Below are 101,518 nucleotides of genomic sequence, written 5' to 3'. Positions count from 1 at the left end.
GCCCTGTGGGAGAGGGCCGGGGTGAGGGCACCAGACCGCCCTCAATCCTAGCGAATCCCACCATACGCCAGCGTCACCTCTTTCGCGGCCTTAATCACCAGCGCACCCAGCTCGGTGACGCGGTCGTCGGTCATACGTGAAATCGGCCCGGAGATGGAGATGGCGGCAAACGGCTCGCGGTGTTCGTCGAAAATACAGGACGCGAGGCAGCGCAGCCCGAGGGCATGTTCTTCGTCATCAAACGAATAGCCGCGCTTGCGGGTCAGAGCCAGATCTTCTTTCAGATGCACCGGCGACACCAGGGTGGCGTGGGTGTAGGCGTGCAGACCTTTACGGTGCAGCAGACCCGTCACCTGCTCTTCGCTAAGCTGCGAGAGAAACGCTTTCCCTGCGCCAGAGGCGTGCATCGGCAGCTTGCCGCCAATCGGTGCGGACATGCGCATCAGCTGCGTACACTGCACCTGGTCGATGATAATCGCCTGATGATCGCTCTGATCCAGCACGGCCAGGTTTACCGTCTCGCCGGACTCCTCCATCAGCTTGCGCAGAATCGGGTGGACAATCGCCAGCAGGTTGCGGCTTTGCAGGAAGCTGCTGCCGACGATAAAGGCATGCGCGCCAACCGCCCAGTGACCCAGCTCGCCCACCTGACGTACGAAGCCCAGCTGCTGCATGGTGGTTAACAGGCGGTGAGTGGTGGAGTTCGGCAGTCCCGCCTGCTGCGCCAGCTCTGTCAGGGCCACGCTACCATGCGATTCGGCTATCCATTCCAGCAGCTTCAGGCCGCGCGTCAGGGATTGAACCTGTCCGCCAGGTTGTGCAGCGGTGGTTGCAGCAGGTTTTCTGCCGCGTTTAGCGGGAACGGTCGTAACCATGACGAACTCCTTTTTCTGTATCGTGGAAATCATTTTCGTTTTATTTGGTGGTTTTGCAACCGCTTTCCTGACTGATCGGAGGAGTGATAGTGAACATGTCTCATGTTACCGCTGTGTGACTTTTCGACCCTTAGAGATTATGCCAGTATGGAACGCAGCCTTTTGGCCATGTTGAACGTTGTCGGGAGCAAGTGTGAGCAGCAAAGTAGAGCAACTGCGTGCGCAGTTAAATGAACGAATTCTGGTGCTGGACGGCGGCATGGGCACCATGATCCAGGGCTATCGTCTGATTGAAGACGATTTCCGTGGAGAGCGCTTTGCCGACTGGCCTTGTGACCTGAAAGGAAACAATGACCTGCTGGTGTTGAGCAAACCCTCTGTCATCAGGGATATCCACAACGCCTACTTCGAAGCGGGTGCGGATATTGTAGAAACCAACACCTTCAACTCGACAACCATCGCCATGGCGGATTACCAGATGGAATCCCTGTCGGCGGAGATCAACTTTGAAGCGGCGAAACTCGCCCGCGCCTGCGCCGACGAGTGGACGGCCCGCACGCCGGACAAGCCACGCTATGTTGCCGGGGTGCTGGGCCCGACCAACCGCACCGCGTCGATTTCTCCGGACGTGAACGATCCAGCCTTCCGCAATATCACCTTTGACCAACTGGTGGCCGCGTATCGTGAGTCCACTAAAGCGCTGGTGGAAGGCGGTTCCGACCTGATCCTGATTGAAACCGTATTCGACACCCTCAACGCCAAAGCCGCAATTTACGCGGTGAAAGAGGAGTTCGAGGCGCTGGGCGTTGACCTGCCGATCATGATTTCCGGCACCATCACCGATGCCTCGGGGCGCACGCTTTCCGGCCAGACAACCGAAGCGTTTTATAACTCTCTGCGCCATGCCGAAGCGCTCTCCTTCGGCCTGAACTGCGCGCTGGGGCCGGACGAGCTGCGCCAGTACGTGCAGGAGCTTTCGCGCATCGCAGAGTGCTACGTCACCGCCCACCCGAACGCCGGTCTGCCGAACGCGTTCGGTGAGTATGATCTGGATGCCGATACCATGGCGGCGCAAATCCGCGAGTGGGCCGAATCTGGCTTCCTCAACATCGTCGGCGGCTGCTGCGGCACCACGCCAGAGCACATCGCCGCCATGAGCCGCGCCGTCGCCGGGCTTGCACCGCGCAAGTTACCCGAGCTTCCGGTAGCCTGCCGTCTGTCCGGCCTTGAGCCGTTGACCATCGGCGACGACAGCCTGTTTGTGAACGTGGGTGAACGTACCAACGTCACCGGTTCTGCGAAGTTCAAGCGCCTGATCAAAGAAGAGAAGTACAGCGAAGCGCTGGACGTTGCCCGCCAGCAGGTGGAGAGCGGCGCGCAGATTATCGATATCAACATGGACGAGGGGATGCTCGACGCCGAAGCGGCGATGGTGCGCTTCCTCAACCTGATTGCCGGCGAGCCGGACATCGCCCGCGTGCCGATCATGATTGACTCTTCCAAATGGGACGTCATCGAAAAGGGGCTGAAGTGCATTCAGGGCAAAGGCATCGTTAACTCCATCTCAATGAAAGAGGGCGTCGATACCTTTATCCACCACGCGAAGCTGGTGCGTCGCTACGGGGCCGCCGTGGTGGTGATGGCCTTCGATGAAGTGGGCCAGGCCGATACTCGCGAGCGCAAAATTGAGATTTGCCGCCGGGCGTACAACATTTTGACCGAAGAGGTGGGCTTCCCGCCGGAAGACATTATTTTCGACCCGAACATCTTCGCCGTCGCGACCGGCATCGAAGAGCACAACAACTACGCCCAGGACTTTATCGGCGCGTGTGAAGACATTAAACGCGAGCTACCGCATGCGCTGATCTCCGGCGGCGTGTCAAACGTGTCGTTCTCGTTCCGCGGTAACGACCCGGTGCGTGAGGCGATCCACGCCGTGTTCCTCTACTATGCCATCCGCAACGGGATGGACATGGGGATCGTTAACGCCGGACAGCTGGCGATTTACGACGACCTGCCCGCAGAACTACGCGACGCAGTAGAAGATGTGATCCTCAACCGTCGCGACGACGCCACCGAACGCATGCTGGATCTGGCGGAAAAATACCGCGGCAGTAAAGCTGACGAATCAGCCAACGTTCAGCAGGCCGAATGGCGTTCCTGGGATGTGAGAAAGCGTCTGGAATACTCGCTGGTAAAAGGCATTACTGAGTTCATTGAGCAGGATACCGAGGAAGCGCGTCAGCAGGCAGCCCGTCCGATTGAAGTGATCGAAGGGCCGCTGATGGACGGCATGAACGTGGTCGGCGATCTGTTCGGCGAGGGCAAAATGTTCCTGCCGCAGGTGGTGAAATCCGCCCGCGTCATGAAGCAGGCCGTGGCTTATCTTGAGCCGTTTATCGAAGCCAGCAAAGAGAAGGGCTCCAGTAACGGTAAGATGGTCATTGCCACCGTGAAGGGCGACGTGCACGACATTGGCAAAAACATTGTCGGCGTGGTACTGCAATGCAATAACTACGAAATTATCGATCTTGGCGTGATGGTCCCGGCGGATAAAATCCTCAGGACCGCTCGCGAAGTGAATGCGGATCTGATTGGTCTTTCCGGGCTGATTACGCCGTCGCTGGACGAAATGGTCAACGTGGCAAAAGAGATGGAGCGCCAGGGCTTCACTATTCCACTGCTGATTGGCGGGGCAACCACCTCGAAAGCCCACACCGCAGTGAAAATCGAGCAGAACTACAGTGGGCCGACGGTGTATGTCCAAAACGCCTCGCGCACCGTGGGCGTGGTCTCCGCGCTGCTGTCTGACACCCAGCGCGATGACTTTGTCGCCCGCACCCGCAAAGAGTATGAAACCGTCCGCATTCAGCATGGACGTAAGAAACCGCGCACGCCGCCGGTTTCGCTTCAGGCGGCGCGCGATAACGATCTGGCGTTCGACTGGTCCAGCTATACGCCGCCGGTCGCGCACCGTCTGGGCGTGCAGGAGGTGACGGCCAGCATCGAAACGCTGCGTAACTACATCGACTGGACGCCGTTCTTCATGACCTGGTCGCTGGCGGGCAAATATCCGCGCATTCTTGAAGATGAGGTAGTAGGCGAAGAGGCGAAACGCCTGTTTAAAGATGCCAACGATATGCTCGACAGACTGAGCGCAGAGAAAGCCCTCAACCCGCGCGGCGTGGTGGGGCTGTTCCCGGCGAACCGCGTGGGCGACGATGTTGAAATTTACCGCGATGAAACCCGCACCCATGTGCTGGCCGTGAGCCACCATCTGCGCCAGCAAACCGAGAAAGTGGGCTTTGCCAACTACTGCCTGGCGGATTTCGTCGCACCGAAACTCTCCGGTAAAGCCGACTATATCGGCGCCTTTGCGGTGACCGGCGGTCTGGAAGAAGACGCGCTGGCGGACGCGTACGACGCACAGCACGATGATTACAACAAAATCATGGTGAAAGCGATCGCCGATCGCCTGGCGGAAGCCTTTGCTGAGTACCTCCACGAGCGCGTACGTAAGGTGCACTGGGGCTACGCGGCGAATGAGAATCTCAGCAACGAGGAGCTGATCCGCGAAAACTACCAGGGCATTCGTCCGGCACCCGGCTATCCGGCCTGCCCGGAACACACCGAGAAGGGCACTATCTGGAAACTGCTCGACGTGGAAGCGCATACCGGCATGAAACTTACCGAGTCGTTCGCCATGTGGCCGGGCGCGTCCGTTTCCGGCTGGTATTTCAGCCACCCGGACAGCAAGTACTTCGCCGTGGCACAGCTTCAGCGAGATCAGATTGAAGACTACGCCCTGCGAAAAGGCATGAGCGTGTCAGAGGTGGAACGCTGGCTGGCGCCGAATTTAGGCTACGACGCAGACTAACGTCACTTTTCCTTACAACAAACAGGGCACCGCTATGGTGCCTTGTCTCTTTCTTACGTTTAAACCCTTATACTGGAAGAAGGTTCTTACTACATTGCCCGGCGGCGCTGCGCTGACCGGGCCTGCGCGTAGGCCGGATAAGGCGTAGCCGCCATCCGGCAAGATAACGCGCAACAAGCCTCAGGAAAACAGATAACGATAAGGAGGAAAACCCACTGTGTTGACGTTGTTACACCTGCTCTCCGCAGTCGCACTGCTGGTATGGGGCACCCATATCGTTCGTACCGGCGTGATGCGCGTGTTTGGCGCACGTTTACGTACCGTTCTCAGCGGCAGCGTTGAGAAGAAGCCGCTCGCCTTCTGTGCGGGTATTGGCGTCACGGCGCTGGTGCAAAGCAGCAACGCCACCACTATGCTCGTCACCTCGTTCGTGGCGCAGGATCTGGTGGCGCTCGCCCCGGCGCTGGTGATTGTCCTTGGTGCCGACGTCGGTACCGCGCTGATGGCACGTATCCTGACCTTCGATCTCTCTTGGCTGTCGCCGCTACTGATTTTTATCGGCGTCATTTTCTTCCTCGGCCGTAAGCAAAGCCGTGCCGGGCAGCTTGGCCGCGTCGGTATTGGCCTCGGGCTGATCCTGCTGGCGCTGGAGCTGATTGTGCAGGCAGTTACGCCGATTACCCAGGCCAACGGTGTGCAGGTCATTTTCGCCTCGTTAACCGGCGATATTATGCTGGATGCGCTGATCGGCGCGGTGTTTGCCATTGTCAGCTACTCCAGCCTGGCGGCCGTGTTGCTGACGGCCACGCTAACCGCTGCGGGCGCGATCTCTTTCCCGGTGGCGCTATGCCTGGTCATCGGTGCGAATCTTGGCTCTGGCCTGCTGGCGATGCTTAACAACAGCGCAGCCAATGCTGCCGCCCGACGGGTGGCGCTGGGGAGTTTGCTCTTCAAGCTGGTGGGTAGCCTGATCATTCTGCCGTTTGTGCACCCGCTGGCGAACCTGATGGACAACCTCTCTCTGCCGAAAGCGGAGCTGGTGATCTACTTCCACGTCTTCTACAACCTGGTACGCTGTCTGGCGATGGTGCCGTTTGCCGCGCCGATGGCCCGCTTCTGCGAGCGGCTAATTCGTGATGAACCGGAGCTGGACGCGCGCCTTAAACCGAAGCATCTGGACACCTCGGTGCTGGACACGCCCGCGCTGGCTATCGCCAATGCCGCCCGCGAAACGCTGCGCATGGGTGACGCGATGGAAACCATGCTGGAAGGGTTGCAAAAGGTGATGCACGGCGAGCCGCGCGAAGAAAAAGAGCTGCGCAGGCTGGCGGACGATATCAACGTGCTGTATACCGCCATCAAGCTCTATCTGGCGCGGATCCCGCAGGACGAGCTGGCGGAAGAGGAGTCGCGCCGCTGGGCGGAAATCATTGAGATGTCGCTTAACCTGGAGCAGGCTTCGGATATTGTCGAGCGTATGGGCAGTGAAATCGCAGACAAATCCCTGGCCGCACGTCGGGCGTTTTCTGTCGAAGGGCTGAAGGAGCTGGAAGCGCTCCACGAACAGCTGGTCAGCAACCTGAAGCTGGCGATGTCGGTCTTCTTCTCCAGCGACGTGCCGAGCGCGCGCCGCCTGCGCCGCAACAAGCACCGTTTCCGCATCCTCAACCGGCGCTACTCGCACGCCCACGTTGAGCGTCTGCACCAGCAGAACGTGCAGAGTATCGAGACCAGCTCGCTCCACCTGGGGCTGCTGGGCGATATGAAACGTCTTAACTCGTTGTTCTGCGCGGTGGCGTACAGCGTGATGGAGCAGCCGGATGAAGATGACGAGCGGGATGAGTATTAATCTCTGAAAGCGCCTCGCAAAACGGTTTTGTGAGGCGTGACTCCCCATAAAGAGCAATTTATTCTTCAACCCTTACATTTTTAAGGGAATAGGAAGTGCTCAATTATTACGCTACACTTCGCCAGTTCATGCGCATTCCAATGGGGGGTCTCATGCGGTGCTAATAGCATTAAAAAATCAGTGAATGTTTCCCTGTCGCCGGACATCCTTGAAGAGGCGCGAAGGCTTAAACTTAACCTTTCTGCCGTGCTAACGGCGGCTTTGCAGGAGCAATTTCGTGAACATCGGCGCGCAGAGTGGCTTGAAGAAAATAAAGCTTCTATTGACGCCATTAACCAGTGGGTTGATGAAAACGGCTCCTTTAGTGACTTTCAGAGGTCGTTCTGATGAAGCATGTACTGGTCGCTCCCGCCGTTGAGGTCGCGGGAAAACCCTGCGTGGTGATGATGCACATGATGGCAGGCATATCGCTAAAAGAGTTAGGTGAACGCGTTGCCGATCTTACTAACAGCAGTGCTTCATTGCGGGATGCACTCGATTTTCTGATCAGCGGTTACTAGGACTTTTTTGTCAGGCGCAAGGTAAGGTATATTTCGCCCTTCACAGGAGAAACTATGCTGCCAACTCAATCAACCCGATTAAACAAATACATTAGCGAGAGCGGGATCTGCTCACGTCGCGAGGCTGACCGTTACATTGAACAGGGTAACGTGTTTCTTAACGGCAAACGCGCCACCATTGGCGATCAGGTGGTACCTGGCGATGTGGTGAAAGTGAATGGTCAGGTCATCGAACCGCGTGATGCCGAAGACCTGGTGTTTATCGCGTTGAACAAACCGGTTGGGATTGTCAGCACCACGGAAGATGGCGAGCGGGACAACATTGTTGATTTCGTGAACCACAGCAGCCGCATTTTCCCGATTGGCCGTCTGGATAAAGACTCTCAGGGGCTGATTTTCCTCACCAACCACGGCGATCTGGTCAACAAAATTCTGCGTGCCGGTAACGACCACGAGAAAGAGTACATCGTGACGGTGAACAAGCCGGTGACGGACGAGTTTATCCGCGGAATGGGCGCTGGCGTGCCGATTCTGGGCACCGTGACGAAGAAGTGTAAAGTCAAAAAAGAAGCACCGTTCGCGTTCCGCATCACGCTGGTTCAGGGCCTGAACCGCCAGATCCGCCGCATGTGCGAGTACTTCGGTTATGAAGTGACGAAGCTGGAACGCACGCGCATCATGAACGTCAGCCTGTCTGGCATCCCGCTGGGCGAGTGGCGTGACTTAACGGATGACGAGCTGATCGAGCTGTTCAAACTTATCGAGAACTCCTCGTCCGAAGCGAAGCCGAAAGCTAAAGCCAAACCGAAAACGCAGGCGATTAAGCGTCCGGTGGTGAAGGCACCGCAGGCGGAAGAGAAAGGGCGAGGCAAGCCGGGCAACGGAAAACGCTTTACCCAGCCGGGGCGCAAAAAGAAAGGGCGCTGATTAGCGCCTTCCACGGGTTGATGTGCTGGCGGACCAGGAAAAAGTCGCCTCTGCGTCGGGTTTATACGCCTGCTCTTTTTTCAGCTTGCGGGCTTTTTTCGCCGCGGCATCACGTTGCGCCATCAGCTTATCGATGTACTCTTTTTTAACCTGATTGGTTTCGGCGTTCGTCAGCGTGCGGCCATGCGCGATGCGGGCGCGGTCGAGAAGCGTTTTAAGTTCGCGCTGCTCGGCTTCGGTCATGTCTTTCTGGGTCAAACGTGGTGTAGCCATTGCTGAAGCCTCCTGATGGGGAGGCTTCAGTGTAAAGCAAGCCGGCTCAATTAACCCTGTTTCACCGCATCTTTTTTCGGTTGGTCATCAATCGGCTTACCGGACCAGTACCCTGCTAACAGCGAACCGGACAGGTTGTGCCAGACGGAGAACAGCGCTCCCGGTAGCGCCGCCAGCGGTGAGAAGTAAATTTTACCCAGCGCCGCCGCCAGGCCAGAGTTCTGCATCCCCACTTCGATCGCCAGCGTGCGGCAGGTGGATTCGTCGAAACCAAACAGCTTTCCACCCCAGTATCCGCCCAGCAGACCAATGGTGTTATGCAGCACAACCGCGACGATCACTACAAAGCCCACCGAAGCAATGTGCGATGCGGAACCGGCTACCACGGCGCTGATAATGGCAAGTATGCAGACCATCGAAAACGCGGGCAGATACGGCTCAACCGCTTTCACCACCCGCGGGAAGAGATGGTGGATCACCAGTCCCAGCGCAATCGGGATCACCACGATTTGCAGAATGCTGAGCAGCATGCCCATCACATCCACCTGGATATGCGCGTCCACGTACAGGCGGGTTAACAGCGGCGTGGCAATCACGCCCACCAGCGTGGAAACGGAAGAGATAGTGACGGAGAGCGCCACGTCGCCTTTCGCCAGATAGATCATGACGTTAGATGCCGTGCCGCTGGCGACGCTCCCCACCAGCACCATCCCGGCGGAAAGGTCGGGCGGCATCTTAAAGGCCATCGCCAGCAGCCAGGCCGCGAGCGGCATCACCAGGTAGTGCAGGAAAATCCCTGCGGCAACCGGTGCCGGGCGAGACAGCACGCGTTTGAAATCGTCAATTTTTAGATGCACGCCCATGCCGAACATAATCAGCATCAGTAGCGTGGTGACCCACGGACCAATGCCCGTGAACGTGGTGGGAGTGTAATACGCGAGTACGGAGAGCAGCAGCGCCCATAACGGGAACAGCCGGGTGATAGCGGAGAGCATAGTGAATTCCTTGCAGTATTGTCGTGTTGTTTTGTTATAAAAAAGCCGGGTCTGTGCCCGGCTTATGGATAATGTTTATCGTGCTAACGAATTTTATTCAAACAAATTCTGATGAAGTTTCTGCACAACCTGCTCGGCCTGATCGGCAGGGACCAGGAAGCAGAGGTTGTAGCTGGACGCGCCGTAGCAAATCATGCGGATGCTGAACGGGTCGAGCACGCCGAACACCTCTTTGCCCACGCCGCACGCGCGCGACAGCTTATTACCGATGATGGCAACCAGCGCCAGATCTTCTTCCACCTCCACGCGGCACAGCTCGGAAAGCTCAATCAGCAGCGACTGCGTCAGCAGGGTATCACCCGTTGAGGTTGAACCGGTGGTGTCGAGCGTCAGCGCAATGCTGACTTCTGACGTGGTGATCAGGTCCACGGAGATATTGTGGCGCGCCAGGATGCCAAACACTTCCGCCAGGAATCCGCGGGAGTGCAGCATATTATGGCTGTGCAGGGTAACCAGCGTCTGCTTACGACGCAGGGCCAGCGCGCGGAACAGCGGCGGGTTCTCGGTTTTCTTGCAGACCAGCGTCCCGCCCGCCTTTGGATCTTTACTGGAGCCAACGAAGACCGGAATGTCGCTGCGCACGGCAGGCAGCAGCGTGGCCGGATGCAGCACTTTTGCGCCGAAGGTGGCCATTTCAGCCGCTTCTTCAAAGGCGATCACGTCAATGCGTTTTGCCGCAGAGACCACGCGCGGGTCGGTGGTGTAAATGCCCGGCACGTCCGTCCAGATATCCACGCGGGTGGCATGCAGGGCTTCACCCAGCAGGGCGGCGGTATAGTCGCTGCCGCCACGGCCCAGCGTGGTTGTGCGCCCTTTGGCTTCGCTGCCGATAAAGCCCTGGGTGATCACTATGCCTTCATCCAGACGCGGGGCAAGCTGCTGGTTAGTGAGCTCTGCCAAAGCTTCAACGTCCGGCTCGGCGCGGCCAAAGCGGTCGCTGGTGCGCATTACTTTACGCACGTCGAACCACTGCGCCTGAATATTGCGCTCGCGCATGATCTCAACGAACAGCAGGGTGGACATCAGTTCGCCGTGGCTGACCAGTTCGTCGGTTAGGGCGGTAGAGGTTGCCAGTGAAGCGGCTTCTGCCAGGGTAGTGATATTTTCCAGCAGGCGTTCCACTTCCTCACGAATGACGTTCGGGTTTTGCAGACGCTCAAGGATGTCGAACTGAATTTTGCGCAGTGCATCCAGCTTCACGAAACGCTCGGTCGCTTCCAGTCCTTCAGACAAAGAAACCAGCAGGTTCGTCACGCCGGCTGAGGCGGAGAGCACCACCAGGCGGGTATTCGGATCGGCCAGCACCACATCGGCGCTGCGGTTCATGGCAGCGTAGTCTGCCACACTGGTGCCGCCAAACTTGGCGACCACAAAACTCGTCATAACAACCTCGTGTCAGGGAATGAATAGAGCGACCTTGGCACAAGAATGAAGCGAGAACAGGTGCAGGCGCAAAATACGGCCCTATAAATAAAATGCGGGGGAGGTCCTGTCAATGCTGGGATTATGCGGATTTTTCATGGGGGGGTACCCCTCAGAAACAGGACTTATAACAGGCCCATATTTTATGCTCCTTTTTACCCCTTTTTGACCAACATTTCGCCACGCCGGAAGGGCGCGACAGCAGCTATACTTTTCGGGTCTTTTCACCTGCGTTTGATGCAGACCAGGGCAATGGCATAAAAACCATCACAATTTTTATTTGCAGGCGCTACAATCGACCGCAGTCACAATTCTCAAATCAGAAGAGTATTGCTATGAAAAACATCAACCCAACGCAGACCGCTGCATGGCAGGCACTACAGAAACATTTTGATGAAATGAAAGACGTCACTATCGCGGATCTGTTCGCGAAAGATGCCGATCGTTTCAGCAAGTTTTCCGCCACCTTCGATGACCTGATGCTGGTGGATTTCTCTAAGAACCGTATCACCGAAGAGACGCTGGCGAAGCTGCAAGATCTGGCGAAAGAGACTGAGCTGGCAGATGCCATCAAATCCATGTTCTCCGGTGAGAAGATCAACCGCACCGAAGACCGTGCCGTGCTGCACGTGGCGCTGCGCAACCGTAGCAATACTCCAATTATCGTTGACGGCAAAGATGTGATGCCGGAAGTGAACGCGGTGCTGGAAAAGATGAAAACCTTCTCTGAAGCGATCATCTCAGGTCAGTGGAAAGGCTACACCGGGAAAGCGATCACCGACGTCGTAAACATCGGTATCGGCGGCTCTGACCTCGGCCCGTTCATGGTGACCGAGGCGCTGCGCCCGTATAAAAACCATCTCAACATGCACTTCGTGTCCAACGTCGATGGGACTCACATCGCTGAAGTGCTGAAAAAGGTGAACCCGGAAACCACGCTGTTCCTGGTGGCGTCTAAAACCTTCACCACTCAGGAAACCATGACCAACGCCCACAGCGCGCGCGACTGGTTCCTGAAAACCGCGGGCGACGAAAAGCACGTGGCGAAACACTTCGCGGCGCTGTCCACCAACGGTAAAGCGGTGGGTGAGTTCGGTATTGATACTGCGAACATGTTTGAATTCTGGGACTGGGTGGGTGGCCGCTACTCACTGTGGTCTGCGATCGGTCTGTCCATCATCCTGTCCGTCGGCTTCGACAACTTCGTTGAGCTGCTCTCCGGCGCGCACGCGATGGACAAACACTTCTCCACCACCGCGCCTGAGAAAAACCTGCCGGTGCTGCTGGCGCTGATTGGGATCTGGTACAACAACTTCTTCGGCGCTGAAACCGAAGCGATTCTGCCGTACGACCAGTATATGCACCGCTTTGCGGCCTACTTCCAGCAGGGCAACATGGAATCCAACGGTAAATACGTTGACCGTAACGGCAACGCGGTGGATTACCAGACTGGCCCAATCATCTGGGGCGAGCCGGGCACCAACGGTCAGCACGCGTTCTACCAGCTGATCCACCAGGGCACCAAAATGGTACCGTGCGATTTCATCGCCCCGGCGATTACGCACAACCCGCTGTCCGACCACCATCCGAAGCTGCTGTCTAACTTCTTCGCCCAGACCGAAGCGCTGGCGTTCGGTAAATCCCGCGAGGTGGTTGAGCAGGAGTACCGTGACCAGGGTAAAGATCCGGCTACGCTGGAACACGTTGTGCCGTTCAAAGTGTTCGAAGGCAACCGTCCAACTAACTCCATTCTGCTGCGTGAAATTACGCCGTTCAGCCTGGGCGCGCTGATTGCCCTCTACGAGCACAAGATCTTCACTCAGGGCGCTATTCTGAACATCTTCACCTTTGACCAGTGGGGCGTTGAGCTGGGCAAACAGCTGGCAAACCGCATTCTGCCAGAGCTGGGTGACGATAAAGCAATCGACAGCCACGACAGCTCCACCAATGGTCTGATTAACCGTTATAAAGCATGGCGTGCGTAATAAATATGTCATGAACAATGCCGGCGATATGCCGGCATTTTTTTATCGGATAATTCCTGATGTCTGTTAGTTATCTCAAATTCTGAATCTGAGTTTAATCCGAAAAACACGGTTACCCCGTAAATTGCTGAGGGTTATTTTAAGAAAATACGGAGTGATACTTTAATGGGTTTATATTATAACTGCTTGATAATGAATGGTTATCTATTTCAATAATTATTTTTTCTTTTCATTTTTAACCATTAGTCTGAAAACCTCATCCCTATTTACCCCCACGGTAAACCCACTGCTTTAGTTGTGTATACTCGAATCCGCCTGAATTTCTTTTCGGGCAAATCTCCATTCATTCATTGAAGGGAAATTGTTATGAAGAAAGTACTGTATGGCATTTTTGCCATATCTGCGCTTGCGGCGACGTCTGTCTATGCAGCTCCGGTCCAGGTCGGGGAAGCAGCAGGGTCGGCAGCGACGTCTGCGTCTGCGGGGAGTTCTACCGCAGCCAGCACCAGCGCCGTAAGTTCAGCCGTGGGTGTCGCGCTGGCGGCAACCGGTGGCGGTGATGGCTCCAATACCGGAACCACGACCACTACGACGACCAGCACCCAGTAATACCGGGTGTTTTAATCATAACCACACTTCGGTGTGGTTATTTCGCCCCTTCGGAGAAGAGTCGTGAAGCGACCTGCAATCATCCTGATTTGCCTGCTATTGCAGGCGTGCTCAGCTACCACCAAAGGGCTGGGCCACTCACTGTGGGACAGCATGTTCGGCACGCCGGGCGTGCATCTGACCGATGACGAACTTCAGAACATGCCGTATGCCAGCCAGTACATGCAGCTAAACGATGGTCCGCAACTGTTTGTGGTGCTCGCTTTCGATGAAAACGGGCAGCAGAAATGGGTGACGCAGGATCAGGCTACCATCGTGACTCAGCATTCCCGAATCGTGAAAACGTTGCTCGGCGGCGACAACCTGCTTGAGGTAAACAACCTGGCTGAAGATCCGCTCATCAAGCCGAATCAGATCGTCGATGGCGCAAGCTGGACGCGCACAATGGGCTGGACCGAGCACAAACAGGTGCGCTACGCCACGGCCCGCTCCACCTTCCGCTGGGATGGTACGGACAGCGTCAAAGTGGGCAGCGACGAAACGCAGGTGCGCGTGCTGGATGAAGAGGTGACAACCGATCAGGCCACCTGGCATAACCGCTTCTGGGTGGACGGAGAGGGGCAAATCCGCCAGTCCTTACAGTATCTCGGTGCCGGTTTCTTCCCGGTGAAGACCACCCTGATCAAGGCGGCGAAATCATGAAAATGTTCATTCACGTTGCGCTTCTCGCCAGCCTGGCCTCGCCGCTGGCGTGGTCTGCGGGAACGGTACAGGTCTACACCCCGGACAGCGAAAAACCTAAAACCTTAACCAATGCCGGGCATCTGCTCGATCTGGTGGGGCAGCCGAGGCTGGCGAAAAGCTGGTGGACAGGGGCGGTTATCAGCGAGCGTCAGGCGACGATTGTAGCGGAACAAAAACATCAGGCGCTGCTCGCCCGACTGAGCGGGCTGGCACAACAGGAAGATGCTGACGATGCCGCGGCCATTACTAGCCTGCGTCAGCAGCTTCAGGCGGTTAAGGTGACGGGTCGCCAGAAGGTGAATCTCGATCCGGATGAGGTGCGCGTCGCCGAAAACGGCAATCCGTCGCTGGAAGGGGACTATACCCTGTGGCTGCCGGCTCAGCCTTCCACCGTCACCGTGATGGGGCTTATCAGCAGCCCTGGCAAAAAGCCGTTTACGCCGGGCCGTGACGTCGTGAGCTATCTCGACGAGCAAAGCTTGCTCAGCGGTGCGGATAACAGCTATGCCTGGGTGGTCTATCCGGACGGGCATACGCAAAAAGCGCCGGTGGCTTACTGGAATAAACGCCATATCGAACCTATGCCAGGCAGCATCATTTTTGTCGGTTTTGCCGACCATTTCTGGACGAAAGCGTATGACGGGCTTAATGCCGATATCCTTCGCTCCCTGATACAGCGGATACCGGAATAATGAAAAAAACCTATCTCTACAGCATGCTTGCACTGTGCGTGAGTGCCGCCTGTCATGCAGAAACGTATCCGGCACCCATCGGCCCGTCGCAGTCCGATTTTGGCGGCGTGGGCTTACTGCAAACCCCGACCGCGCGTATGGCCCGCGAGGGGGAAATCAGCCTTAACTATCGCGATAACGATCAGTACCGTTACTACTCTGCGTCCGTGCAGCTATTCCCCTGGCTGGAGACCACGCTGCGCTACACCGACGTGCGTACAAAACAGTACAGCAGCGTGGACGCCTTCTCCGGCGATCAGACCTATAAAGACAAGGCCTTCGACGTGAAGCTGCGCCTGTGGGAAGAGAGCTACTGGATGCCGCAGGTCTCCGTCGGGGCGAAAGACATTGGCGGGACCGGCCTGTTTGATGCGGAATACATCGTTGCCAGTAAAGCCTGGGGACCGTTTGATTTCTCGCTGGGTCTTGGCTGGGGCTACCTCGGCACCAGCGGCAACGTAACCAACCCGTTCTGTACCTACAGCGACAAATACTGCTACCGCGATAACAGCTATAAAAAAGCGGGTTCCATCAACGGCGACCAGATGTTCCACGGCCCGGCCTCGTTGTTTGGAGGCGTAGAGTATCAAACGCCATGGCAGCCGCTGCGCCTGAAGCTGGAGTACGAAGGCAATAACTACAGCGAAGATTTTGCCGGCAAGATTGAGCAGAAGAGCAAGTTTAACGTCGGCGCCATTTACCGCGTCACCGACTGGGCCGACGTTAACCTCAGCTATGAGCGCGGTAATACCCTGATGTTTGGCTTTACGCTGCGCACCAACTTTAACGACATGCGGCCGCGCTACAATGACAACCCGCGGCCCAAATACCAGCCGGAGCCGCAGGATGCGATCATTCAGCACTCCGTGGTAGCGAACCAGCTGACGCTGCTGAAATATAACGCAGGCCTGGCGGATCCGAAGATCCAGACCAAAGGCGATACGCTGTACGTCACCGGCGAGCAGGTAAAATACCGCGACTCCCGCGAAGGGATCGAGCGCGCCAACCGGATCGTCATGAACGATCTGCCGGAGGGGATCCGCACGATCCGCGTGACGGAGAACCGTCTCAACCTGCCGCAGGTCACCACTGAAACCGATGTTGCCAGCCTTAAACGTCATCTTGAAGGCGAACCGCTGGGACATGAAACCGAGCTGGTGCAAAAACGCGTTGAGCCGGTGGTGCCAGAGAGCACCGAGCAGGGCTGGTATATCGATAAATCCCGCTTCGATTTCCATATCGATCCGGTGCTGAACCAGTCCGTGGGTGGGCCGGAAAACTTCTACATGTATCAGCTGGGCGCGATGGCGACGGCGGATCTGTGGGTGACCGACCACCTGTTGACCACCGGTAGTCTGTTCGGCAACCTTGCCAACAACTACGACAAATTTAACTACACCAATCCGCCGAACGATTCAAAACTGCCGCGCGTGCGTACCCGCGTTCGCGAATATGTGCAGAACGATATCTACGTGAATAACCTGCAGGCCAACTACTTCCAGTACTTCGGTAACGGCTTCTACGGCCAGGTTTATGGTGGCTATCTGGAAACCATGTTCGGCGGCGCGGGGGCGGAGGTGCTTTATCGTCCCGTCGACAGTAACTGGGCGTTTGGGATTGATGCCAACTACGTGAAACAGCGTGACTGGCGCAGCGCGCAGGACATGATGAAGTTCACCGACTACAGCGTCAAAACCGGCCACCTGACCGCCTACTGGACGCCGTCGTTCGCACAGGATGTGCTGGTGAAAGCCAGCGTCGGGCAATACCTGGCGGGCGATAAGGGCGGCACGCTGGATATCTCCAAACACTTCGACAGCGGCGTTGTGGTAGGCGGTTATGCCACCATCACCAACGTTTCGCCAGACGAGTACGGGGAAGGGGACTTCACCAAAGGGGTGTATGTGTCGATTCCGCTGGATCTGTTCTCGTCAGGCCCAACCCGCAGCCGTGCGGCAGTGGGCTGGACGCCGCTGACGCGCGACGGCGGTCAGCAGCTTGGACGTAAGTTCCAGCTGTATGATATGACCAGCGATAAGAACATTAACTTCCGCTGATGCTTGTTTGCCCGGTGGCGCTGTGCTTACCGGGCCTACGAAAGTATTTTTGTAGGCCGGGCAAACGCAGTGCCGCCCGGCAAGAATGTTCATATGGACAAAACATAAACAAAAAATATAGATCCCCGTCACATTTTTGCGTTATACAGGAACCTCGCCCTGGAGAATGAGGTGCTGTATGACATCCCTGACTCGTCCGCGTGTTGAGTTTATCTCAACAATACTCCAGACCGTGCTGAACCTCGGTCTGCTGAGCCTTGGCCTGATCCTGGTCGTGTTTCTGGGTAAAGAGACGGTGCATCTGGCGGATGTGCTGTTCGCACCTGAGCAAACCAGCAAATACGCGCTGGTGGAAGGCCTGGTGGTCTACTTTCTCTACTTTGAATTTATCGCCCTGATTGTGAAGTACTTTCAGTCCGGCTTTCACTTCCCGCTGCGCTATTTTGTCTACATTGGCATCACCGCCATTGTGCGGCTGATCATCGTCGATCATAAATCCCCGCTCGACGTGCTGATCTACTCGGCGGCGATCCTGCTGCTGGTGATCACCCTCTGGCTGTGCAACTCAAAGCGGCTGAAACGCGAATAAAAAAAGGGCGCTCCGAAGAGCGCCTAACAACAGTCACAAGTTGGTTCAATACAATACGTCTAAAGTTGAGGGTTGCAGTGGCATAACAGATGAAACTTAACCTTTCACACCGCCCGCCGTCAGGCCGTTGACCAGCCAGCGCTGGGCCAGCAGGAACACCACGGTAATCGGGATGGCAGAGAGGACGGCCGCCGCGGCAAAGTCGCCCCACAGGTAGTTTTGCGGGTTGAGGTATTGCTGCATACCGACGGCCAGGGTGTAGCTGTTCACATCGCGCAGTAACAGAGAGGCGACCGGTACTTCGGTGATCGCCGCGATAAACGACAGGATGAACACCACCGCCAGAATCGGCACCGACAGCGGCAGCAGCACCAGACGGAACGCCTGCCACGGGGTGGCGCCATCCAGCGCGGCGGCTTCTTCCAGTGAACCATCGATGGTTTCGAAATAGCCCTTGATGGTCCACACATGCAGGGCGATGCCGCCAAGATAGGCGAAGATCACGCCGCCGTGGGTGTTCAGGCCGATAAACGGCACGTACTGGCCCAGACGATCAAACAGGGCATACAACGCCACCAGTGACAGCACCGCCGGGAACATCTGGAAAATCAGCATCCCTTTCAGCAGCGTCGCTTTGCCCGGGAAACGCATACGGGCGAAGGCGTAAGCACAGGTGGTGGAGAGCGTCACGATGCCGATGGCAGTGATGGTCGCCACTTTTACCGAGTTCCACAGCCACAGCAGCACCGGGAACGGCGGTGGAGTGACGCGGCCATCCGCGTGTTCCACACTGAAGCCCAGCGCGAGTTTCCAGTGCTCCCAGGAGATTTCATCCGGGATCAGGCTCCCGGTGGCGAAGTTCCCCGAACGCAGGGAGATGGCGATAACCATCAGCAGCGGGAACATGATCGCCGCGATGAAAATCAGCAGGCCTAAGTGCGTCGCGAGGAGGCGCAGTTTCTGAGATTTGGGTTGTACCATAGCCATGTTCAGTGCCCTCCTTAGTCAAATTTCATACGTGTAGCTTTCAGGTTCACGATCGCCAGGGCGCCCACCAGCAGGAAGATCAGGGTGGCAATCGCTGCCGCCAGACCGAAGTCCTGACCGCCGCCGCCTTCGAAGGCGATACGGTAGGTGTAGCTCACGAGCAGGTCGGTATAGCCTGCCGGCGTGGTGGTGCCGAGACGGTCCGGACCGCCGTTGGTCAACAGCTGAATCAGCACAAAGTTGTTAAAGTTAAAGGCGAAGCTGGCAATCATCAGCGGCGTCAGCGGCTTAATGAGCAGCGGCAGGGTAATTTTGAAGAAGTTCTGGAACGGACCCGCGCCGTCCATCGCCGAGGCTTCGTACAGGTCGTCCGGGATGGCCTTCAGCAGCCCCATGCACAGGATCATCATGTACGGATAACCGAGCCAGGTGTTCACGATGATAATCATCGAGCGAGCGGTGGTCGGGTCGCTGAACCAGGCCGGTTTGATGCCGAACAGCGCGCTCAGCATCATGTTGATTTCACCGAAGCTCTGGTTAAACAACCCTTTGAAAATCAGAATCGAGATGAACGACGGCACGGCGTACGGCAGAATCAGCAGCACGCGGTAAATCGCTTTGCCCTTCAGGGATTCCCACTGGACCAGACAGGCCAGCACCATGCCCACGGCCACGGTCAGGATCACGGTCAGGATGGAGAAGACTACCGTCCAGACGAAGATGGCGAAGAACGGTTTCTGGATGCCTTCGTCGGTAAACACGCGGGTAAAGTTATCCCAGCCGATGGTAACGGTATAGCCCGGGCTGAGCTTGTCGTCGCCCCAGCTGCCGTCGGCATTCACCGACTGATAGAAACCGATATCGTTGTTCGGGCGGTATTTTACGCCGCTCTGGTTGTTGGTCAGCGTGCCGTCATCCGCCAGAGTATAAAGCGGCTGCGTGCCGGAAAACTGGCGCAGCGAGCTCATGGTTACTTTGCTGTCATCGGGCAGCACGGCGGTGAGCTGGGTCAGCGCCTGGCGATTTTGAGTGATGATACGCAGGTTGGCACGTTCACCTTCCGGCAGGGCCGCGGCCTCTTTTAAGACCAGCTTCTGCTCGCCGCCAAATTTGAACGCGTCGGAAAGATAGTTTTTGCCGCTCTCACCGTCAGTGAGCGCTAACTTCCACTCATCTCCCGCAGGATACAGGCCGAAGTTAAAGGTTTTACCCGCCTGATAAGAACGATCCAGAAGCACCTGGATGGCACGCTCCTGCGCGAGCTGGTTGGTGCTGCTGTAGTTAGTAAAGGCAATCGCGATGGTGCAGATCAGCGGAAAGAGGACAAACAGCCCCATCCCGGCAACACCGGGGTAGACATAGCGCCAGGCATACGCTTTACGGTTGGCGAAAATATACAGGCCAACCGAGCTTAAAATCAGCGTCATGATGGCAAAAAGGTATTCCCCTTGCACGTACATTAAAACAACAAGGTAACCCACCAGCAGACACAGCAGACCTATCACTGACCACTTCAGTGCGTCGCTTTGCCACCAGCGTTTCTTTTTAATGACATCCATGGGGTTCTTCCTCTACAACGGTGGAAACTTATCGTCAGGTGGCGCTGCGCTTACCTGACCTACGGATCGTGCCGTAGTCGTAGGGCGGGTAAGCGCACGCGCCACCCGCCGTTTTTCAGACTTACTTAGTAATACGACCCTGAGCATCTTTCAGCGCGGCATCAACAGTCTGGCGACCGCTTGCCGCGTTGATGACGGCGGTACGGGTGGCGTACCAGAACGCAGCCATCTGTGGGATGTTCGGCATGATTTCGCCTTTCTGGGCGTTATCCATGGTGGCCGCAATGCGTGGATCTTTCGCTAACTGATCCTGGAAGGATTTCAGCGCAACGGCGCCCAGCGGTTTGTCCTTGTTCACTTCATCCAGACCCTGATCGGTCAGCAGGTAGTTTTCGAGGAACTCTTTCGCCAGCTCTTTGTTCGGGCTGGCGGCGTTGATACCCGCGCTCATCACGCCAACAAACGGTTTAGACGGCTTGCCGTTGAAGGTTGGCAGCAGGGTCACGCCGTAGTTGACTTTGCTCTTGTCGATATTGGTCCAGGCCCACGGACCGTTGATGGTCATCGCGGTTTCGCCTTTGTTGAACGCCGCTTCCGCGATGGAGTAGTCGGTATCCGCATTCATGTGTTTGTTCTTAATCAGGTCAACCAGGAAGGTCAGGCCTTTTTTCGCGCCCGCGTTGTCCACGCCCACGTCTTTCACGTCATATTTGCCGTTTTCAAACTTGAACGCGTAGCCGCCGTCGGCAGCAATCAGCGGCCAGGTGAAGTACGGCTCTTGCAGGTTGAACATCAGAGCGGATTTACCTTTCGCCTTCAGCTCTTTATCCAGAGCAGGGATCTCTTCCCAGGTTTTCGGTGGATTTGGCACCAGGTCTTTGTTGTAAATCAGTGACAGGGCTTCAACCGCGATTGGGTAAGCGATCAGCTTGCCGTTGTAGCGAACGGCGTCCCAGGTGAACGGGAACAGTTTGTCCTGGAAGGCTTTGTCTGGCGTAACTTCTGCCAGCAGGCCAGACTGCGCGTAGCCCCCGAAACGGTCATGCGCCCAGAAGATAATGTCCGGACCGTCGCCCGTGGCCGCAACCTGCGGGAACTTCTCTTCCAGTTTGTCCGGGTGTTCTACGGTGACTTTGATACCGGTGTCTTTCTCGAATTTTTTGCCCACTTCGGCCAGACCGTTATAGCCCTTGTCGCCGTTAATCCAGATAACCAGCTTACCTTCTTCAATTTTGGCGAGAGCCGGTGCGGAAATCATCATTGCTGCGAGGGCGGACAATGCGAAAACGCGTGCGCCAGTCTTGATCTTCATATCTGCCATCCTTTATTGGTGATGTGCTCGTGGATACATAAGGTGGTTCAACGTGACTCAGTCTCCTTATTTGACATCCTCTTTCCATCCTCCCAGTCCCTACGCCCCACCCCCTGTTTGTGTGATCCCTGTAACATAAATTTAAGTTATGAGTGCTGGCGCACATAAAAACCCACTGAATTTTGCAGGCCGCTTCACGATTTTCGCCTCAGCCCCTCCGCTGCGGTCGCAGAGCCTGCTCTCTCATCCTCCCGCCTCCTCCCCCATAAAAAAGCCGGGGGGTGGAGGATTCACGAAAGTAATGGAACACGCATAGTGAACTTATCTTGAATGTTTCTGTCGGTGACAGGTTGTAACGAAGGGAGAAGGGCATGGCGAGCGTACAGCTGCGTAATGTAACGAAAGCCTGGGGCGACGTTGTGGTGTCAAAAGACATCAATCTGGACATCCACGAAGGTGAGTTTGTGGTGTTCGTTGGTCCATCAGGCTGTGGTAAATCTACTCTGCTGCGTATGATTGCCGGTCTTGAAACCATCACCAGTGGCGATTTATTTATTGGTGATACCCGAATGAACGACATCCCGCCAGCTGAACGCGGCGTGGGCATGGTGTTCCAGTCTTATGCGCTTTATCCGCATCTCTCCGTTGCCGAGAACATGTCCTTTGGCCTGAAGCTGGCCGGCGCGAAAAAAGAGACCATTAACCAGCGCGTCACCCAGGTGGCGGAAGTGCTCCAGCTGGCACATCTGCTGGAGCGTAAACCGAAGGCGCTCTCCGGTGGTCAGCGTCAGCGTGTGGCGATCGGCCGTACGCTGGTGGCCGAGCCGCGCGTGTTCCTGCTCGATGAACCTCTCTCTAACCTGGATGCCGCCCTGCGCGTCCAGATGCGTATCGAAATCTCCCGTCTGCACAAGCGTCTTGGACGCACGATGATTTACGTCACCCACGATCAGGTCGAAGCGATGACGCTGGCCGACAAAATCGTGGTACTGGACGCCGGTCGCGTGGCGCAGGTGGGCAAACCGCTGGAGCTGTATCACTACCCGGCAGACCGCTTTGTTGCGGGCTTTATTGGCTCGCCAAAGATGAACTTCCTGCCCGTAAAAGTGACCGCGACGGCAATCGAACAGGTACAGGTGGAGCTGCCAAACCGTCAGCAAGTCTGGCTGCCGGTCGACAGCGCCAACGTACAGGTGGGGGCCAATATGTCCCTCGGTATCCGCCCTGAGCATTTACTGCCGAGCCACATCGCTGATGTGACGCTGGAAGGTGAAGTTCAGGTCGTCGAACAGCTTGGTCACGAAACACAGATTCATATCCAGATCCCCGCCATCCGTCAGAACCTGGTCTACCGCCAGAATGACGTGGTGTTGGTAGAAGAGGGTGCCACATTCGCTATCGGTTTGCCGCCAGAGCGTTGCCATCTGTTCCGTGAGGATGGCACTGCATGTCGTCGGTTGCACAAAGAGCCAGGCGTTTAAGCATTCCAATTACAAAGAAAAGCAATGATCTCAGGAGATAGAATAATGATTACTCTGCGCAAACTTCCTTTGGCAGTTGCCGTCGCAGCGGGCGTAATGTCTGCTCAGGCACTGGCAGTGGATTTCCATGGTTATGCTCGTTCTGGTATCGGCTGGACGGGTAGTGGCGGTGAACAACAATGTTTCCAGGCAACAGGCGCACAAAGTAAATACCGTCTCGGTAACGAATGTGAAACCTACGCCGAACTGAAACTGGGCCAGGAAGTGTGGAAAGAAGGCGACAAAAGCTTCTATTTCGACACCAACGTAGCGTACTCCGTGGCACAGCAGAATGACTGGGAAGGTACCGATCCGGCGTTCCGTGAAGCTAACGTGCAGGGTAAAAACCTGATTGAATGGCTGCCTGGCTCTACCATCTGGGCCGGTAAGCGCTTCTATCAGCGTCATGACGTACACATGATCGACTTCTACTACTGGGATATCTCTGGTCCTGGTGCCGGTATTGAAAACATCGATCTGGGCTTCGGTAAACTGTCTCTGGCAGCGACGCGTTCCCAGGAAGCTGGCGGTTCTTATGCCTTCAGCAGCCAGAACATCTATGACCGTACCAAAGATACCGCGAACGACGTATTTGACGTGCGTTTAGCGGGCCTGGAAACTAACCCGGACGGCGTGCTGGAACTGGGTGTGGATTATGGCCGCGCGAACACGACCGACGGCTATGATCTTGCCGACGGCGCGTCGAAAGATGGCTGGATGTTCACCGCTGAACATACCCAGAGCATGCTGAAAGGCTACAACAAGTTTGTGCTGCAGTATGCGATGGACTCAATGACCACGCAGGGTAAAGGTCTGAGCCAGGGTTCCTATGGTTCTTCCAGCTTTACCATCACGAATCCTGATGGCACGACGACCAACTACGCCAACGATGTGATTAACAACAACGGCAGCCTCTGGCGCATCCTGGACCACGGTGCAATCACCCTGGCCGACAAGTGGGACCTGATGTATGTCGGTATGTACCAGAAACTCGACATGGATGATAACCAGGGGAGTGACTGGTGGACCGTGGGTGTACGTCCGATGTACAAATGGACGCCAATCATGAGCACCCTGCTGGAAGTGGGCTACGACAACGTCAAATCCCAGGAAACCGGCGATCGCAACAGCCAGTACAAAATCACCCTGGCGCAACAGTGGCAGGCTGGCGACAGCATCTGGTCTCGTCCGGCCATCCGTGTCTTCGCAACCTACGCGAAGTGGGATGAGAAATGGGGCTACGCGAAGAACGGTAACGGCGATGCCACCCGTTACGCGATCTCTGACTCCACCGGTAACGGTCGATTCTCTACCAGCCGCGGCGATGACGATGAGTTCTCCTTCGGCGCCCAGATGGAAATCTGGTGGTAACCGCATCCTGATCTGACGATGTAATCTGGGGGGCGAGAGCCCCTCAATTCCTGAGGTACTGCGCGCTATTGCCTGGCCACCGCAGTGCTTACGCTTTCTGAGGTGATAACAATGAAAATGAAGAAAAATCTCGTCGCGCTGTGCCTGTCAGCGGGTCTGCTGGCCTGTGTGCCTGGCGTTACGCTCGCTGACGTCAATTATGTCCCGCAGAATACCAGCGCAGCGCCTGCCATTCCGACAGCCGCTCTACAGCAATTAACCTGGACGCCGGTGGATCAGTCCAAAACGCAGAGCACACAGCTTGCGACGGGTGGCCAACAGCTCAATGTGGCTGGCATTACCGGGCCGGTAGCCGCCTATAGCGTACCGGCTAATATCGGTGAGCTAACGTTGACTTTATCCAGTGAAGTTAACAAACAGACCAGCGTTTTTGCGCCGAACGTTCTGATCCTCGATCAGAACATGACGCCTTCCGCCTATTTCCCCAGCAGCTATTTTACCTATCAAGAGCCGGGTGTAATGAGCGCGGACCGCCTGGAAGGGGTAATGCGTCTGACCCCGGCGCTCGGGCAGCAAAAGCTCTACGTACTGATCTTCACCACTGAAAAAGATTTGCAGCAAACCACCACTCTGCTCGATCCGGCAAAAGCCTATGCCAAAGGGGTTGGTAACGCCATTCCCGATATTCCCGATCCGATTGCGCGCCATACCACCGACGGCTTGCTTAAGCTGAAGGTGAAAACCAACAGCAGCTCCAGCGTACTCGTAGGCCCACTGTTTGGCTCATCTGGCCCGGGTCCGGTAACGGTGGGTAATACTGCCGCGCCTGTGTATGCCGCGCCAGCCGCAGCACCAGCCGCAGCCCCGGCCCCGGCGAAAAAAGCCGAGCCGGTGCTTAACGATACTGAAACTTACTTTAACAACGCCATCAAGCAGGCAGTTAAAAACGGCGATGTCGATAAAGCGCTGAAACTGCTTGATGAAGCCGAGCGTTTAGGTTCAACCACTGCCCGTTCCACCTTTATCAGCAGTGTAAAAGGCAAGGGGTAACCGTCTCCCCACAGTGCTGATTTTGTTAGTCGTTTAGTGCGCCTTCACGGGCGCACTTTTTTTGGCTAAGTTGCACCTTTGTTGCGATAGTGATCGTTAAATTCTGTTTGTCCGTCCTCATTTTGCCAATCTGCGATACAATGCTTTTACGTTATGTATCGGAGAGTCTGGCATGTCACACCCCGCGCTAACGCAGCTGCGTGCGCTACGCTATTTCGACCACATCCCTGCGCTTGACCCGGAACAGCTGGACTGGCTGCTGCTGGAAGATTCCATGACAAAACGTTTTGAGCAACAGGGTAAAACGGTCACGGTGACGATGATTCAGGAAGGGTTTGTCTCGGCTGAAGCGATTGCCAGCGAGCTGCCGCTGCTGCCGCAAGAAGAACGCTACTGGCTGCGTGAAATTTTACTCTGTGCGGATGGCGAGCCGTGGCTTGCCGGGCGAACGGTGGTTCCTGAGTCTACACTTTCCGGGCCGGAGCTTGCACTGCAACGCCTCGGCAAAACGCCGCTGGGGCGCTATCTGTTCACCTCGTCTGAACTGACCCGTGATTTTATTGAAATTGGTTGCGATGCCGATTTGTGGGGGCGCCGTTCCCGCCTTCGTTTGAGTGGCAAGCCGTTAATACTGACGGAACTCTTTTTGCCTGCATCGCCGTTGTACTAAGAGGGAGAAAAAATGGAGTGGAGTCTGACGCAGAATAAGCTGCTGGCCTATCACCGCCTGATGCGTACTGATAAACCCATTGGCGCGCTGCTGCTGCTGTGGCCGACCTTATGGGCGCTGTGGGTTGCCACGCCGGGCGTACCGCCGCTTTGGATCCTGGCGGTGTTTGTGGCGGGTGTCTGGCTGATGCGCGCTGCGGGCTGTGTGGTCAACGACTATGCTGACCGGAAATTTGATGGACATGTTAAGCGCACCGCGAATCGTCCTTTGCCGAGCGGTCAGGTGACCGGGAAAGAGGCGCGCATCCTGTTTGTGGTGCTGGTGCTTCTCTCTTTCATGCTGGTGTTAACCCTTAACACCATGACCATTCTGCTGTCCGTCGCTGCTCTGGCGCTGGCTTGGGTCTACCCATTTATGAAGCGATACACCCATCTGCCGCAGGTGGTATTGGGTGCGGCATTTGGCTGGTCGATTCCCATGGCGTTTGCCGCGGTCAGCGAGTCCGTTCCGCTCAGCTGCTGGCTGATGTTCCTGGCGAATATTCTCTGGGCCGTTGCGTACGATACCCAATACGCGATGGTCGATCGCGATGACGATCTCAAGATTGGCATCAAATCGACAGCGATCCTGTTTGGCCGTCACGACAAACTGATCATCGGCATATTGCAGGTGGCGGTGCTGGCGTTGATGGTGGCGATTGGTCGCCTGAACGGGCTGAACTGGGAGTTTTACTGGTCCGTGCTGGTGGCGGGTCTGCTGTTTGCGTATCAGCAGAAGCTGATCGCGAAGCGCGAGCGTGAAGCCTGCTTTAAAGCGTTTCTGAATAATAACTACGTCGGGCTGGTGCTGTTTATGGGGCTGGCGATGAGTTACTGGTCATAAAAAAACCGGGTGGCGGCTTCGCCTTACCCGGCCTACGATTTAGCAGAACATGAAGGCCGGGTAAGCGTTAGCGCCACCCGGCTTTAACATCACTCGCCCTGCGTCGAACTCTCAATCGTTAAACGCACATCCGCGGTAATCAGCTCTGCCAGCATCTGGTAAACCTTCATCGTCTCTTCCGGCTCAGCATCGCCCGTATCGCTAATGTAACCTTCGTCGCGCAGCGTCAGCACCAGGGAGCTGAATACCGCTTTGTCGAAGAATTCCGGGGCGTTAATGCCATGCAGAACGGACAGGCGCTGGGCCAGCGTCCGACTCTCTTTTTCCAGCGTACCGCGGTTGATTGACGGGTTAGCACTCAATAACCAGAAGGTAATGGCGTAGCGCTGCAACGTCTCACGCGCACCGGAAGCCAGGAGCTGCAAGGTTCGGGAACGTGACGGATTGATATGCAGTTCGTCATCACTGATGGTAATCAGCCCCTGACGACGCATCTCTGCGGACATTTTATCGAGCTCTGCCGCCAGCTCATCGTTACTCCAGCGCAGGAACAGCTCCGCTTTCAGCATCGGATAGATGGCCTGAATATGGCGCAGCAGCTCCTGACGCGAAATACGGCGGTGCTGGGTAATAATGGCAGCCATCAGTGACGGCAGCATCAGCATGTGAGTGATGTTATTACGGTAGTAGGTCATCAGCACGGCCTGCTCGCGCGGCAGAATGATGATGTCACCAATCGTATCTTTCTCGACTTCGAACTTGTTCATCTGCAACGCGTGATCGATCAATTCGCTGGCGGTGGCAGACGGCACGGTCGAATCCACGGAATACGGCACGTTGCGCATGATATCCAGATAGCAATCAATCTGCTCGGTCAGCTGTTCACGGGTCAGTGAACGCTGGCGAGAGGCCAGAAGCGCGGTACAACACAGGTTCATGGCGTTTGCCGCACCAGCATTGTTGATGCGTACCATCAGCTCGGATGCAATGCCGTTGACCGTTGGCGTCAGCCAGGCCGGACGTACCGCTTCGATAGGATCAATAGACTCGCGCCACTCCGGAACATGATGGTTCAGATATGTCATCAGGGGCAGAGGCTCGCCAAAGTTCACGTAGCCCTGACCGAGGTTGCGCAATTTACTCAGACCACGCAGCATCTGCGGCAGACTCTCTTTCTCTTTGGTCGCACCGCGCAGCTCTTTCGCGTAGGTGCCCACTTCCATCACGTGTTCATAACCGATGTAAATAGGCACCAGCGTAATAGGACGCGTACCGCCACGCAGCATGGCCTGAATGGTCATCGACAGCGTGCCGGTCTTCGGATCGAGCAGACGACCGGTACGGGAGCGACCGCCTTCAACAAAGTACTCCACGGAATAACCGCGGCTGAACAGCTCGCCCAGATACTCCCTGAAAACGGTGGAGTAGAGCTTGTTACCCTTGAAGGTACGACGAATGAAGAACGCACCCAGACGGCGGAAAATCGGACCTGCTGGCCAGAAGTTCAGGTTGATACCGGCAGCAATATGCGGCGGCACCAGGCCCTGGTGATAGAGCACGTAAGAGAGCAGCAGGTAGTCCATGTGGCTGCGGTGGCAGGGCACATAGACAATCTCGTGGCCGTCATGCGCTAACTGACGCACGCGCTCGGCGTTGTGGACGTTAATCCCCTGATAGAGGCGGTTCCACGTGAAACCGAGAATACGGTCAGAGAGACGAATCATCTCGTAGGAGAAGTTCGCGGCGATCTCTTCCATCAGCGCGATTGCGTTCTGCTGCGCTTTCTCGTGCGAAATCTTCTTGCTGCGCGCTTCGTCTTCTACGGCACGGGCAATCGCTTTGGAAGCCAGCAGCTTGTTAAACAGATCCTGACGCGCCGGGAGACGTGGCCCAACGGCCGCCAGACGCTGACGTGCAAAGTGCATACGCGCAACGCGCGCCAGCTTTTGCGCAATGATTTTGTCAGTACCGTGTTCATCCGCCATGCGGCGCAGTGAAACGGAAGGCGAAAAGCGAACAAAGCTGTCGCGTCCCAGCCATGAGACGGCGAAGAATTTCTGAATGCCGTTGAGCATACGCAGCGGCGGGTTCTCTTCCCCTTTTTCACGCCCCGGACGACGGCCAAACATCACCGACACCGGCACCATCTGCACGTCCAGATCGGGGTTGCTGCGGTGCAGATCGAGGTAATCATGGAACAGCTTAATGGACTCTTCTTTCGGCGTGTAATAGGTGAACACGCGCGGTCCGCCATGGATGAACACGTAGCGCGGCAGCAGCGTACCGTCGACTTCCAGCGGTTCAAGCGGGTCAGGTAAATCGTGCGCCAGACATTGAGCGCGAAGCGTTAGCAGGTCTGCCTTCGAGTTATAAGGCAAAACGTACATAATAGGGCGCGACGTATCGAGCCCTAATTCCAGCGCAGGTTCTGCTGGGATAGACTTACTTTTTACCAGTACGCTTAATGGTAAATTAAGTAATTTGTAGTAAATTCGTGGCCAGCCGGACATAAACGATGTAAAGCCTCTGGTTAATAATGCAATTGCGGCGCAAGGATAACAGAAAGCGCGCAAAATTTCTGTTGTTACCCGTCATACTTCAGGTCGCAGCAAAACGCGCTGCGGCTTTAGTTACTGACGCTATTTATCATAAAAGGTTCTTTTAATGGCCAATAATACCACTGGGTTAACTCGAATCATTAAAGCTGCCGGTTATTCATGGAAAGGTTTCCGCGCCGCATGGGTTAATGAAGCCGCTTTCCGCCAGGAAGCGGTTGCCGCAATCGTTGCCGTTGTCATCGCCTGCTTCCTTGATGTTGATGCTATCACCCGCGTACTGCTCATCGGATCTGTCCTTCTGGTGATGATAGTGGAAATTCTTAATAGCGCTATTGAGGCCGTTGTTGACCGAATCGGGTCGGAATTCCATGAACTGTCTGGCCGGGCGAAAGACATGGGTTCCGCTGCCGTACTGCTGTCGATTATCACGGCGGCGATCACCTGGGTCACGCTACTTTGGTCGCATTTCCGATGAGCCTCGAGGAATAATTAAGTCCCTGGTTTTTTGTGCAGTTTTTGGTTCCAAAATCGCCTTTGACTGTATATACTCACAGCATAACTGTATATACACCCAGGGGGCGGTATGAAAGCGTTAACGACCAGGCAGCAAGAGGTGTTTGATCTCATTCGGGATCATATCGGCCAGACGGGTATGCCACCCACGCGTGCAGAAATTGCGCAGCGTCTGGGCTTCCGTTCTCCTAATGCTGCCGAAGAGCACCTTAAGGCGCTTGCGCGTAAGGGCGTGATTGAGATTGTTTCCGGCGCCTCACGCGGCATCCGTCTGCTGGTGGAAGAAGAGAGCGGTATTCCGCTGGTGGGCCGCGTAGCCGCAGGTGAACCTCTGCTGGCGCAGCAGCACATCGAAGGGCACTATCAGGTTGACCCAGGCATGTTCAAGCCGAGCGCCGATTTCCTGCTGCGCGTTAGCGGAATGTCCATGAAAGATATCGGTATTCTGGATGGCGATCTGCTGGCGGTACACAAAACGCAGGACGTGCGTAACGGGCAAGTCGTGGTGGCGCGCATTGATGATGAAGTGACGGTTAAGCGCCTGAAAAAACAAGGCAATACCGTGCAGCTTCTGCCTGAAAACAATGAATTCTCCCCGATTGTGGTGGATCTCCGCGAGCAGAGCTTCTCTATTGAAGGGCTGGCGGTCGGCGTTATCCGCAACGGTGAATGGCTGTAATCTCTTCCTGACAGGCTGTAGTTCCTCTACAGCCTGGCCTGTTTTCTGATTCCGGTAATTTCCATGGCATTGCTAACTTCTGCCGATAAGGCGTTGTGGCGTCTTGCGCTACCGATGATTTTTTCCAATATTACCGTTCCTCTGCTGGGGCTGGTGGATACGGCGGTAATCGGGCATCTGGATTCGCCGATTTACCTGGGCGGCGTCGCGATCGGCGCAACGGCGACCAGCTTCCTCTTTATGCTGCTACTTTTTCTGCGCATGAGTACGACAGGCCTGACGGCCCAGGCGTATGGTGCAAAAGATCCCCTGCGTCTGGCGCGTGCGCTGGTTCAGCCGCTCATTCTGGCGTTCGGTGCTGGCGCGTTAATCGTTCTGTTGCGTACGCCGCTGATTGATCTTGCGCTCCATATTGTAGGCGGCAGCGATGCCGTACTGGAACAAGCCCGGCGGTTCCTCGAAATTCGCTGGCTCAGCGCGCCCGCTTCACTGGCAAACCTGGTCCTGCTGGGCTGGCTGCTGGGCGTGCAGTATGCCCGCGCGCCGGTGATCCTGCTGGTGGTGGGTAACCTTCTCAATATTGTCCTCGATCTCTGGCTGGTAATGGGGCTGCACATGAACGTCCGGGGCGCGGCGCTGGCTACGGCAATTGCCGAGTACGGGACGCTGCTGATCGGTTTGGGGATGGTCTGGCGCGTGCTGGCGATGCGCGGTATCACCCTGGATCTGCTGAAATCGGCCTGGCGCGGCAATATGCGTAAGCTGCTGGCGCTTAATCGCGACATCATGCTCCGTTCGCTCCTGCTGCAACTCTGCTTCGGCGCATTAACCGTTTTTGGTGCGCGTCTTGGGCCTGAGATCGTCGCCGTCAACGCAGTGCTCATGACGTTACTGACCTTTACCGCTTACGCGCTGGATGGTTTTGCTTACGCCGTCGAGGCGCATTCAGGGCAGGCTTATGGCGCGCGTGAAAGCGGCCAGTTACGCGAAGTCTGGCGTGCAGCCTGTCGTCAGGCGGGTCTGGTGGCGCTGGTCTTTGCTCTGGTTTACGCCTGTTTTGGTGGGCATATTGTCGCGCTTCTCACCTCGTTGCCCGCGCTACGTGAGCTGGCCGATCGCTACATCCTCTGGCAGGTAGTATTACCGGTGGTGGGCGTGTGGTGCTATTTGCTGGACGGCATGTTTATTGGTGCGACGCGAGGGGCGGAGATGCGCAACAGTATGGCCGTCGCTGCGGCGGGGTTCGGCCTGACGCTGCTGACCTTGCCGTATCTCGGCAATCATGGTCTGTGGCTCGCGCTGGCGGTGTTTCTCTCACTGCGTGGCCTTTCGCTGGCCGTTATCTGGCGTCGTCACTGGCGAAACAATACCTGGTTTCCAGCCCCGCACGATATATCGTAACGGTTAAAGATTCCGAATATAAAAATAAATGCCGAATCCTTAACTACAATAATAATCACGTCCAGCAGAATAGAACGAAGCGGACGACACTCATAGACGCTTAACACGAGGACACGATTATGAATAAAGACGAAATCGGCGGCAACTGGAAGCAATTCAAAGGTAAAGCGAAAGAACAGTGGGGTAAGCTGACAGATGACGATATGACCGTCATTGAAGGTAAGCGCGATCAGCTGGTAGGTAAAATCCAGGAGCGCTACGGTTATGAAAAAGATCAGGCGGAAAACGAAGTCAAAGACTGGGAAACCCGTAACGACTACCGCTGGTAACCGGCACTATCCCCAAGGGCGGCTCTGAGCCGCCTTTTTCTTTGGCCTTAACGCGGCTTTTTCTTCACCAGGATAGAGTGATCGTGCTGACAGGCATCCTGATGACGGCATGACTCCACCTCCACGCAGGCAGAACATAAGCCGTGGGCTTCGATCACATTATGACGCAGCGCAAAGCCCATTCTGGCTGCCAGCGTATGCATAATATCTTCCACACCTTCCGCACACTCTTCCTTCACCACGCCACAGCGATCGCAGATAAACATGGCGGACGTGTGAGTAGGCTGGTCAAAAAGATGGCACAGCACATAGCTGTTTGTTGATTCCACTTTATGCACAAACCCTTGCTCCAGCAGAAAATCCAGCGCCCGATAGACGGTCGGCGGTTTTGCCTGCGGCTCGCTTTCACGCAGCAGGTCGAGCAGATCGTAAGCGCTGATGGCACCCTGTTGCAGGCTCATCAGACGCAGTACCTCAAGGCGCTGCGGGGTCAGGCGCACATTGCGTTGCGCACAGAGCTTTTCAGCTTGCGCTAACAGCTCTTTTGTGGACTTGTCCATCGGGCACCTCGGATGTGGTAAGGGGTGAAAACCCTCACTTTATCATGTTCTGTTAAAAACACCGAGATCCGCCGGGCTGTGCTATACCTGACGCATCGCAAATGGGGAGAATGCATGATGAAAAGACCTGACTGTATTCGGCACTGGCGGGACGTGGAAGGCGCCGATGACGCAACGTATCCGGACAGCAATGAACGGTTTTCTATTGGCGCGCCGCTGGCCCGCAAGCTGGGTCTCGGCCGCATTGGTATTCACCATGAACGGCTGCCGCCCGGACGCCGTACTTCTTATCCGCATGCGGAAAGCGACGAAGAGGAGTTTGTTTACGTTCTGGAGGGTTACCCTGAGGCCTGGATCAATGGTTATCTGTGGAAGCTTGAACCCGGAGACAGCGTGGGATTTCCTGCCGGCACGGGCGTGTGCCATACCTTTATCAACAACACCGATGAAGAGGTGCGCTTGCTGGTAGTGGGGGAGGCCAATAAAAAACATAACCGCATCTACTATCCCCTCAATCCGGTGTATGCCGTGACGCGCGAAGACCACTGGGTAGACCATCCGCCTCAGTTTTTTGGCCCGCACGATGGAAAACCTGGGCGAAAATAATTTCCTCTTCTATAAATATTGATGGTCGTCACACATTAGAACAGGCCGGGATGGAATTTAACTTAGGGAAATAGCGGGTCTTTTTGTACTTATTCACAGCAATAGTTCGTTCCTGTTTGGGTGATAACAGACAGGGTTAACTAATAACAAACTATTTACGAGCACACTGTGAAAAAACATTTTAAATTTTCGATGGTTAGCATTGCTGTCTCCTTTTTTATGGCAAATCAGGCGGGAGCAGCCAATACCTGGACGGAAGCGCGTAGCGACGCAATGGGCGGAACGGGTGTCGCGGCAGGGAGCTATGGCAGCGGGGCGTTAATCAACCCCGCGTTACTGGCAAAATCTAAGCCCGAGGATGATGTGACGGTCATTTTGCCGTCCGTTGGCGTGCAGGTGACCGATGAAGACAATCTTCAGGACGAGATTGATACCATTAACGATAAAATCAATCATTACAAGGACGTGGTTGATAGTCTGACCCCCATTGATATCATCACGAATCCATTAGGTTCGATCAATCAGTTCCAGGGCGCAGCGAAAGATCTCGCTGATGAGCTGGACTACCTGAAAGGCAAAACCGCACACGCCACCGCAGGGGCGGGGATTGCCGTCAGTATCCCTAACGATGTCCTTTCCGTGGCCTTTATGGCAAAAGGCTATGCACATGGCCGCGTCAGCTCTTCAATCGATCAGCAGGACATTGATTATCTGCGCGGCATACAACGAAGCGATGCGGTGGCTGCCGGTGTGGCGCTGGATGCCGCGCTAAACGGTTCCGATCAGATCACCAAAAACCTTAACTCTACGGCGTCTGGTCGGGCGGCGATTGTGTCCGACTACGGTATTGCGGTAGCCCGTCAGTTCGATCTTGGCGGCGTTCCGGTTTCCGTTGGCGTCACGCCGAAGCTGCAAAAAACCTGGCTCTATAACTACACTACCTCAATCTACGATTACGACAGTAATAAGTGGAACGACAGCCGCTACCGTACCGACGACACTGGCTTCAACGTTGATGCCGGTATTGCTGCTGATTTCGGTGAAAACTGGACGGTCGGCGTGAGCGGGCAAAACCTGATGTCGCGCGATATCGATACCAAAGATATCCGCATTCGCAACGGGCGTACGGGAGAGGTGGTGAGTTATAAAGACACTTATCAGATCCGTCCGCTGGTCACTGCCGGGGCCGCCTGGCACAACGATCTGGTCACGCTGACCGCAGATGGCGATCTGACCGAAACCAAGGGCTTTAAAAGCGAAGACACCTCCCAGTACGTTGGCGTCGGTGCCGAAGTCACGCCACTGAGCTGGCTGGCAGTACGCGCCGGTTATCGTGCGGATATGAAAGGGAACGACAGCAACGTCTTTACCGGCGGTGTCGGTTTCGCGCCGTTCAACTCCGTCCACGTTGACCTGATGGGGCTTTATGGCGAAGACGAGACCTGGGGTGCAGGGGCACAGTTGAGCATGACGTTCTAAAGTGCACCGGAGGCGCTGCGCCTCCGGCTTTTCTTTGTGCTATAGTAGCGCCCCTTTTCCACCAGATGCTTAAAAGTTCGCCATGTCGTCAGAATTCCAGACCGCTTTCCCTGCACACCGTTTTTCCATTGCGCCAATGCTCGACTGGACGGACAGACACTGCCGCTATTTCCTGCGTCAGCTCTCCCGCCATACGCTTCTGTACACCGAAATGGTCACTACCGGCGCAATTATTCACGGCAAAGGCGACTATCTGGCGTACAGCGAAGAGGAGCATCCGGTTGCGCTGCAACTCGGTGGCAGCGATCCGGCTGCGCTGGCGCAGTGCGCGAAGCTGGCCGAAGAACGCGGCTATGACGAGATTAACCTCAACGTCGGTTGTCCGTCCGACCGTGTGCAAAACGGCATGTTCGGCGCGTGTCTGATGGGAAATGCGCACCTGGTGGCGGACTGCATCAAAGCGATGCGCGACGTCGTCTCTATCCCGGTCACGGTCAAAACCCGTATCGGCATAGACGACCAGGATAGCTATGAGTTTCTGTGTGATTTCATCAACACGGTATCAGGGAAGGGTGAATGCGAGATGTTTATCATCCACGCCCGTAAAGCCTGGCTCTCAGGCCTCAGCCCGAAAGAAAACCGCGAGATCCCGCCGCTGGACTACCCGCGCGTGTACCAGCTGAAACGCGACTTCCCACACCTGACCATGTCGATCAATGGCGGTATTAAGTCGCTGGACGAGGCCAAAGCGCACCTCGAACATATGGATGGCGTGATGGTCGGACGCGAGGCGTATCAGAATCCGGGCATTCTGGCGACGGTTGACCGGGAAATCTTTGGCGTTGAGGGTGCTGACACCGATCCCGTGGCCGTAGTGCGCGCCATGTATCCGTACATTGAGCGCGAGCTGAGTCATGGTACGTATCTGGGCCACATTACCCGCCATATGCTTGGCCTGTTCCAGGGCATTCCTGGTGCGCGTCAGTGGCGTCGTTATCTCAGCGAGAACGCGCATAAAGCCGGTGCGGATATTGAGGTACTGGAACACGCGCTGCGTCTGGTTGCGGATAAACGTTAAATTTCGCTAAAAGATGGTCAAATACGCCACGCCCTGCAACACATTGCGGGGCGTTTTGCTTTCAGAACAACAACTTATTTTTGGCATGATTCTTGTAATGATCGCAGCATCATTCGGGAACTCGTGGGAGAGCACCATGCTGGAACTACTTTTTGTGATTGGCTTCTTTATCATGCTGATGGTCACGGGCGTGTCGCTGCTCGGTATTCTGGCCGCGCTCGTTGTGGCCACGGTGGTGATGTTTGTCGGCGGTTTATTTGCCCTGACGATTAAACTCTTGCCGTGGTTACTTCTGGCGATTGCGGTGGTATGGGCTATACGGGCGATTAAATCGCCAAAACTGCCCACTTATCAGCGTAATAACCGCTTCCGTTACTAAGGTATTGAGGGGTACGTCACATACCTGCAACTTTTCCGGCAGCAATCTTTATAACAGAATAGGATTTACTTATCGAATCTGTCACTATGGCTGCCGCTAAAGAATTCATCGAGCTGTACCCTACATACAGCCGAACTAAAAAAAAGAAAGGGCTTCCCATGGGAAGCCCAATTTCTTTTTATGGCTCAGGGAATTAACAGACTTGAGCCCTGGGTTGCCCGGCTCTCCAGCACCTCATGCGCACGTTGCGCATCGGTCAGCGGATATTTCTGCGCTTCTGCCACATCCACTTTGATCACCCCGCTGGCGATCAGCGAGAACAGCTCGTTGCTGGCTTCCTCAAGTTCTTCCCGATTAGTGATGTAACCTTGCAGGGAAGGGCGGGTGACATACAGCGATCCTTTCTGATTCAAAATGCCCAGGTTCACGCCGGTGACAGCCCCGGAGGCGTTACCGAAGCTCACCATCAGCCCGCGACGTTGCAGGCAGTCCAGCGAAGATTCCCAGGTGTCTTTCCCCACCGAGTCATACACCACGCGTACCTTTTTGCCACCAGTGATCTCTTTCAGCCGCTCAACGATGCTCTCTTCCCGGTAGTTGATCACCTGCCATGCGCCCGCGTCCAGCGCGCGCTGCGCTTTTTGCGCGCTGCCTGTGGTGCCGATCAGCTTCGCCCCCAGGGCTTTCGCCCACTGGCAGGCAATCAGCCCTACGCCACCTGCGGCTGCGTGAAACAGGAATTGCTCGTCAGGCTTAATTTCGTAGGTTTTGCGCAGCAGATAATAGACCGTCAGCCCTTTCAGGAATGAGGCGGCAGCCTGCTCGAAGCCGATCGCATTTGGCAGAAGCGCCGCTTTCTCGGCCGGAACGTTATGGATGGAGCTGTAAGCGCCCAGCGCCGACTGCGCGTACACCACGCGATCGCCTTCCTTAATGTGCTTAACCGCGCTGCCCACTTTGCTGACGATACCGGCCGCCTCGGTGCCCAGTCCGCTCGGCATCGACGGAGGCGGATAGAGACCGCCGCGAATATAGGTATCGATGTAGTTAATGCCGATTGCTTTGTTTTCAACCTGGATTTCGTTCTCGCCAGGTGCCGTGGGGGTAAACTCCACGGCTTGCAGTACGTCTGGCCCGCCATGTTTCTGGAACTCAATGCGTGTTGCCATGCTCCCTCCGTTAGAAAATTATGGTAATCTTTCGACCCACTCTTTATCTCGGTAACTCCATTCACTATGGCAGGAAACAAACCCTTCAACAAACAGACTGAACCCCGTGAACGTGATTATCAGGTCGCCGGGTTAAAAGTCCCGCCGCACTCGATTGAAGCGGAACAGTCGGTGTTGGGCGGTTTAATGCTGGATAACGAACGCTGGGACGACGTCGCCGAGCGCGTTGTTGCGGAAGACTTCTATACCCGCCCGCACCGCCACATCTTTACTGAAATGGCGCGTTTGCAGGAGTCGGGCAGCCCGATCGACCTGATTACGCTCGCAGAATCGCTGGAGCGTCTGGGACAGCTCGACAGCGTCGGCGGGTTTGCCTATCTGGCAGAACTGTCAAAAAACACGCCAAGTGCCGCGAACATCAGCGCTTACGCTGATATCGTCCGTGAACGTGCCGTTGTCCGCGAGATGATCTCGGTAGCGAATGAGATCGCCGAGGCCGGTTTCGATCCCCAGGGGCGCACCAGCGAAGATCTACTTGATCTTGCCGAGTCCCGCGTCTTTAAAATCGCCGAAAGCCGTGCGAACAAAGACGAAGGCCCGAAAAACATCGCCGATGTGCTCGACGCCACCGTTGCGCGTATTGAGCAGCTTTTCCAGCAGCCGCACGATGGCGTGACGGGGGTGAACACCGGTTATGACGATCTCAACAAGAAAACGGCAGGTCTTCAGCCATCGGATTTGATTATCGTCGCGGCGCGTCCGTCGATGGGTAAAACGACATTTGCGATGAACCTCGTCGAAAACGCGGCGATGTTGCAGGATAAACCGGTTCTTATCTTCAGTCTTGAGATGCCCTCTGAACAGATCATGATGCGTTCTCTGGCATCCCTGTCGCGCGTGGATCAGACCCGCATCCGTACCGGTCAGCTCGACGATGAGGACTGGGCGCGGATCTCCGGCACCATGGGGATTTTGCTGGAAAAACGGAACATCTATATTGATGACTCCTCCGGCCTGACGCCGACGGAAGTGCGCTCCCGCGCGCGCCGTATCGCCCGTGAACACGGTGGCATCGGCCTTATCATGATTGACTACCTCCAGCTGATGCGTGTTCCGTCGCTTTCCGACAACCGTACGCTGGAGATTGCCGAAATTTCCCGCTCGCTCAAAGCGTTAGCCAAAGAGCTGCACGTGCCGGTGGTGGCGCTGTCGCAGCTAAACCGTTCTCTGGAACAACGTGCAGACAAGCGCCCGGTCAACTCCGACCTGCGTGAATCCGGCTCCATCGAGCAGGATGCCGACTTAATCATGTTCATCTACCGTGATGAGGTTTATCACGAGAACAGCGATCTGAAAGGGATCGCCGAAATTATTATTGGTAAGCAACGTAACGGCCCCATCGGTACGGTACGTCTGACCTTTAACGGCCAGTGGTCGCGTTTCGACAACTATGCCGGTCCTCAATATGATGATGAGTAATTTCTAAGGAATTCAAATGCAAGCGGCAACTGTTGTGATTAACCGCCGCGCTCTGCGACACAACCTGCAACGTCTGCGAGAACTGGCGCCCGCCAGTAAGCTCGTTGCAGTCGTGAAAGCGAACGCTTACGGACACGGTCTTCTTGAGACCGCGCGAACGCTCCCCGATGCCGACGCTTTTGGCGTCGCCCGTCTCGAAGAAGCTCTCCGCCTGCGCGAAGGTGGAATTACGCAACCGATTCTGCTCCTCGAAGGCTTTTTTGAAGCCTCGGACCTGCCGACCATTGCCGATCAGCACCTGCACACGGCGGTGCATAACGAAGAACAGCTGGCCGCGCTGGAAACGGCCGAACTGAGCGAGCCGGTCACCGTGTGGATGAAGCTCGACACGGGCATGCACCGCCTGGGCGTGCGCCCGGAGAATGCCGAAGCGTTTTATCAGCGGTTGTGCCAGTGCAAGAACGTGCGTCAGCCGGTGAATATCGTCAGCCACTTTGCCCGCGCCGATGAGCCTGAATGCGGCGCAACGGAACAGCAGCTTGATATCTTCACCACCTTCTGCGAAGGCAAACCGGGGATGCGCTCCATTGCGGCGTCCGGCGGCCTTCTGCTGTGGCCGCAGTCGCACTTCGACTGGGCGCGTCCGGGGATTATCCTGTATGGCGTTTCCCCGCTTGAGAACAAACCCTGGGGACCGGACTTCGGCTTTAAGCCGGTGATGTCGCTGGTTTCAAAGCTGATTGCCGTGCGTGAGCACAAAGCAGGCGAGCCGGTAGGTTACGGCGGCACCTGGACGAGTGAGCGCGACACGCGGCTTGGCGTGGTAGCGATGGGCTACGGCGACGGCTATCCGCGCGCCGCGCCAACGGGTACGCCGGTACTGGTCAATGGTCGCGAAGTGAAGATTGTCGGCCGTGTGGCGATGGACATGATTTGTGTCGATCTGGGACCCGACGCGCAGGATAAAGCGGGGGACGATGCGGTGATGTGGGGCGAAGGCCTGCCGGTAGAGCGTATTGCTGAAATAACAAAAGTGAGTGCTTACGAACTTATTACGCGCCTTACCTCAAGGGTAGCGATGAAATACGTCGACTAATCACAGTATCCGGGAAGGGATATGTCACCATCTGAAATGGCTGCTTGTCTGGCCTATGCGCTCTCTGTCTGGCTGGCGGCCAGAAACAATATCAACACGTGGTGGATCGGTATTCTCGGCAGCGGGCTATACGCCTGGGTCTTCTATTCAGTGCAGCTCTATGCCGATGTTACCCTACAGCTCTTTTTCATTATCACGAGCATAACGGGTTGGGTGCACTGGCTGAAAGGAAACCGCGGAGAGGTATTGCCGGTGCGGCGAACCCACCCCAGACATTTTCTCCTTCTGCTGGCCTGTGCCGTGGCAGTAGCGGCGCTGTACGGGCTTTTATTGCATCGGTATACCAACGCCTGGGCGCCCTGGCTGGACTCCATTATTTTAACCTTCAGCATCCTGGCGCAGTTCATGCTAATGGGCCGGCGCCTGGAGAACTGGTACGTCTGGCTTGCCGTCAATACCCTTGCCGTGCCGCTGTATGCGATGAGGGGCCTGCATTTGACCGCGGTTCTGTATCTGGTGTTCTGGTTTAACGCCTGGCACGGTTTATATCAATGGCGTAAGGAGATCCGCGCGCGATGAAACCTTACGCAGAGGGTCTGATTGTCGGCAAGTTCGCGCCCTTACACGCAGGACATGAATTGCTTATCAACGCTGCGCTTGCCCGGTGCGAGACGGTGTTTATCATCAGCTATTCGCTACCGGAAATGCCGGGGTGCGAACCCGAAAAGCGCCTTCAGTGGCTACAGACGCGTTTCCCGCGGTGTCGTCACCTGGTGTTTTCGCCAGAGATCGCGGCGGGCCATGATATTGAACCGCCGCCGCCCAACGACGCAGATGCCGATCGCCACCGACACTACGTGGCTACCCTGTGCGAACGCTTCTTTCACTGCCGACCGGACGCCGTATTCACTGCGGAGGATTACGGCGATGGCTTTGCCCGCGTATTAAGCCAGCGTTTTGGCAAACCGGTCACGCACGTGCGGCTTCAGCGCCCGGAGGGCCCTGATGCGCCCTCAGGCACGCTTATTCGCTCTGATGTTCATCGCTACCGCGAGATGCTCTCGGCGGAGGTTTACCGGAGTTTTGTCTTTCGAATTTGCTTATTGGGCGGCGAGTCGACGGGCAAAAGCACGCTTTCCCGGGCGTTGGCAGCAGCGCTTAACGCGCCCTATGTCGCTGAGTTCGGGCGCGAATACTGGGAAGAAAAGAACGGAGTACTGGAATGCGACGATCTCCTGCATATTGCGCGCGAGCAGGTGCGGCGTGAGGACGCAGCCAGCACGGCGCCTTATCTGATATGTGATACGTCGCCCTTCACCACGCTGTTTTATACCCTCGACCAGTATGGCTCGGCGCCTCAGGCGCTGTACGACTTAGCCGGGCGTGACTACTCGCTGGTTGTACTGTGCGGCGATGAATTTCCCTTTGTACAGGACGGTACCAGGCAAGGCGCGGCGTTTCGCCGCAGGCAGCAGTCGTGGTATATCGCTGAACTGGCGCGCCGAAACATCCCGTATTTACGCGTCACAGGGTCGACGTCTGAGCGTATCGAACAAATTCGTGGGCATATCCAGAAACGGTTTTCATAACCTTCTCGACCTTCTCCTGCTTCCGGTTTATTGTTGAAAATCCTGCCTCATAACAATCCGGAGAACATCGCGTGTTTCAGAAAGTAGACGCCTACGCCGGCGACCCTATCCTCTCCTTGATGGAGCGTTTCAAAGAAGATCCTCGCAGCGACAAAGTGAACCTCAGCATCGGTCTTTATTACAACGAGGACGGCATCATTCCTCAACTGAAAGCCGTTGCCGAAGCCGAAGCGCGTCTTAACGCAACCCCGCACGGGGCTTCGCTTTATCTGCCGATGGAAGGGTTAAATACCTACCGTAATACCATTGCGCCGCTGCTGTTTGGTGCGGATCACGCGGTGCTCGCGCAAAAGCGCGTGGCGACTATCCAGACGCTGGGTGGCTCGGGTGCGCTGAAGGTAGGCGCAGATTTCCTGAAAAAGTACTTCCCGGATTCCGGCGTGTGGGTCAGCGACCCGACGTGGGAAAACCACGTGGCCATCTTTGAAGGCGCGGGCTTTAAGGTTGCGACCTATCCATGGTTCGACAGCGAAACCAACGGCGTACGCGTTGATGCGCTGCTGGAAAAACTGAACACCCTGCCGGAGCGCAGTATCGTATTGCTGCATCCGTGCTGCCATAACCCGACCGGTGCGGACCTCACCAATGCCCAGTGGGATGCGGTGATCGAGGTACTGAAGGCGCGTAACCTGATCCCGTTCCTCGACATCGCCTATCAGGGCTTTGGGGCGGGCATGGAGGAGGACGCCTACGCCATTCGCGCGATTGCCAGCGCGGGTCTGCCTGCGCTGGTCAGCAACTCTTTCTCAAAAATCTTCTCCCTCTACGGCGAGCGCGTCGGCGGTCTGTCCGTGGTGTGTGAAGACGCCGAAGCCGCGGGACGCGTACTCGGTCAGTTGAAAGCGACGGTCCGCCGTATTTACTCCAGCCCGCCGAACTTTGGTGCGCAGGTGGTCGCGACCGTACTGGGCGATGATCAGCTGAAAGCCACCTGGCTTGCGGAAGTGGAAGGCATGCGTAAGCGCATCCTGTCGATGCGTCAGGAGCTGGTTAACGTTCTGAAAGAGGCCGTGCCTGGACATAACTTTGATTATCTTCTCAAGCAGCGCGGGATGTTCAGCTATACCGGACTGAGCGCAGCGCAGGTCGATCGCCTGCGCGAAGAGTTCGGTGTCTACCTGATCGCCAGCGGCCGTATGTGTGTGGCGGGGCTGAATGCCGGCAACGTCCAGCGCGTGGCGCAGGCGTTTGCATCCGTAATGTAAGTATTCACTTACTTGCATGCTATATGTAGGCCGGGTAAGGCGCAGCCGCCACCCGGCTTTTTTGTTCGCGCCGGTGCCAGTCATTGTCCGGCGGCGCTTCGCTTACCGGGTCTACACGTTTCTTCTGCGCTTTGTGATCGTCTTCTTTTTATTCAGCTTCATAAGCAAAAACTCCTTTTCTTCCCCTCCCGCTGGGGTTATGGTCGGATAGTTTTTGACCATCCGCTCAAAATAAAAAGATAACAAACTGAATATTCAGGGGAAAACATGCGCAAGATCACACTGGCGCTCAGCGCCGCCTGCTTATTGTTCTCGCTTAATAGTACCGTTGTTGCGCGGGCTTCTGCACCCACGCCGCTTTACACCGGCACCACCGCCGCCATTCTTGCCGAACAGGCCCCCATTCACTGGGTTTCAGTGGCACAAATCGAAAACAGCCTGACGGGTCGCCCGCCGATGGCCGTGGGCTTCGATATTGACGATACCGTTCTCTTCTCCAGCCCCGGTTTCTGGCGCGGCAAAATAACGTACTCCCCGGACAGCGAAGCCTATCTGAAAAACCCGGAATTCTGGGAAAAGATGAACAACGGCTGGGATGAGTTCAGTATCCCGAAAGAGGTTGCCCGCGCGCTGATCGCCATGCACGTAAAGCGCGGCGACAGCATTTACTTCGTGACAGGACGTAGCCAGACCAAAACCGAAACCGTCTCGAAAACGCTACAGGATGATTTTCTGATCCCGGCGGCCAGCATGAATCCGGTCATTTTTGCCGGGGACCAGGAAGGGCAAAACACCAAAACCCAGTGGCTTGAAAAGAAAAATATCAAGGTGTTCTACGGTGATTCAGATAACGACATCACCGCGGCGCACGATGTGGGAGCCAGAGGCATCCGGGTGTTACGCGCCTCGAACTCCACCTACCGGCCGCTGCCAATGGCCGGAAAATTTGGTGAAGAGGTGATCGTTAACTCCGAATACTGATGCATTAACGGCGGGGTGAATGCTTTTTTAAGCAAATCTCGCCGCGCGGGTTTTACCTTTCGCTTTCTTGCTGCACACTTAGAAAGATTCATCTTTCAACACGGAGCAGCACATGTGGTATCAACAGACCCTGACCTTAAGCGCAAAACCACGCGGATTTCACCTGGTGACGGACGAAGTCATCGGGCAAATCCGCGACCTGCCGCGCGTCAAAACGGGTTTGCTGCATCTGCTGCTTCAGCACACGTCTGCTTCTCTCACGCTCAATGAAAATTGCGATCCCACCGTCCGGTCTGACATGGAGCGGCATTTTCTGAAAACCGTCCCGGATAACGCCCCGTATGACCATGATTACGAGGGGGCGGATGATATGCCTTCGCACATCAAATCCTCTTTGCTGGGGGTCTCGTTGATGCTGCCGGTCCACAACGGACGGCTGCTGCTGGGAACGTGGCAGGGGATCTGGCTGGGAGAACATCGCATTCACGGTGGTTCGCGTAAAATTATCGCAACGCTACAAGGGGAATAAAGATGACAATTTCGGAGATACTTCAGTACTGCATGAGCAAGCCGGGCGCAGAACAGAGCGTTCACAGCGACTGGAAAGCCACGCAGATCAAAGTGGGTGATGTGTTGTTCGCGATGGTAAAAGAGGTTGAGGGACGTCCTGCGGCATCGCTGAAAACCAGTCCTGAACTGGCCGACTTACTGCGCCAGCAGCACGATGATGTCAGGCCAAGCAAGCATCTGAATAAAGCACACTGGAGTACGGTGTTTCTCGACGGCTCGCTGCCAGATTCGCAAATTTACTACCTGGTAGATGCGTCGTATCAACAGGCGGTAGAACTGCTGCCGGAAACGATCCGACAGCAGCTCTCCGTGTAACGATTACAGCAACGGTTTGAGGAAGCGCGCGGTGTGCGAGGCTTCGCACTCTGCAACGGTCTCTGGCGTACCGGAGACGAGGATTTCACCGCCGCCGCTGCCGCCTTCCGGGCCGAGATCGACAATCCAGTCCGCGGTTTTAATCACGTCCAGGTTGTGCTCAATCACCACGATGGTGTTGCCCTGATCGCGCAGCTGGTGCAGCACGTCCAGCAGCTGCTGGATATCCGCAAAATGCAGGCCGGTGGTCGGCTCGTCCAGAATGTACAGCGTCTGACCGGTACCGCGTTTGGACAGCTCACGCGCCAGCTTCACGCGCTGCGCTTCACCGCCGGACAGCGTTGTCGCTGACTGCCCCAGACGAATATAGGTCAGACCCACATCCATCAGGGTTTGCAGCTTACGCGCCAGCGCAGGGACGGCGTCAAAGAACTCGCGCGCCTCTTCGATGGTCATATCCAGCACTTCGTGGATGGTCTTGCCTTTGTACTTAATCTCCAGCGTTTCGCGGTTATAGCGCTTGCCTTTGCACTGGTCGCACGGCACGTAGATATCCGGCAGGAAGTGCATCTCAACCTTGATTACGCCGTCGCCCTGGCACGCTTCACAGCGGCCGCCGCGCACGTTAAAGCTGAAACGTCCTGGCGTATACCCACGCGAACGCGCTTCCGGTACACCCGCGAAGAGTTCACGGACGGGCGTAAAGACGCCAGTATAGGTCGCCGGGTTGGAGCGCGGGGTGCGGCCAATCGGGCTCTGATCGATATCGATAACCTTGTCGAAATGCTCCAGCCCCTGAATGTCGCGGTACGGTGCAGGCTCGGCCAGCGTCGCGCCGTTCAGCGCCGTCTGCGCAATCGGGAACAGCGTATCGTTGATCAGCGTCGATTTACCGGAACCGGACACGCCGGTGATGCAGGTAAACAGCCCGACAGGCAGCGTCAGGGTCACGTCTTTCAGGTTGTTGCCGCGCGCCCCGGTTAGCTTCAGCACTTTTTCCGGGTTCGCCGCCACGCGCTGTTTTGGCACTTCAATTTTGCGCTTGCCGCTCATGTACTGGCCGGTCAGCGACTCGGGCACCGCCATAATGTCTTTCAGCGTCCCTTCTGCCACCACCTGTCCGCCGTGCACGCCAGCGCCCGGGCCGATGTCGATCACGTGGTCTGCGGCGCGAATGGCGTCTTCGTCGTGCTCAACCACAATCACCGTGTTGCCAAGGTTACGCAGGTGAACCAGCGTGCCGAGCAGGCGTTCGTTGTCGCGCTGGTGCAGGCCGATAGACGGCTCATCCAGCACGTACATCACGCCGACTAAGCCCGCGCCAATCTGGCTCGCCAGGCGGATACGCTGGGCTTCACCGCCGGAGAGCGTTTCAGCCGATCGGGAAAGCGTCAGGTAGTTCAGGCCGACGTTCACGAGGAACTTGAGGCGATCGCCGATCTCTTTCAGCACTTTTTCGGCGATTTTCGCGCGCTGGCCGGAGAGCTTCAGGTTGTTGAAGAAGTCCATCGCGTGGCCGATGCTCATGTCTGAGATGGTCGGCAGCGCCGTGTTTTCGACAAACACGTGACGCGCTTCGCGACGCAGACGTGTACCCTCGCAGGTGGCGCAGGAGCGGTTGCTGATGAACTTCGCCAGCTCCTCGCGCACCGCGCTGGATTCGGTCTCTTTGTAGCGGCGCTCCATGTTGTGCAGCACCCCTTCGAACGGGTGGCGACGCACGGAAGTGTCACCGCGATCGTTCATGTACTTGAACTCGATGTTCTCTTTGCCGGAACCGAACAGGATCACTTTATGTACGTTCGCGCTCAGGCTGGCCCACGGGGCTTCAACGTCGAACTTATAGTGCTCTGCCAGCGATTTCAGCATCTGGAAGTAGTAAAAATTACGCTTATCCCAGCCTCGAATGGCGCCACCCGCCAGCGACAGCTCCGGGTTCTGGATCACGCGGTCCGGGTCGAAATATTGCTGAACGCCGAGGCCGTCACAGGTCGGGCACGCGCCCGCTGGGTTGTTGAACGAGAACAGGCGCGGTTCCAGCTCGCGCATGCTGTAGCCGCAAATCGGGCAGGCGAAGTTGGCGGAGAAGAGCAGCTCTTCCGCTTTCGCATCGTCCATGTCTGACACCACCGCCGTGCCGCCCGACAGTTCCAGCGCCGTTTCAAAGGATTCCGCCAGACGCGTCGCCAGATCTTCACGTACCTTAAAGCGGTCAATCACCACTTCGATGGTGTGTTTCTTTTGCAGCTCCAGCTTTGGCGGATCGGACAGGTCACACACTTCGCCATCGATACGGGCGCGGATATAGCCCTGGCTTGCCAGGTTTTCCAGCGTTTTGGTGTGTTCACCCTTACGCTCTTTAATGATTGGCGCCAGCAGCATCAGGCGTTTGCCTTCCGGCTGAGACAGCACGTTATCCACCATCTGGCTGACGGTCTGGGCCGCCAGCGGAACGTCATGATCCGGACAACGCGGCTCGCCCACGCGCGCATACAGCAGACGCAGGTAGTCATGGATTTCGGTAATGGTACCGACCGTAGAACGCGGGTTATGCGATGTGGATTTCTGCTCAATGGAGATAGCAGGAGACAACCCTTCAATGTGGTCGACATCCGGTTTTTCCATCAGCGACAGGAACTGACGCGCGTACGCCGAGAGCGATTCAACGTAACGACGCTGTCCTTCGGCATACAAAGTGTCGAAAGCCAGTGAGGATTTGCCAGACCCCGAAAGCCCGGTCACGACGATGAGTTTGTCGCGAGGGATTATGAGGTTGATATTCTTGAGATTGTGGGTGCGGGCGCCCCGAACTTCGATCTTATCCATTCACCTTTCCCGGTTGGAACACGGATTGCCTGATTTGTTTGAAGGACAAACGGCTGTCAGAAACGGCTAATTATGACACAAAATGACCTGTTTGAATATACAGTATTGGAATGCATTTTCTGATTCACTGTGTAACAATGTCGAGTCCGCGAGAGAACTCTGGAACATGCTACGCAACTATCAAAGTGTCGCATGGAAATGGTACACTCGCGCGTTTACACTATTAAGAAACGTATTCAGGAGACACGAACATGGCCAGCAGAGGCGTAAACAAGGTGATTCTCGTCGGTAATCTGGGCCAGGACCCGGAAGTACGCTACATGCCGAGTGGTGGCGCAGTTGCCAACATTACGCTGGCTACTTCCGAATCCTGGCGTGATAAAGCGACCGGTGAAATGAAAGAGCAGACCGAATGGCACCGCGTTGTGCTGTTTGGCAAACTGGCTGAAGTGGCCGGTGAGTATCTGCGTAAGGGTTCTCAGGTCTATATCGAAGGCCAGCTGCGTACCCGCAAATGGACCGATCAATCCGGTCAGGAAAAATACACCACGGAAGTGGTGGTCAACGTAGGCGGCACCATGCAGATGCTGGGTGGTCGTCAGGGCGGTGGCGCACCGGCAGGTGGCGGCCAGCAGCAGGGCGGTTGGGGTCAGCCTCAACAGCCTCAGGGCGGCAATCAGTTCAGCGGCGGCGCGCAGTCTCGTCCACAGCAGCAGTCTGCTCCGGCACCGTCTAACGAACCGCCAATGGACTTCGACGACGATATCCCGTTCTGATATCCAGACGCGTGAAACACAAAAAACCCAGACAATGTCTGGGTTTTTTATAAAAGGCTATCAGGTAATCACCATCGGCCAGTCTGGCGGAGTGTGGCTCATGGCTTCAACCATCACCACTTTAATGTTTTCCCAGACGGCGGCCATATCCACCAGCGTAATGCCGAGCAAACCTGTCGCGAACCAGCATGCGGCACCCAACCCTAACAGGGTGCTAATCACAGCAAGACCTGCGTAGTCGGACTTTCGGAACTGAATGTTTAACGTGCTGGCCAGGAACATCAAAACCGCGCTCAACAACGGCCAGCGCAGGAGCACCATGCTGGTGGTAATGGTTGCCATAAAACCCATCCTCGACAAAACAGACGAACTGGAATGAAACAATGTTTCTCGTTACATAAGATGTGTGAACTATATCACATTTGCTGTTTTATTCGCCAGTATCGTATGAGGTAAAAGTGGGTTTATAACCGGGTAAAATATATCGTCCTCGTTCAGATCGGCGCTAAGCCGGAATTTTTATTTTTAATTCATTCAGATAGCAAAACCTTTGCAAAACACCCTCGGCTGTATAGCGTTTACAGCAGTATGTCTATGGATTATGCTTGTGTGGAACAATAAATGTACCCGCAAAAATAATTCATCACATTGAATTATTTGGTTTTTTTTGGATTTTTATTCTTTTTTAACACTCAGCATACTCTTTGATTTCGTGGGCTTATTCTTTTATTCAGATATGAGTTATTGCGGTTGCTCTCTCGATTAATGACCTGCGAAAAGATAATGAAAGAAAAAAGACGCGAGATTATTAACGACAGCATGCAGGCTCTGCACGCCCTGGCGAAGCTGATGCCACAACTCAACGCGCAGTGTTCGCCGGTTGAAATGCTGGAAATCATCAACAGCGCACTGGGGGCAAATCTCTCGTGGGTCAGTGTCGAATCCGCAGACGGGCCGCGCGTGGTTTGTGCCGGCGACGTGACGTGTCACGCCTTCAACGTGGCGGATTTTCTTGCCAGCACCCTGTTGCAACGGCATCACCGCGCCTGGCGCGTTATCTACTGGAAAGAGCATATTGGCCGGGCGGTATTTTCCCCTCAGCACCCGGGCTATGCGCGGCTGCAAAGCGGCGTGCTATGTAAATTCTCAGCGCATGGCAGACAGTGCAGTGGTTATTTCTTTTTGGCTTTTAATGAAAAACTGACCTCGTTGCCGATATTGAAAAATATCGTGGTGGTATTGGTCGAGAAGCTAAAAGATTATTTTGATGACATCATCGTGCGGGAAAAAACAGCGCAAGAGATGCAGCGCGTCGTCACGCAATATAAAACTTTATTTGAACGTGCTCCGGTATTGATGAACGCCTTTGACAGGCATAACCGGTGTGTATTGTGGAACGCCGAATGCGAAAAAGTCTTTGGCTGGAGTATGACTGAAATCGGCGAGCACCCCGATCCGCTGGCCCTGTTTTACCCGGATCCCGAGGAGCGACAGCGCGTGCAGGAGTCGGTTCGTTTCGCACCACTTAAGGATATGTACGAATGGCACCCGGTGCGTAAAGACGGGACGCCGTTAACCATCCTCTGGTCAAACATCCTTTTACCGGATAACTCCATTCTCAATATTGGCCTCGATATCACCGAACGTAAAAAAGCAGAACAGCAGCTGACCGTCAAAGCCACCACGGACGATCTGACGGGCTGTCTGAATCGCTCGACAATTTTACAGCGGCTCAAAATGGCGCTGGCTGCCAGTTCGCCGCAGGATGTCAGTAGCCACTTCTGTCTCCTGATGTTCGATCTCGATTATTTCAAGCAGATCAACGATCGGTGGGGACATCAGGTTGGCGATGCGGCATTGATTCACTTTTGCGACCGTATTCGCGAGGTGAGCCCGGCCGGGTCGGCACTGGGACGGGTAGGGGGCGAAGAGTTTGTTCTTCTGCTGGCGCGTACGGATGGTATGGCCGCTACGTTGCTCTCTTCCCGGCTGCGTGCCGCGCTGATCTCAAAACCGCTGCGTGTGGGCGATAAAACGCTGGTACTCTCTTTCAGCGCCGGGGTGGTTGAAGTCTGTCAGGGGCAACGGGATACTTCTGCCATACTGATGCGTGCCGATCAGGCATTATATGACGCCAAGCGTACGGGAAGAGGAAAAACGGTTCTGGCGTCTGATTATTTATAAATCAGCATAAGAACAAAGAGCAGGCTATTTCAGCCAACGAATTTTCCACACCTGTCGCGGGTAATTATTATCCTTATCAGAAACGAAATGAATACTTTTAGTTTGGCTTACGGGAAAATATTATCGGCATCACGAATTTTAGGATTTTTAATACCAAAAGTCAGTTGCTAACTTCCCATGATTCATGCAACGTAATCACCTGTTTATCAAAGCAGCCGGTCTTCATTGCTACAGGCGTACAACATGCAGGGATACAGAGCGGGAAATGAATCGTAGCGCGCGGCGCAAAATGCTCAAAGCGGTCGGGATTATCATGGTAGTTATGCTGCCGGTGATGCTTGCGCTATGGTTTGCCCAGCTTAGAGCCGTGTCGGAAATCAGCGCTCAGCTGCGCACGTTTGCTGAACTTGCTTTAAACAAAACTGAACGGGTTATTCAACAGGTTGATATGGCCCGGGAAGACGCGGAAAAATATCAGGGTAAAGTGTGTACGCCGGAGCATCGTCAATATATGTTGAACGTTTCCCGCGGTCGCCTTTTTGTTGCCGATTTAATTTATGCTGAAGGCCAGGACTTTCTCTGCTCGACCCTTTTTACGCCGGATCATCCTTACATCATCCCCGCTGCCAATTACACACGTAAACCCGACGTTGCTATCTATTATTTTCGCGATACGCCATTTTTTAATGGTTATAAAATGATATATATGCAGCGCGGAAATTATGTCGCAGTGGTCAACCCGCTTTCGTACAGTGAGGTGATGTCAGACGATCGTTCCCTGTCGTGGGGAGTGTATGACACCGTCAGCAATGCATTCTTTTCTGTTAGCCAGAAAGCCGATATTTCTTTATTGCATTCGATGCTCCGACATCAGGAAACGACTTTTCAGAAAGATGACCGTTTTTATACGATCGTAAAATCAGAGCAGCGTCCCATTGCGGCTATTGTTTCAACGTCCAATGCCCGTTTTTATAAAACGCTTTATCATCAGGCTACTCTGACGCTACCGCTGGGGATGATTTGCAGCATTATTATTTTGCTGGTGTGGTCGCGAACACACCGTGAATTCAATTCGCCTGGCCGACTTCTGCACCGGGCGCTGAATAAACGCCAGCTGTGCGTCCATTATCAGCCCATTATTGATATAAAAAATAACCAGTGCGTGGGAGCAGAGGCGTTGTTGCGCTGGCCAGGATTCAACGGTCAGGTTATGAGCCCGGCGGAATTTATTCCCCTGGCCGAAAAAGAGGGGATGATTGAGCGCATTACGGATTACGTCGTGGAGGAGGTGTTCACCGATCTGGGCCATTTTCTTGCCGCTCACCCCGATCTGTATGTCTCGATTAACCTGTCGGCGTCAGATTTTCACTCTTCGCGTCTTATCGCCCTGATCTCCGACAAAGCCCGCTTTTACTCGGTTCGCGCGCAGCAAATAAAAATTGAGGTGACGGAGCGGGGGTTTATTGACGTGCCGAAAACCACGCCGGTCATTCAGGCGTTTCGCCAGGCGGGGTATGAAGTGGCGATTGATGATTTCGGAACCGGCTACTCTAACCTGCATAACCTCTATTCGCTGAACGTCGATATCCTGAAAATCGACAAATCTTTTATCGATACCTTAACCACCAACAGCACCAGCCACCTGATTGCCGAGCACATCATTGAGATGGCGCAAAGCCTGCGGCTGAAAACCATTGCGGAAGGGGTCGAGACGGGGGAGCAGGTGAGCTGGCTGCTGAAGCGTGGCGTGCAGTATTGTCAGGGATGGCACTTCGCGAAAGCGATGCCGCCCCAGGCATTTATGGCCTGGCAGCAGCAACCCTTGCGTTAACACGCATTAATTGAGCTGATGGCGGTAGTCGCTCGGCGTACGGTCAAACTCGCGGCGGAAGACGCGGGAAAAGGTCTGCTGCGACACATAGCCCAGATCCATTGCGATATCAAAAATGGGCCGCTGAGTTGAGCGTAACGCCTGCGCCGCCAGCAGGAGCCTGCGCTGGCGAATGTAGTCACCCAGCGTTTGATGCATTACGGTGCGGAACATTCTCTGTAAATACCATTTCGAATAGCCCGACTTCTTAGCGACCACATCAATGTTCAACGGCTGGTCGATATGTTCATCAATCCATTCAATAAGCGTCTGAATAATTTGCTGATGCGACATAAGGTTACCCCTCTGTGGAGACATCTGTCCTGGTTGATTCGTCGTTTTCTCTGCGGGGGAGTATAATTCCTCAAGTTAACTTGAGGTAAAGAGGTTTTATGGAAAAGAGATTACCGCGCATCAAAGCGCTGTTAACCCCCGGTGAAGTGGCGAAACGAAGCGGCGTGGCGGTGTCGGCGCTCCACTTCTATGAAAGCAAAGGGTTAATAAAAAGTATCCGTAACGCCGGAAACCAGCGGCGCTATACCCGCGATGTGCTCCGCTACGTGGCGATTATCAAAATTGCGCAACGTATCGGCATCCCCCTGGCTACCATCGGCGACGCGTTCGGCGTATTGCCGGAAGGACACTCGCTGAGCGCGAAAGAGTGGAAGCAGCTGTCGTCCCAGTGGCGAGAAGAACTGGATCGTCGTATTCACACGCTGGTGGCCCTGCGCGATGAACTGGATGGCTGTATTGGTTGCGGGTGTTTATCACGTAGTGATTGTCCGCTGCGTAACCCGGGTGACAGGCTGGGCGAGCAGGGAACAGGGGCGCGGTTGCTGGAGGAGGATTGAGAGGTGTGTGCCGGGTGCTTCGCTTACCCGGCCTACGCTCTTGGTTTTGTAGGCCGGGTAAGGCGCAGCCGCCACCCGGCAACAAGCATAAAGAACTAAAGCGCCACTAAGGGCGCTTTAGTTTTTTCCGGTCTTTGTCTTTCTCTCTATCCCGCTGGCTCACGGGAGGGTTTCCCCCGACATCAGTACTCCTCGTGTCTAGCTTGTGGAGGAGGTTCCGGTTTGTACTGACACTTTAATTCTATGCCCGGCCGCCGTTTTTGCCACCGGAGATGATGAGATTTTAGCCGAATTTTTTTCGTGAAGTTGTTCAGTTTTCTATAGTTAAAAAGTATGAATCACCGGAGAACATCATGCTAACGGTCCACCACCTTAACCAGTCTCGTTCCCATCGCGTCCTCTGGGCGCTGGAAGAGCTGGGTCTGACATATGAGATTGTGCGCTACCAGCGCGAAAAAACCATGCTCGCACCAGACGCGCTCAAAAAAGTGCATCCGCTGGGAAAATCCCCGGTACTGGAAGATAACGGACTGGTTCTGGCTGAATCAGGCGCGATTCTGGAATATCTTCAGGAAACGTACGACTCGGCGTCACGATTCAAACCGTTAGATCCCGCCCATAAAGTGCAGTATCGCTTCTGGCTGCATTACGCCGAAGGGTCCTTGATGCCGCTGCTGTTAATGAAGCTGGTATTTAACAGCCTCGGCAAACCCCCCGTCCCGTTTGGCCTGCGCACGCTGGGTAAGGCGCTGGGGCAGGGGGTGCAAAAAGCGTATCTCAACCGCCAGCTGGAAACGCATGCGCGCTTTATTAACGATCATCTTGCCGAAAACAGCTGGTTTGCCGGCGACACGCTGACCATGGCGGACATCCAGATGAGTTTTCCCCTCTTCGCCCTGCTGGCGAGAGGCGGCATCGACAATCTCGACCACATAGCGGCGTGGAAACAGAGAGTGGAGGCACGTCCGGGCTGGCAGACAACGCTTGCGAAAGGCGGCCCGCTGACGATACCCGGCGGGGGATGAAATGTAACGAAATTGCGCATGGACGATAACGTTTGCGCATCCTCTGCTTAATTCTTCATCGTCATGAGGCAATTTTAGCGAAAAACGAGAAAGTTCAGTTGAAAAGGGCGGGTATTAGGCTAGATAATCGTTTGCCTACATTTGACCACCCGTTTTGTAAGCGCGGAGCTAAACGTTTGCTTTTTTTGTGACGCCCCTTTCGTCGCAAACGCAGCACAAGGATTTGACGTTTCGCTGGCAGTGGAGTCTCCACCACGCTTACGGACTTTCAATAAAAATTTTCAGGGGATGTTTTCTATGTCTACGCCATCTGCGCGTACCGGCGGTTCACTTGACGCCATGTTTAAAATTTCTGCTCGCGGCAGCACCGTGCGCCAGGAAGTTGTTGCCGGTCTGACGACGTTTCTGGCGATGGTGTACTCCGTCATCGTGGTGCCGGGCATGCTCGGCAAAGCCGGTTTCCCGCCAGCGGCGGTCTTCGTTGCCACCTGCCTGGTTGCGGGTGTGGGTTCGATTGTGATGGGCCTGTGGGCGAACCTGCCGCTGGCGATCGGGTGCGCCATCTCCCTGACCGCGTTTACCGCCTTCAGCCTGGTGCTGGGCCAGCATATCAGCGTCCCGGTAGCGCTCGGCGCGGTGTTCCTGATGGGTGTACTGTTCACCGTGATCTCTGCTACCGGCATCCGTAGCTGGATTTTGCGCAACCTGCCGCAGGGCGTGGCGCACGGCACCGGTATCGGCATCGGCCTGTTCCTGCTGCTGATCGCCGCCAACGGCGTGGGTCTGGTCATCAAGAACCCGCTGGACGGCCTGCCGGTTGCGCTGGGTAACTTCGCGAGCTTCCCGGTAATTATGTCGCTGGTGGGGCTGGCGGTGATCATTGGCCTGGAAAAATTGAAAGTGCCGGGCGGCATTCTGCTGACCATTATCGGCGTGTCCATCGTCGGCCTGATTTTCGACCCGTCCGTTCATTTCTCCGGGATTTTCGCCATGCCGTCGCTGAGCGATGACAACGGTAACTCCCTGATTGGCAGCCTGGATATTGTGGGCGCGCTGAATCCGGTGATCCTGCCAAGCGTGCTGGCGCTGGTAATGACCGCGGTGTTTGACGCCACCGGGACCATCCGCGCGGTGGCCGGTCAGGCTAACCTGCTGGACAAAGACGGCCAGATCATTGACGGCGGCAAAGCGCTGACCACCGACTCTCTGAGCAGCGTTTTCTCTGGTCTGGTGGGTGCAGCGCCAGCGGCAGTGTACATTGAGTCCGCAGCGGGTACGGCGGCAGGCGGCAAAACCGGCCTGACGGCTATTACCGTTGGCGTACTGTTCCTGCTGATCCTGTTCCTCTCTCCGCTCTCTTATCTGGTGCCAGCTTACGCGACCGCACCTGCGCTGATGTACGTCGGCCTGCTGATGCTGAGCAACGTGGCGAAAATCGACTTTGCTGACTTTGTTGATGCCATGTCCGGTCTGATCACCGCGGTCTTTATCGTGCTGACCTGTAACATCGTGACCGGCATTATGATCGGTTTCGCCTCGCTGGTGATTGGGCGTCTGGTCTCCGGTGAGTGGCGCAAGCTGAACATCGGTACCGTTGTCATCGCCGTTGCGCTGGTGGCGTTCTACGCGGGCGGCTGGGCAATTTAAGTTATCCATTGATGCGAAAACGGGTGGCTCAGGCCGCCCGTTTTTATTTTCAGGACTCATCCCGTTGTCTTTTACGTTACTCTGGAGAGGATAGAATAAGAGGCACGACGCCTCAGGTTTGGCTTAAAAAGAAACACAGCAAACAGGGAACGCATGGAAATTTTCTTCACAATACTCATCATGACCCTTGTGGTCTCATTATCCGGGGTGGTTACACGCGTACTGCCCTTCCAGGTCCCCCTGCCTTTAATGCAAATAGCTATCGGCGCGCTGCTGGCGTGGCCGACGTTCGGTCTGCACGTGGAGTTCGATCCGGAACTGTTCCTCGTGCTGTTTATCCCGCCGCTGCTGTTTGCCGATGGCTGGAAAACGCCGACGCGCGAATTTCTTGAGCACGGGCGAGAGATCTTCGGTCTGGCGCTGGCGCTGGTGGTCGTTACCGTGGTCGGGATTGGTTTCCTGATCTACTGGGCCGTACCGGGGATCCCGCTTATACCCGCCTTTGCGCTGGCTGCCGTGCTGTCGCCGACCGACGCCGTGGCGCTGTCCGGCATTGTGGGCGAAGGGCGCATTCCTAAGAAAATCATGGGCATTTTGCAGGGCGAGGCGCTGATGAACGACGCTTCCGGCCTGGTCGCCCTGAAGTTTGCCGTGGCGGTAGCCATGGGCACCATGGTCTTTACCGTCGGCGGTGCAACCCTCGAATTCTTCAAGGTGGCGATTGGCGGTATCCTCGCAGGCTTTGTTGTAAGCTGGCTGTACGGTCGTTCGCTGCGCTTCCTCAGCCGCTGGGGCGGCGATGAACCGGCGACGCAGATCGTCCTGCTGTTCCTGCTGCCGTTCGCCTCTTACCTGATTGCCGAACATATCGGCGTGTCGGGCATTCTGGCGGCGGTAGCCGCGGGGATGACCATCACCCGTTCCGGCGTGATGCGCCGGGCGCCGCTGGCGATGCGTCTGCGCGCGAACAGTACCTGGGCGATGCTCGAGTTTGTCTTTAACGGCATGGTGTTCCTGCTGTTGGGCCTGCAACTGCCGGGCATTATGGAATCTTCGCTGATCGCGGCCGAAGCGGATCCAAACGTTGAAGTCTGGATGCTGTTTACCGATATCGTACTCATCTACCTTTCGCTGATGCTGGTGCGTTTCGGCTGGCTGTGGACGATGAAGAAGTTCAGCGTTCGCTTCCTGACCAAAAAGCCGATGGAGTTCGGCTCCTGGACCACGCGCGAGCTGCTGATTGCCTCTTTCGCGGGCGTTCGCGGGGCGATTACCCTTGCTGGTGTGCTCTCCATTCCTCTGCTTCTGCCGACGGGCGACGTCTTCCCGGCGCGCTACGAGCTGGTGTTCCTGGCGGCGGGCGTGATCCTCTTCTCCCTGTTTGTCGGCGTAATTATGCTGCCGATTCTGCTGCAGCATATTGATGCGGGTGACACCTCGCAGCAGCATAAGGAAGAGCGGATTGCCCGTGCGGCGACGGCGGAAGTGGCGATTGTCGCCATCGAGAAGATGGAGGAGCGTCTGGCCGCCGATGCCGAAGAGAACATTGATAACCAGCTGCTGAAGGAAGTCAGTTCACGCGTGATCGGTAATTTGCGTCGCCGTGCTGACGGACGTAACGACGTGGAAAGTTCGTTGCAGGAAGAGAACCTCGAGCGCCGTTTCCGCCTGGCGGCGCTGCGCTCGGAGCGTGCCGAGCTGTATCACCTGCGCGCGACGCGGCAGATCAGCAACGAGACGCTGCAAAAGCTGCTGCACGATCTGGATCTGCTGGAAGCGTTGTTGATAGAGAATCAGTAGCGCTGTAATTGCCCGGTGGCGCTGCGCTTACCGGGCCTACGTGCTCGATCGGTTCCCTCTCCCTATGGGCTGAGGGTTCCCCACAAATTAATGCGAGCACTGAGCAATCCCCTCGCCCCTCCGGGGAGAGGGTTAGGGTGAGGGGAACATACGGCGGTGGTGGTCATTCCGTTCACTTTATGTTCCTTGCTACTCTGTAACGACATGACCGGTGAACGTGCCAGGGTGGCTCAGTCGCCACCACCCTGGCGACCCGGGCTCCCGGCGGTAAATCGCCGCTTCGCGGTGCCCTCGGCTTATTCCTTCCGGCTTATCGGGTACGGGCGGAGGCAACGTCCCTGTAAAGCCGCCCTCTCGGCGCATCCCTGCGCCTCGCCCCGGCCTGCAGGAAACGCCTCAGCGATTTACAGCCGGACCAGGGCATCGCTGACAGCCCTCAGTCATTTAGAAAGCAACTTTATTGCTTCTGCATAAAAAAATTACTGGGGATCCCTCAGCCCACAGGGAGAGGGTTAGGGTGAGGGTACCCAAAACCCCTCACAGCATTGCAACCACGCCTGTGCGCTGTGCGACAGATACACCCCTTCACGCCAGATCATCCCTAACTGCCAGTGCAGATCGCTCTCCAGCGGGATCCAGCGCAGCGTGTTTTTATCCAGCCGCTCGCAGATCGGCTGCGGCAGAATGGCTATCCCCACGCCCGCCTGTACCATCGCCGCCAGAAAATCCCACTGGCCGCTGCGCACCGCAATGCGCGGCTTTACGTTGTGCTGGTTAAACAGCGCCATCAGCTGGCGGCTTAAGGCGAAATCTTCGTTGTAAATCAGCAGCGGGTGTTCGCCGAGCAGCTCGGGTTTTACTGATTCAATCTTCAGCCAGTCGCCGGAGCGCGGCACCAGCACGCACAGCGGGTGGCTGAACAGCGGCAGCGTCGCCAGGCCGCTCTCTTCTTCCACGGGAAGGGCCGTCATGGCCACGTCAAGTTCACCGTTCATCACCGCCTGCTGCACGGTCAGGCCGCCAAATTCAGAAATTTTTAGCTCAACGCCGGGATAGCGCTGGCGAAACAGGCTAATCGGCCCGGCCATCATCATGCCGACCATCGGCGGAATGCCGAGCCGCAGCAGCCCTTTTGTCAGGTGGTTGATGTCCCCAAGCTCGGCCTCCAGCTGGCGGAACTCCGCCAGAATTGCCAGCCCGCGCTCGAACACCACGCGACCGGTATCGGTCAGCAGCAGCTTGCGCCCGTCGCGGATCAGCAGGGTACAGTTCAGCTCATCTTCGAGGTTTTTCAGCATCTTACTGATGGTAGGCTGGGTTACGAATAACTTCTCCGCTGCGCGGGTAAAACTTTGCTGGCGAACCACCTCGACAAAATAGCGCAGCGTTCTTATGTCCATGATTATTCCTCGAAACTATACCTTCGATGATTTTAATTCATTTCAGTCGATACCGTACGCTCACTATACTGGCGCCTCGTCTCATTTCTGAGGAAAACCCCCATGGCCGTGGCGTTAAGCCGTGTTACGCCTGCCGTTGTTCAACGACTCCAGGTACCGGTTCAGGTACTGCTCTACGCGGGACTGTTTGTTTTTGCTGAATATCTTGTCGACTGGCTGAACCTGCCTTTACCCGCCAACCTGGTGGGAATGGTGCTGATGCTGACGCTGATCCTCTGTCGCGCGTTGCCCCTTAGCTGGGTGCGGGCCGGTGCGCGCTGGCTGCTGGCGGAGATGCTGCTGTTCTTCGTTCCGGCCGTGGTGGCGGTGGTGAATTATGCGCAACTGCTGATGGTCGACGGCTGGCGCATCTTTGCGGTTATCGCCCTGAGCACGCTGATGGTGCTGGGCGCCACCGCCTGGGTGGTGGATAAAGTGTATCGCTTTGAAATCAGCAGGCAGAAGCATGACTAACTTTCAGATAAGCGTGCTATGCCTGATTGCGACAGTCGTCATTTACTTTGCCAACAAGCGCCTGTATCGCCGCTTTCGCACGCTGCCGCTGATGCCGCTGGTCTTTACGCCGATCCTGCTGGTGCTGATGCTGGTCTTCGGCCATATCTCCTGGCAGAACTACATTGGTGAATCCCACTGGCTGCTGTGGCTGCTCGGCCCGGCGACTATCGCCTTTGCGGTGCCGGTGTATGACAACCTGGCAATTATTAAACGCCACTGGATGTCGCTCAGCGCGGGAGTCGTCACCGCGACGGTAGTGGCGGTGTGCAGCTCGGTCTGGCTGGCGCGGCTGTTTACCCTGTCTGATGAAATCCAGCGCAGCCTGGCGGTACGCTCGGTGACCACACCGTTCGCGCTGGCGGCGGCTAAACCGCTCGGCGGACAGCCGGATCTGGTGGCGCTGTTTGTGGTGGTGACCGGCGTGTTCGGCATGGCAGTGGGGGATGTGCTGTTTCTGCGCCTTTCCATTCGCGAAGGGATGGCGAAAGGGGCAGGGTTTGGCGCGGCGTCGCACGGGGCGGGGACGGCACGTTCGTATGAGCTGGGACAGCAGGAAGGCGTTGTTGCAAGCCTGGTGATGATGCTCTCGGGCGTGACAATGGTATTAATCGCGCCGCTGGTAGCGTGGGTGATGTTTTAAGTTCCCCGGCCAGAGTGACCGGGGAGAAAAGGTTTAGTGCGCGCGGCCTTGCTCAACACCCAGGCCGGTTTGCGAGCGGATAAACTGGGCGCGGAATTTCTCACGCTCCAGGTTACCCTCCGGCGAGTTGTCGGTCGCTGAGAAGAACCAGATCCCGATAAACGCCACGGCAATGGAGAACAGCGCCGGGTATTCATACGGGAAGATAGCGCTTTCGTGACCGAGGATCTGCACCCAGATGGTCGGGCCGAGGATCATCAGAATCACCGCCGTCAGCAGCCCCAGCCAGCCGCCAATCATAGCCCCACGGGTGGTCAGTTTTGACCAGTACATGGAGAGCAGAATGATCGGGAAGTTACAGCTTGCCGCAATCGAGAAGGCCAGCCCCACCATAAAGGCGATGTTCTGCTTCTCGAACAAAATCCCCAGCAGGATGGCGACGACGCCCAGCACCAGTACGGTGATTTTGGAGACTTTCAGCTCATCGCGCTCGCTTGCGCCTTTGCGGAAAACGTTGGCGTAGAGATCGTGCGATACCGCAGACGCACCAGCCAACGTCAGCCCGGCAACCACCGCGAGGATGGTGGCGAAGGCCACGGCAGAGATAAAGCCGAGGAACAGGTTACCGCCTACCGCGTCGGCCAGATGCACCGCCGCCATGTTGTTACCGCCGATAAGCGCGCCCGCCGCGTCTTTAAACGCCGGGTTTGCCCCCACCAGCATGATCGCGCCAAAGCCGATGATAAAGGTCAGTATGTAGAAGTAGCCCATAAACCCGGTGGCGTAGAACACGCTTTTACGCGCTTCACGTGCATCAGACACCGTGAAGAAACGCATCAGGATATGCGGCAGGCCAGCGGTACCGAACATCAGGCCGAGACCGAGCGAGAGCGCGGATATCGGATCTTTCACCAGCCCGCCCGGGCTCATGATCGCTTCCCCTTTCGGGTGCACTGACATGGCTTCGGTAAACAGATTATTGAAGCTGAACCCGACGTGCTTCATTACCATAAAGGCCATAAAGCTGGCGCCGAACAGCAGCAGTACCGCTTTGATGATCTGTACCCAGGTGGTGGCCAGCATGCCGCCGAACAGGACGTACATCACCATCAGCACGCCTACCAGCACCACCGCGACGTGGTAGTTCAGACCGAACAGCAGCTCGATCAGTTTGCCCGCGCCGACCATCTGCGCAATCAGGTACAGCGCCACCACCACCAGCGAACCGCAGGCGGAGAGCATGCGGATGGGGCCTTGTTTGAGGCGGTATGAAGCTACGTCTGCAAAGGTGTAGCGGCCAAGGTTACGCAGGCGCTCGGCAATCAGGAACAGAATGATCGGCCAGCCGACGAGGAAGCCGAGGGAGTAGATCAGGCCGTCATACCCCGAGGTATAAACCAGCGCGGAGACCCCGAGGAACGAGGCGGCAGACATAAAGTCTCCCGCAATCGCCAGCCCGTTCTGGAAGCCGGTAATGTTGCCGCCCGCGGTGTAGTAATCGTTACGGGAGCGCACGCGTTTCGATGCCCAGTAGGTGATGTAAAGCGTTAGCACCACGAAAATCAGGAACATGATAATCGCCTGCCAGTTGGTTGGCTGGCGCTGGACCTCGCCGGTAAGGGCATCTGCCGCATGGGCAGCAAAGGGAAGTGTGGCGGCAAGCGCCGTCAGGACTCGCTTCATGATGCTTTTACCTCGCGCAGAACTTCTCTGTTAAGACGATCGAATTCACCGTTCGCACGCCAGACATACACACCTGTCAGCACAAACGAAATAACGATAACGCCAATGCCAATTGGGATGCCGCGCGTAACGCTGGTTCCGGCGTGCAGCGGCGTACCGAGCCACTGCGGCGCAAAGGCGATCAGCAGAATAAAGCCGACGTAAATAACCAGCATGATGATGGAAAGGATAAAGGCAAACCGTTGCCGTTTTTCGACGAGCTCCCTGTAGTGCGCACTATTCTCTATCTGCTGACAAATATCGTTATTCATCACAGAGTCTCCAAAGGTAAGGTTGGTTTGTTTTTATCCCCTCTCCCCTATGGGGAGAGGGTTAGGGTGATGGAAGGAAGGTGCGGTCTGATGCCCTCACCCCGGCCCTCTCCCACGGGGAGAGGGAGAAAACACTAGGAAGGCATTGCGATGGCCTGCTTCTCTTCGAGCAGTTTGTCCACCACGCCAGGATCGGCAAGCGTTGAGGTATCACCGAGGTTGCTGGTGTCGCCTGCTGCGATTTTGCGCAGAATACGGCGCATAATCTTGCCGGAACGGGTTTTCGGCAGTGAGTCGGTCCAGTGCAGCACGTCCGGCGTGGCCAGCGGGCCGATCTCTTTACGCACCCAGTTGCGCACCTCGGTATACAGCTCTGGCGACGGCTCCTCGCCGTGGTTCAGGGTGACGTAGGCGTAGATCGCCTGGCCTTTGATGTTGTGAGGAATGCCGACAACTGCCGCTTCGGCAATCTTCGGATGCGACACCAGCGCAGACTCAATCTCCGCCGTGCCCAGACGGTGGCCGGAAACATTCAGCACATCGTCCACGCGTCCGGTGATCCAGTAATAACCGTCTTCGTCCCGGCGCGCGCCGTCGCCGCTGAAGTACATGTTTTTAAAGGTTGAGAAGTAGGTCTGTTCGAAGCGCTCATGGTCGCCGAACAGGGTACGCGCCTGGCCAGGCCAGGAATCGACGATTACCAGGTTGCCTTCGGTGGCCCCTTCCTGCGGATTGCCTTCGTTGTCCACCAGCGCGGGCTGCACGCCGAAGAACGGACGGGTGGCCGAACCGGCTTTCAACTGCGTGGCGCCCGGCATCGGGGTGATCATGAAGCCGCCGGTTTCAGTCTGCCACCAGGTGTCCATCACCGGGCACTTCTCGTTGCCGATCTTCTTCCAGTACCACTCCCAGGCTTCCGGGTTGATCGGCTCGCCCACGGAACCGAGGATGCGCAGGGAAGAGCGGTCGGTCCCTTCGATGGCTTTATCGCCTTCCGCCATCAGCGCACGGATCGCCGTTGGCGCGGTGTAGAGAATGTTGACCTGATGCTTATCAACCACCTGACACATACGCGCCGGCGTTGGCCAGTTAGGTACGCCTTCAAACATCAACGTCGTTGCGCCGCAGGCCAGCGGGCCGTACAGCAGGTAGCTGTGACCGGTGACCCAGCCCACGTCGGCGGTACACCAGTAGATGTCGCCCGGATGGTAGTCGAAAACGTATTTAAAGGTGGTGGCCGCGTAAACCAGATAGCCGCCGGTGGTATGCAGCACGCCTTTCGGCTTACCGGTGGATCCGGAGGTATAAAGGATAAACAGCGGATCTTCCGCGTTCATCTCTTCCGGCTGATGCTGGTCGCTTGCGTTTTCAATCAGATCGCTCCACCACAGGTCTCGGCCCTCGTGCCAGTCAATGTTGCCGCCCGTGCGTTTGAAGACAATGACGTTATGGATGGATTTCACGTTCGGGTTTTTCAGCGCTTCATCGACGTTTTTCTTCAGCGGAATGCCGCGCCCGGCACGCACGCCCTCGTCAGCGGTGATCACCAGCTTTGAGTTCGAGTCGACGATACGTCCGGCAACCGCCTCCGGCGAGAAGCCACCAAAAATAACGGAGTGGATCGCGCCGATGCGCGCGCAGGCCAGCATAGCCACCGCGGCTTCCGGCACCATCGGCATATAGATCGCCACCACATCGCCTTTTTTAATGCCCTGGGCCAGCAGCACGTTGGCGAAGCGGCAGACGTCGCGATGAAGCTCTTTATATGAGATGTGTTTGCTCTGAGAGGCATCATCGCCTTCCCAGATAATGGCCGTTTCGTTGCCGCGTTCGGCAAGATGGCGGTCCAGGCAGTTCGCCGCCAGGTTCAGCGTGCCGTCTTCATACCATTTAATGGAGACGTTGCCCGGCGCGAAAGAGGTGTTCTTTACCTTCTGATAAGGTTTGATCCAGTCGAGGATGTGGCCCTGTTCACCCCAGAATGCGTCAGGGCTGGAAATGGACTGCTGGTATTTCTCCTGGTACTGCTCCGGGCTTATCAGGCAACGGTCCGCAATGTTTGCGGGAATGTCGTGTTTGTGTATTTGGCTCATGGCTTTTTTTCTCCTTGTAAGATGTTAATAATATGTCGCAAAAACGTTAATAGTAGGGGCTTTACAAGCTTTGTTTAGTATTTGGGCGACAGATCACGCAATGTCTGAAGAGTATGAAAATTGAGCGAATGAAACTTTGAAGGGAAATAATTCATCTGAAGAATTATTCACTTTTTTTTTTGTAAAAGTTTTTTCATAACAATCGGTTATTGATGTGGATTGCTATTAATTACCGTCAATGACGCTTTTTGCAGTGAAATGCCTTGTTCTTTAAGGCTTGCGCAGCATGCCGTGCAAATGATACTCATACGGCGCGTTAAAAAATCCCATAAACCAACGCAACACAATTCATACCCTTTCAGTATGTCTCCATATTCATGCAGTTTTGCTGGTGCGGAGATTTCATTGAGGAAGTCAGTTTCTATGAAAAATTTGAAAGTCAGCCTGGCCTGGCAGATCCTGCTGGCCCTTGTGCTGGGCATCTTGCTGGGCAGTTACCTCCATTACCATAGCGACAGCCGCGAGTGGCTGATTGCGAACCTTCTCTCGCCAGCGGGCGATATCTTTATTCATCTGATCAAGATGATTGTTGTGCCGATTGTGATCTCGACGCTGGTGGTCGGTATTGCCGGGGTAGGTGATGCGAAACAGTTAGGCCGCATCGGCGTTAAAACCATTCTCTATTTCGAAGTGATCACCACGGTTGCCATCATTCTTGGTATCACCCTGGCGAACGTGTTCCAGCCAGGTTCCGGGATTGATATGTCGCAGCTGGCGACGGTGGATATTTCGAAATACCAAAGCACCACCGCCGACGTGCAGAGCCATTCGCATGGGCTGATGGGGACTATCCTCTCGCTGGTGCCGACCAACATTATCGCGTCAATGGCGAAGGGCGAGATGCTGCCGATCATCTTCTTCTCGGTGCTCTTTGGTCTGGGGCTTTCTTCCCTGCCCGCGACGCACCGTGAACCGCTGGTAACGGTGTTCCGCTCTATCTCTGAAACCATGTTCAAAGTCACCCACATGGTGATGCGCTATGCGCCGGTGGGTGTTTTTGCGCTGATCGCCGTAACCGTGGCGAACTTCGGCTTTGCTTCCCTGTGGCCGTTGGCGAAGCTGGTGATTCTGGTGCACTTCGCGATCCTGTTCTTCGCGCTGGTAGTGCTGGGGATTGTGGCGCGCCTGTGCGGGCTGAGCATCTGGATCCTAATCCGCATTCTGAAAGATGAGCTGATTCTGGCGTACTCCACGGCAAGCTCCGAGAGCGTGCTGCCGCGTATCATTGAGAAGATGGAGGCCTACGGTGCACCGGCGTCCATTACCAGCTTCGTTGTACCGACCGGTTACTCCTTCAACCTGGATGGTTCAACGCTGTATCAGAGTATTGCGGCAATCTTTATCGCTCAGCTGTACGGCATTGACCTGTCGCTGTGGCAGGAAATCGTGCTGGTGTTGACCCTGATGGTGACCTCAAAGGGTATCGCAGGCGTGCCGGGCGTCTCCTTCGTGGTGCTGCTGGCGACGCTGGGCAGCGTCGGTATTCCGCTGGAAGGCCTGGCGTTTATCGCCGGTGTGGACCGTATCCTCGACATGGCGCGTACCGCGCTGAACGTGGTGGGTAATGCGCTGGCGGTGCTGGTAATCTCCAAGTGGGAACACAAGTTCGACCGTAAAAAAGCGCTGGCGTATGAACGCGAGGTGCTGGGTCGTTTTGATAAAACGGCTGACCAATGATGTAAAAATGCCGGGTGGCGGCTTCGCCTTATCCGGCCTACATAACCGTAGGCCCGGTAAGCGCAGCGCCACCGGGCAATAATTTACTCCCCGCTCAACGCATCAAACTCTTCACACCCGGTATCAAACCCTTCCGTACAGCTCAGGTTTAACCAGTAAAGCGCTTTCTGTTTATTCGGTGTGATAAAGCCTTTCTCACCCTGCCTGAATAGCATGCCTGCCCAGTACTCCGCATAACCCGTCCGGGACAGAGCCGAACTCCGCTTGAACCACGCCGCAGCCTGCACGTCATCCTGAGGGACTTCAACGCCGTTGGCATAGATCAGCCCCAGCAGCTGTTGCGCGTCTACAGCCGAGTCGCTATCGATGTCTTCGGTCGCCGTTTGCAGCAGTTTAATGGCCTGCGGGTAGTCGGTCTTGCCTGCTTGCGTGTTCACCAGCACCCGCGCCAGCATGATCGCGCCGCGTTTGCTGCCCGCAATGTTTGCCTGTTGGGCCAGAGCTTTGGCCTGTGCGTAGTCGCCCTGCGTAAAGAGGATTTGCGACAGCAGCGCCATGGCGTCGACATTGCCGCCTTTCGCCGCTTTCTCGGCCCACAGCGCGGCCTGCTTGCTGTCGCCGGAGCTGAAGTACGTATCGGCAAGATAATACTGGGCGCGCGCATCACCGGCTTCCGCCTGTTTTCGATACTGGCTGCCGATCTCATCGGCACGGGCAAAGGCGGTTAAAAATAACAACAACAGAAAAATGGCTTTCATGGATTCTTATCATCGGGGTACATGCCGCGCAGTATAATCGCGGTGACAGAAGAAAAAAACGGGTGCGTTAAGACCTCAGCATCCCACAAGCCGGGCGGAACACGCGTTCCGCCCGAAGAGGTTAGCCTGGGTTGCAGGCTAATTTCGCCGCCACCTCCTGATGTTCACTCTTTATTGAAAACTCGCAGAGCTTATCGCGAGTAATAAAGGTAAAGATCACTATCGTCAGGCAAATAATAAAGACGATGCCTAACGTAGTTTTTAATGGCGTCATGCCTTTTACTCCTTGTGAAAAATAGAATAAGAGGCTACTCTCAACCTGTTGGTAGTTGAGGGGTAGCCTCGGGGGTTGTACTGACCCCAAAAAGTTGGACAGTTAAACACGAGGCACATAGGTCTGGGTTCGATATTCAATTGGACTCAGACCTTTTAATTTCAGGCTAATTCTTCTGCTGTTGTAGTAGTCAATATATTCCGTAACAGCATCCTTCAGTTCGCTTATATTACTGAACTCGTCAAGATAAAAACACTCCGACTTTAAGGTTCCAAAGAAACATTCCACGACTGCATTATCCAGACAATTGCCTTTTCTGGACATGCTCTGTGTAATGCCTTGTTCTTTAAGGATGTTTTGATACCTTCTCATACGATACTGCCATCCCTGGTCAGAGTGCAGAATAGGATGCTCGTGAGGCTTAAGCTTTTTGAATGCCTGATCGAGCATATTCTCGACCATGTTCATCACAGGTCTTTCCGACAGGCTGTAAGAAATAACTTCGTTGTTGAAGAGATCTATTACTGGAGACAAATACAGCTTTCGCCCATTGACTGCAAATTCAGTAACGTCGGTAACCCACTTCTCGTTTGGCCGTGTAGCCTTGAAATCCCTTTGGAGAACATTGGGGGCGGTTTGCCCTACCTCTCCTCTGTAGGAGCTGTATCGCTTGACCTTAATCGCTGCCTTAAGCGAGAGGGTTCCCATCAGGCGCTGAACGGCTTTATGGTTAATCCGTTCCCCGTCTCGATGGAGAGACAACGTTACCCTACGGTATCCGTAACGACCTTTATTCTCGTGATAAATCTCACCAATACGCTTTTTAACATCCGCATACTTATCAGGCTTGCTGAGAGCCTTTAGATGGTAATAAAACGTACTGCGCGGTATCTCCGCTGCCTTGAGAAGCTCATCAAGAGGGTAAAACTGCCTTAGCTCGTTGAGTACTTTCACTTTTTCGCGGGATGAGCTAAGGCTTTCAGCTTTTTTAGATACGTAAGCCGCATTTCAAGGAATCGAACTTGTCTTTCAAGATCCTCAATACGTCGGTCTTTCGACAGCTCCAATGCTAACGCCGCTTTTTCTGGATCAACTGACATTGTAATGTTTCTTTTGGTGCCGATCTTGAGTGCGCGTAAACCAGCTTCTCCGTGCTCCTCATAGACTTTCAGCCACTTGGCTACAGAACCACTACCAGCAAGCATAAAGTGAGCAGCAGCCTGATTGAGGGACATCTGCTGCTCGGTCACGGCTTTCACGACCTTAATGCGCAACTCTGGATCAGCACTAACGCCTTTAGGTTTGGGAATTAAACCTTTTTCTCCATGTTTTTCATAGAGGGCAACCCACGTCCTGACCTGGGTTCGAGGCACACCAAAACGTGCAGAGATGATCCTGTAACCATCATCAGTTGTGAAGTAGTGATTCACGACTTCAAGGCGCTTTTCGAAGGGGTATTTTGGCTTTGACATATCAGGGACTATTCCATTTCATCGTCCAACAAAATGGGTGCAGTACAGGTAAATGCAAATTTCCCGGGGCTTTCCACTTTCTGTCCCTCAACAATGCTCAAGACAGAAAGTCTTAAGCACCCGCCGCATATCTTATCCCTCTGAATTAAAATGCAAAGATGTAAATCTATTCTGCGTAAATTACATTATTTCTGCGAGCCGCTTTCCAGAATAATAATTTCTATTTCTTATGAATTAATCGAAAATAAAAAGGGAGTGAATATATCACTCCCTTTATTCAACGATAAATTAACGGCTTCATCCCATTGCGCTTTCACGCAGGCGGGCTTTCAGCTTGTTATATTCGTCGATCACGTACTGTTCCGCTGCGCGCTGATCCGCTATGGGCTCCACGTTTACGGCGCAGTATTTATACTCCGGCGTTTTGGTTATCGGGCTTAAGTTCTCCGTCACCAGCTCGTTACAGGCGCCAATCCACCACTGGTAGGTCATATAGACCGCGCCTTTGTTCGGACGGTCGCTGACCTGCGCGCGGGTAATGATGCGGCCTTTACGCGAGTTCACCCACACCAGCGCTTCATCTTCAATACCGAGCCGTTCGGCATCGGCGGTGTTGATCTGCGCGTAGCCCGGTTCATCCGCCAGCGCCGCCAGCGCGGCGCAGTTGCCGGTCATGGAACGGCAGGAGTAATGGCCCACTTCACGCACGGTGGAGAGCACCATCGGATACTCGTCGGTGAGTTTATCGATCGGCGCGACCCAGTCGCAGGTGAAGAATTGCGCCAGCCCGTTCGGGGTGTCGAATTTTTCTTTAAAGAGGTACGACGTTCCCTGATCCGCCTCTGACTCATCCCGGCATGGCCACTGGATGTAGCCTAGCTCACCCATTTTTTCATAGGTTGCCCCATAAAAGTCCGGGCACAGATGCCGCAACTCGTCCCAGATCTCCTGGGTGTTGTTGTAGTGCATCGGGTAGCCCATGCGGGTGGCGATTTCGCTGATGATCTGCCAGTCCGTTTTCAGATCCCACTTCGGCTCGACAGCCTTGAAGAAGCGCTGGAAGCCGCGGTCTGCCGCCGTATAGACACCTTCATGCTCTCCCCAGGAGGTCGACGGTAAAATCACATCCGCCGCCGCCGCGGTTTTGGTCATAAAGATATCCTGAACAATCACCAGCTCCAGATCCTCAAAGCCCTTACGCACCGCAGACAACTCGGCGTCGGTCTGGAGCGGATCTTCACCCATGATGTAGGCCGCACGCACTTCACCGTGCGCCGCGCGGTGCGGCAGCTCGCTGATGCGATACCCCGTGTGCTCAGGCAGGCTCTCCACGCCCCAGGCCTTCGCGAATTTCTCGCGATTTTCCGGGAATTTGACGTACTGGTAGCCCGGATAGGTGTCCGGCAGCGCGCCCATGTCGCACGCGCCCTGCACGTTATTCTGACCACGTACCGGGTTCACGCCCACATGCGCTTTACCCAGATTGCCGGTCAACATGGCGAGGCTGGTGAGCGAGCGCACGGTTTCCACGCCCTGGTAGAACTGGGTCACGCCCATACCCCACAGAATAGCGGCGGTTTTCGCTCCGGCGTACATCCGCGCCGCCTGGCGGATCTCCTGTGCGCTGACGCCGGTTATCGCCTCTACGGACTCCGGCGTATAGCCTTCGACAATCTTGCGATACTCTTCAAACCCTTCCGTACGGCTTGCGACAAACGCCTGGTCGTAGAGGTTCTCCTCAATAATGACGTGCCCCATTGCATTTAACAGCGCGATGTTCGAGCCGTTTTTCAGTGCGATGTGCATATCGGCAATGCGCGCGGTTTCAATTTTGCGCGGATCGCAGACGATGATTTTCGCCCCGTTCTGTTTGGCGCGAATCACGTGATTCGCGACGATAGGGTGAGAATCCGCCGGGTTATAGCCGAAGATGAACACCAGATCGGTGTTATCTATCTCATTGATGGCATTACTCATTGCGCCGTTACCGACCGACTGGTGCAGACCTGCAACCGATGGGCCGTGTCAGACGCGAGCGCAGCAGTCGACGTTATTGGTACCAATAACGGCGCGCGCGAATTTTTGCATCACATAGTTGGTTTCATTCCCGGTTCCGCGTGAGGAGCCGGTGGTCTGAATCGCATCCGGGCCATACTTGGCCTTGATGGCGCTAAGGCGCGTGGCAACATAATCCAGCGCTTCATTCCAGGAGACGGCTTCCAGCTTGCCGCCGCGCTCGTGGCGGATCATAGGGGTTTTCAGGCGCGGGGTGAGGATTTGGGTATCGTTAATAAAATCCCAGCCGTAGTACCCTTTCAGGCACAGCGTGCCCTGATTGGTTTTACCCTGCGCCGCTTCCGCCCGGACGATTTTGCCGTTATCGACCACCAGGTGGATCTTGCAACCTGAGGCACAATAAGGGCAAACCGTGACGACTTTTTTCATCACTTTGCTCCAGTTAAACAGTTCTTACCTGCCCAATATGCAGCTTCTATGCCATGTTTTTACTATGGGTATTTCCTGACTTTACGACCCTTTGCGGGGCAAAACCCTGACGAAAAACAGCCAATCGTCAAAATTGACGTGTCGAAAGGGCAGGGGATGTGACATGGATTGAATTTCCGTCACGTAAAAAACAATTCGGCTGGAGCCGGCGGCAGAATGGTTCAGACTTAACATAATTCCCTGACGGAAGCATGCGATGAAACCGGCGATTCTGGTGGTTGATGATGATGTCGCAGTCTGCGAACTGCTACAGGATGTGCTCAGCGAGCACGTCTTTACCGTGCTGACGTGTCACACCGGTCAGGAAGCGGTGAACCGTGTCCAGCAGGACTCCGGCATTGCGCTGGTTCTGCTGGACATGATGCTGCCGGATATCAACGGATTACAGGTTTTGCTGCAGATGCAAAAGCGGCGACCGTCGCTACCGGTGGTGATGCTGACGGGGCTGGGAAGTGAATCAGATGTGGTCGTCGGGCTGGAAATGGGCGCTGATGATTACATCGGAAAACCGTTCAATCCGCGCGTGGTGGTCGCCCGCGTTAAGGCGGTGCTGCGTCGTACCGGTGCGCTGGCCGCGGAGCCTGCCGCGCCGCGCGTTGAAGGTATTGCCTTTAACGGCTGGACGCTGGACACCACCCGCTGCGAGCTGAGCGATCCGCAGCGTAATACCGTACCGTTAACCCAGGGTGAATACGGCCTGCTGCTGGCATTAACGCAAAACGCCCGCCGGGTACTGAGCCGTGAACAACTGCTGGAGCTGACCCACAGCGAAAGCGCCGAGGTCTTTGACCGCACTATCGACGTGCTGATCATGCGGCTGCGGCGAAAAATTGAGGTCAATCCGCACCAGCCTCTGCTGATCAAAACCATTCGCGGTCTGGGCTATGTTTTTGCCACGGACGTTTCCCATCATGAGAAAGCCGCCTGACCGTTCTCCTGAATAAACGTCTGAAGTTCGGCCAGCGTTTTCGCGCCGTCAATTGCATTAGCCGCCAGCAGGCTGGCCCGCGCGCAGGCGTGCGCCAGATAAATACTCTCCGTCAGCGGCAGGGATTCATGGCAGCCGTATAAAAAGCCCGCGCAAAACGCGTCGCCCGCGCCGACGCTACCGATAATCTCGTCCTGCGTCAGCTTCCACGACGGAACCCATTGCCCTTTTTCACCCGGCGCTTCACCCCATGCCCCTTCCGGACAGTGGATCACCACCCGCTGTCGCACGCCTGCCGCCAGCAGCTGTGCGGCAGCGTCGGCGATATGGGCCATGTTCAGCGCATCATGGCCGTCGCGGATCTCAAGCCCGCTAAACTCACCGGCTTCCAGCTCGTTAATCACCAGATAATCAAGATGGCGCAGGGCAGGGAGCACCAGCGGCTGATAGCGCGGGTCGCCCTTGCGGGACACCAGATCGAGCGAGGTTTCATACCCCTGATCGTGCATCTGTGCCAGTAACCGGGCGCTGCGGGTGCCAAATTCCTCGTCCGGCATATCCAGGCTGTCGAGCAGCAGCAGATAGCCGAGATGGAAGATCTTCAGCGATCCGTCTAAACGATCGAAGGCGGGAAGATCCAGCAGGCGGTTGGCGCCCGGCGAGTGGAAAAAAGTGCGCTGTCCGCTGGGGTCGGTCATCACCTGCGACATCGACGTTGGGGAGAACGTCGTGCGCTGCACGCGCTGGCGATTGACGTGATACTGGTCGAGCATCGCCAGAATATAGTCTCCGTCGCTGTCTTCCCCAATCAGCCCCACCGCCTGTAACGGCAGGCCGACGTGCATTTTTGCCAGCGTCAGCAGAACGTTGAGCGGCGCACCGCCGGTTGAGCGTTCGCTGTGGGTGATTTCTGCCAGCCAGCCGCGCTCCGGCCACTGTACGATCTGGTGGACGTGATCCACCAGCATATTGCCTGCGGCGACGATCCCTTTGCGTTCCATTAGGCCTGCCCCGCACTGCCGAAGATGCGCATCTGTTCCGCAACCGTATCGGTAATGGCCTCTTCAATGCCCAGCAGCAGCTCGGCAAACTCATCGTAAAGCGATTGTCGGTTCGCCATGCGTTGCTCAACGGCGGCAAGTGCGGCCTGCGACATGCCGGTATAGAAATTGATTTTATGAATACCGAGTTCAATGGCGAGGCGGAAATCAGTGTCGCTTATGCCAGAGCCACCGTGTAAAACCAGCGGCAGGCCCGTCTGCTGGCGAATGGCGTCCAGACGCGGAAAATCAAGCTTCGGCTCGCCCTTGTATTTGCCGTGCGCGTTGCCAATGGCAACCGCCAGTGCATCGATGCCGGTTGAATCAACAAATTCGCGCGCCAGCTGCGGGTCGGTAAAGAAGGCTTCATCCGCATGACCGTACAGCGCGCCACCTTCATCCCCGCCTACCGCGCCCAGCTCCGCCTCTACCGAGACGCCCACCGCGTGGCACATCTTCACCACTTCCCGGGTCTGGCGGATATTTTCCTCATAGCTCAGCGTGGAGCCGTCGAACATCACCGAGCTGAACCCTAAACGCAGGGCGCGCACCACCGCCTCAAAATGCAGTCCGTGGTCGAGGTTAAGCACCACGGGAATATCGTGGCGGGCAGCTTCGAATTTCACCGCTTCCACCAGCGACTCCAGAGACACGTACTTAAAATGCACTTCGGCGATGTTGATGATAAACGGCGAGCGTTCTTGCTTCGCGGCGGCAAACAGCGCGCGCAGGAAATGGGAGTCGAGCACGTTGAACGCGCCCAGGGCGTAGCGGTGTTCCCTGGCGTGGGCCAGACCGTCGGCAAGAGAAATCAATGGCATCATTCACTCCTTATATCCGAAAGAGGGTGTACTCGTTGCACAGCACCAGCACCGCCGGTTCGTCTTCTTCAATGGTGTTGTAGCGGTCAATGGGCTGTAAAAAGTGGTTGTCGTGTTCATCGTCATTGACCGACGACACTTCGCCCACCAGCACGTCACCAAAGCCGCGTTCACCCCAGAAACTGTGGTACAGGCCGGGCGTCAGGCAGATGCTCTCCCCAGGCGTGAGGCGCAGCTGGCTGCCGGGCGCGTGCGTCTGCCGACAGCCGTCTATCGTGACGGTCACGTCGGTGTTTTCGGTCTCTTCATGCGCGCCCGCATTCCATAACTCAATAATCAGATTCCCGCCGCCGCGGTTAATAATGTCCTCCCGCTTGCGCCAGTGAAAATGCATCGGCGTCACCTGGCCGTCGCGGACGTGCATGATTTTTTCGGCATAGCACTTTTCATAGGGCACGCCGTTGGGGGAGCCGTTGCGCAGGGTGAAAAGCGTCAGGCCCTGGGTGGCAAAGCTGTTGCCGCCGAACGCCGTCACGTCCCAGCCGAGCCTGAGATCAAACACCTCCTGCCATGCTGCCTGGTCAAGCTGCTGCCATTTTGTCGGCGGAAAGCTGGCAAAAGGGGGGAGATGCACGTCGTGCATGGAGAAGAACTGCCGTGTGTGGCCGAGGATTTCATTGATGTCGGAGCGTTTCATGGGGACTCCTTACTTTTTTTGCCGCCCCCTCACCCTAACCCTCTCCCCAAAGGGGAGAGGGAACTTGAACACCCTCTCTCCTTTGGGGAGAGGGCCGGGGGTGAGGGGCTTACTTAACCGTCCACCCCTTATACGTGCCGACGTTCTTTTTATCGATCATCGTCACCGGGATCAGCACGGGCTCTTTCGGCGCAGGTTTGCCCTGAAGAATGTCATAGCCGATCTCCACCGCCTTCGCCGCCATCACCTGCGGATCCTGCGCCGGGGTAGCAACAAACAGCGAGTTTTCGCGCTTCAGGGCTTCTTCACCATCCGGGCTGCCATCTACGCCAACGATAAAGAATTCATTGCGTTGCGCCTGTTTAGCCGCCAGATCGGCGCCGATCGCGGTCGGATCGTTAATCGCGAATACGCCGTCGATCTTCGGATTGGCAGCCAGCAGGGAGGTCATGACCTCCAGGCCGCCTTCGCGGCTGCCTTTGGCGTTCTGATTATCCGAGAGCACTTTGATATCCGGGTGGCGCCTGAACTCGGTCTGGCAGCCCTCCACGCGGTTTTGTACCGCAGAAACCGGCGGTCCGTTGATGATCACCACGTTGCCTTTACCTTTCAGGCGGTCGGTAATGTACTTACAGGCCATTTCTCCCGCCTGAGTGTTATCGGAGGTGATGGTCGCATCGGCCCCTTCCGCCGCCACGTCCACCGCCACGACCACGATCCCCGCCTCTTTAGCGCGTTTTACCGCGGGGCCGATCCCTTTGGAATCCGCGGCATTGAGGATGATCATGTCTACTTTCGCCGCAATGAAGTTATCGATCTGCGACACCTGCTGGCCCAGATCGTACCCGCTGGAGACCAGCGTCACCTTGACGTTGTCCCCCGCCAGCTTGCGCGCTTCCAGCTCGGCACCTTTGGTGATCTGCACGAAGAACGGGTTAGCCAGGTCACCCACCGTCACGCCGATGGATTTCAGATCTTTTGCCTGCGCAAACGGGGTTGCGGCCAGCAGCGCGCCAGCACAGAGCGCGGTCACTAAGGGCTTCAATCTCATGCTGTATTCCTCACGTAGGGTATTGTTGTTATGCACTTTGATGGTGTCGGGTACGGTATTTGTCGATCAGCACCGCTATGATGATCACCGCCCCTTTGATCACCAGCTGCCAGAAATAGGAGACGCCCATCAGCGTCATGCCGTTGTTGAGGGTGGCGATGATCAGCGCGCCCACCAGGGTGCCGGTGATCGTGCCGATCCCGCCGACGAAGCTGGTGCCGCCGAGGATCACCGCCGCAATCGCATCCAGCTCGTACCCCGTGCCGAGGTTGCCGTTGGCGCTGTAGAGACGTGAAGCGCTCATCACGCCGCCTAAGCCCGAGAGCAGGCCACTCATGCCGTAGACAAACAGCAGCACCAGCCAGACCTTAATGCCGGTTAAGCGTGCCGCCTGCATGTTGCCACCAACCGCATAGATGTGAACGCCGAGGGTGGTGCGGCGCAGGATGAACCAGCACACCACAATCACCGCCAGGGCGATCACCACCAGCCACGGAATCGGGCCGAGGTAGTTATTGCCGATCCACTCGAAGTTAATGTTGGAGTTAATAACCGTCGTGCCGTCCGCCAGCAGATAGGCCGCGCCGCGCAGCGCCGTATAGGTGCCGAGCGTGACGATAAACGGCGGAAGTCCGGCGAAGGCCACCAGCGCACCGTTGAACAGCCCCAGCACCATACCGAGCATCAGCGCCGCCGGAATGGAGAGCATCGCAAATTCAGGGATAAGCGACACTACCATCGCCGCCACTGCCGTGGTGCCCAGAATCGAGCCCACGGAGAGGTCAATCCCGCCGGTCAGGATGATGAAGGTCATCCCGGCGGCCAGCACAATGTTGATCGACGCCTGCCGGGTAATGTTGAGCAGGTTGCTCTCGGTGAAAAAGTTCGGGGCGATAAAGCCAAATACCGCCACAATCAGGATTAAAATCGGCAAAATGCCGATCGTTTGCATCAGATCGCTCATCAGCATTTTTTTGGCGGAGGCGGATTTCGCCACCTGCTGCGGATGGGTTGGAGTTGTCATAATTACACCGCCTGATGATGTGTGTCGTTTACGCCGGTTGCCAGCGTCATGATGTTTTCCTGAGAGATGTCGCGCCCGTGCAGTTCACCCGCAATGCTGCCTTCCCGCATCACGTACACCCGGTCGCTCATCCCTACTACTTCCGGCAGCTCGCTGGAGATCATCAGTATCGCAACGCCTTTGCGCGCCATCTGGTTCATGATGCGGTAGATCTCGCTTTTTGCGCCGACGTCTACGCCGCGCGTGGGCTCGTCCAGAATCAGAATGCGCGGGCCTATCGCCACCCAGCGGGAGATCAGCAGTTTTTGCTGGTTGCCGCCGGAGAGCCCGCCCGCGCGCACCTGTGAATGGGGCACGCGGATATTGAGCAGGGCGATGGCGTCATCGGAAATCGACTGCGCTTTTTTGCGGTTCAGCCAGCCGAAGGTGGCGTCGCGCTCCAGCGTCGCCATGGTGATGTTCTCCTGCGCCGCCAGCTCCAGAAACAGACCTTGCTCCTTGCGGTTCTCGGTAAGAAAACCGATGCCGTTCTCAATGGCCGCGCGCGGGGAGTGGATCACCACCGGTTCGCCGTCCACCTCAATCATGCCGCCGGTGGCTTTGCGCACGCCGAAGATCAGCTGCGCCAGCTCGGAACGCCCGGCCCCGATCAGCCCCGCCAGTCCGACGATTTCACCGGAGCGCACCTGCAAACTACTGGGCTGCACTTTTTTGCCGTCGGTGAGGTGGTGGACGTTAAGACGCGGGCTGCCGAGGGGAATATCGCGCTCTTTGTTAAACAGATCGCTGAGCGGACGGCCCACCATCATGCGCACCAGCTCGGAGGCGTTGAGCCTGTCGCGCGTCAGGCTGCCGACGTATTGCCCGTCGCGCAGCACGCTGACGCGGTCCGAGAGTTCATACACTTCCGCCATCCGGTGGCTGATGTAAATAATCGCCATGCCTTCATCGCGCAGGCGCAAAATCAGTTCGAACAGACGGTGGGTTTCGCGCGAGGAGAGGGCGGCGGTAGGTTCGTCCATCACCAGAATGCGGCTGTTGCGGTGCAGGGCGCGGGCGATCTCCACCTGCTGCTGCTCGGCGATCGTCAGTTTCATGACCAGGTCGGTGGCGCTGAACTGCGCGCCCAGACGGTCAATGACCGCCTGCGCCTGGGCAGCCATCTCTTTGCGCTGGACCAGCCCGCCGCGCGACAGCTCGCTGCCGAGAAAAATGTTTTCCGCCACGGTCAGGTTAGGAGCAAGCTGCATCTCCTGATAAATCAGGGTAATGCCTGCGGCCAGCGCATCCTTCGGCCCTTTGATATGAAACGGCTTACCGTCGATGAGGATGTCGCCGCTGCTGGCGGTATAGGCACCTGCGAGGATCTTCATCAGCGTGCTTTTTCCGGCGCCGTTTTCCCCCATCAGCGCGTGGATCTCACCGGGGAAAACCGTCAAATCCACGCCCTTGAGCGCGTGGAAATTGCCAAAGGTTTTGGCAATGTGGCGCATCTCTAAAACCGGGGTTCTGCTCATGGCGGATCTCCTGTGAATGTCGATATCTGCACTTCATCACAGGCGCGTAAATGCAAAATGTCAGAAGCTGTTCATATTTGTCATAGTTATGAATAGCTAATCGCCATCACATTTTCCTTTTCCCTCTCCCTGTGGGAGAGGGCCAGGGTGAAGGCACCAATCCGCAGAGGAGCCCAAACCCATGTCTTCACGCCCCCCATTCTTCACCAGCGCCCGCGGACGCCTGCTGATTTTTAATCTGCTGGTGGTCGCCGTCACGCTGATGGTGAGCGGTGTGGCGGTGCTCGGCTTTCGTCACGCCAGCCAGATCCAGGAGCAGGTCCAACAGCAAACGCTGGATGACATGACCGGCAGCATGAACCTCGCCCGTGATACCGCAAATGTGGCAACGGCGGCGGTGCGGCTGTCGCAGGTGGTCGGTGCGCTGGAGTACAAAGGCGAAGCCGAGCGGCTGAAACAGACGCAGATGGCGCTGCGCCACTCGCTGGATCAACTTGCCGATGCGCCGCTGGCGCAGCAGGAGCCGGCGCTGGTGGCGCGAATTATTCGCAGGAGTAATGAGTTACAGCAGAGCGTGACGGGAATGCTGGAGCGCGGGCAAAAGCGGCATCTTGAGCGTAACGCGCTGCTTAGCTCGCTCTATCAAAGCCAAAGCTACCTGCGTCATTTGCAGGATATCAACCGCCGTTTCTCAAGCAATGTGCCAGACGCCCGACAGCTTGCAGAGATGGACAGGCTGATCGTTGCCGCCATTGATACCCCTTCACCGCGCGCCACGGTGCAGCAGCTGGATGCAGTAACCGCGGGGTTATCCGCGAGCGCCCTGCAACCGGTGGCCAACCTGGTGCTCCCGGATTTTAATGATGAGCTGCGCAAGCTCGCACCACTGTCGACGCAGCTGGAGGAGAGCGATCTGTCCATCAGCTGGTACATGTTCCACATCAAGGCGCTGGTGGCGATATTAAACAGCGACATTAATCAGTACGTTGAACAGGTGGCGCAGGCTTCCCGGCTTCGCACGGCCCAGAGCCATCACGAGCTGCAATCCATCAGCGTGTTTATCAGCATCTTCGCGGTGCTGGCGCTGATCATCACCGGCTGTGCCTGCTGGTATATTTACCGCAATCTGGGCTCCAACCTGACGGCTATCTCAAGGGCGATGTCGCGTCTCGCTCACGGGGAGCAGGATGTGTCGGTGCCCGCGCTACAGCGGCGTGATGAGCTGGGGGAACTGGCGCGCGCGTTTAACGTTTTCGCCCGCAATACCGCTTCGCTGGAGCACACCACGCGGCTGCTGAAGGAGAAGACCTCACAGATGGAGGTTGACCGCATCGAACGTCAGGGGCTGGAGGAGGCGCTGCTGCACAGCCAGAAAATGAAGGCGGTCGGGCAACTGACGGGTGGCCTGGCGCATGATTTTAATAACCTGCTGGCGGTGATTATCGGCAGTCTGGAGCTGACCGATTCGGCATCACCGGACGCGCCGCGCATCACCCGTGCGCTTAAAGCCGCGGAACGCGGAGCCATGCTCACCCAGCGTCTGTTGGCCTTCTCGCGCAAGCAATCCCTGCAACCCCATGCGGTAGAGATGAAGCCGCTGCTGGAGAACCTGAGCGAGCTGATGCGGCACTCGCTTCCCGCCACGCTGACGCTGGATATTGAAGCGCAAACCCCGGCCTGGCCCGCATGGATTGACGTCAGCCAGCTGGAAAACGCCATTATCAACCTGGTGATGAACGCCCGTGATGCAATGGAGGGGCAAAACGGTGTGATTAAAATTCGCACCTGGAACCAGCGTGTGACCCGCAGCGACGGGCGCAGGCAGGATATGGTCGCGCTGGAGGTGATTGACCACGGCTGCGGGATGTCGCAGGAGGTGAAATCGCAGGTCTTTGAACCGTTCTTCACCACCAAACAGACCGGCAGCGGCAGCGGGTTAGGGCTGTCGATGGTGTACGGCTTTGTGCGCCAGTCGGGTGGTCGCGTTGAGATCGAAAGCGCGCCGGGGCAGGGAACCACCGTGCGGCTCCAGCTGCCGCGCTCGACGCTGCCCGCGTTCTCCGATGATGTCGTGCTGGCGACCACGGCCCCGGCAGAAAGTGAGCTGCTTGTGCTGGTCCTGGAAGATGAGGCGGGCGTGCGTCAGACCCTGTGCGAGCAACTGCACCAGCTTGGCTACCTGACACTTGAAGCCGAAAACGGCGAGCAGGCGCTGAACATGCTGGACGCGTCGCCGGATATCGGTATGTTTATCAGCGACCTGATGTTGCCGGGCGGCCTGAGCGGTGCGGAGGTGATCGGCCATGTACGCAGCCACTATCCGCAGTTGCCGGTTCTGCTGATCAGCGGGCAGGATTTGCGCCCGGCGCATAACCCGCAGCTGCCGGACGTTCCGTTACTGCGAAAACCGTTCACCCGCGCACAGCTGGCGCAGGCGCTGCGCAAGGTGATGGTAATTTGAGATTCCTCCGCTACTCCCGCTAACAGCCAGTCATTACTTTAAGGCCAGTTCACCTGCGAGTCTGGCCTTATGAAACGTTACTCTACCGCTCTGTTATTGGGTCTGCTGACTTTAACCAGCCAACTGGCGCATGCCGATGTGATTGATGATGCTATTGGCAATATTCAGCAGGCGATCAACGACGCCTATAACCCCGGCAGCAGCCGTAATGACGATGACGACGATCGTTACGATCGCAGCCGTCAAACCGACAGCCGCCAGTACGACGATCGTCGCCGGCAGTTAGAAGACCGACGCCAGCGCTTAGACGAGCGTCAGCGGCAGCTGGATGACGACCGGCGTCGGTTAGAGGAGGATGAGCGCCGGTTAGAGGATGATTACGATCGGTGGTAAACCCCGGTATCGCAACGCGTAGGCCGGGTAAGGCGCAGCCGCCACCCGGCAAAACCTAATCCAGCACCAGTACCATCCCGTCATACCCCGCTTCAATGCCGTCCGGCAGCGGGTTATCCATCATCCAGACGTCAAACTGATGGCTGATATGCGTCAGGATCACCTGCGGACAGCCAATCACCTCGTTCAGCGCAATCACCGTATTCAAATCACAGTGGTTGCGCGGCGTCTCCTGGCGCGGTTCATGGCTACAGTCAATAATCATCGCCTGCGGCTGATTATTTAGCAGAAATGTCACCGTTTTATCCGGTAGCCCGGCGGTATCAGAAAGCCACGCCACGCGACTGTGGGCGGACTCCAGCAGATAGCCAAATGTGAGTTTTGAATGGTTGAGCGGCAGCGGCGTGACCCGCAAGCCCTGAAGTTCAAACGTTACAAACGGCTCTACCGTGTGGCTGAAATCGAGAAGGCCCGGATGTTTGAACAGGTCGTCACAGCCTGCGTCGTCCGGCGGACCGTAAACCGGAATGGTCGCCCCCACGCCCCAGCGCAGAGGAAACAGCCCCTGAACGTGATCCATATGATAATGGGTAAGCAAAAACTGCCTGAAACTCCCCGCGGGCCAGTCGTCCATCAGGTGTGGAATACCTGCGTCCAGCAAGGTGACCGTATCGTTGAATTTCACGGCCGCGCTGCAGGGGCGACGGCGATAATTTTCCTGTAAACGCGCCCGTCGGCACGCCGCGCAGTCGCAGCCAAACACCGGCACCAGCTGCGCCCCTCCCGTTCCTGTTAGCGTGATCGTCAGACTCATAACGCACCTCTACAGCGGTTTGGTGAAGCGGAAATGGCTTTGCGTATACCCTTCACGTACATAAAAACGGTGCGCATCCACGCGCTTCACGCTGGTGGAAAGCTCGGTCAGCTCGGCGCCTGCCTGGCGTGCGACGTCCTCTGCCCAGGCCAGCAACTGGCTGCCCACTTTTAATCCGCGCGCCTGCGGCATCACCACCAGCTCCTGGATCTCGCCGATCCAGCGGGCGTGATGCAGGTGAAACTGCATGTGCAGGCCGATCATCCCGATGATCTTCCCGTCCAGCTCGGCCAGCTGGTAGCGCATATTGTGATCCTGCAAGTTGGCCAGATACCCGGCGTGAAACGCCTGATGATCGAACTCGGCCTGCTTAAGTTCGCAGATCAGAGCGTAAACGATCGGCGCATCGTCGGCGGTGGCGGGGCGAAGCTGGCAGTCAGGCATGCTGTTTCTCCTTCTGGCGAATAAGCGATAGAAAGGTCTCGACTGACTGTAGCAAACTTCCGTCGTTATTGAGGAGATGGCAACCCGACGGGGTGTAGCGCGCCGCCCGTTCCAGCCGCTGGTCGATCTCGCGTGCGTTTTCGCGCCCCCGCTTTTGCAGCCGGCTACGCAGAACCTCCGGGGAAACCTGCAAACAGACCGGAAGCAGCGCCGCTTCGTACCGGGCGCGAGCCTGCGGGAGATGCGCCCGTGAGCCGTTAACCAGCACGTCGAACCCCGCGTGCAGCCAGAGGTCGATCTCAATGCCGACGCCATAGTAGTAACCGTTGGCATGCCAGCTTAGCGCCAGCAGGTTTTGTCCGGCGCGGGTAAAAAACTCCTGCTCGCTCAGGGCGATATGGTTTTCGCTTCCGGCGTTGGCATCGCGCGTGATATAGCGGTGCGCCACCAGCAGCTGTGAGTGTTCCCGCTGCCGTAACGCCGACAGCAGGCTGTCCTTCCCGGAGCCGGACGGGCCCATTAACCAGATGAGTCTTCCCATCAGAACACCCTTTTTCCCTGACGCCAGACGTGGTCGATATGAATGTGCTCGCCCTTACGGTGCGCCAGCACCAGATCGGCCCGTTTCCCCTCGGCGATTTCCCCGCGATCGTGAAGATTAAGCGCCGAGGCCGGGTTTTTCGTCACCAGGCGAATCGCCTGCGGCAGCGTGAAGCTATTGCCTTCGTCGTCCGCGACGCGGAAGGCCGCGTCCAGCAGGCTGGCGGGGTAATAGTCAGATGAGAGGATATCCAGCAGGCCGAGGGAGGCGAGCTTGCTTGCCGCCACGTTTCCGGAGTGCGACCCGCCGCGCACGATGTTCGGCGCACCCATTAGCACGTTCATGCCATGCTTACGCGATGCCTCTGCCGCCTCGAACGTGGTGGGAAATTCGGCGATCACGCTCCCAAGCTGGTGGGATTCGCGAACATGGTCGTGCGTGGCATCATCATGGCTGGCCAGGGCAATATTACGGTCACGGCACATCGCGGCAATGGAGAGACGATTCGGCTGCGACCACCGCGCCGCAAGCTGGAGCTGCTCTTCTTCATAGCGCGCCATCTCGGCATCATTGAGCGCGTATTTGCCCTGATAGTATTCGCGATACTTTTCAATGTTGGCGAACTGGCGCTGCCCCGGCGAGTGATCCATCAGGGAAACCAGCGAGACCGGCTCGCGGCCCACCAGCTTTTCAAACAGCGGCAGGGTAGTGTGGTGCGGCAGCTCGCAGCGCAGGTGCAGGCGGTGCTCGGCGCGGTTGAGGCCGCGCTTTTGCGTCTCCTCCACGGCGTTGATCATCTTCTCCAGGTTCTCCAGCCGATCGCCGCCGTCGCGCACGTCGCCGATCGCCACCGCGTCCAGCACCGTGGTGATGCCGCTGGCGACCATCAGCGCGTCGTGGCTGCTCATCGCTGAATGCGCGGGCCAGTCGACCTTCGGGCGGGGCGTGAAAAATTTATCAAGATTATCGGTATGCAGCTCAATCAGCCCCGGCAGCAGCCAGCCGCCTTCGCCATCCATCGCGTCCGGTGAGCGGCTCTGGGTTTCAGCAAAGGCGCGGATGACACCGTCCCGGACCTCAACCGAGCCGTTCACGACCTCATTTTCCAGTACCAGCCTGACGTTATTGATAATCATACGTTTGTCCCCATCGGGTGCAGTCTGTCCGCCACGCGATGGCGTACGGCGTCGTCGTGGAAGATCCCGACGATCGCCGCGCCGCGCGCTTTGGCCTGTTCGATCAGTTCCATCACCGCTGCGCTGTTTTTACTGTCGAGCGAGGCGGTGGGTTCATCCAGGAGTAAAATCGGGTAATCGACGATAAAGCCGCGGGCGATGTTCACGCGCTGCTGTTCGCCGCCGGAAAAGGTCGACGGGGCGAGGTGCCACAGACGCTCCGGTACGTTGAGACGCGTCAGCAGGCTGGCGGCTTTAGCGGCGCAGGTTTCGCGCGGCACGCCGAGATCCAGCAGGGGCTGCATGACCACGTCCAGGGCAGAGATCCGCGGGATCACCCGCAGGAACTGGCTGACCCAGCCGATCGTCGAGCGGCGTACTTCCAGCACCTTGCGCGCGGGAGCCTGGACCAGATCGACCCATTCATTGTTATGGCGGATATGAATATGGCCTTCGTCCGGCAGGTAGTTGGCATACAGGGAGCGCAGCAGGGTGGATTTTCCACTGCCGGAATGGCCATGCAGCACCACGCATTCGCCGTTGCTGACCTCTAATGAGGCATTTTGCAGTACCGGCAGGCGGACACCGTTTTGCTGGTGGAGTACAAAGGTTTTACTAACATTTTCAACGTGGATCATTTTTGCCTCGCGATTCGTTTTGCCGGGTGGCGGCTTCGCCTTACCCGGCCTACGGGTGCGGTGTTCGTTTTGCCGGGTGGCGGCTTCGCCTTACCCGGCCTACGGGTGCGGTGTTCGTTTTGCCGGGTGGTGGCTTCGCCTTACCCGGCCTACAGGTGCGCTGTTCGTTTTGCCGGGTGGCGGCTTCGCCTTACCCGGCCTACGGGTGCGGTGTTCGTTTTGCCGGGTGGCGGCTTCGCCTTACCCGGCCTACGGGGGCGGTGTTCGTAGGCCGGGTAAGCGCAGCGCCACCCGGCAACAGCGCCCTCAGTTCTGCAACACCGACGACACCAGCAGCTGGGTGTACGGATGATGGGGATCGTCGAGCACCCGGTCGGTTAACCCACTTTCCACCACCTGACCCTGCTTCATCACCAGAAGACGGTCCGCCAGCAGGCGCGCGACGCCTAAATCATGGGTGACAATCACCACCGCCAGGTTCAGCTCCACCACCAGGCCGCGCAGCAGGTCGAGCAGGCGAGCCTGCACGGATACGTCCAGCCCGCCGGTCGGTTCGTCCATAAACACCAGCTTCGGATGGGTGACGAGATTGCGGGCAATCTGTAAACGCTGCTGCATGCCGCCGGAGAAGGTGGTCGGCAGGTCGTCGATGCGCGAGGCGGGGATTTCAACTTCCTCCAGCCAGTGCTGCGCCGTGGCGCGGATATTGCCGTAGTGGCGTGCGCCGGTGGCCATCAGCCGTTCACCGATGTTGCCCCCCGCTGACACCTGACGGCGCAGGCCGTCCATCGGGTGCTGATGCACCACGCCCCACTCGGTGCGCAGCAGGCGGCGGCGCTCGGCTTCGCTCATGCCGTACAGCGATGCGCCCTCATACAAAATGTCGCCATTCTGCGGCGTCAGGCGCGCGGAGATGGACTTCAGCAGGGTGGTTTTACCGGAGCCGGACTCGCCGACAATGCCCAGCACTTCGCCCGGCCACAGCTCAAACGACACGTCGCTAAAGCCTTTGCCCGGCGCATAAAGGTGAGTCAGGTTGTTAACCGAAAGCAGCGGTTTCATTGGCTGTTCGCCTCGCTCTGTTGGCGGCAGTAATCGGTGTCGGAGCAGACAAACATCCGTTTGCCCGTGTCGTCCAGCACCACTTCATCCAGATAGCTGTGTTTGGATCCGCAGATGGCGCACGGCTCGTCCCACTCCTGCACCGTAAACGGGTGATCGTCGAAATCCAGGCTCTCTACGCGGGTAAACGGCGGTACGGCGTAGATGCGTTTTTCACGTCCGGCACCAAAAAGTTGCAGGGCGGGCATCATGTCCATCTTCGGGTTATCGAATTTCGGGATCGGCGACGGGTCCATCACGTAGCGGCCGTTCACCTTCACCGGGTAGGCGTAGGTGGTGGCGATATGGCCGAAGCGGGCGATGTCCTCATACAGTTTGACCTGCATGATCCCGTACTCTTCCAGGGCGTGCATGGTGCGGGTTTCGGTTTCCCGCGGCTCGATAAAGCGCAGCGGCTCCGGGATCGGCACCTGGAAAATCAAAATCTGATCTTCCGTCAGCGGGGTTTCCGGAATGCGGTGACGGGTCTGGATCAGCGTCGCGTCTTCGGTTTTTTCAGTGGTGTTGACGCCCGTTACGCGCCTGAAGAAGTTGCGGATCGACACGGCGTTGGTGGTGTCGTCTGCCCCCTGGTCGATGACCTTCAGCACGTCCGCTTCGCCAATCACGCTGGCGGTGATTTGAATACCGCCGGTGCCCCAGCCGTAGGGCATCGGCATTTCGCGGCCGCCGAACGGCACCTGGTAGCCGGGGATCGCCACAGCCTTAAGGATGGCGCGGCGGATCATGCGTTTAGTTTGCTCGTCCAGATAGGCAAAGTTGTAGCCGCTTAAGTTAGCCATTGGCGCGCTCCCGTTGCAGGCGTTTCAGCAGTTCCAGTTCGGCCTGGAAATCGACGTAGTGCGGCAGCTTGAGGTGCGAGACAAAGCCCGCGGCCTCAACGTTATCCGCGTGGGCCAGCACGAACTCTTCGTCCTGTGCCGGGCCTGCAATATGCTCGCCGTAGTCCGGCGCCTGGAGCGCACGGTCAACCAGCGCCATCGCCATCGCCTTGCGCTCGCTCAGGCCATACACCAGCCCGTAGCCGCGGGTAAAGTGTGGATCTTCATTTTCTGGCGCGACAAAACCGTTGACCATTTCGCACTCGGTCATCAGCAGTTCGCCGATGTTCACCGCAAACCCCAGCTCTTCTGGCACAATTTCGACATCGAGATAGCCGCTGCGGATCTCTGCCGCGAACGGGTGGTTGCGCCCGTAGCCGCGCTGCGTGGAGTAGGCCAGCGCCAGCAGATACCCTTCGTCGCCGCGCATCAGCTGTTGCAGACGGGACGAGCGCGAACAGGGATAGACCGGCGGCGTGCGGGTGATGTCATCCGGTGTGCTGCCGGTGTCTTCTTCCGCCTTCGCCAGCCCCTGGTTTGCCAGCAGGCTAAAGACGTGCGGGGAGGCGTCTTGTTCAGCATCAGAGGCGCTGAGCTGCGGTGTTTCACCGTTTGCCAGCAGAGCGAAGTCCATCAGACGATGGGTGTAGTCGTAGGTGGGGCCAAGCAGCTGGCCGCCAGGAATATCTTTATACACCGCAGAAATACGGCGCTCTAAACGCATTTCCGCCGTATTTACCGGCTCGCTCACCGCCAGCTTCGCCAGCGTAGTGCGGTAAGCGCGCAGCAGGAAGATGGCTTCCACGTTATCGCCGCTGGCCTGTTTCAGCGCCAGCGCCGCCAGCTCACGGTCCGCGATGCCGCCTTCGGTCATCACGCGGTCGACGGCCAAATTTAACTGCTGTTCAATCTGGGCGACGCTCAGCTCGGGAAGAGCGTCATCCCCCCGGCGTCTGTGCGCCTGCAAGGCATGGGCGGCGGCGATCGCCTTCTCGCCCCCTTTGACGGCAACGTACATCAGCACACCTCCACGTGGGTAGTTCGCGGGATCGCCAGCAGGCGCTCGCCGCAGGTCAGGAGCAGGTCAATGCCGAGCGGGAACGGATGCGGACGCTCGGTCAGCTCATGGATGATGCACTCCGGCAGCTGGGGGGCGACCATCCGCTCGTCGGCGATGCCTGCACCCGTCAGGCGAAGCATGCGACCACCGCTCAGGCTGGAGACTTGCAGGATCAGCGTGGCGCTGGTTTCCGGTGCGACGGCGCTGCCTTCGCTCAGGGCGTTAAGCTGCTCGTGGCTGATTTGCTCGTCTGCCACGGCGAAGACCGCCTGCTGGGGCTGCTCGACCAGCGGCGCGTTGGTATGAAAGCGCAGGTTCTGGCTGGCGATATCGTTCAGCAATGCCCCTGACAGCCATACCGGCGTGTCGTTGTCCGCCAGCGTCAGCAGCACGCTGGTAGAGGCGAGATTCAGCGGCAGCCAGCCCTGCGAAAGCTGGTGCAGCGAGACGATCACGCCGGGCTCGCTCATGGCTTTCAGCAGGCGACGGAAACTCTGTTGGGCATCCTGGACGGCCAGGGTAAAGGCAGGTTGAAGCGTCATGCGTTGTCTCCGCGAACGAGCGTAAAGAAGTCGACCCGGCTGGTATTCACTTCGGCCTGACGCGCGGCAAGGCGTGCGGCGCGGTCAGCTTCCAGCGGGGCAATAAGGGTTTCCATTAAGGTCTGAAAATGCGGCTGTTCCTGTAAAAGCGCGTCGATCACGGCGCAGCGCTCGGCGTGTGTTTTGTCGCGCCCAAGTACGTAGCCGTAGCCCAGCGTGCCGCTGCTCAGGCGGATCACCGCGCGGGTGAGGGTGGCATCGCCGGCGAAGAAGCGCTCGCCGGTGCCGCCCATGCGTGCCTGGATCTGCACCAGGCCGATCTCTGGCGCGCGGATCGTGTCGTAGTCCGGCGTCAGGCCGAGCGCGTTCATGCGGGCAGCCAGCGCAGCAGGCTGGCTGTGGGCCAGCACGCGCATCCAGCGCTGACGAGTGGAGGTGTCGAAGTGCATTCAGTGCTCCATGGTAAATTCAATCATGTCGGCGCGGGTCAGGCTGACGGAGTATTCCGTTGCGTTGACGTCGCCGTCACGGTGGTTGAGGGTGCGCACGCAGAGCAGCGGGGCCATGTTGGGGATCTCCAGCACCTTGCTCTCTTTAGCCTGCGCGCGGCGGGCGCTGATGCGCGTCTGGGTGCGTTTGAGCGCGATACCCGTCGCCTCCTGAAGAAAATCATGCAGGGAACCGCTGGCGAAATGTTGCAGCACGGGCCAGAGGGAGAGGTCCGCGAAGTAGTGGTCGATCTGACAGACCGCCACGCCGTTCACCCGGCGCAACGTGCGCAGGTGAACGACGTTGTCGCCCTCCTGAATCCCCAGCGCGTCCGCTACGTGGCGGGAGGCCGGGCGCAGGACAGACAGCAGCTTTTCGCTGGTGGGGTGGCTGCCCTGATCGAGCAGGTTCTGGCTAAAACGCGCCTGGGCATTGAGCGGGTAGTCAAACGGGCGCATCAGCACCAGCACGCCGACGCCCTGACGACGCTGGACCCAGCCGCGCTCCACCAGCTGATCGATGGCGCGACGCAGGGTGTGGCGATTCACTTCGTAGCGGTCGGCAAGCTGCTGCTCGGCAGGCAGGTAGTCGCCGCACCGATAGTGCGTGCGCAGCTCCACTTCGAGCTTTGCCGCAATCTCTTGCCAGCGGGTAGGGTAACTGGTCGGATGTCTGGATAAGTGCATACCAATCAAAGCCTCGCTTCTCAGATGAAGTGCTTACGCAAGCGTTGAGAGAGGAAATCCAGCAGGCTGACGGTGACGATGATAAGCACCATCAATGCGCAGGTTTGCTGGAACTGGAAACCGCGAATCGCTTCCCACAGGGTGACGCCAATACCGCCTGCGCCCACCATGCCGACCACGGTGGCGGAGCGAACGTTGGACTCGAAGCGGTATAGCGAATAGGAGATGAGCAGCGGCATGACCTGCGGCAGGACGCCGTAGAGGATCTCTTCGATTTTGTTCGCGCCGGTTGCGCGGATGCCTTCCACCGGGCCGGGCTCGATGGCTTCAACCGCTTCGGAGAGCAGCTTGGAGAGTACGCCGGTGGTGTGGATGAACAGCGCCATCACGCCAGCGAACGGACCCAGGCCGACGGCGACCACGAACAGCATCGCAAAGACCATTTCGTTGATGGCGCGACAGGCGTCCATCAGGCGACGCATCGGCTGGTAGATCCACCAAGGCACGATGTTTTCGGCGCTCATCAGGCCAAACGGAATGGAGAGGATCACGGCGAGGGCGGTGCCCCAGACGGCGATTTGCAGGGTGGTGGCCATTTCACTGAGGTAGTCCTGCCACTGGCTGAAGTCAGGTGGGAAGAAGTCGGCGGCGAAGGTCGCCATGTTGCCCGAGTCCCTGAAGAGCAGCAGCGGATCCATCTCCGCGCCCTTCCAGGAGATAACGAGCACCGCCAGCAGAACGGCCCAGCTTATGAGCGAGAACCAGCTGCGCTTTGGCGGCGGGAGGGTGATGGTTTGCATGTTGGCTCCTTAATCTGTTCTCCCTCTCCCTGTGGGAGAGGGGACTTGAGTTACTGCACCGCTTTATTCACGCTGGTCATCGCCCCGAGCGCGGCGGTCAGGCGGTCGAGATCGTCCAGCTGCGCCTGAATTTCCGACACTTTGCTGGTCTTCTCTTCTTCCTTCAGACCTTTGTTGTCCTTCACGCCCTGCATCTGTTTAAACAGCGCCAGCTGGCGAATCGGCACCAGCTGCAAATCGCTGGACGCGCGGAACGGTGCCCAGCCCAGGTGCGCCAGCACTGCTTTCTCTTCCGGCGTTTTGCCGTAGTTCATAAAGAAGTCGTAGACCTTGTCCTTGGTGCTTTCGGAGAGGTTTTTACGCCACACAATCGGGTCGCCCGGGATCAATGGCGATTTCCAGATCACCTTCAGCGCTTTCAGCTTGTCCGGCGCGGAGGTCTTCAGCTTGTCGAGGTTTTCAGTGTTGTTGGTGGCAACGTCTACCTGCTTGTTCGCTACGGCCAGGGCGTTGGTTTCGTGGCTGGCGTTAACCGTGCGCTTGAAGTCGCTGGCGGAGATGTTGTTTTTCGCGAAGACGTAGTAACCCGGGACGAGGAAGCCGGACGTAGAATTCGGGTCGCCGTTACCAAAGGTCAGCTCTTTGCGTTTGGCGAGCATATCGTTGAGGTTGTTGATCGGGCTGTCTTTGTTAACGATCAGCACGCTCCAGTAGCCCGGGGAGCCGTCTGCTGCAACGGTCTGGGCAAAGACCTGGCCGTTGGCGCGATCTACCGCTTCCATGGCAGAGAGGTTGCCGTACCAGGCGATGTCGACTTTGTTGAAGCGCATTCCCTGGATAATGCCCGCGTAGTCCGGGGCGAAGAAGGCGTTCACTTTGATCCCCAGTTTGGTTTCCATATCTTTCAGGAACGGTTCCCACTGCGGCTTCAGGTTTTGCTGTGATTCCGTTGAAATGATGCCAAAGTTCAACGCTTTTTCCTGTTCCTCTGCCCAGGCCGGGCTTAACAGGGTGCTGATGCTGAACATGCTGGTGAAGGCCAGCGCGGCAACGGCTTTGTAGTTCATTTCCATTCCTCGTTATCGGGGCGTTAAGCAGCCTGCGCGCGTTCTTCGACGCGGTTTACGCTGCGGTAGAGATGATCAAAACGTTCGTTATCAAACTGATGGCTGGCGCCATCGAAGAACACGTGGCCCTGACGCAGGGCGACGATGCGCTCGCAGTAGCGCAGGGCGTAATCCACCTGATGCAGCGTCACCACCACGGTGATGCCGTCGTTCTGGTTGATGTCGCGCAGGGTTTCCATCACGATGCGGGCCGATTCCGGATCCAGCGAGGCGATAGGCTCATCGGCCAGAATGATTTTGGCTTTCTGCATCAGAGCGCGGGCGATGGCGACGCGCTGCTGCTGTCCGCCGGAGAGCGTTGAGACGCGCTGGTGGGCAAAATGCGCCATGCCGACGCGGGTCAGCGCCTGTAAGGCTTCTTGTTTCTGGGAAGGGGAGAACCAGCGCAGGCAGGTGCGCCAGAACGGGGTGCTGCCGAGCGCGCCAATCAGCACGTTCTCGAGCACCGTCAGGCGGTTCACCAGGTTGAACTGCTGAAAGATATAGCCCGTCTGCGCGCGGCTTTTGCGAATATCGCTTGCCAGACGCCCCGCATGTTGCACGGTGTTACCCAGCAGCTCGACGCGGCTTTCCGGCGTTTTGTCACAGGTAATGAGGCCGCTTAAGTGACGAAGAAGGGTGGATTTTCCTGAACCGGATGGCCCCAGCAGCGCCACCATTTCGCCCTGCTGGACGGTCAGATCAACGGCATGCAGCGCCTTGTTGTGATGGAAGGTTTTGCTCAGTTTCTCGACGCGAATGACAGTTTGCATGTGCTGGGCCTCACGATAAATGTGGCCTCATGCTGGCGCATCAATATGACATTCAGGTTAAGTGTTGGTTGCGGGAGTTTGAAGAGTTGAGGGGGATTTGATGACAATCACCGTAGGCCCGGTCAGCGCAGCGCCACCGGACGCTATTGCCGGATGCGCTGCGCTTATCCAGCCTACGATTTAACGACGTTAATCATCCACGGCACGCCGTATTTGTCGGTCACAGTGCCAAATCCGTGCGCCCAGAAGGTCTCCTGCCAGGCCATTTCAATATTGCCGCCATCGGCGAGGTTGTCGAACCAGCGCTTGCCTTCCGACACATCCTGGGTGTCGAGCACCAGTGTGAAACCCGCGTATTGCGCGCTGCTGCCAGGCGGTATCCCGTCGCTCATCATAATGTCGCTGCCCGCGATGCGGACGTTAGAGTGGGCGATGGCGGTATCCGGGAAGTTCATGCCGGACGGACAGCCTTCTTCGCTGTTTTCGTCTTTAGGCATTTCGCCGAAGGTGATTTTGTAGAGGAGTTCTGCGCCGACGGCCTGCTGATAGAAGGCGGTGGCCTCCGCACAGTTGCCAGCGAAAGAGATGTAGGGACTTAACGGCATAATCTTTACCTCACGTAAGAAAAGCCCGTTAAGTGTAGTTCCCGGACGCCCGGTAAGCGAAGCGTCACCGGGCGGGTCAATCAGTTCTTTTTCACGAACTCAGATTTCAGTTTCATCGGACCGAAGCCGTCAATTTTGCAATCGATATTATGATCGCCTTCAACAAGACGGATGTTTTTCACTTTGGTACCAATCTTCAGCATGGAAGAACTGCCTTTTACCTTCAGATCTTTCACAACGGTAACGCTGTCGCCGTCTGACAGCAGGTTGCCGTTCGCGTCTTTCACAATCAGCGTATCGCTGTCCTGCGCAGGCTCCGCATCGTTCCATTCATGGGCGCATTCCGGGCAAACGAACATGCCATTGTCTTCATAGGTGTATTCAGAATTGCATTTCGGGCAGTGTGGAAGTTGCATGTTGGTATCCTCAAAAGTGTTAACACGCTGGAAAACGCCAGCTAAATGACGGCAGTGTGCCGAAAAAGGCAGCGAGTATAACGCAAATCCCCACTTTTGTCGGTGATATTGTTTTAGAAAAATAGCGCAAAAATGCGTAAAAGATGACACGAACTGTCAGTGAATTAAGGGAAGCTTATGCCCTGCACAGCAGTGATCGTTATGATGATAAATATATCGAATATTTTATTACAGCAAATTGCTACGCTGTGCCATTTCGGATAAGGTGAAGGAACAAGCCGTTATTTATCTATCCTTTCTGATGCTATACATCTTTTGGTGTCAGGGAATACCTCTCTTTTTTGGTGGGTAAATAACGATGATATCTCCTGATGTTTCCTGAAAATGCGTTTTGTCTATTTACTTTTGGTCTTCTGACCAGAGGGATGTTTTACACGTATTAGAAGGGTGAGATTTAAATTCTCATTATCTTCAGTTACTTGTATTAAATGAACATGTTTTCCATACGTGATCATATAAGCCTGAACAGTATAATTAAAAAAACGTGGCTTAATAAAATTAATAAATTTGCGTTAAGGGAAGGCTTTTATCATGCACACACAGACCATATTTGAATTAAGCCAGGAAGCCGAACGTTTGTTACAGCTGGCTCTGAACAATCTTGATTCATTAAAATCAATGCCGATTGCAAAGCTGGATAGCACAGCCGCTGCCATGAGCGGCGTTAATAACAACGTTTTGCCATTACATTTTAGCGCGCGGGGTGTCGACGCTCAGCAGGCGTTGCTGAATAACGAATTACGCAAAATAACCCGCCTCGAAATGGTGCTGGCGATTGTGGGTACCATGAAAGCGGGAAAATCGACCACCATTAATGCGATTGTGGGCACGGAAGTGCTGCCGAACCGCAATCGTCCGATGACGGCGCTGCCCACGCTGATCCGCCATACGCCGGGCCAGAAGGAGCCGGTGCTGCATTTTTTGCACGTTGCGCCCATTGATACCCTGATTTCCCAGTTGCAGACGAAATTGTGCGATAAAGATCGCGGCAAGCTGGCGCGGCGTCTGGAAATCGACAAGGACATGAATACGCTGCTGGAGCGCATCGAAAGAGGTGAGGCGTTCGGAAAACATCACCTGGGCGCGGAGCCCATCTTTCATTGTCTGAAAAGCCTGAACGATCTGGTGCGGCTTTCTCAGGCGCTGGGCGTGGAGTTTCCTTTTTCTGAGTACGCCGCGATTGAACATATTCCGGTGATTGAGGTGGAATTTGTGCACCTCGCCGGTCTGGATGCGCACCTGGGGCAACTGACGCTGCTCGACACGCCGGGGCCGAACGAGGCCGGTCAGCCGCACCTGCAAAAAATGCTCAGCGAGCAGCTGGCGCGCGCCTCCGCCGTGCTGGCGGTGATGGACTATACCCAGCTTAAATCCATTTCCGACGCCGAGGTTCGTCAGGCAATTTCGGCGGCGGGGAAATCCGTGCCGCTTTACGCCCTGGTCAACAAATTCGATCAGAAAGATCGTAACAGCGACGATGAAGAGCAGATACGGGCGATGATTTCCGGCACGCTGATGAAAGGGAATATTTCTCCGGGACAAATTTATCCGGTCTCTTCCATGTGGGCCTACCTGGCAAACCGCGCCCGCTATGAGATGAACACCCATGGGCGGCTTCCCGATCATCAGGATCAGCGTTGGGTACAGGATTTTGCCGAGGCCGCGCTGGGCCGCCGCTGGCGTACGGCCGATCTCGACGATAGTGACCATATTCGCCATGCGGCGGATCTGCTGTGGGAGGATTCGCTGTTCGAACAGCCCATCCGCAAGCTGATTTACGCGGCTTACGCCAACGCCTCGCTGTTCGCCCTGCGGTCGGCATCGCATAAGCTGCTGAACTATGCGCAAAATGCCAGAGAATACCTGGATTTTCGCCATCAGGGACTGACGGTCGCCTTTGATGAGCTGGAGCGGAATATTAAGCGCCTGGAAGAGGACATGGCGATGCTGCGTCAGCGGCAGAGCGTAGTGAGCGATGAGGTCCAGCATGAAGTTGAAGAGGCGCTCAACGCAGCGGATGCATTTCTGCTTAGTCAGAAAGGTGAACTTCACCAGGCGCTGGACGACATGTTTAGCCGCCCGTTAATTCTTGATTTAGCCGGGCGCGAGCCATCCAGCATGCGTACAGACGACACGGATGAGCACCAGCAGCTGGTGCTTGACGATGAAGGGCAGGCACAGATTGTCCTGAGCAAGATCCGATCGTCATGCGAGCAGATTTTGCTGAATGCGCAGAGCAGAATTAGCCGGGAGCTGGCGTTACGCTTCGATCAGCTGGAGTCTACGCTCGCCCGATCGTTGAATGAGGCGATGCGCCCCATCGAGATGCAAATTAAGGAACAGCTCAGTCATGCCGGCTTTCGGGCGCGGATTAGCTTTCCGGCGTTTCAGGCAAACCAGCTTAACTTCAATACGCGCGGCTTATTTAATGATGCCATTGTGCAGGACACCCCTCCCGCCAGTCAGCCCGCAGGGGCGGGCAGCGTACGTAATACCGTCTCGCGCTGGCTCAATCATCCCGGCTGGGGCTGGGAAGCGTATGTGGAGACGCGCACCCGATATGTCATCGATATCGCTCAGCTTCATGGCAAATTTACGCAGCATACCGATCAGTTTTGCGATCAAATTCGTAAAGCTTTGGCCGCGCAGGTCGATGTCTCTGTTACGGCAGGTATGGCAACGTTCTTTGCAGAGTTTTCGTTGTGCCTGACCGGGTTACAGGAAAGCTTGCGTGATAGCCTTGCCGTGCGGCAGCAGAATGAGCATTCAACCCGGGCGCTTAGCCAGTTGTTGAAGCAAAGTATGACCACAGCGGCGTGGATTCAGGAAGATACCCGACTGTTACGCGATGATATTCAAACCTTATTCGCGGCAGAGCAACCATGACAACACAGCTACTGGACGGTCCCGGGCGGACGCTGGAGTGTATTCATCCAAAATTTATGGTCGATTTGGTCCAGGGGGCGGATGCTGCTCGTCACACCCTCCTGGGGCCACAGCAACTGCAATTTCGTGAGCGTTTGACGCAGGAGATCGTTACGCAGACCCGGTTGCGGCCATGGGCAATGGCGGGAATGCTCAACGAAAATGCAGCACTGCGGCTGGGTCTGGCGGAGAAACTGGCCGGTATGCTCGACCCCGGACACCTGGCGCTGACCCGCATGTCCGACAAGCTGGTAGCCCTGCGCCAGCAGGTTAATCCACGCCTCCCTCAACCTTCCGGATTGTTGCAACAGTACGAGGCGCTCTCCGCACATTTCAACCAGCGTGCCGCTTATAAAGAGAAAGCGCTCGCGCAGCGCGGCCTTACGGTTCAGGCGGGTGAGCACAGCGAGCAAATTTTTACCCGCTGGCGAGCCGGGCAGTATGACGGCTGGTCGCTGGCTGGCCGCTGCTTTATCGTGCTGGAAGAGTTGCGCTGGGGCGCGTTTGGCGATGCCTGTCGTCTGGCGAATAGTGATGTGGCGGCCATGCTGAAAGATAACCTGCGCAGCATGGCCGCAAACTATCTGGCACAGGGGATTAATGCTTCTCCCACCACCCGGCATTTTTACCATCAGTGGCTGACGACGCCCGCTTCTCCTGGTCTGATGGATTATAAAGATATGCTTGGCTGGCTGGGGGACTGGTGTCAGGCGGATAAACATCCGGTGAGCTGGTCAGTGACGCAGAGCTGGCAAACGGTCGCGCTGGGTATGCCGAGACTCTGTTCGGCAAAACGGCTGGTGGATGGCATGGTGGAAGAGATATTTAGTGCGTGATTGCCCCCTCTTTTTAAGGAGGGGGCGAACGACTTAGTGGTGCATTTCTACCGCTTTCGGCTCTGCCTGGGTCTCCGGAACCTGTCCAAAACGTCTGGCGTATAGCGCCGTGATGATCGGGACCAGAATCGCCGTCACAATCACGCTGGCGGCAACCAGGGCCGTGGCGGAAGCCGCCACCGGTTCAAAGGCCGGGTTAATCTGGGCGATAATCACCGGGTTAGCTACCGCAGCGCCTGCGGCCGACGAGGCGGCCACACCTGCGGTTCCGTTACCGCCCCCGATGACGCGGTCTGCAATAATTAGCGGAATACCCGTGATGACGATGACGGCAACACCCAGCACAATACCCAGCAGGCCGGTTTCCAGAATCACGTTCAGATTGATGGTATTGCCCAACGCGAAGCCGAAGAACGGGATCAGTACCGGGGTGGCTTTGCTGAAGAAATCGCGCAGATCGTGATCGAGGTTGCCTAGCGCAAAACCAATCAGGAACGGCAGGATCGCCCCGACAAAATGGTGGGGTTCAAAGGAGGCAAGGCCGGCAGAACCCAGAATCAGCATGGTCATCAGCGGACCCGACTCCAGGGACATCAGCACGAACGCGCCTGATTCTTCTTTGGTGCCATATTGATTCATCAGGCTGGCATAGAGACCGCCGTTGGTCATATCCATTGCTGAAACAATGGCCAGAACGGATAATCCGGCGAAGAATCCGGTCTGTATGCCATTCTCCGGAATGAACATCGCGCAGATCATGGCAACGACCCAGGCGACCGCAATTTTAGTAATGACCAGCGTCCCTGATTTACGTAATACCGTACCAGTTGCACGTAAATTAATAGATGCGCCGATGCAAAAGAACCAGACTGCCAGAATCGGTACCGTTCCGGTGATCATACCTTTTGTAAAACCGCCAAAATAAGCACCGGTATTCGGGGCCAGCGTATTTAATATCGCGCCAAGTACCAGCGGGACCAGCATCATCCCGCCCGGGATGCGTTCTATTGTTGCTTTAATCTTCATCATTAACCCTCACATCTCGCCCGCGTGGCTGGCGGAAATCTCAAAAAATAGATCAACAAATTCAAATGATTGCCTTTTTTGAAGACCAATCGATTCGTTACTTATGCTGTAAAGCGAAATTCAGGTGCTTAGCATTCCTTCATTTGAAAGCCGCTGGGATATTGTGTTCGGGTTTATCATGCGATCTTTGGAATTGCGATTCAATGAAAATAAAACACTGTTTTAGTTATCTGCGTCACATATTGAATGTAAACAGGAATGCCCGCTGTTAATAATTAAATTTTGTGTAAATTCGATGTGAAGAAATGTGATTGTTTTTTGTTTTAAGAGGAATAATAACGGGTGTTAAGATGTGCTTGATAAAGGGGGTGAGAATGACCTTATTTATCGTGAATTGACAAAACCTGAAGCCAACTTACGAACCGGAAAAATATATGTGAAGTTGATCACATATATAAACGCTGGTAGGGTAAAAAGGTCTTTAACTGCCCAGACAGGCGTCAACAGGTTCGGTTGTATTGAGGTAAAACGTCAATGTAAGTAAACCTGCTACGCTTGAATAAGGAGATTCGCATGGAGCGGATCTCTGGTTCACAGCTTGCAAATGCGCTGTGAAACGGACGGGGCTGAGTCTACGAGGAAAGCTATGCTTAGAAGGAAAAAAGTAAAACCCATCACGCTGCGCGATGTCACCATTATTGATGACGCGAAACTGCGCAAAGCGATTACGGCGGCCTCGCTCGGTAATGCGATGGAGTGGTTCGATTTTGGTGTCTACGGCTTTGTTGCCTATGCGCTTGGTAAAGTGTTCTTCCCCGGTGCCGATCCCAGCTTGCAGATGATTGCCGCGCTGGGTACGTTCTCTGTTCCCTTCCTTATTCGCCCTCTCGGTGGCCTGTTCTTCGGCATGCTGGGTGATAAATATGGTCGCCAGAAGATCCTGGCTATTACTATTGTCATCATGTCGATAAGTACATTCTGTATCGGCCTTATTCCGTCCTATGCGACCATTGGTATATGGGCACCGATCCTGCTGTTGATCTGTAAGATGGCGCAGGGCTTCTCCGTTGGCGGCGAATATACCGGTGCATCGATTTTTGTCGCTGAGTATTCTCCGGATCGAAAACGCGGCTTTATGGGCAGCTGGCTCGACTTTGGTTCGATTGCCGGGTTTGTCATGGGCGCGGGAGTTGTGGTTCTGATTTCAACCGTAGTGGGTGAAGAGAACTTCCTCGACTGGGGCTGGCGTATTCCGTTCTTCCTGGCGCTGCCGCTTGGCATCATCGGTCTTTACCTGCGTCACGCCCTGGAAGAGACGCCTGCGTTCCAGCAGCACGTTGAAAAGCTGGAACAGGGCGACCGTGAAGGGTTGCAGGATGGCCCAAAAGTGTCGTTCAAGGAGATTGCGACCAAACACTGGCGCAGCCTGCTGACCTGTATCGGTCTGGTGATTTCCACCAACGTGACCTATTACATGCTGCTGACCTACATGCCGAGCTATCTGTCGCATAACCTGCACTACTCGGAAGACCACGGTGTGCTGATTATTATCGCCATCATGGTAGGCATGCTGTTCGTGCAGCCGATTATGGGTCTGCTGAGCGACCGCTTTGGCCGTAAGCCATTCATTATTCTCGGTAGCGTCGCGCTGTTCGCGCTGGCAATCCCGGCCTTTATTCTGATTAACAGCAATGTGCTGGGGCTGATTTTCGCCGGTCTGCTGATGCTGGCGGTGATCCTCAACTGCTTTATCGGGGTGATGGCTTCTACGCTACCGGCAATGTTCCCGACGCATATTCGCTACAGTGCGCTGGCGGCAGCCTTTAATATCTCCGTTCTGATTGCGGGCCTGACGCCGACGCTTGCTGCTTCACTGGTGGAGAGCACGCAGAACCTGATGATGCCTGCTTACTATCTGATGGTTATTGCGGTGATTGGCCTGATTACCGGTATTACTATGAAGGAGACGGCGAACCGTCCACTGAAAGGGGCAACGCCTGCGGCGTCCGATATTCAGGAAGCGAAGGAGATCCTGCGCGAGCACTACGATAACGTAGAGCAGAAGATTGAAGATATTGACGCAGAGATTGAAGAGCTTCAGAAAAAACGTTCTCGCCTGGTTGATCAGCATCCGCGAATTAACGAGTGATAAAAAACCCGCCGCTGGCGGGTTTTCTTTTATTAGCATCCTGCGGCGATATAGTCGCCGCTGGCGCTGACGGGGATCACCGTCAGGAAGAGGATAGTTGCGAACAGTATCAGAACAACTCCTCCGGCTATTTTGACCATCGGCATTACCCAGTTCAGGGAAGTGCCGCCACTAAACCAGGCTACTGTGCGTTCACGCGCGTAACGTACTGCCAGCGACAGCCCCATAATCGACAGCGCCGTGCCCAGCGACATTGTCATCACAGCAGCAATTCCCCAGCTAATAATGCCGAGCGCATTCGAGAACATCAGGATCATAATTGCTCCGCTGCACGGGCGTGCGCCAATGGCCAGCACCACGCCCAGACGGGTTTTCCAGTCGCTTTTAGCCAGATCCACCCCTACGCCGTGATGGCCGCAGCCACAGTGTTCATTATGCTGATGATGCGGCTTGATGGCGCTAATCGCCATTTTGCGCGGACGCAGGCTGCTGAGCGCCTGATAAATGATAAACGCACCGAAGGCGGCAATCAGTAAGGCGCTGATTTTCTCGACGTACCAACGGCTGGTACTGATATCCCCTGCCGCGAGGTTCAATCCAACCGCCAGGATAAACACAAAGAGGATCGCGCTGACGCCCTGCATCAGGCTACCGATAAACGGTACGACGCGCGCCGCGAGCTGGCTCTCTTTATTGGTGCTGAGATACGTGGCGACGATAAATTTGCCGTGTCCTGGTCCAACGGCATGGAGTACACCATAAAGAAACGCACCGGTTAACAACCACAGCCCACCGCTGTACTGATGATTATTAAGTTGCAGCAAATACATCACCAGATAACGGTGCAGGGTGATCTGAGCGGCGAGGCACCACTGAATAAAAGCATTCCAGTGCGTATGCAGTGCGAAACCTGCCATAAGTAACACCAGCACGGCGAGCCCGGCGGTTGGGATACGCCAGTCACGTTGAAGTCGTTGTGTCGTCATCAGGTTGGTCTGCGAGAGGAATATTTGCCGCTAGTATAGTGTTCAATTAGCGGGATCGCACCGGGATCGTCAATGGATTGTGGATAACTCTGTGCGTAAAAGGGTATAAGGCGGGGTTTTGCTGGGGAATACAGCAGTCAGTCATTTTTTTGCAACTTTTCTGTTGCGGTCGCTCGGGAACTCCCTATAATGCGGCTCCATCGACACGGCGGATG

General features: G+C 56.4%; 92 protein-coding genes and 1 pseudogene. 48 read left to right on the top strand and 45 right to left on the bottom strand.

The features are described from left to right. Positions 1 to 47: 47 nt before the first annotated feature. Positions 48 to 875, bottom strand: coding sequence for a glyoxylate bypass operon transcriptional repressor IclR (gene iclR, locus IPZ49_RS04395; protein WP_022646720.1), 828 nt, complete (start codon positions 873 to 875; stop codon positions 48 to 50). A gap of 193 nt (positions 876 to 1,068) precedes the next feature. Between iclR and metH the strand changes: the two genes are divergently transcribed. The 5 genes and pseudogenes from metH to rluF all read left to right on the top strand — a co-directional run bounded on the left by metH (position 1,069) and on the right by rluF (position 8,088). After that, positions 1,069 to 4,752 carry a methionine synthase gene (gene metH / locus IPZ49_RS04390; RefSeq protein WP_063147060.1) on the top strand — a complete coding sequence of 1,228 codons (3,684 nt, stop codon included), beginning with the start codon at positions 1,069 to 1,071 and terminating at the stop codon, positions 4,750 to 4,752. A 217-nt stretch (positions 4,753 to 4,969) separates the two neighbouring features. After that, positions 4,970 to 6,601, top strand: a complete 1,632-nt coding sequence (locus tag IPZ49_RS04385) for a Na/Pi cotransporter family protein (protein WP_022646722.1) — start codon at positions 4,970 to 4,972, stop codon at positions 6,599 to 6,601. Between the two features lie 95 nt (positions 6,602 to 6,696). After that, positions 6,697 to 6,988 (top strand): annotated as a pseudogene (locus IPZ49_RS04380) (type II toxin-antitoxin system CcdA family antitoxin). Next, entirely contained in the window at positions 6,988 to 7,161 is a 174-nt protein-coding gene (locus tag IPZ49_RS04375; protein ID WP_022646724.1) for a CcdB family protein, read from the top strand. Before IPZ49_RS04380 ends, IPZ49_RS04375 begins: the two are co-directional and overlap by 1 nt. Before the next feature lie 54 nt (positions 7,162 to 7,215). Continuing rightward, positions 7,216 to 8,088: a 23S rRNA pseudouridine(2604) synthase RluF gene (gene rluF / locus IPZ49_RS04370; protein WP_022646725.1), complete on the top strand. Its 873-nt coding sequence runs from the start codon at positions 7,216 to 7,218 to the stop codon at positions 8,086 to 8,088. Here the strand turns inward: rluF and IPZ49_RS04365 are convergent, their stop codons facing one another. The 3 genes from IPZ49_RS04365 to lysC all read right to left on the bottom strand — a co-directional run bounded on the left by IPZ49_RS04365 (position 8,089) and on the right by lysC (position 10,799). Next, positions 8,089 to 8,361, bottom strand: a complete 273-nt coding sequence (locus IPZ49_RS04365) for a DUF3811 domain-containing protein (RefSeq protein WP_017382612.1) — start codon at positions 8,359 to 8,361, stop codon at positions 8,089 to 8,091. Positions 8,362 to 8,411: 50 nt separating this feature from the next. Next, complete coding sequence (panS, locus tag IPZ49_RS04360) at positions 8,412 to 9,356, bottom strand: ketopantoate/pantoate/pantothenate transporter PanS (protein WP_023295757.1); 945 nt, start codon at positions 9,354 to 9,356, stop codon at positions 8,412 to 8,414. A 93-nt stretch (positions 9,357 to 9,449) separates the two neighbouring features. After that, complete coding sequence (gene lysC / locus IPZ49_RS04355) at positions 9,450 to 10,799, bottom strand: lysine-sensitive aspartokinase 3 (RefSeq protein WP_022646727.1); 1,350 nt, start codon at positions 10,797 to 10,799, stop codon at positions 9,450 to 9,452. A gap of 374 nt (positions 10,800 to 11,173) precedes the next feature. Here lysC and pgi point away from each other — a divergent pair, with 374 nt between their 5' ends. From pgi to psiE, 6 genes are all read left to right on the top strand, one after another. Then, positions 11,174 to 12,823, top strand: a complete 1,650-nt coding sequence (gene pgi, locus IPZ49_RS04350; RefSeq protein WP_022646728.1) for a glucose-6-phosphate isomerase — start codon at positions 11,174 to 11,176, stop codon at positions 12,821 to 12,823. A 366-nt stretch (positions 12,824 to 13,189) separates the two neighbouring features. Continuing rightward, positions 13,190 to 13,432, top strand: a complete 243-nt coding sequence (gene yjbE / locus IPZ49_RS04345; protein WP_003860341.1) for an exopolysaccharide production protein YjbE — start codon at positions 13,190 to 13,192, stop codon at positions 13,430 to 13,432. Between the two features lie 63 nt (positions 13,433 to 13,495). Beyond that, the gene (locus IPZ49_RS04340) at positions 13,496 to 14,134 is read left to right on the top strand and encodes a YjbF family lipoprotein (RefSeq protein ID WP_058646369.1); all 639 of its coding nucleotides are present in this window, start codon (positions 13,496 to 13,498) and stop codon (positions 14,132 to 14,134) included. Then, positions 14,131 to 14,868 (top strand): capsule biosynthesis GfcC D2 domain-containing protein, encoded by a 738-nt coding sequence (locus IPZ49_RS04335; protein WP_048966223.1) that lies wholly within the window; start codon positions 14,131 to 14,133, stop codon positions 14,866 to 14,868. Before IPZ49_RS04340 ends, IPZ49_RS04335 begins: the two co-directional genes overlap by 4 nt. Then, a complete protein-coding gene (locus tag IPZ49_RS04330; RefSeq protein WP_023299084.1) occupies positions 14,868 to 16,964 on the top strand; it encodes a YjbH domain-containing protein in 2,097 nt (698 codons plus the stop codon). Before IPZ49_RS04335 ends, IPZ49_RS04330 begins: the two co-directional genes overlap by 1 nt. Before the next feature lie 178 nt (positions 16,965 to 17,142). After that, positions 17,143 to 17,553, top strand: coding sequence for a phosphate-starvation-inducible protein PsiE (psiE, locus tag IPZ49_RS04325; protein WP_000202963.1), 411 nt, complete (start codon positions 17,143 to 17,145; stop codon positions 17,551 to 17,553). A gap of 96 nt (positions 17,554 to 17,649) precedes the next feature. Here the strand turns inward: psiE and malG are convergent, their stop codons facing one another. From malG to malE, 3 genes are all read right to left on the bottom strand, one after another. Then, positions 17,650 to 18,540, bottom strand: coding sequence for a maltose ABC transporter permease MalG (gene malG, locus IPZ49_RS04320; protein ID WP_003860332.1), 891 nt, complete (start codon positions 18,538 to 18,540; stop codon positions 17,650 to 17,652). Positions 18,541 to 18,554: 14 nt separating this feature from the next. Continuing rightward, positions 18,555 to 20,099 carry a maltose ABC transporter permease MalF gene (gene malF, locus IPZ49_RS04315; RefSeq protein WP_063929515.1) on the bottom strand — a complete coding sequence of 515 codons (1,545 nt, stop codon included), beginning with the start codon at positions 20,097 to 20,099 and terminating at the stop codon, positions 18,555 to 18,557. Between the two features lie 121 nt (positions 20,100 to 20,220). Further along, positions 20,221 to 21,411, bottom strand: a complete 1,191-nt coding sequence (gene malE / locus IPZ49_RS04310) for a maltose/maltodextrin ABC transporter substrate-binding protein MalE (protein ID WP_063929514.1) — start codon at positions 21,409 to 21,411, stop codon at positions 20,221 to 20,223. A gap of 371 nt (positions 21,412 to 21,782) precedes the next feature. Between malE and malK the strand changes: the two genes are divergently transcribed. The 5 genes from malK to ubiA all read left to right on the top strand — a co-directional run bounded on the left by malK (position 21,783) and on the right by ubiA (position 26,904). Beyond that, positions 21,783 to 22,892 (top strand): maltose/maltodextrin ABC transporter ATP-binding protein MalK, encoded by a 1,110-nt coding sequence (gene malK / locus IPZ49_RS04305; RefSeq protein WP_003860329.1) that lies wholly within the window; start codon positions 21,783 to 21,785, stop codon positions 22,890 to 22,892. Positions 22,893 to 22,934: 42 nt separating this feature from the next. Next, a complete protein-coding gene (locus tag IPZ49_RS04300) occupies positions 22,935 to 24,302 on the top strand; it encodes a maltoporin (protein ID WP_032621777.1) in 1,368 nt (455 codons plus the stop codon). A 111-nt stretch (positions 24,303 to 24,413) separates the two neighbouring features. Further along, complete coding sequence (gene malM / locus IPZ49_RS04295; RefSeq protein WP_032627019.1) at positions 24,414 to 25,352, top strand: maltose operon protein MalM; 939 nt, start codon at positions 24,414 to 24,416, stop codon at positions 25,350 to 25,352. A 172-nt stretch (positions 25,353 to 25,524) separates the two neighbouring features. Next, on the top strand, positions 25,525 to 26,022 hold the full coding sequence (gene ubiC, locus IPZ49_RS04290; protein WP_058677314.1) for a chorismate lyase: 498 nt from the start codon (positions 25,525 to 25,527) through the stop codon (positions 26,020 to 26,022). 12 nt (positions 26,023 to 26,034) lie between these two features. Further along, entirely contained in the window at positions 26,035 to 26,904 is an 870-nt protein-coding gene (gene ubiA / locus IPZ49_RS04285) for a 4-hydroxybenzoate octaprenyltransferase (RefSeq protein WP_023305257.1), read from the top strand. A gap of 89 nt (positions 26,905 to 26,993) precedes the next feature. Here ubiA and plsB read toward each other — a convergent pair whose 3' ends face one another. Beyond that, positions 26,994 to 29,414: a glycerol-3-phosphate 1-O-acyltransferase PlsB gene (gene plsB, locus IPZ49_RS04280; protein ID WP_022646738.1), complete on the bottom strand. Its 2,421-nt coding sequence runs from the start codon at positions 29,412 to 29,414 to the stop codon at positions 26,994 to 26,996. A 154-nt stretch (positions 29,415 to 29,568) separates the two neighbouring features. Here plsB and IPZ49_RS04275 point away from each other — a divergent pair, with 154 nt between their 5' ends. The 4 genes from IPZ49_RS04275 (at position 29,569) to IPZ49_RS04260 (ending at position 32,384) form a co-directional block, all read left to right on the top strand. Continuing rightward, the gene (locus tag IPZ49_RS04275; protein ID WP_006810487.1) at positions 29,569 to 29,937 is read left to right on the top strand and encodes a diacylglycerol kinase; all 369 of its coding nucleotides are present in this window, start codon (positions 29,569 to 29,571) and stop codon (positions 29,935 to 29,937) included. Positions 29,938 to 30,045: 108 nt separating this feature from the next. Continuing rightward, positions 30,046 to 30,654, top strand: a complete 609-nt coding sequence (gene lexA, locus IPZ49_RS04270) for a transcriptional repressor LexA (protein WP_003860318.1) — start codon at positions 30,046 to 30,048, stop codon at positions 30,652 to 30,654. 63 nt (positions 30,655 to 30,717) lie between these two features. Beyond that, positions 30,718 to 32,055 (top strand): MATE family efflux transporter DinF, encoded by a 1,338-nt coding sequence (gene dinF, locus IPZ49_RS04265; protein ID WP_022646740.1) that lies wholly within the window; start codon positions 30,718 to 30,720, stop codon positions 32,053 to 32,055. 119 nt (positions 32,056 to 32,174) lie between these two features. After that, a complete protein-coding gene (locus tag IPZ49_RS04260) occupies positions 32,175 to 32,384 on the top strand; it encodes a CsbD family protein (RefSeq protein WP_003860314.1) in 210 nt (69 codons plus the stop codon). A gap of 47 nt (positions 32,385 to 32,431) precedes the next feature. Here IPZ49_RS04260 and zur read toward each other — a convergent pair whose 3' ends face one another. After that, complete coding sequence (gene zur, locus IPZ49_RS04255) at positions 32,432 to 32,944, bottom strand: zinc uptake transcriptional repressor Zur (RefSeq protein ID WP_006810484.1); 513 nt, start codon at positions 32,942 to 32,944, stop codon at positions 32,432 to 32,434. Positions 32,945 to 33,061: 117 nt separating this feature from the next. Between zur and IPZ49_RS04250 the strand changes: the two genes are divergently transcribed. The 4 genes from IPZ49_RS04250 (at position 33,062) to pspG (ending at position 36,486) form a co-directional block, all read left to right on the top strand. After that, positions 33,062 to 33,550 carry a cupin domain-containing protein gene (locus IPZ49_RS04250; protein WP_022646741.1) on the top strand — a complete coding sequence of 163 codons (489 nt, stop codon included), beginning with the start codon at positions 33,062 to 33,064 and terminating at the stop codon, positions 33,548 to 33,550. Positions 33,551 to 33,742: 192 nt separating this feature from the next. Beyond that, positions 33,743 to 35,029, top strand: coding sequence for a conjugal transfer protein TraF (gene traF, locus IPZ49_RS04245; RefSeq protein WP_227414713.1), 1,287 nt, complete (start codon positions 33,743 to 33,745; stop codon positions 35,027 to 35,029). Positions 35,030 to 35,111: 82 nt separating this feature from the next. After that, on the top strand, positions 35,112 to 36,107 hold the full coding sequence (dusA, locus tag IPZ49_RS04240; protein WP_003860304.1) for a tRNA dihydrouridine(20/20a) synthase DusA: 996 nt from the start codon (positions 35,112 to 35,114) through the stop codon (positions 36,105 to 36,107). Between the two features lie 136 nt (positions 36,108 to 36,243). Further along, complete coding sequence (pspG, locus tag IPZ49_RS04235; RefSeq protein WP_017382623.1) at positions 36,244 to 36,486, top strand: envelope stress response protein PspG; 243 nt, start codon at positions 36,244 to 36,246, stop codon at positions 36,484 to 36,486. A 185-nt stretch (positions 36,487 to 36,671) separates the two neighbouring features. On the opposite strand, the gene IPZ49_RS04230 is transcribed toward pspG, so the two are convergent. Continuing rightward, complete coding sequence (locus IPZ49_RS04230) at positions 36,672 to 37,655, bottom strand: quinone oxidoreductase (RefSeq protein WP_022646744.1); 984 nt, start codon at positions 37,653 to 37,655, stop codon at positions 36,672 to 36,674. Between the two features lie 66 nt (positions 37,656 to 37,721). On the opposite strand from IPZ49_RS04230, the gene dnaB reads away from it, so the two are divergent. From dnaB to IPZ49_RS04190, 8 genes are all read left to right on the top strand, one after another. Further along, entirely contained in the window at positions 37,722 to 39,134 is a 1,413-nt protein-coding gene (gene dnaB, locus IPZ49_RS04225; protein WP_003860298.1) for a replicative DNA helicase, read from the top strand. A 16-nt stretch (positions 39,135 to 39,150) separates the two neighbouring features. Beyond that, positions 39,151 to 40,230, top strand: a complete 1,080-nt coding sequence (alr, locus tag IPZ49_RS04220; protein WP_058677312.1) for an alanine racemase — start codon at positions 39,151 to 39,153, stop codon at positions 40,228 to 40,230. A 21-nt stretch (positions 40,231 to 40,251) separates the two neighbouring features. Beyond that, complete coding sequence (gene pnuC, locus IPZ49_RS04215; protein WP_032627030.1) at positions 40,252 to 40,809, top strand: nicotinamide riboside transporter PnuC; 558 nt, start codon at positions 40,252 to 40,254, stop codon at positions 40,807 to 40,809. Then, complete coding sequence (locus IPZ49_RS04210) at positions 40,806 to 41,819, top strand: AAA family ATPase (RefSeq protein WP_063147064.1); 1,014 nt, start codon at positions 40,806 to 40,808, stop codon at positions 41,817 to 41,819. The genes pnuC and IPZ49_RS04210 overlap by 4 nt, the downstream gene beginning before the upstream one ends. Before the next feature lie 71 nt (positions 41,820 to 41,890). Further along, positions 41,891 to 43,084, top strand: coding sequence for an aromatic amino acid transaminase (tyrB, locus tag IPZ49_RS04205; protein ID WP_023305262.1), 1,194 nt, complete (start codon positions 41,891 to 41,893; stop codon positions 43,082 to 43,084). A 267-nt stretch (positions 43,085 to 43,351) separates the two neighbouring features. Next, on the top strand, positions 43,352 to 44,065 hold the full coding sequence (aphA, locus tag IPZ49_RS04200; RefSeq protein ID WP_063147065.1) for an acid phosphatase AphA: 714 nt from the start codon (positions 43,352 to 43,354) through the stop codon (positions 44,063 to 44,065). A gap of 112 nt (positions 44,066 to 44,177) precedes the next feature. Next, positions 44,178 to 44,594 (top strand): secondary thiamine-phosphate synthase enzyme YjbQ, encoded by a 417-nt coding sequence (locus IPZ49_RS04195; RefSeq protein ID WP_023299095.1) that lies wholly within the window; start codon positions 44,178 to 44,180, stop codon positions 44,592 to 44,594. Between the two features lie 2 nt (positions 44,595 to 44,596). Continuing rightward, positions 44,597 to 44,950 carry an MmcQ/YjbR family DNA-binding protein gene (locus tag IPZ49_RS04190; protein ID WP_006810472.1) on the top strand — a complete coding sequence of 118 codons (354 nt, stop codon included), beginning with the start codon at positions 44,597 to 44,599 and terminating at the stop codon, positions 44,948 to 44,950. 3 nt (positions 44,951 to 44,953) lie between these two features. On the opposite strand, the gene uvrA is transcribed toward IPZ49_RS04190, so the two are convergent. Further along, the gene (gene uvrA, locus IPZ49_RS04185; protein WP_003860287.1) at positions 44,954 to 47,776 is read right to left on the bottom strand and encodes an excinuclease ABC subunit UvrA; all 2,823 of its coding nucleotides are present in this window, start codon (positions 47,774 to 47,776) and stop codon (positions 44,954 to 44,956) included. A 251-nt stretch (positions 47,777 to 48,027) separates the two neighbouring features. Here uvrA and ssb1 point away from each other — a divergent pair, with 251 nt between their 5' ends. Continuing rightward, entirely contained in the window at positions 48,028 to 48,552 is a 525-nt protein-coding gene (ssb1, locus tag IPZ49_RS04180) for a single-stranded DNA-binding protein SSB1 (protein WP_003860284.1), read from the top strand. A 60-nt stretch (positions 48,553 to 48,612) separates the two neighbouring features. Here the strand turns inward: ssb1 and IPZ49_RS04175 are convergent, their stop codons facing one another. After that, on the bottom strand, positions 48,613 to 48,894 hold the full coding sequence (locus IPZ49_RS04175) for a YjcB family protein (protein ID WP_022646751.1): 282 nt from the start codon (positions 48,892 to 48,894) through the stop codon (positions 48,613 to 48,615). A gap of 441 nt (positions 48,895 to 49,335) precedes the next feature. Between IPZ49_RS04175 and IPZ49_RS04170 the strand changes: the two genes are divergently transcribed. After that, positions 49,336 to 50,736 carry a sensor domain-containing diguanylate cyclase gene (locus IPZ49_RS04170; protein ID WP_063147066.1) on the top strand — a complete coding sequence of 467 codons (1,401 nt, stop codon included), beginning with the start codon at positions 49,336 to 49,338 and terminating at the stop codon, positions 50,734 to 50,736. Between the two features lie 265 nt (positions 50,737 to 51,001). Next, positions 51,002 to 52,567, top strand: coding sequence for an EAL domain-containing protein (locus IPZ49_RS04165; protein ID WP_063147067.1), 1,566 nt, complete (start codon positions 51,002 to 51,004; stop codon positions 52,565 to 52,567). Positions 52,568 to 52,573: 6 nt separating this feature from the next. Here IPZ49_RS04165 and soxS read toward each other — a convergent pair whose 3' ends face one another. Beyond that, positions 52,574 to 52,900 (bottom strand): superoxide response transcriptional regulator SoxS, encoded by a 327-nt coding sequence (gene soxS / locus IPZ49_RS04160; protein ID WP_003860277.1) that lies wholly within the window; start codon positions 52,898 to 52,900, stop codon positions 52,574 to 52,576. Between the two features lie 98 nt (positions 52,901 to 52,998). On the opposite strand from soxS, the gene soxR reads away from it, so the two are divergent. From soxR to IPZ49_RS04140, 4 genes are all read left to right on the top strand, one after another. Then, positions 52,999 to 53,457 (top strand): redox-sensitive transcriptional activator SoxR, encoded by a 459-nt coding sequence (soxR, locus tag IPZ49_RS04155; protein ID WP_003860275.1) that lies wholly within the window; start codon positions 52,999 to 53,001, stop codon positions 53,455 to 53,457. A 353-nt stretch (positions 53,458 to 53,810) separates the two neighbouring features. After that, on the top strand, positions 53,811 to 54,482 hold the full coding sequence (locus IPZ49_RS04150; protein WP_022646756.1) for a glutathione S-transferase family protein: 672 nt from the start codon (positions 53,811 to 53,813) through the stop codon (positions 54,480 to 54,482). Between the two features lie 297 nt (positions 54,483 to 54,779). Beyond that, positions 54,780 to 56,129, top strand: a complete 1,350-nt coding sequence (ghxP, locus tag IPZ49_RS04145) for a guanine/hypoxanthine transporter GhxP (RefSeq protein ID WP_022646757.1) — start codon at positions 54,780 to 54,782, stop codon at positions 56,127 to 56,129. 153 nt (positions 56,130 to 56,282) lie between these two features. Next, positions 56,283 to 57,929: a Na+/H+ antiporter gene (locus tag IPZ49_RS04140; protein ID WP_022646758.1), complete on the top strand. Its 1,647-nt coding sequence runs from the start codon at positions 56,283 to 56,285 to the stop codon at positions 57,927 to 57,929. A 512-nt stretch (positions 57,930 to 58,441) separates the two neighbouring features. Here the strand turns inward: IPZ49_RS04140 and IPZ49_RS04135 are convergent. Further along, the gene (locus tag IPZ49_RS04135; protein ID WP_022646759.1) at positions 58,442 to 59,329 is read right to left on the bottom strand and encodes a LysR family transcriptional regulator; all 888 of its coding nucleotides are present in this window, start codon (positions 59,327 to 59,329) and stop codon (positions 58,442 to 58,444) included. Between the two features lie 102 nt (positions 59,330 to 59,431). Here IPZ49_RS04135 and IPZ49_RS04130 point away from each other — a divergent pair, with 102 nt between their 5' ends. Next, positions 59,432 to 59,842, top strand: a complete 411-nt coding sequence (locus IPZ49_RS04130; protein WP_022646760.1) for a CidA/LrgA family protein — start codon at positions 59,432 to 59,434, stop codon at positions 59,840 to 59,842. Next, a complete protein-coding gene (locus tag IPZ49_RS04125; protein ID WP_022646761.1) occupies positions 59,835 to 60,524 on the top strand; it encodes an LrgB family protein in 690 nt (229 codons plus the stop codon). Before IPZ49_RS04130 ends, IPZ49_RS04125 begins: the two co-directional genes overlap by 8 nt. A gap of 33 nt (positions 60,525 to 60,557) precedes the next feature. Here IPZ49_RS04125 and actP read toward each other — a convergent pair whose 3' ends face one another. From actP to acs, 3 genes are all read right to left on the bottom strand, one after another. Further along, on the bottom strand, positions 60,558 to 62,207 hold the full coding sequence (actP, locus tag IPZ49_RS04120) for a cation/acetate symporter ActP (protein ID WP_193762834.1): 1,650 nt from the start codon (positions 62,205 to 62,207) through the stop codon (positions 60,558 to 60,560). Then, positions 62,204 to 62,518, bottom strand: coding sequence for a DUF485 domain-containing protein (locus IPZ49_RS04115; RefSeq protein ID WP_022646763.1), 315 nt, complete (start codon positions 62,516 to 62,518; stop codon positions 62,204 to 62,206). Before IPZ49_RS04115 ends, actP begins: the two co-directional genes overlap by 4 nt. Positions 62,519 to 62,652: 134 nt before the next feature. Beyond that, entirely contained in the window at positions 62,653 to 64,611 is a 1,959-nt protein-coding gene (acs, locus tag IPZ49_RS04110; RefSeq protein WP_023299100.1) for an acetate--CoA ligase, read from the bottom strand. 423 nt (positions 64,612 to 65,034) lie between these two features. On the opposite strand from acs, the gene gltP reads away from it, so the two are divergent. After that, complete coding sequence (gene gltP, locus IPZ49_RS04105) at positions 65,035 to 66,348, top strand: glutamate/aspartate:proton symporter GltP (protein ID WP_022646765.1); 1,314 nt, start codon at positions 65,035 to 65,037, stop codon at positions 66,346 to 66,348. 83 nt (positions 66,349 to 66,431) lie between these two features. Here the strand turns inward: gltP and IPZ49_RS04100 are convergent, their stop codons facing one another. The 4 genes from IPZ49_RS04100 to fdhF form a co-directional block, all read right to left on the bottom strand. Continuing rightward, positions 66,432 to 67,106 (bottom strand): tetratricopeptide repeat protein, encoded by a 675-nt coding sequence (locus IPZ49_RS04100; RefSeq protein ID WP_038415085.1) that lies wholly within the window; start codon positions 67,104 to 67,106, stop codon positions 66,432 to 66,434. 121 nt (positions 67,107 to 67,227) lie between these two features. Next, on the bottom strand, positions 67,228 to 67,380 hold the full coding sequence (locus IPZ49_RS04095) for a Hok/Gef family protein (RefSeq protein ID WP_046618234.1): 153 nt from the start codon (positions 67,378 to 67,380) through the stop codon (positions 67,228 to 67,230). 102 nt (positions 67,381 to 67,482) lie between these two features. Beyond that, positions 67,483 to 68,852 (bottom strand): IS3-like element ISKpn8 family transposase gene (locus tag IPZ49_RS04090; RefSeq protein WP_085949440.1). Its coding sequence is split into 2 segments (ribosomal slippage): positions 67,483 to 68,372 and positions 68,372 to 68,852, totalling 1,371 coding nucleotides; the frame shifts between segments, so codons are not numbered across the junction. Between the two features lie 297 nt (positions 68,853 to 69,149). Beyond that, complete coding sequence (gene fdhF / locus IPZ49_RS04085) at positions 69,150 to 71,297, bottom strand: formate dehydrogenase subunit alpha (protein ID WP_080463640.1); 2,148 nt, start codon at positions 71,295 to 71,297, stop codon at positions 69,150 to 69,152. 256 nt (positions 71,298 to 71,553) lie between these two features. Between fdhF and IPZ49_RS04080 the strand changes: the two genes are divergently transcribed. Further along, on the top strand, positions 71,554 to 72,285 hold the full coding sequence (locus IPZ49_RS04080) for a response regulator (RefSeq protein WP_022646769.1): 732 nt from the start codon (positions 71,554 to 71,556) through the stop codon (positions 72,283 to 72,285). Here IPZ49_RS04080 and IPZ49_RS04075 read toward each other — a convergent pair. The 6 genes from IPZ49_RS04075 to IPZ49_RS04050 all read right to left on the bottom strand — a co-directional run bounded on the left by IPZ49_RS04075 (position 72,267) and on the right by IPZ49_RS04050 (position 78,435). Beyond that, positions 72,267 to 73,286, bottom strand: a complete 1,020-nt coding sequence (locus IPZ49_RS04075; RefSeq protein WP_023299104.1) for a carbohydrate kinase family protein — start codon at positions 73,284 to 73,286, stop codon at positions 72,267 to 72,269. The genes IPZ49_RS04080 and IPZ49_RS04075 overlap by 19 nt on opposite strands. Next, complete coding sequence (locus tag IPZ49_RS04070) at positions 73,286 to 74,146, bottom strand: ketose 1,6-bisphosphate aldolase (protein ID WP_063147144.1); 861 nt, start codon at positions 74,144 to 74,146, stop codon at positions 73,286 to 73,288. The genes IPZ49_RS04075 and IPZ49_RS04070 overlap by 1 nt, the downstream gene beginning before the upstream one ends. 10 nt (positions 74,147 to 74,156) lie before the next feature. After that, positions 74,157 to 74,843, bottom strand: a complete 687-nt coding sequence (locus IPZ49_RS04065) for a D-lyxose/D-mannose family sugar isomerase (protein ID WP_063147143.1) — start codon at positions 74,841 to 74,843, stop codon at positions 74,157 to 74,159. A 109-nt stretch (positions 74,844 to 74,952) separates the two neighbouring features. After that, positions 74,953 to 75,894: an ABC transporter substrate-binding protein gene (locus tag IPZ49_RS04060; RefSeq protein ID WP_003860240.1), complete on the bottom strand. Its 942-nt coding sequence runs from the start codon at positions 75,892 to 75,894 to the stop codon at positions 74,953 to 74,955. 28 nt (positions 75,895 to 75,922) lie between these two features. Further along, entirely contained in the window at positions 75,923 to 76,918 is a 996-nt protein-coding gene (locus tag IPZ49_RS04055) for a ribose ABC transporter permease (RefSeq protein WP_003860239.1), read from the bottom strand. A gap of 2 nt (positions 76,919 to 76,920) precedes the next feature. Beyond that, positions 76,921 to 78,435, bottom strand: a complete 1,515-nt coding sequence (locus IPZ49_RS04050) for a sugar ABC transporter ATP-binding protein (protein WP_063147142.1) — start codon at positions 78,433 to 78,435, stop codon at positions 76,921 to 76,923. A gap of 181 nt (positions 78,436 to 78,616) precedes the next feature. On the opposite strand from IPZ49_RS04050, the gene IPZ49_RS04045 reads away from it, so the two are divergent. Together IPZ49_RS04045 and yjdP are read left to right on the top strand one after the other, a co-directional pair. Beyond that, entirely contained in the window at positions 78,617 to 80,896 is a 2,280-nt protein-coding gene (locus IPZ49_RS04045; RefSeq protein WP_063147141.1) for a hybrid sensor histidine kinase/response regulator, read from the top strand. Between the two features lie 69 nt (positions 80,897 to 80,965). Continuing rightward, the gene (gene yjdP, locus IPZ49_RS04040) at positions 80,966 to 81,289 is read left to right on the top strand and encodes a DDRRRQL repeat protein YjdP (RefSeq protein WP_017382647.1); all 324 of its coding nucleotides are present in this window, start codon (positions 80,966 to 80,968) and stop codon (positions 81,287 to 81,289) included. Positions 81,290 to 81,344: 55 nt separating this feature from the next. On the opposite strand, the gene phnP is transcribed toward yjdP, so the two are convergent. The 16 genes from phnP to IPZ49_RS03960 all read right to left on the bottom strand — a co-directional run bounded on the left by phnP (position 81,345) and on the right by IPZ49_RS03960 (position 93,321). Further along, on the bottom strand, positions 81,345 to 82,103 hold the full coding sequence (gene phnP, locus IPZ49_RS04035) for a phosphonate metabolism protein PhnP (RefSeq protein WP_063147140.1): 759 nt from the start codon (positions 82,101 to 82,103) through the stop codon (positions 81,345 to 81,347). 9 nt (positions 82,104 to 82,112) lie between these two features. Beyond that, on the bottom strand, positions 82,113 to 82,547 hold the full coding sequence (gene phnO / locus IPZ49_RS04030; protein WP_063147139.1) for an aminoalkylphosphonate N-acetyltransferase: 435 nt from the start codon (positions 82,545 to 82,547) through the stop codon (positions 82,113 to 82,115). Further along, positions 82,540 to 83,091 carry a ribose 1,5-bisphosphokinase gene (gene phnN, locus IPZ49_RS04025; protein ID WP_032621424.1) on the bottom strand — a complete coding sequence of 184 codons (552 nt, stop codon included), beginning with the start codon at positions 83,089 to 83,091 and terminating at the stop codon, positions 82,540 to 82,542. The genes phnO and phnN overlap by 8 nt, the downstream gene beginning before the upstream one ends. After that, entirely contained in the window at positions 83,088 to 84,224 is a 1,137-nt protein-coding gene (gene phnM, locus IPZ49_RS04020) for an alpha-D-ribose 1-methylphosphonate 5-triphosphate diphosphatase (protein ID WP_038415093.1), read from the bottom strand. The genes phnN and phnM overlap by 4 nt, the downstream gene beginning before the upstream one ends. Further along, the gene (gene phnL, locus IPZ49_RS04015; RefSeq protein WP_022646780.1) at positions 84,221 to 84,901 is read right to left on the bottom strand and encodes a phosphonate C-P lyase system protein PhnL; all 681 of its coding nucleotides are present in this window, start codon (positions 84,899 to 84,901) and stop codon (positions 84,221 to 84,223) included. Before phnL ends, phnM begins: the two co-directional genes overlap by 4 nt. Positions 84,902 to 85,207: 306 nt before the next feature. Next, positions 85,208 to 85,963 (bottom strand): phosphonate C-P lyase system protein PhnK, encoded by a 756-nt coding sequence (phnK, locus tag IPZ49_RS04010; RefSeq protein ID WP_006177354.1) that lies wholly within the window; start codon positions 85,961 to 85,963, stop codon positions 85,208 to 85,210. Further along, the gene (gene phnJ / locus IPZ49_RS04005) at positions 85,960 to 86,805 is read right to left on the bottom strand and encodes an alpha-D-ribose 1-methylphosphonate 5-phosphate C-P-lyase PhnJ (protein ID WP_023299113.1); all 846 of its coding nucleotides are present in this window, start codon (positions 86,803 to 86,805) and stop codon (positions 85,960 to 85,962) included. The genes phnK and phnJ overlap by 4 nt, the downstream gene beginning before the upstream one ends. Then, complete coding sequence (locus IPZ49_RS04000; RefSeq protein ID WP_022646782.1) at positions 86,798 to 87,862, bottom strand: carbon-phosphorus lyase complex subunit PhnI; 1,065 nt, start codon at positions 87,860 to 87,862, stop codon at positions 86,798 to 86,800. The genes phnJ and IPZ49_RS04000 overlap by 8 nt, the downstream gene beginning before the upstream one ends. Continuing rightward, positions 87,862 to 88,446, bottom strand: coding sequence for a phosphonate C-P lyase system protein PhnH (phnH, locus tag IPZ49_RS03995; RefSeq protein WP_023305278.1), 585 nt, complete (start codon positions 88,444 to 88,446; stop codon positions 87,862 to 87,864). The genes IPZ49_RS04000 and phnH overlap by 1 nt, the downstream gene beginning before the upstream one ends. Continuing rightward, complete coding sequence (gene phnG, locus IPZ49_RS03990) at positions 88,443 to 88,895, bottom strand: phosphonate C-P lyase system protein PhnG (RefSeq protein WP_023299115.1); 453 nt, start codon at positions 88,893 to 88,895, stop codon at positions 88,443 to 88,445. Before phnG ends, phnH begins: the two co-directional genes overlap by 4 nt. Next, positions 88,896 to 89,621: a phosphonate metabolism transcriptional regulator PhnF gene (gene phnF, locus IPZ49_RS03985; protein WP_022646784.1), complete on the bottom strand. Its 726-nt coding sequence runs from the start codon at positions 89,619 to 89,621 to the stop codon at positions 88,896 to 88,898. 20 nt (positions 89,622 to 89,641) lie between these two features. After that, positions 89,642 to 90,421 (bottom strand): phosphonate ABC transporter, permease protein PhnE, encoded by a 780-nt coding sequence (gene phnE, locus IPZ49_RS03980; RefSeq protein ID WP_022646785.1) that lies wholly within the window; start codon positions 90,419 to 90,421, stop codon positions 89,642 to 89,644. A gap of 50 nt (positions 90,422 to 90,471) precedes the next feature. Further along, on the bottom strand, positions 90,472 to 91,488 hold the full coding sequence (gene phnD / locus IPZ49_RS03975; protein ID WP_022646786.1) for a phosphonate ABC transporter substrate-binding protein: 1,017 nt from the start codon (positions 91,486 to 91,488) through the stop codon (positions 90,472 to 90,474). A 23-nt stretch (positions 91,489 to 91,511) separates the two neighbouring features. After that, on the bottom strand, positions 91,512 to 92,300 hold the full coding sequence (gene phnC, locus IPZ49_RS03970; protein ID WP_003860210.1) for a phosphonate ABC transporter ATP-binding protein: 789 nt from the start codon (positions 92,298 to 92,300) through the stop codon (positions 91,512 to 91,514). A 173-nt stretch (positions 92,301 to 92,473) separates the two neighbouring features. Further along, on the bottom strand, positions 92,474 to 92,905 hold the full coding sequence (gene yjdN / locus IPZ49_RS03965) for a VOC family metalloprotein YjdN (protein WP_022646788.1): 432 nt from the start codon (positions 92,903 to 92,905) through the stop codon (positions 92,474 to 92,476). A gap of 80 nt (positions 92,906 to 92,985) precedes the next feature. Continuing rightward, a complete protein-coding gene (locus IPZ49_RS03960) occupies positions 92,986 to 93,321 on the bottom strand; it encodes a zinc ribbon domain-containing protein YjdM (protein ID WP_022646789.1) in 336 nt (111 codons plus the stop codon). A 591-nt stretch (positions 93,322 to 93,912) separates the two neighbouring features. Here IPZ49_RS03960 and crfC point away from each other — a divergent pair. Both crfC and IPZ49_RS03950 read left to right on the top strand, forming a co-directional pair. Beyond that, positions 93,913 to 96,267, top strand: a complete 2,355-nt coding sequence (gene crfC / locus IPZ49_RS03955; RefSeq protein WP_063147137.1) for a clamp-binding protein CrfC — start codon at positions 93,913 to 93,915, stop codon at positions 96,265 to 96,267. Beyond that, on the top strand, positions 96,264 to 97,142 hold the full coding sequence (locus IPZ49_RS03950; protein ID WP_022646791.1) for a diguanylate cyclase regulator RdcB family protein: 879 nt from the start codon (positions 96,264 to 96,266) through the stop codon (positions 97,140 to 97,142). Before crfC ends, IPZ49_RS03950 begins: the two co-directional genes overlap by 4 nt. 33 nt (positions 97,143 to 97,175) lie before the next feature. Here the strand turns inward: IPZ49_RS03950 and kdgT are convergent, their stop codons facing one another. After that, positions 97,176 to 98,168: a 2-keto-3-deoxygluconate transporter gene (gene kdgT, locus IPZ49_RS03945; RefSeq protein WP_022646792.1), complete on the bottom strand. Its 993-nt coding sequence runs from the start codon at positions 98,166 to 98,168 to the stop codon at positions 97,176 to 97,178. Positions 98,169 to 98,814: 646 nt separating this feature from the next. On the opposite strand from kdgT, the gene proP reads away from it, so the two are divergent. Beyond that, the gene (gene proP, locus IPZ49_RS03940) at positions 98,815 to 100,317 is read left to right on the top strand and encodes a glycine betaine/L-proline transporter ProP (RefSeq protein WP_022646793.1); all 1,503 of its coding nucleotides are present in this window, start codon (positions 98,815 to 98,817) and stop codon (positions 100,315 to 100,317) included. A gap of 32 nt (positions 100,318 to 100,349) precedes the next feature. Here the strand turns inward: proP and IPZ49_RS03935 are convergent, their stop codons facing one another. Continuing rightward, positions 100,350 to 101,303, bottom strand: a complete 954-nt coding sequence (locus IPZ49_RS03935) for a nickel/cobalt transporter (RefSeq protein ID WP_023299116.1) — start codon at positions 101,301 to 101,303, stop codon at positions 100,350 to 100,352. Positions 101,304 to 101,518: the final 215 nt, after the last annotated feature.

Origin of the sequence: Enterobacter cloacae complex sp. S2 (assembly GCF_015159675.1) — a bacterium.
In the GTDB taxonomy this organism is placed as follows: domain Bacteria; phylum Pseudomonadota; class Gammaproteobacteria; order Enterobacterales; family Enterobacteriaceae; genus Enterobacter; species Enterobacter intestinihominis.
The sequence above is the reverse complement of the archived record's forward strand: the minus strand, read 5'-3'. Positions and strand labels throughout refer to the sequence as shown.

Bases quoted from the DNA above. Each gene is read 5' to 3' on its own strand.
- iclR (WP_022646720.1), bottom strand. From the start codon at position 875: ATGGTTACGACCGTTCCCGCTAAACGCGGCAGAAAACCTGCTGCAACC.
- IPZ49_RS04375 (WP_022646724.1), top strand. From the start codon at position 6,988: ATGAAGCATGTACTGGTCGCTCCCGCCGTTGAGGTCGCGGGAAAACCC.
- rluF (WP_022646725.1), top strand. From the start codon at position 7,216: ATGCTGCCAACTCAATCAACCCGATTAAACAAATACATTAGCGAGAGC.
- IPZ49_RS04365 (WP_017382612.1), bottom strand. From the start codon at position 8,361: ATGGCTACACCACGTTTGACCCAGAAAGACATGACCGAAGCCGAGCAG.
- panS (WP_023295757.1), bottom strand. From the start codon at position 9,356: ATGCTCTCCGCTATCACCCGGCTGTTCCCGTTATGGGCGCTGCTGCTC.
- lysC (WP_022646727.1), bottom strand. From the start codon at position 10,799: ATGACGAGTTTTGTGGTCGCCAAGTTTGGCGGCACCAGTGTGGCAGAC.
- pgi (WP_022646728.1), top strand. From the start codon at position 11,174: ATGAAAAACATCAACCCAACGCAGACCGCTGCATGGCAGGCACTACAG.
- yjbE (WP_003860341.1), top strand. From the start codon at position 13,190: ATGAAGAAAGTACTGTATGGCATTTTTGCCATATCTGCGCTTGCGGCG.
- IPZ49_RS04335 (WP_048966223.1), top strand. From the start codon at position 14,131: ATGAAAATGTTCATTCACGTTGCGCTTCTCGCCAGCCTGGCCTCGCCG.
- IPZ49_RS04330 (WP_023299084.1), top strand. From the start codon at position 14,868: ATGAAAAAAACCTATCTCTACAGCATGCTTGCACTGTGCGTGAGTGCC.
- psiE (WP_000202963.1), top strand. From the start codon at position 17,143: ATGACATCCCTGACTCGTCCGCGTGTTGAGTTTATCTCAACAATACTC.
- malG (WP_003860332.1), bottom strand. From the start codon at position 18,540: ATGGCTATGGTACAACCCAAATCTCAGAAACTGCGCCTCCTCGCGACG.
- malF (WP_063929515.1), bottom strand. From the start codon at position 20,099: ATGGATGTCATTAAAAAGAAACGCTGGTGGCAAAGCGACGCACTGAAG.
- malE (WP_063929514.1), bottom strand. From the start codon at position 21,411: ATGAAGATCAAGACTGGCGCACGCGTTTTCGCATTGTCCGCCCTCGCA.
- malK (WP_003860329.1), top strand. From the start codon at position 21,783: ATGGCGAGCGTACAGCTGCGTAATGTAACGAAAGCCTGGGGCGACGTT.
- malM (WP_032627019.1), top strand. From the start codon at position 24,414: ATGAAAATGAAGAAAAATCTCGTCGCGCTGTGCCTGTCAGCGGGTCTG.
- ubiC (WP_058677314.1), top strand. From the start codon at position 25,525: ATGTCACACCCCGCGCTAACGCAGCTGCGTGCGCTACGCTATTTCGAC.
- ubiA (WP_023305257.1), top strand. From the start codon at position 26,035: ATGGAGTGGAGTCTGACGCAGAATAAGCTGCTGGCCTATCACCGCCTG.
- plsB (WP_022646738.1), bottom strand. From the start codon at position 29,414: ATGTCCGGCTGGCCACGAATTTACTACAAATTACTTAATTTACCATTA.
- IPZ49_RS04275 (WP_006810487.1), top strand. From the start codon at position 29,569: ATGGCCAATAATACCACTGGGTTAACTCGAATCATTAAAGCTGCCGGT.
- lexA (WP_003860318.1), top strand. From the start codon at position 30,046: ATGAAAGCGTTAACGACCAGGCAGCAAGAGGTGTTTGATCTCATTCGG.
- dinF (WP_022646740.1), top strand. From the start codon at position 30,718: ATGGCATTGCTAACTTCTGCCGATAAGGCGTTGTGGCGTCTTGCGCTA.
- IPZ49_RS04260 (WP_003860314.1), top strand. From the start codon at position 32,175: ATGAATAAAGACGAAATCGGCGGCAACTGGAAGCAATTCAAAGGTAAA.
- zur (WP_006810484.1), bottom strand. From the start codon at position 32,944: ATGGACAAGTCCACAAAAGAGCTGTTAGCGCAAGCTGAAAAGCTCTGT.
- IPZ49_RS04250 (WP_022646741.1), top strand. From the start codon at position 33,062: ATGAAAAGACCTGACTGTATTCGGCACTGGCGGGACGTGGAAGGCGCC.
- traF (WP_227414713.1), top strand. From the start codon at position 33,743: ATGGTTAGCATTGCTGTCTCCTTTTTTATGGCAAATCAGGCGGGAGCA.
- dusA (WP_003860304.1), top strand. From the start codon at position 35,112: ATGTCGTCAGAATTCCAGACCGCTTTCCCTGCACACCGTTTTTCCATT.
- pspG (WP_017382623.1), top strand. From the start codon at position 36,244: ATGCTGGAACTACTTTTTGTGATTGGCTTCTTTATCATGCTGATGGTC.
- IPZ49_RS04230 (WP_022646744.1), bottom strand. From the start codon at position 37,655: ATGGCAACACGCATTGAGTTCCAGAAACATGGCGGGCCAGACGTACTG.
- dnaB (WP_003860298.1), top strand. From the start codon at position 37,722: ATGGCAGGAAACAAACCCTTCAACAAACAGACTGAACCCCGTGAACGT.
- alr (WP_058677312.1), top strand. From the start codon at position 39,151: ATGCAAGCGGCAACTGTTGTGATTAACCGCCGCGCTCTGCGACACAAC.
- pnuC (WP_032627030.1), top strand. From the start codon at position 40,252: ATGTCACCATCTGAAATGGCTGCTTGTCTGGCCTATGCGCTCTCTGTC.
- IPZ49_RS04210 (WP_063147064.1), top strand. From the start codon at position 40,806: ATGAAACCTTACGCAGAGGGTCTGATTGTCGGCAAGTTCGCGCCCTTA.
- aphA (WP_063147065.1), top strand. From the start codon at position 43,352: ATGCGCAAGATCACACTGGCGCTCAGCGCCGCCTGCTTATTGTTCTCG.
- IPZ49_RS04195 (WP_023299095.1), top strand. From the start codon at position 44,178: ATGTGGTATCAACAGACCCTGACCTTAAGCGCAAAACCACGCGGATTT.
- IPZ49_RS04190 (WP_006810472.1), top strand. From the start codon at position 44,597: ATGACAATTTCGGAGATACTTCAGTACTGCATGAGCAAGCCGGGCGCA.
- uvrA (WP_003860287.1), bottom strand. From the start codon at position 47,776: ATGGATAAGATCGAAGTTCGGGGCGCCCGCACCCACAATCTCAAGAAT.
- ssb1 (WP_003860284.1), top strand. From the start codon at position 48,028: ATGGCCAGCAGAGGCGTAAACAAGGTGATTCTCGTCGGTAATCTGGGC.
- IPZ49_RS04175 (WP_022646751.1), bottom strand. From the start codon at position 48,894: ATGGCAACCATTACCACCAGCATGGTGCTCCTGCGCTGGCCGTTGTTG.
- IPZ49_RS04170 (WP_063147066.1), top strand. From the start codon at position 49,336: ATGAAAGAAAAAAGACGCGAGATTATTAACGACAGCATGCAGGCTCTG.
- IPZ49_RS04165 (WP_063147067.1), top strand. From the start codon at position 51,002: ATGAATCGTAGCGCGCGGCGCAAAATGCTCAAAGCGGTCGGGATTATC.
- soxS (WP_003860277.1), bottom strand. From the start codon at position 52,900: ATGTCGCATCAGCAAATTATTCAGACGCTTATTGAATGGATTGATGAA.
- soxR (WP_003860275.1), top strand. From the start codon at position 52,999: ATGGAAAAGAGATTACCGCGCATCAAAGCGCTGTTAACCCCCGGTGAA.
- IPZ49_RS04150 (WP_022646756.1), top strand. From the start codon at position 53,811: ATGCTAACGGTCCACCACCTTAACCAGTCTCGTTCCCATCGCGTCCTC.
- ghxP (WP_022646757.1), top strand. From the start codon at position 54,780: ATGTCTACGCCATCTGCGCGTACCGGCGGTTCACTTGACGCCATGTTT.
- IPZ49_RS04140 (WP_022646758.1), top strand. From the start codon at position 56,283: ATGGAAATTTTCTTCACAATACTCATCATGACCCTTGTGGTCTCATTA.
- IPZ49_RS04135 (WP_022646759.1), bottom strand. From the start codon at position 59,329: ATGGACATAAGAACGCTGCGCTATTTTGTCGAGGTGGTTCGCCAGCAA.
- IPZ49_RS04130 (WP_022646760.1), top strand. From the start codon at position 59,432: ATGGCCGTGGCGTTAAGCCGTGTTACGCCTGCCGTTGTTCAACGACTC.
- IPZ49_RS04125 (WP_022646761.1), top strand. From the start codon at position 59,835: ATGACTAACTTTCAGATAAGCGTGCTATGCCTGATTGCGACAGTCGTC.
- actP (WP_193762834.1), bottom strand. From the start codon at position 62,207: ATGAAGCGAGTCCTGACGGCGCTTGCCGCCACACTTCCCTTTGCTGCC.
- IPZ49_RS04115 (WP_022646763.1), bottom strand. From the start codon at position 62,518: ATGAATAACGATATTTGTCAGCAGATAGAGAATAGTGCGCACTACAGG.
- acs (WP_023299100.1), bottom strand. From the start codon at position 64,611: ATGAGCCAAATACACAAACACGACATTCCCGCAAACATTGCGGACCGT.
- gltP (WP_022646765.1), top strand. From the start codon at position 65,035: ATGAAAAATTTGAAAGTCAGCCTGGCCTGGCAGATCCTGCTGGCCCTT.
- IPZ49_RS04100 (WP_038415085.1), bottom strand. From the start codon at position 67,106: ATGAAAGCCATTTTTCTGTTGTTGTTATTTTTAACCGCCTTTGCCCGT.
- IPZ49_RS04095 (WP_046618234.1), bottom strand. From the start codon at position 67,380: ATGACGCCATTAAAAACTACGTTAGGCATCGTCTTTATTATTTGCCTG.
- IPZ49_RS04080 (WP_022646769.1), top strand. From the start codon at position 71,554: ATGAAACCGGCGATTCTGGTGGTTGATGATGATGTCGCAGTCTGCGAA.
- IPZ49_RS04075 (WP_023299104.1), bottom strand. From the start codon at position 73,286: ATGGAACGCAAAGGGATCGTCGCCGCAGGCAATATGCTGGTGGATCAC.
- IPZ49_RS04070 (WP_063147144.1), bottom strand. From the start codon at position 74,146: ATGCCATTGATTTCTCTTGCCGACGGTCTGGCCCACGCCAGGGAACAC.
- IPZ49_RS04065 (WP_063147143.1), bottom strand. From the start codon at position 74,843: ATGAAACGCTCCGACATCAATGAAATCCTCGGCCACACACGGCAGTTC.
- IPZ49_RS04060 (WP_003860240.1), bottom strand. From the start codon at position 75,894: ATGAGATTGAAGCCCTTAGTGACCGCGCTCTGTGCTGGCGCGCTGCTG.
- IPZ49_RS04055 (WP_003860239.1), bottom strand. From the start codon at position 76,918: ATGACAACTCCAACCCATCCGCAGCAGGTGGCGAAATCCGCCTCCGCC.
- IPZ49_RS04050 (WP_063147142.1), bottom strand. From the start codon at position 78,435: ATGAGCAGAACCCCGGTTTTAGAGATGCGCCACATTGCCAAAACCTTT.
- IPZ49_RS04045 (WP_063147141.1), top strand. From the start codon at position 78,617: ATGTCTTCACGCCCCCCATTCTTCACCAGCGCCCGCGGACGCCTGCTG.
- yjdP (WP_017382647.1), top strand. From the start codon at position 80,966: ATGAAACGTTACTCTACCGCTCTGTTATTGGGTCTGCTGACTTTAACC.
- phnP (WP_063147140.1), bottom strand. From the start codon at position 82,103: ATGAGTCTGACGATCACGCTAACAGGAACGGGAGGGGCGCAGCTGGTG.
- phnO (WP_063147139.1), bottom strand. From the start codon at position 82,547: ATGCCTGACTGCCAGCTTCGCCCCGCCACCGCCGACGATGCGCCGATC.
- phnM (WP_038415093.1), bottom strand. From the start codon at position 84,224: ATGATTATCAATAACGTCAGGCTGGTACTGGAAAATGAGGTCGTGAAC.
- phnL (WP_022646780.1), bottom strand. From the start codon at position 84,901: ATGATCCACGTTGAAAATGTTAGTAAAACCTTTGTACTCCACCAGCAA.
- phnK (WP_006177354.1), bottom strand. From the start codon at position 85,963: ATGAAACCGCTGCTTTCGGTTAACAACCTGACTCACCTTTATGCGCCG.
- phnJ (WP_023299113.1), bottom strand. From the start codon at position 86,805: ATGGCTAACTTAAGCGGCTACAACTTTGCCTATCTGGACGAGCAAACT.
- IPZ49_RS04000 (WP_022646782.1), bottom strand. From the start codon at position 87,862: ATGTACGTTGCCGTCAAAGGGGGCGAGAAGGCGATCGCCGCCGCCCAT.
- phnH (WP_023305278.1), bottom strand. From the start codon at position 88,446: ATGACGCTTCAACCTGCCTTTACCCTGGCCGTCCAGGATGCCCAACAG.
- phnG (WP_023299115.1), bottom strand. From the start codon at position 88,895: ATGCACTTCGACACCTCCACTCGTCAGCGCTGGATGCGCGTGCTGGCC.
- phnF (WP_022646784.1), bottom strand. From the start codon at position 89,621: ATGCACTTATCCAGACATCCGACCAGTTACCCTACCCGCTGGCAAGAG.
- phnE (WP_022646785.1), bottom strand. From the start codon at position 90,421: ATGCAAACCATCACCCTCCCGCCGCCAAAGCGCAGCTGGTTCTCGCTC.
- phnD (WP_022646786.1), bottom strand. From the start codon at position 91,488: ATGAACTACAAAGCCGTTGCCGCGCTGGCCTTCACCAGCATGTTCAGC.
- phnC (WP_003860210.1), bottom strand. From the start codon at position 92,300: ATGCAAACTGTCATTCGCGTCGAGAAACTGAGCAAAACCTTCCATCAC.
- yjdN (WP_022646788.1), bottom strand. From the start codon at position 92,905: ATGCCGTTAAGTCCCTACATCTCTTTCGCTGGCAACTGTGCGGAGGCC.
- IPZ49_RS03960 (WP_022646789.1), bottom strand. From the start codon at position 93,321: ATGCAACTTCCACACTGCCCGAAATGCAATTCTGAATACACCTATGAA.
- crfC (WP_063147137.1), top strand. From the start codon at position 93,913: ATGCACACACAGACCATATTTGAATTAAGCCAGGAAGCCGAACGTTTG.
- IPZ49_RS03950 (WP_022646791.1), top strand. From the start codon at position 96,264: ATGACAACACAGCTACTGGACGGTCCCGGGCGGACGCTGGAGTGTATT.
- kdgT (WP_022646792.1), bottom strand. From the start codon at position 98,168: ATGAAGATTAAAGCAACAATAGAACGCATCCCGGGCGGGATGATGCTG.
- proP (WP_022646793.1), top strand. From the start codon at position 98,815: ATGCTTAGAAGGAAAAAAGTAAAACCCATCACGCTGCGCGATGTCACC.
- IPZ49_RS03935 (WP_023299116.1), bottom strand. From the start codon at position 101,303: ATGACGACACAACGACTTCAACGTGACTGGCGTATCCCAACCGCCGGG.